Raw genomic sequence first — 115,343 nt, 5'->3', positions numbered from 1 at the left:
CGACAGACTTTCACGCAGCATGGTCATAATTACCCTTGTGTGGTCGATTCTACCCTGCAGCATCAGGGTGATCCTGACCACCACAAAAAAATAAGCGCTAATTTTCAATAGGTTGGAGGTGGCACAGAGGATGCAATAACGGACTCATTAGTCCACATTCATGAGGAAGCCTGATGAACCCGACCACCCTGCCCCAGGAACAATTGATCGAGCATCTGCTGGAGCGTTATCACACCCGCCACCGTGAGCAACTGCCGGAACTGATCCGTCTGGCCTGCCGCGTCGAACAGGTCCACGGTGAGCACAGCCATTGCCCCAACGGTTTGGCCGACCTGCTGCGCGACATCCTGCAGGAACTAGAGGGCCATATGCTCAAGGAGGAACAGGTGCTGTTCCCGATGCTGAAAATGGGCATGGGGGCCCAGGCCGCGCCGCCGATTCAGGTGATGCGTTATGAGCATGAGCAACATGGCCAGGCCCTGGAGCAACTGCTGGCACTGACCGACCAGATCAAGCCGCCGACCGGTGCCTGCAATACCTGGCGCACCTTGTATCAAGGGCTCGAGGTGTTTCACGGCGACCTGCTGGAGCATATTCATCTGGAAAATGATGTGTTGTTTGTTCGGGCGTTGAATCCAAGCATATGAGCCACCCGTGGCGAGCGAGCTCGCCACAATATGCCCGCGCTCAGCGCATCATCATCTTCGCCAGGATAACGATCAGCAGCATATGCCCCAGGATACTGCGGCGTATCCACATCGCCCGCGCGGGGCTTAGATGATCGCGCCCCAGCCAGTAAGCCAGCAGCAGGTAATGCCCGATGATGCTCACCGCCAGCACAATCTTGAGGCTCAACAGCGCCGCAAAATGACTGGCCCACGGCAAGCTCAACACCCCGCGGTATTGCCACGCCATTGCAATCCCGGCGCCGTATAACAGCATCACAACCCCGTGCAGCACCCGCCGCGAACACCGGGCAATGGCCTGGTCCGAGGTCAGTTGCGCCGACCAGGCCAGTTCCTTACGGGCGCTATGCCAGATAAACACTTCGAAAAACAGCGTGCCAATAAAGGCAATCGCCGCCAGCAGATGCAAAATCAGTAACCCCGAATACAGCATTGTCGATCTCCTAGCCCGGATGGCCATCAACCCGCGTGCGCCACAGCATCGGGCCGTAGCGCCATACATAGAGGCCAAGGCCTGCGGTCCAGCACAGGCCGGCCAGCCACAGCGCAGCGTAGGGCCAGAACAGCACCAGCACGACCCGGCTCAGACACGCAACGTTGAGCAGCACAAACGCCAGGGTCATGCCCGAGGGCGGCGTCAGGGCGCGGCCGGTATGGCCCAGGCTGACCCGGGCGATCATCGCCAGAATCAAGCCACCCATCGCGCCGATCGTCAGTGCATGCACCGCCAGGCTGGGATTGAGCGGCACACCCACATGCCACAGCGCCATGCCCAGGCACGCCACCGCCAGCCAGGCATAGGCCAGGTGCAATGACCAGAGCAGCGGTACACGCCATAGGCCCCGGTCATGCCAGCGCACCAAGCGCAGCAGGTGGCCCAGACCCAGCAGCGCGAACAATATGCCTATCCAGACACTGGCAACCGACGCTAGCCCGACGGCATACAGCAGCGCTACCAGGGCTGAGCCTATTAACAACAGATGATCGAGCCAGGGCCAGGGTTTTACCGCGTCGGTACGACCCAGGCCACGCTTGGTGAAAAACGGAATCACCCGCCCGCCGATCAAGCCCATCATCGCCGCCACCAGCCACAAGCCGGTTAACACTGACTGGCGCTGCCAGCCTTCATCGCCGCGCAGCAAGCCATACAGGGACAAGCCGTCGGCCAGGGTCAGCAACAGCAATACCAACACAATCGGGTAGTTGCGCTGTTGCCGAACCTGCCACAGGGTCCAGCCCATCAACCCGGCGACCGCCAGGGGGAACGTCAATTCCAGCACCGCCAGCAGCGGCCACGGCAGGTTGAACAGCCAGGCCAGCCGTGCGGCCAGCCATATCGCCGCCAGCAGGCCCAGGGGCGTGCCGCTCAGGCCGGGACGACCGGTCCAGGTCTGCACGGCAGTCAGCAGGAAGCCGGCGATGATCGCCAGGGCGAAGCCGAACAACAGCTCGTGACGGTGCCAGGCCAGCCAGCCACCCGCCGGTTGCCAGGCGCCGGTAGTGCCGGCCAGGGCCAGCAGCCACAACGGGATTGCCAGCAACGCCAACAGGCAGCCACCAAGGAAAAATGGCCGAAAGGCCAGACGAAATAACGGGGTAATCGACATTGCCTTGCGCCGATCCAGCACTTGCATACAGCCACTCCTCAATTCGTTGCCGGCCCGATCATCCGGTATTGCCCGCGCATGGCCCTTGTCGCAGATCAAGCTGGGTCAAGAGCGCAGGGATTAACCTTGGGGCCGTTGCCTGATGAGGTAGCAAGGGCTGGGCCACCCTGATCGGTATCGCTCCTGCTACGCGCGTTAAGGTTCAGGCTACGCTGATTAGGGTAAAAATGACCATAAAATGGTTATAAAAACCATAAACATCAAGGTCATTTTTACCCTAGTTCCGCTGCAGCCCTCCAATTACAAGGCTCGCCCCCTGGCCCGCCTCTTGCTCTACCCGGTTATCCCGTTAATACCTTGCCTCTCGGAGTTTCCATGAAAAAAGTCATCCAGCCCCTGGCCTGGTTCGTGATCCTCGGTTCGATGATGGCGGCGGCCAGTGGCCTGTCGTTGTTGCTCGTATGATCCCGTCCCTGTCGTGCCCCAAGGATGCGCCCATGGTCCTGCACCGCGTCCATCACCAGATCCTGCGCAGCCATCACCTGTTCGAGCCGTTGAACGAGGAACAGATGGATGAGTTGATGTCCACCAGTCACTTGCTGAGCATAGACAAGGGCGAGCCGCTATTTCGCCAGGGTGAACCAGCCGACTCGTTCTACTTCGTGATTGCCGGCGCGGTGAAGATCTACCGCTTGACCCCGGATGGCCAGGAGAAGGTCTTCGAAGTGATTGGCGAACGGCATACTTTCGCCGAAGCGATGATGCTGATGGACACCCCAAACTACGTGGCCTGCGCCGAAGCGGTGTGCCCCACGCAGTTGTATCGCCTGTCCAACGCCACCTACATGCGCCTGCTGCACAGCAACAGCCGCCTGACCTTCGCCCTGCTGGGCAAGTTGTGCGTGCGCCTGCACCAGCGGGTCAACGAGATCGAAACCCTGTCGCTGAAAAACGCCACGCACCGGGTGGTTCGCTACCTGCTCACGCAATTGGTGCGCCTGCACAGCGTCGACAGCAGTTTCGAATTGCCCATGGCCAAGCAGTTAATCGCTGGGCACCTGTCGATCCAGCCAGAAACCTTCTCGCGGATCATTCGCCGGTTGATTGATGAAAAGATCATCACCCAGGACGGTCGGCAGATTGCCATTCTCGATCGCCCACGCTTGGAGCAATTTGAGTGAACGCAGTGCGCGTCTGCCTGTATTGCCAACATCCCAATGCGGTTGACGGTGAGCAGTGCGAGCGTTGCTCCATGGCCCTGCCCGCCTGCGAGGCCAGCGTCCAGGCCCGTAAACTCAAGCGTTTCCAATGGTTTTGCCTGGGCCTGACGCTGTTTTGCATCGTCATGTTCTTCTGGCTGCCTCGGGACTTCTACTGACGCTCGGTTAACTGTCGATAGAGTTGAGGCAAGCGCAACGGCAACTGTTCCGGCTGACGGATCAGGGTGTAGCCGTGGGCGCCGAACATGTACGGCAAGTAATCCCCAGCCTGTTTGTCGATGGTGATGCAGAACGGAGTCAAGCCCTGACGCCGCGCTTCCACCACCGCCTGACGGGTGTCCTCGACGCCGTAACGGCCCTCATACAAATCCAGGTCATTGGGCTTGCCATCGGTGAGTATCAGCAACAGTTTGCGCCGCTGCTTGCAGCCGCCCAGCAGTTGGGTGGCCTGGCGAATCGCCGCGCCCATGCGAGTGTAGTAGCCCGGTTTCAGCCCCTGGATACTGCCGCGCGTGCGGTCGTCGTAAGGCTGCTGGAATGACTTGAGCTGTTGCAGGCGCACTTGGTGCCGACGCAGGGAAGAAAAGCCATACAGGGCAAACGCATCCCCCAGGCCAGACAGGCTCTCACCAAACAGCAACAGGCTGTCGCGAATCACGTCGATGACCTTTTGCTCATCGTTCAAATGGGCGTCGGTGGACATCGACACGTCCGCCAGCAGCAGGCACGCCAAGTCGCGCCGGGTATGGCGCTGCTCCATGAACAGGCCACGGTCGGCACAGGGGCCGTGTTGACGCTCCACATGAAAATCCAGCCATGCCTGCAGGTCCAGTTCCGAGCCCTGGGGTTGTTGGCGCAGCCATTGGCGGTCGGTGCGCAGTTGTTGAAACTGGCGGCGCAAACGCTGGGCCTGGGGTAGCAAACGCGCCGGCAATGGCTGGGGTTCGCTATCCCTGGGCTGCATCAGTTGCAGGTTGACGAAGCCTTCCTGCAAGCGTTGCTGTCGGTAATCCCATTCGGGCAGCTTGATGCCTTCGCCCAAGGGAATGTCATCGACGTCGGCGGGCGGCAGGTCCAGATGCAGCTTCAAGCCGCCGCTCTTGCGCACGCGCTGGCGGGACAGGCTGAGCTGATCCAGGTCTTCGGCGACCCGTGCCGCATCCGGGTCCTGGCTGTCGTCGGACCAGCGATCGAGGTCGACGTGTTCGGTCCAACTGAACAGGTTTTCCAGGCGCACCACCAGCAGGCCACCGTCGCGGGTATTGTCGTCGACGCGGGTGGCGCGCTTGGGCGCGCCCTGCTGTTCGCCGGGGCTGGTGGCCAGGTCGTCGCCATCATCTTCAAGGTCGCCGGCCTGGGGGCTGTTGAGGTGCAAGGGTGGATACAGCCACAAGGGCAATGGCCAGGCGGCCCGCTCGCTGCGAGGCAGATCGCGGATACTGCCGGGTTCATGCAGGGCCTTGCGCAGCGCCTTTTCCAGGGCGGCTTCACCGGGGTTGAGGCTGGCCGGATCGGGACGCAGTTGAATGTGCGCGTCCACCAGCCGATGGTAGCTGGGGAGCATGGCCGGGTAGCGTTGCAGCAGCAGCCAGGTCCAGCGTTGATTGTCTCGCGCCCAATGGGTCATGGGGCCCGATTGCGCTGCCAGCAATGCCAGCCAGCGGTACAACTCGCGGTTCAGCGATGCATCAGGGAACACCGCCAGGCTCGCTGGCAGGCGCAGGCGACTACCGTCGCAGGACGCCAGCGGCGCTTGCTTGCAGGTACCGGCAATGCGCATCAACAGGTTACGGCGCAGTAACAGATCACGCTCGCTGGCGGCTTCCAGGGTAATCCCGCTGGCGCCGCCCAGGGCGCGGAACAACAGGGCCAGGCTGCGTTGACGGTCGACCAGGTCAACCCGCGCTTCGGGGAAATCGGCACTGGCGTGCCGGGTGATAAAGCGGTGCCAGACACTGCCGACCCACTCTTCCAACTCAAGGGTAAAGGCCATGTGACGTGCTCCAGACGTAAAACGGCCCGCTGTATCAGCCGGACCGCCCTCTTGGGGATTAACGTTCAGCGATCAATAGACAATCGGCTCCGGTGCGCCCGCCACCTTGACCCGGCCCCGCTGACGGAAGCTGTACAGGTAGCAGAGCAGCCCCAGCAGGAACACCACGCCACTGGCCAGTCGCGCCCAGAACAACAGAGTCAGATGATCCATCGTGGCCATGAACGGCAAGGCCACACCGTCTACCTGCCAGCGCTGCAACCAGACCTGCACTGCACCGGCGGCGGTGAGGAACAGGGTGATCATCACCATGGACAGGACCATCATCCAGAAGCCCCAGATTTCGATGGTCTGGGAACGCTGGTCCGGCGCTTCACCCAGGCCACGCAAGCGAGGCATGGCGTAGCTGATCAGCGTCATGACGATCATTGCGTAAGCACCGAAGAACGCCAGGTGCCCGTGGGCCGCAGTCAATTGCGTGCCGTGGGTGTAGAAGTTGACCGGTGCCAGGGTGTGCAGGAAACCCCAGACCCCTGCGCCGAAAAACGCCGTGACGGTAGTGCCCTTGGCCCACAACGTAGCCGCACGATTGGGGTGCTGGCGCCGACGCTGTTTGACCATGGTGAAGGCAAACATCACCATCGCCAGGAACGGCAGCGGTTCAAGCGCGGAGAAGATCGAACCGACCCACAACCACACCTCGGGTGCGCCAATCCAGAAGAAGTGGTGACCGGTGCCAATGATCCCGGTAATCAGGGCCATGGCGATAATCACGTACAGCCATTTCTCTACTACTTCACGGTCGACACCGGTGACCTTGATCAGCACGAAGGCCAGCATCGAGCCCATGATCAGCTCCCACACGCCTTCCACCCAAAGATGCACCACCCACCACCAGTAGAACTTGTCACGCGCCAGGTTGCCGGGGTTGTAGAAGGAGAACAGGAAGAACACCGCTAGACCGATCAGGCCGGTCATCATCACCATGCTGATGGTGGTCTTGCGGCCCTTGAGCAGGGTCATGCCGATGTTGTAGAGAAAGCCCAGGCAGACGACAACGATGCCCATCTTGGTAATCGTCGGCTGCTCCAGGAATTCGCGGCCCATGGTCGGCAGCAGTTCGTTGTGGGTCAGCTTGGCCAGGGCCGCATAGGGCACCAGCAAGTAACCGAGGATGGTTAACACGCCGGCGGCGGCAAACACCCAGAACAGGATAATTGCCAGTTTCGGGCTGTGCAGTTCGCGGTCAGCCTCCTCGGGAATCAAGTAGTAGGCTGCGCCCATAAAGCCGAACAGCAGCCAGACGATCAGCAGGTTAGTGTGGACCATCCGCGCCACGTTGAAGGGAATCAACGGGAACAGAAAGTCGCCCACCACGTATTGCAGGCCCATGATCAAACCGAACAGCACCTGGCCGAGAAACAAAATCAGCGCGAAGACGAAATAGGGTTTGGCCACGGCCTGGGATTGGAATTTCAGATATGGATTGACAGTGCGCATTCCTCAGCCCTCCTTGTTTGGCGGCCAGCCGTTGGTGTTGATCTTCGAGCTCCATTTGAGGAACTCGGCCATATCGTCCACCTCCTGCTCGCTCAAGTTGAATTGCGGCATGGCGCGCCGCCCGGGTACGCCCAACGGTTGCATTTTCATCCAGGCGTGCAGGAAGGGTTTGAACGCTTCGTCACCACCCCGGCGGTTGAACACATTGCCCAGCTCCGGCGCAAAGTAAGCACCCTCGCCCAGCAGGGTGTGGCAGCCGACGCAGTTATTGCGCTCCCAGACACCTTTGCCGCGAACGACTGACTCGGTGAGCTGGTCCTGGTTACTGCGGGCGGGAAAGGTTTGTTCGGTGTGGTAGGTCAGTGCCAGGAATATCAGGAAGAAGAACACGCTTCCTCCGAAGTAGATATTCCTGGCCATGCCCTTGGTGAAGGTCTCTGACATGGTCGCTTCCTCATTGCTTGGCAGGGACCATGATAAGAAGTGAGGGGGTAAAAGCTGCTTGATGGCGATCAAGAAATGCCGATGGTTTTAGTCGGGTATCGGCCTGGCGGCGGATAGAGGGGGAGATACGTCGATCCTATGTGGGAGCGGGTTTGTTTGCGATGGTGGCCTGATCATGTCGTGACGAGCGTCGCCGGTTTACTATCCTCACCGACCTGGAAACAGCCCTGGCCTTGAATCACTAACCCTATTGCCCATTCGACACGGAGAAAGCCTCGCATGACTTCCAAGCTGCAACAGCTCAAAGAGTTCACCAGCGTGGTCTGCGACACAGGCGACCTCGACGCCATCACCCGCCTGCGCCCGGTCGACGCCACCACCAACCCTTCCCTGCTGCCTATCCTTCGACGAAGAGGCGCTGTGGGCTAAGGCCAACCAGTTGATCGCCCTTTACGATCAGGCTGGCGTGAGCCGCGATCGCGTCCTGATCAAGCTGGCCTCTACCTGGGAAGGCATCCGCACCGCTGAGCGCCTGGAAAAAGCCGGCATCCAGACCAACCTGACCCTACTGTTCTCCTTCGCCCAGGCCGCAGCCTGCACCGATGCTGGGGTGTTCCTGATCTCGCCATTCGTTGGCCGCATCTACGACTGGTACCGCAAGAGCACCGGCCTGGATTACACCGGCGCCGAAGACCCGGGCGTGCAGTCAGTGACGCGCATCTACAACTACTACAAGGCCAATGACATCCAGACCGTGGTCATGGGCGCCAGCTTTCGCACCTTGAGCCAGATCGAACAGTTGGCCGGTTGTGACCGACTGACCATCAGCCCTGAGCTGCTGCAAAAGCTCGGTGAAGACCAGGGGCCACTGGAGCGTTTATTGGTTCCGGGAAATGCCGGGGAAGCTCGCCAGCACCTCAACGAAGCGCAATTTCGCTGGGCGTCCAATGAAGATGCGATGGCCACGGAGAAGTTGGCGGAAGGGATTCGCCAATTCGCGCGCGATCAGGAAAAGCTGGAGAGTGTTCTGGCTGCGCTATAACGGGCGCTGGTAGGCCGATTAATGGCTGCCGATCTGCTGATCCCGGTGGCAAAAACTCAAACCAATACTGGTCACATGTGAGAGCTGGCTTGCCTGTGATAGCGGTCTATCAGTCAATATCTAGGTAGCTGCCCCACCGCTATCGCGGCATAGGTATCTACACAATGTCTGATGGCTGGCGGACTCCCTGTGGCAAGCGGGCTTGCCAACTCTCCCACACTAAATTTTCTGCACTTTATAGACCGTATGACTCAGCGAGCCATACCCTGGCCAAACCGGTAGATCGCCAGGCAGTAAAGCCCCAACGCCACCGCCGCCAGCAATCCCCCCACCGAGCCGATATAGGCGAAGCCAAACTGCACGCCCACCCAGCTCCCCAGCAATGCCCCGCCGCCGATGCCGATGTTGTAGATCCCTGAAAACATCGCCATCGCCACATCGGTGGCATCCGGCGCCAGCACCAGAACCTTGGATTGCAGCGCCAGGCCGAAAGCCATGATCGCCATCCCCCAGAACACACTCAGCGTCACCAGGTACGAGACCTCGCCGCTCAACGGCAGCAACAAGGCCAGGCACAAGGCGAGCACGGTCACGGCCGCGATAAGAAAACGGTAGGGATTGAGGCGGTGCACCAGGCTGAACAGCAGCGAGCCAATGATGCCCGCGCCGCCGAATACCAGCAGGATCAGCGTCACTGAATTGCCACTCAGGCCAGCGACGCCTTCGACGAAGGGTTCAATGTAGCTGTAGGCGGTGAACTGGGCGGTCACCACCAGGGCCGTCAGCACATAGAGCGCCACCAGCGCCGGGCGCTTGAACAGCATCGGCAGGCTGCGCAGGGAACCCGAGTTCTGGCTGGGCAGCAGTGGCAAGGTTCGCGCCAGCCAGAACACCAGGGCGGCAGCGAACGCGGCGATCACCAGGAAGGTGGTGCGCCAGCCCATGGCTTCGCCCAGCAAGCGTCCCAGCGGAATACCCAGCACCATCGCCAATGATGTGCCAGTTGCCAGCAGCCCCAACGCCTGGACCTGCTTGCCCTCCGGCGCCAGGCGCACCGCAAGGGACGCGGTAATGGACCAGAACAACGCATGGGACAGTGCAATGCCGATGCGACTGACCATCAGCAGGCCAAAACTGGTGGCCACGCTGGAAAGGATATGGCTGACGATAAACATGCCGAACAGCACGATCAACAGCTTGCGCCGCTCGACGTTGCGGGTCAGCAACATCACCGGCAGCGAAGTCAGGGACACCACCCAGGCATAAATGGTGAGCATCAAGCCAACGCGCGCGGTGGGCAGGTCGAAGCTGGCGCCGATGGCACTGAGCAGGCCGACTGGGACAAATTCGGTGGTATTGAAGACAAAGGCCGCCAGCGCGAGGGCGATGACCGGTTGCCAGTTGGCTTGAGGTGTTGCTGAAGAAAGGCTCATTTACAGGTCGTCGTACTCGTTGCGCGCATATCTTGCCGGCCCGATGCCGGCCCTTGAGCTGCGCGCAAAAATAGTAACACGATGGTTCAGGGGTCCACTTGCCCCATTAACTTCGCGATTGTCTCCGGCCGTTTGGCATAACGCTGGGCCAGGGCCGCGCAGACCATTAACTGGATCTGATGAAACAGCATCAACGGCAGGATCAGCACGCCTATGGTGCTGCCGGCGAACAGCACCTGGGCCATCGGCACGCCAGTGGCCAGGCTTTTCTTCGAGCCACAGAACAGGATGGTGATGCGGTCTTCCTGATTAAAACCGAACGCCTTGCCCAGCACCGTGGACGCTACCAGCACCAGCGCCAGCAACACACAGCAAGCGACGACCAGGCCACCCAGTTCCCACAGCGGAATCTGGTGCCAGATACCTTCGTTGACCGCTTCGCTGAATGCGCCATAGACCACCAGTAGGATCGAACCCTGGTCGACGAACTTCAGCCAGACCTTGTTACGCGCCACCCAGGCGCCGATCCAGCGGCGGGCGATTTGCCCGGCTACAAAGGGCAGTAACAACTGCACACTGATCTTGAGGATGGCATCGACGGTGGAACTGCCTTCGCCGTGGACATTGAGCAACAACGCCACCAGCAACGGCGTAAGAAAGATGCCAAACAGGCTGGACGCCGCCGCACTGCAAATCGCCGCTGGGATATTGCCCCGGGCCAGGGACGTGAAGGCAATCGCCGACTGCACGGTGGCCGGCAACGCACACAGGTAGAGCATGCCCATGTACAAGTCTTTGCCGATCATTGGCGACAGCAGCGGCTTGAGTGCCAGGCCCAACAGCGGGAACAGCACGAACGTCAGGCTGAACACCAGCAGGTGCAGGCGCCAGTGGCCGGCACCGGCGACGATGGCCTGTTGCGACAGCTTGGCGCCGTGGAGGAAAAACAACAGGGCGATGGCAGCGTTGGTCAGCCAGCCGAAGGCCACGCCAGCCTGGCCACTGACGGGCAGCAGCGAGGCGAGGATCACCGTAGCGATCAGCGTCAGGGTGAAGTTGTCAGGCAAAAAGCGTGGGCGGGTCATAAGCAGGATCTTCCAGGGGTTGCCAAGAGCATCGAAGCGACTCTAACGTAACGGCTTGTTACCGACTAACGCCAATGAGCCAGTAAATGCCGCCTAAAGGACATGAAAAAACCGTCCGCCGCAGCGTGCCTGGGCTTTCCAGCCTGCCGCGACCGGTGTATGGCCGCACCGAATCCCTGCCCAACCGCGCCCTGACCCACCGCCATAGTCATCCGTGGGTGCAGTTGTCCTACGCGATTTGCGGGGTGTTGGAGATCCAGACCAGCGCCGGGCGCTTTGTCGCGCCGCCGCAACGGGCGGTGTGGATACCCGCTGGGATGTCGCACCGGGTGTTCAGTTCGCCCCATACCGAGATGCGCAGCCTGTACCTCGATTGCAGCGTCACCGCCTGGGCGGCCGAGCGTTGCCAAGTGCTGGCGGTGAGCAGTTTGTTGCGCGAATTGATCCGCAGCTTCAGCGAGTTGCCGGTGGAATATGCCGAGGATGGTCCGCACGGGCGGCTGGCCCAGGTGGTGCTGGACCAGTTGGCCGCTGCACCCCAGGTGGACTTGATGTTGCCATTGCCCCTTGACGGTCGTCTGCGGCAGATCTACCGCAGCTTGAATCTGCACCCGGAACAGCAGACTACCCTGGGGCAGTGGAGCCAGAAGCTGGGAGTCAGCGAGAAAACCCTGAGTCGATTGTTTTTGAGAGATACCGGTTTGACGTTTCGGGCGTGGCGCCAGCGGTTACGGTTGTTGAGCGCCCTGCCCGCGCTGGAACAGGGTGATCGGGTGACCGATGTGGCACTGGCGTGTGGATACGAGTCGACTTCGGCGTTTATTGCGGCTTTCCGCCAGCAGTTTGATGCGACGCCGGGGGAGTTCTTCCACTAATGACCAGGCATAGCCTCAACTGCCCTCGCCGCCAGGGTCAAGGTGGAACGTTTGAGTGTCATGAGGAATCTGCCGCGACATGAAGAATGGCAGCGAACGTAACGGTGATTGCTAAGACCAGAAAAGAATATCTGAATCTATTTTTATTCATATAAGGCAGGGCTTGCGGGTAATGCCGATAAGTTAAGGAAATGGCGCGCCTAACATTACCTTGTGGCGAGCGGGCTTGCCCGCGCTGGAGTGCGAAGCGCTCCCAGGCCGGTCGCTATGATCGTCAGAAAGACCGCAGTGATTGGTTTTAGGGCCGCTGCGCAGCCCAACGCGGGCAAGCCCGCTCGCCACAGGTTATGAGTTGTCCGTTTTATTTCTTAACTTACCGGCATTGGGGCCTGCGGGTCGTCCCTTGGCAAAAAACACCCACACACTCCATCCGACTGGTATTGTGCCGCGCTCCTAAAAAACCAGCCGTAGACCTGCAAGGAAATGGACGTTGAGCACTGACGAAAAAATGACCGGAGACCTGTTCGAAGTCGATAAGCGCCTGGCGCTCAAGCCCGTGGTGGACTTCAATACCTATCTGCTCGCGGCCTTTGGCGATGGCCCCTGCACGTGCGTGCGTTGTGTGGCCAGCGCAGGCGACGAGACCGGTTATGAATTCCAGCACACCTTCAATCTGCAAGGCCAACAGGCCAACCGCCGCTTCGCCTCCACCGCCGGCAGCGATGTCCTGTTAATGCTGAAAAAAGCCTGGCTGTCCTACACCAAGACCGAACTGCCCGGCAGCGGCAACCTGGCGCTGGACACGGTGAAGGACTTTGTCGAGCCGCAGTTGCACAAACGCTTGCTGGCGCTGTTTTTGGCCAGTGGGCTGGTCAAGGATATGGACGGGGAGTTGCGGATTCAGGCGCAAGCGATGGTCTGACCGGGCTACTTCACCCGGACCTGATACCAGAACAAGGAGTTCCCGATGGCCGAACCGAGCAAGAAGATGGGCCTCATGGGCCTCACCACTCTGGTGGCGATCAACATGATGGGCTCGGGCATTATCATGTTGCCGGCCAGCATGGCGCAGTTGGGCGCGGTGTCGTTGCTATCGTGGGTAATCACCGCGGTCGGCTCCATGGCCATCGCCTATTGCTTTGCCCAATGCGGGATTTTCTGTACCCGCACCGGCGGCATGTCGGCCTACTCCGAAGAAGCCCATGGCAAGTCCGGGTTTTTCCTGTGTTCGTTTCTGTACTTTCTGTCGCTGGTGATTGCCAATGTGGCGATTGCCATTTCGGCGGTGGGTTATCTGTCCTCGTTCATCCCCTGGCTGGGCAATGGGCCTATCCCGTTGTTTATCGGTACGGTCGGCCTGATCTGGCTGACTACCGTGGCGAACTTCGGCGGCCCACGAATTACCGGCAAAATCGGTGTATTTACGGTCTGGGGGGTGATTATTCCTGTCGCGGGGCTGAGTGTGATCGGCTGGCTCTACTTCAAGGTCGAGGTGTTTACCGCTGCCTGGAACCCCAACCAGTTGCAACTCGCCGACGCCATCAGCGCCAGCATCCCGCTGACTTTGTGGGCGTTCCTCGGCATGGAATCAGCCGCCCAGGGTTATGACGCAGTGGAAGACCCCAAGCGCACCGTGCCCCTGGCCTGCCTACTGGGCACGCTGGGCGCGGCGCTGGTGTATGTGCTGTCGACCACGGTAATCCAGGGCATCGTACCCAATGCCGAACTTGCCAGTTCCTCTGCGCCTTTCGCGCTGGTCTACGCACGGATATTCAGCCCGCTGGTGGGCGACATCATCATGGCGTTGGCTGTTATCGCCTGTATCGGCTCGCTATTGGGCTGGCAGTTCACCCTGGCGCAAACCGCCAAGATGACCGCTGACCATCGGATGTTCCCGGCGTTTTTCAGCCGCCTCAGCCGTGCCCAGGCGCCGGTATTCGGGATGCTGGCGTGTGCCGTGCTTCAGACGTTGATGGCCTTGTCGACCATATCGCCGACGGCCAGCGCACAGTTCAGCAAACTGGTGAGTCTGGCGGTGGTGACTAACCTGATTCCCTACATCACGGCCCTCACCGGCCTGCTGGTGATGATGCACAAGGCAGGGGTCACACCGGCGATCTACGCTCGTAACACCACGGTGTTGCTGATTGCGGTGGGCTATTCGCTGTATGCGATTTACGCCTCTGGTGAGGAAGCGGTGTTTGGCGCGACGCTGGTGCTTGCTTTGGGTTATCTTTTTTATGGGTTTCTGGCCGGGCGTTTTAGCGGCGATATCAGTGCTCGGGGTGTTTGAGCGCGTACGCAAGGCCCCCATCCCAGCAGCGCAGCGATCCACCAGGGCTGCTCCCAAACGAGACCTGCGTTGTTCTTCAACGCTTACTCCGCATACGCCCAGGTCATCCGAAACGAGGCCCCACCCCACTCCGAATCCAGCACCTCGACCTGCCCTCCGTGCCACTGACAAACCCGCCGCACCAGCGCCAAGCCCAAACCAAAGCCACCGGTGCGACGATCACGACTGGCATCCAGGCGCAGGAAGGGTTCGAAAATCTTCGCTCGGCCTTCCATCGGAACGCCGGGGCCATCGTCATTGACCCGCACTTCATAGCCCGCGCCAAACTTGACCAACGACACCTCGACCCGCCGATCGGCATACCGAATGGCGTTGCGCAACAGGTTGATCAGCGCCCTCGCCATAAAGCGCGGTTCGATGCGGATATAGTCGACTTCACAGGTGCGCAGCAACAACTGCACCCCCGCCGCCTCGGCTTCAAGGGCCACGCTGCCAATCACACTGTCGAGCCAACTGTGGGCCTCAATGCTTTCCCGGGTGATTTGCGTAGCGCCCCGCTCCAGGCTGGCGTAGGTCAACAGCTCCGAGACCATCTCTTCCAGCTCGCCTAGGTCGGCGTACATGTCGTTGATCAACGCGCGGCTCTGCCTTGGATCGGCTTCCTGCTTGAGCTGGTCGAGCTCAAAGGACAAGCGCGCAATCGGTGTACGCAGCTCGTGGGAGACAGCGTTGGTCAACTCGCGCTGGTTGGCGATCAGGCTTTCGATGCGCTCGGCCATCTGGTTGAAGTGCCCGGCCAGCTCACGCACGGTGGAACGGCGTGGCAACAGGATTCGCGAACCCAAGTCGTTGTCACCAAAACGCTGGGCGGCCAGGCGAATATGCTCCAGGTCGCGCCAATGGGGCCGTACCCAAAAATACAGGACCACCGCCAGGCACAAGCCAAGCAACGAATAGGCCCACAAGTACAGCCACCTTGGCTCTTCTGGCAGCTTGATATTGAGCAGTTGCCGGCCGTCGTCGATATCGGCCACGAACTCCATGAAGTCGCCGCGCACCACCACCTGGCCGTCAGCCAGCAGTTTTTGCTCGCGCTCGGTCAGCTCTGCGGCATCACGCTGCATCAAGGCCAGGCGTAAGCCGTAATGGGGTTGCAGTTCAGCCAGGCGGGCATCGCGGGCCTCACCGAGCAGTGGTCGCAATTGCTCCACCAAGGCATAGGCCGGGCCGCGCATGGCTTCACGGTTATACGTTTCGTTGGCTTCGGGCAGTAATTCATCGAAGGTGAAATTCACCAGCCAGATCGCCCCGGCCAGCCCCAGGGCCAGGATCACATACAGACGTAGAAACAGCCGTAGCATCTAGACCTCCCAGGCAAACGGGTTGAACAGATAGCCCTTGCCCCAGATGGTCTTGATGCGCACCGGCTCCCTGGGGTTGTCGTTGAGCTTGCCGCGCAGCTTGCTGATATAGACGTCGACGCTGCGGTTGAGCCCATCAAAGGCGATCCCGCGCATGCGGTTGAGGATGTCGTCCCTGGAGAGGATTTTCCCGGCGGCGCTGGCCAGCAGCCATAGCAGTTCGAATTCCATGGTAGTGAGGTCGATCTTCTCGCCGCCCAGGCTCACCCCACGGCAACTACGATCAATGGCCAGCCGGCCAAACGCCAGGGCGCCGCGCACCGTCGGCTCCGGCACCTGGCGCCGCTGCAGGGCGCGCAGGCGTGCCAGCAGCACGGGCGGCTTGATGGGTTTGATCACGTAGTCGTCGGCGCCGGATTCAAGGCCGAGGATATGGTCCAGGTCGTCCTCCTTGGCGGTAAGGATCACAATGGGGGTGTCGGACACATTACGAATCTCGCGGCATACATGCAGGCCGCTTTGGCCCGGCAGCATCAGGTCGAGCACGACGATCTTGGGCTTGAACTCAAGGAAGGCTGCCAATGCCTCGTCGCCACGGTGCACCGCCAGCACCTCGAAACCATGCTGGGAGAGGAAATGCGCGATCAGCCCTGCCAGCTTCTGATCATCCTCAACGAGCAAGACCTTGCCAAGACCCAGATTTTCCATAAATTCCCAGTATGCGAACGCGGATTGAAGGTGCGTATTATAGGTGGCAATGATTGCCAACAAGAGCACGTTGCCATCATTGAGCAGCGGTTTTCGAAGAAGCTTCATGCTTTTAAGAGTTTTTAACAAATAGCCCGCAATCTTTAACGGGACGTTTTTTGTCAGAGCATGGCGGGCAACTTACAGGGAGTTTTATGCGCAAGGATTACTTGGCGTTCTTCATTTCGCTGTTCCTGTCGCGGCTGGCGGATCAGATCCTGCTGTTCATCGTGCCGCTGATCGTGTTCCAGACCACCAACAGTGTGTCCTGGGCCGGGCTGGCGTTTTTTGTCGAGTCGCTGCCGCGCTATTTGTCATTCCCGGTGTGCGGCGCATTGTGCGACAGGTTTTCCCCGGTGCGCATCCTGCATATCAGCCAGGTTTACCGCGCCGCAGCCTGTGTGGTGGCAGTAGTGTTGTACGGGATGTTCGACGGCATCTACTGGATCGTCGGCCTCTCGGCACTGTGCGGGGTATTGACCACCCAAGGCATCATGGCCCGTGAGGTGCTAATGCCGCATATCTTCAAGCAGTACACCTACGCCAAGACCCTCTCCTACTCGCAAATTGCCGACCAGAGCGGCCTGGTACTGGGCCCGCTGGTGGCCGCGCTGATGCTGCAAGTTTGGGCCTGGCACTGGGTGGTGCTGGGGATTGCCGGGCTGTTCCTGCTGGTCGACCTGGCGATGCTGATCTGGCAGCGCAGCACCACCGTGAACCTGGAAACCTTCGAACAACACAACGATATCTGGCTGCAACCGCTGCGCATCGCCTTCGGTCATATCCGCAACCTGACGGAACTGAAAAAAATCATCGCCCTGGCCGTTGGCGTCAACCTGATCATCGGCGTGACCCTGGCTACCTCAGCGGCCATGGTGATCGGTCAATATGCAGCCGGCAAGGATACCTACGCCGGCTTGCAGGCAGCGGGGGCAGTGGTGACGATAGCCATTCTGTTTTTTCTGGCCCGGGCGACCTTGCCGTTGAAAGTCCTCGGGAGCCTGTCATATACGATGATTGCCGTGGGGGCACTGATCACCGCGCTGAGCCCGAATATCTGGGCTTACGCCGCAGGGTTTCTGCTGATCAGCGGTTTCGACAAGATGTTCAACGTGTACATCCGCAGCATCCGCCAACGAGTGATCCCCGCTCGGGACTTTGGCAAGACAGTGGGAGTCTTGACCTTGCTCAACAATCTGTCCCAGCCTTTGGCCGGGTTATTGATCGCGCTTCTGGCGGCGCCGCTGGGCACGCAGACGGTGATCCTGCTGCTGGCCGGGATCACCGTCTTGATAGGTGGGTTGGTTTACGCAGTTTCAGGCAGGCACACCGCTGTGAAACCGGAACTCGATGTCCGGTGACTCGATCAACTCCTGCTCGGCAGCCCGTACCCGGTCGATAACCTGGGCAATGTCCTTGGCATCACCGTACTGATAAGCCAGCTTCAGATAACCCTGGAAGTGCCGGGCCTCGCTTTTCAGCAATCCGAAGTAGAACTTGCCGAGTTCTTCGTCCAAATGCGGCACCAGCGCTTCGAAACGCTCGCAACTGCGGGCCTCGATAAAGGCGCCGACCACCAGGGTATCCACCAGTTTCACCGGTTCATGGTTACGCACCACCTTGCGCAAGCCCGAGGCATAACGCCCGGCGGACAGCTGGCGCAGCTCGATCTTGCGCTTTTTCAGCAGGCGCATGACTTGCTCGTGGTGCACCAGTTCTTCCCGGGCCAGGCGCGACATAAGGCCGATCAGGTCGACGTGGGAGTGATACTTGGCGATCAGGCTCAAGGCAGTGCTGGCAGCCTTGAATTCGCTAATATCTGCATTACCGCTACGAACCTGTGCATGCCACCCGACACAAAAGCAGCCCCTTATATTTTCAGCCAATGTTTATCCTGTGATATTCGCATGTTATAAATTATTCATCTGAACGAAAAGCCCCGCCAGTGCAGCATACCTAGCACCAGAACATCGGCGGCACCCAAACTTAATTAATATAACGAAGGTCAATAATGCCCTACGCGGTAGGTTATGCTCGTTTTTCGAGTACAAAACAAGGAAAAGGCACTAGTTTAGCTAGACAACAAGAACTAATAGCCGAATGGATTGAAAACAATCCAAGCTACAAGTTATACCCAAAAAAGTTTGAAGACCTAGGGCGATCAGCATCCAAAGGTGACCATCTAAAACATGGTTTCGGACAACTACTGGAAGCCATAAACCAAGGCGAAATAAAAGAAGGTGATGTAATACTCGTGGAAGCAATCGACCGCATTGGTAGATTGCAAGAAATGGAAATGATCTCCTTAATCAATCAGATCGTTAGCGCAAAGGTACAAATAATAACATTACAAGACAACTGTACATATGGCCCAATCATAAAATCCGAGCAGATATGGTCTTTAGTCGGAAAGGTACAGCAGGCATATATGTACAGCGCCTCACTGTCAGAACGAATCAAGAAAAGTTACAGGGCACGTGAAAAGCTTGCCGCAAATGGCATCATCCCAAAACGTAGGACACCAATCTGGCTTGATTCAAATGGAATAATAAAAGATGAAATCGCCCTGGCGATGAAAGGAGCCTTTGAGGATGCACTAGCCGGAATCGGGGAAAGAAGAATCCTGAAACGGTTAATTAGCATGCATATAACTTTTGCAAAAATCAACCCAAGCACAATTAGACGTTGGCTTACCAACAGAATAGCAATCGGGTACTGGAAGGAATGGAAAATCTACCCTCCCATTGTTTCAGAAGAACTATTCTACCAAGTGCAGCAGCGATTTTCAGACGAGTACAAGCCTGCAACAGCACCACGCACACACTTCCTATCCGGGCTTATCAAATGTGGTGAATGCGGCGCAAACATGCAGGTAAAAATCAACAAACACAGCCCATTCACTATGCGCTGTACAACTCGTTGTGCTTACGGCGACTTAAGGTGCCAGAACAACAAATCTTTTCCAGTGCCTATTTTGCTACACATCTGCAACGACACTGCAACACTGGCTGTTGAAACGGCCATGAAAAACCTGGAGCTTTCTACAAGCAGGAAAAAACTTATCGTCATTGAAGGGCAGTTACGCAATATCAGTGAAAAGATACAAACCCTTGTGACATCCCTGATGAAGTACGGGCAGGTCCCAGAGATAGATGTGCAAATTGCCGCACTGACAAAGGAGAGAAAAAACCTGGAACGCGATAAGCTTTTCATTATAGATGACAGCACAGAAAAAAACTCCACATACAACATGGCATGGGATTATCAATACGAACTGATTGCAGACCACCCGATGAGACTAAACGCTTTACTTCAATCCGCCGCATTCAATATAAAGTGCTACACCAATGGTGGCATTGAGGCAAGCACCAAGGGCAACGAGTTTAGCAAGTGCACATACGAAGGATATGACAGAAAAAAACAAGCATATCGCATTTCAACTACCGCCCAAATTCACCACATAACAAACCGAGAAGGAACATTAACAAAAGAGCGCCTGGAACTTTTCAAAAACATGCTTGCTATACAACGTTCAAAAGGCAATAACACGTTAACACCAGTTGAAACCTCCCCCGAAGAAAAAGAGATGTATGTTTTTTATACATCCATCGGCAACTGACCGGACAGAGCACCGCCTGATCAGAAAATTGATGACTTACAAACACAAATTTCGCCTAAACCCAGCAGCGGGCTTGGCCCAGCGGGATATCGAAACACAGGATATTTAATTCTCTATTGTCAAACCAACAACCATCAAAGGAATCAGCTACGCCATACGCCTAAGCTAGAAAACATGACCACTTCACCGAAGCAACGGTACATCCAAGACAATTACATGGGAGTACCAATCAAATGCAATGCTGGATACCCATCATTTGAAAACATAATTCAAGCGCTTTACGTACTGGTATATGGTGCGACAGAAACGCTACGACACCCCAGAGGCTATCACGTCAGAACACGATTCACAGACAAAATGTCCCCAGCCGAATACAGCGCCAATATCAACAACTATTACAGAAAAAAATCCAAGTATTTACCATTAAGGGTTACCGTCATTGAAAATGATGAAACTGGTGTACACCATCATCACGCTGTGATTCTCAATGACAAAAAAGATAAAAGATCAAGTCTTCAACATATACATGCCAAACTCAAACGCGAAGGAAAACTAGCAGACTATTCGATCATTGGCCCGGATCATGACCCATACGGCCACCACTTAAAAAGTCTGGAAGACTTAGACAGCTTTTTCAAGTGGATGACATATCTAGCCAAGATCAAATCGAAACCAAATAGGCACCAACTGTGGAGTGGAAGTAGGAAGGTCACGTCATTACTGAAACAATGGCGTAAGAATGGCAAACCAAACTTACGCCTTGCCAAACAACAAACGCTTACAGAAAAACCCCTGAAAGGCGATCTAGGAGCTTTTGTCGGTCTCTAGCTGGGCAGCTAGCGACCAGGAGCTAAAGCAGCCCAAAGAGGCTCACAGACCGCCAGAAGCCGCATCAAGACCAAGTCGCACAATTAATCAAAGTATCAAATCAGCTGGCTTTAATTTCATAGTGAATAACCTATAACGATTAACGTCAGATGGTTTCATTTCTTGCATCTCTGCCAAGCGCCCAATATTTTTCAATGCAGCTACGGCAGACTTGTCAAACAATGTGTCACCACTGCTCTTAGTCACAATAACCGAATCAACCACGCCGTCCATTTTCAGCGCAATTTGCAATTCAACCTCTAACCCGCTCTGTAACGATGGTGGCCTAGACCAGCCTTCAGAGGCTCTTGCCTTGATCATATCCTCAAAAGCTGCGCCAATATCTATTTCATTAATTAATTCAGGAGCAAACTTTGTTGCCGCGACCACAGGCGGAAAAACCAAGCAGTTTCTCAAGTATATTCCCAGACCAAATTCGACACGCCGACATTGGAAAAACAACTCTTGTCCTGCATCAAAATTCGCGGCAAACTCAATGAAAGGTTGAATTCCTAAAATTTCTGATTTGCTTCCAGACGTTTTCCATGGCCAAGCCTGATAACCAGCCAAATGCACAATAGCAGCGGTACTCTTCCCTTGATCAATAACCAAGAAGGCCCCTTGGTCATCCATCATGACCTTACTGACCCTCCCACGGTATATACCAGGTTTACTGAATATAATCTGGGCTCTTGCTTGGTTAGATTGATATTCCTTTGCAATTTGCTTCGTATCCATCGCCTGATCAAAATGCCACCCAGTGGTGTCCAACATTTCATGCATACGCGTATTGAATTGCCCCCATGCGGTAGGGTCAGTTGTGGCGGCATATGTTACAGACGCCATAGTTGACAAAAGCATGAACAACGAAAACCTCATAAAAGTACCTTTTTAGTGCTAGGAGTTGTTTCGTGCTTTCAACAAGCACATATCAATCATCATGATAAAATTAGCAAACACCCAAACCAGCAGTAAGTGCTCCCATGGGCTCCGTATGAAGATTGCGACAACTAGCGCGCCACCGAGAATACCCGCGACCCAACGTTCCATGTATAAGTAGCCAGCCCCTGGAAGCAATGTATTCAACGCGATTGCCGCCAACAGGCTTTTCGATCTTACTTTGACCACAGTAGGTTCATGACTGGCTGATATTTTTCGCATCACGGCCCCTTACTGAATCAGTTGCTGGCGCTTCGCTGAACACGTAGGCGCCGCAGTGTCGATGGGATACCGCAAATGAACAGGATGACCGAAAGGATAAGCGTCACAGCCGCAACGACCACCCCCACGCCAAGGGCCTGCCGGATGCTGGAGACGTATCCAAACTCCAGCGAACAGATACCGAACAGGCTTGCCAAGGGCATGCTGATTGCTGCGATGAAAATAGATGCGTATAGCTTCATACCGACCTCAGTTACTGTGAATTTGAACTCAATATTCACAGTATACTGTGAGGACGTACGAACAGCCATCACCGACAGTGACCCGTCTTTGAGATGGGGCTGCAAACGTGGATATCGGCTTAGCTTTCGGAAAGGTACTGCGGCAAAAACGCAAGGAAGCTGGACTGACCCAGGAACAGCTTGCACATGATGCTGATATACAGCGTAACTACGTCAGTCTGATAGAACGGGGGATTCACTACCCTACGATTGCGATACTGTTTAAGCTAGCAAACGCCTTGAAGTGCTCCCCCTCTGTATTGATATCCGATTTGGAAAACATGCTTGACGAGCACCCTTAGTCCATATCGCTGCTCACAATCGACTGCTTGCACTACTAACTCGATCAATATCACTACCCCATCACGATGGCCGCAGTAACGCCTGAAAGTCGCTTTCACCCAAGATGCGAATTTTTTGCCCCTTTGAAATTAGTTGTTCGGCTTTGAGGTGTTTTGAGCTCTTATTTTTCCCGGCCAATCGGGTGATGTCTTGATCACCAACTACCAGTAGCGTGGTTTGCTTCGTGACTCCCAGGCCGATCTCGCAACCACCTTCTGCGGCCATGGCAGACGCGTCTTGGCGCGGGATGGACAGTGCTCCAGTAAACACTACGACGTTCCCTGCTAAGACACCGTCTTGATTGACCAATAGCCCTTCTACTGCATTCAGTGCAGACAGCGGCATGTTGACGAGCGAGCACCACTCCGAAGCCGTGGACCCGGTATGAGCGATTGCACGAAGCAATATCTCCCCCGCAGCACGCGCATCTTCTAGGGCATCATGATGCTCGAAAGGAATTTCAAAAAAGGACGCAAGATTCTTCAATCCGTAGCCCGACCGGGAGAACTCGGACCATGCTCGGCGGGCAACCTTCGCGGTGTCAAGCCAAGAACAATCAAAATGGGGCAAGTCCGCATTTTGACAAGCTCGCAGTGTCGCTGTGCGATCAAACGGCATATGGCTAGCCACGATTTGCCCCGTCACAAAAGGCAAAATCTGATCATAAACGTCGGACCAAGATGGAGCTGACGAGACCATCGATTCGTCAATTCCATGCACAGAAACGTTCATCGGGTGAAAGTAATCGTTCGGATTAACAAACGAACTCCATGTTTCGTGCAATTGACCTGCTCGAAATACGGCAATTCCCACCTGACAGATGCTGGCAAGATTGGGGTTTGCGGTCTCAACGTCGATGACTGTGAAATCCATTTGCTACCTCGTAACGTCGATTATCAACTCCATTTATTTCGACCAGGCTAAGCGGCAGACCAGAGCGAAATACCTTCATAAACCTATCAACTGGATGAAGTGATTGCAAATTGCTGGCTCGCACAGGGCCTGTGAATCGGTTTTGCAGAATATTCATCGGCCTTATTCCCAAGGGCTCGTCAACCGATGCGGCACCCCAAGAGCCAGACGGACTCTTTCGAGTAGAAATATGCAGCCCAATCGGCACCGTATGTCATCCAGTGCAGCTCAGGGTGAATGCAGATAGAAAGACCACTGAAAGATAGCTTCCTACGTATTATTCCATTTCGACTCGATACCAGCCGTTATGAAAATACCAGCAGCAACGAGGACTCCGATAACCCAAGGCCGACTATCAAATAGGTCTACTTATCTGGTAGCCCGATTACCTCACGCTTGACACTACCAAAAACCTATTGCGGATAGCTATATGATAGAATTATCATTTACCTATCAAAACAACGACCAAAGGATAATCAAAATTGAAGTCACACCTATATCTCAGAGCCAGCACTAAAGACCAAGACGCACTACGTGCCAAGGCAAGCCTTGAATCATTCGCAAGCGAGAAGGGCCTCACCATTGCTGGAATCTACTCCGAACACATCAGTGGTACTACGCTAGATCGTCCACAGTTGATGCGATTGCTGGATGCAGCACAATCAGGTGAATGCATTGTCTGTGAAAGTGTTGACCGTTTAAGCCGCCTATCCCAAACGGATTGGGAAACACTGAAAGCCAAGATCAAAGCAAAAGGTCTACGTCTCGTCATTGCAGACCTGCCTACAAGCCACATGGTAATTGAAGACAAGGGAATTACCGGCCAGATAATGGAAGTCATCAACAGTATGCTGTTAGACCTAATGGCGACGATGGCGCGTCTTGATCAAGAAAAACGTGTTGAACGGATCAAGCAAGGGTTGGAAAACAAACGCCTTGCAGACCCGAACTGGACGCCTACAGGGAAAGGCAAGAACGTAGAGAAGTGGGCAAAGGTACAGTCATTGATGGCTAAACATCCAACAATGTCGGCTGATGACATCGCCAAACTCGCGGACGTAGGGATTGCGACCGTATACCGGATCAAACGCGGTACACCGAGCTCGCATTAAAATCCATGAACATTATGACCAAGCACTGTACAAGCACCTTGCCACAGCAAAGGCTTGTACAGCTTGATCTAATCAGGCTCGTGAATAGCGAAATTGTTTTTTCACATTCTGAGCAAGAAATTGGCCTCTGGATGGTGCAGCCCGCATCGCTTCAAAAACATGCTGGGGCACATCAAAATAATGATACGTCCCCGTTGTTTTGAACTCGATAATTAGGATCAGTGATTCATCATCAAAACCAACTCTTGCTATCGTTGATGACTCTGGACTTTCAAAAAAATCAATCATCTGTAGGTTCCACTCCTTCATTCCCTTGGGGAGCCACTACAATTGCTGGCTCATGTTCGTAACGAGAAGACTGTTTTCGCCACTGTTTCACTAGTATAGAGTAATCAGATACGCCCACTTCTTGGGCCCAACCTCCAGGCCCTTCAAAAAGCTGACTGCCCTGATCATTAACTTGCCTAACTACTACCTTCGGGTCGACGCTGTCGGGTCTCTGCCCAATCGGTGGCGGTGTAATCAATGCTCGGATTGGCAGGCTTACAGCTTCACCGACCACAATTGCTTCCCCCGTACGTAGCACGGGCAACATCTCGAACAAGCCTTTCAGGTTATCCGCTGCGGCACTGGCTATATGTCCACGATCACTATCATTCGCCAGTCGGAGCGCGAACAACGTTCCACATTGAGAGAGAATAGTCGTATCGATCTCTGCTGGACGCTGGCTAACTAGCATCATACCGACGCCATACTTTCGACCCTCTTTTGCAATGCGCCTTACAACTGCTGAAGCAGAACCTTCATTTTCGCGTGATAGGTACGCATGGGCCTCTTCCAGCACGAGCAATAGTGGACGTTCTCGCCCACCTTCCGGTAAGTTTCGAGCCCAAAAGATTGCGTCATATAATACCCTAAGCATTGCGCCAATCAGATCACTTAGAATGTTCGACGGAATTCCCGATAGGTCAAGAATTGAAACCGGTCGATCAGAACCGATCCAGTCGCGCAATAATTCATCGACGTCCTTGACCACATGACCATCTAGTGCGGGAGCCCAATCACCGGGCCGAAACAAAAATGCCAATCTGGGATCACGCAGCTTGGATGCTAAAGAAGCAAGTTGGGCACGTATCCCAATTGTTCCCGAGCCTAGTTGGACACGTTCATCAGCGGCCCCTGTAGTTTTAACAGTTCTGTAGAGCGGCGGACGCACGCTCATCGCGTCACCCAACTCCTGCGGGTGCCCAGTATTGTCTAGAACGTATGCATGCTCGACCTCCCCTGCCGCCGCGCCCGGCCTGGGAATAAGCGTGTGGTGTTCACGGCGATGAAGTTCAAACCATAATTTATGAATGCAGAACGGGACCGGAGTGTCGACTGTAACATCCTCAAGTTCTACTCCAGTACGAGGATAATTCAACAATGCTTCACGCTTCAGCTCGACGATTGCGTCTGTTACAGCAGAAGCTTGGGCATCATTTAACCGCCCAAATGCGAACGGTACTAGCTCATCAAAACTCAATGCCCAAAACGGGATATTCAACGCTGTCTCATTTTGTGCTGAATCAGCAGAGACCCTAAAAACGGTAGACCTATTTGAAAGCGCTTTCGCGTATTCCCCATGTATATCCAAGACTAAAATTCGTGCAGCAGGATATCTCGACGGGTCTGAAAGCGCATTTAATAGCCCGGCGACTGTTGTTGATTTGCCTGACCCTGTTGTGCCCACCACAGCACTATGCCTAGTTATCAGGCGATTGATATTCACTAAAGCCGGAATTGCTTCTGCACTAGCAAGGTGTCCTATCGGAACGTAGTCTTGCGGATCGACAGCCCCGTAGATGGCTGCCAAGTCTGCGTGAGTTACCACGTGGACACGGTCATCAACTGTTGGATGTTGTGAGATACCACGTTCAAATCGACCACCACGCTGTCCCTCACCAACCATCTGAACCTTGATCCAACGGTTTCCGTAAGCCCGCTTATCATCGCCTGAATCGGGTGCTGCTCCTGCACCTACTTGAGAAACGACGCCGTAGAGGTCAACAAACCCCAAAGGAATCCGCACAAAACTACCGACTTGACCAATTCGATACCCTTCACCACCGACAAAACCTAGCCCTGTGGCTGTATCATCATTCAGTTCAACTGTTACTGAAGACCCAAATACATCTTGGACAATACCTATGAAGGTAGGATCACGCTTCATGACTGGTGCCCACATCGGAACTCTGATTGAGTTGATGGGCGAGAAACTGCCCTAGCTTTTTGAAATCACCTAACCCGAACTTGCATTGCTCTATGTCGTTTTCAGTTACGCTGCTGACAGCTACGCCATGTAATGAATGGCTATCCTGTGACGTGGCATTCCAGTTCCGGTTCAACGTTCCCAGGACCGCGCCATCTTCGGCAAGAATACTTAGGTTAGGTTGCCGCGTCGCGCACAGGATTGCTTCAGAATATTGACTACGGGCCCCATAAAGTAAACCGAAGCACATGGCTGTAGGGTTACTACGTAAGCCATTCATGATCACCTCATTGAGATGCTGGTCCGCGAACGAGTATCCACAACAAACTAATATCGCCTGTCCTCGCCCCAGGAAGTCCCGTAATCGATCAAGCATTGCCAAGTAAGGAAGACGACGACTCTGGTCATATTTCAAATGTGACGGATAGATCATCTGGCGATCCGCACCATCACCATTATTCTTGCGAATAACGTCATTTTCAGGTGTGCGCCACCAATTTATCGACCCATGTAACTTCCACACCCGAGCCCAACGCGCAGGCAAGATATCTGTTTCCATTGAAGAAAGATCGAAAAATGCTTCACGCGCGCCTACAAAACCATCGAAATACGGAACTTTATGCGACTCTAATGCCTGCTCCATTAGCAAGTCATAGTTTGGGGTAAAAACCTCAACAGCATGCGCCCTAGCAATACCACTCATCCATGCAGCAAGCTTGTGATAGGGCGTTCCTTCACCTGGAAGTGGGACGCCCACCACACCTGCGGTAAGTTCGCAGATTCGCTTATCCAAAGCCTGTAGCTTCGGCTTGGTCAATCCATTGATATCACCGTCCCTAACAACATCAATGAGCGCTCGCAAATGGCTGAGAATCTCTTCAATATTCGGGGATGCCCCAACACCGAAACGTCCAATTAGTGCTGTGTAATCAGCGCTAAGCTCCGCATCAGCCGTAAGGGTGGTTGCTACCAACGAGGTCAAACCTGCAATGTCGGGAATCAGGGGAGCGGTGTTTCCATTACCAGCATCAACGCGAATAGACATTGGGCAGCCAGCCCCCAACAAAAATGCAATACGCATTTTATTTGGTGCAAGGGCTTGCTGTAGAAGGGACGACTGTCGATAGGGGCAGTGAGCAAAGCCTGACATGAACGCTCATCCTTGATCTTCAAAATGAAGTCAACTGGGCTTCGGCTTTTGGCTCCGAACTCAGCAGTGATAGCCATACGCTACCGCTCAAAGCCACACACTGTCCACTACCCGCAATATCTCACGCGTTAGCAACTGTTTCAGAGGACGAGCCAGTGCCCGAACCACGGCACTAGATGGTAGGAACCCCGCTATGGAAGCGAAACTCAGTATCCGCAGATTGGATCAAGTTTTGCTCTACATCTCTAACCTTCTCGATGACTCTGTCTACATCGGCAGCGTCACCGTACTGGTATGCAAGCTTCAGATAGCCCTGAAAATGCCGTGCCTCGCTTTTCAGCAACCCGTAATAGAACCGCCCCAACTCTTCGTCCAAATGCGGCACGAGCGCTTCAAACCGCTCACAGCTACGCGCCTCGATGATCGCACCCACCACTAGCGTATCGACCAGCTTCACCGGCTCATGGCTTCTTACCACCGAACGTAGTCCAGATGCATAACGACTAGCCGACAACGGTCGCCATTCGACCTTACGCTTCTTCATCAATCGCAAAACCTGCTCATGATGCACAAGCTCTTCACGGGCGAGCCGGGACATCATGATGACCAAATCAGAATACGCACCGTACTTGGCAATCATGCTAAGCGCAGTGCTAGCGGCTTTGAATTCACAGTTCTTGTGATCAATCAGCATCACGTCTTGCTTGCGCAGAGCCGCCTGAACCCAGGCATCAGGGGTCCGGCATCCTAGGAATTCATGGACTTCAGGCAGCATCGAGATTTCTCACATTTCGTAGTTGTATTGCCGCCTTTTTCTCGCAATTCTTGTGGTCGATCAGCAGGGTTTCCTGATCTGCCAGCGCGGCCTGGACCCAGCCGTCTGGCGTGCGGCAGCCGAGAAACTCATGAATTTGCGGCAGGTTCATCGGGTCACTTCCGGCACAATGGCAAGGGTCAGGAACATTTGGCTCACGGGTAAGGATTCACAGCAAAGGGCGCCGATTATACCGACCGCGCCGCAGACCACCAGTCACGGGGCTTGATGTACATCAACATGACGTCTGGCGGGCAGCAACTATAGTTGTTGCAAGCCTCGGCCCTTACTCACTGCTTCCCTTCCCTGGAGATCCCGATCATGCAAGCCATTCGCAGCATTTTGGTGGTTATCGAGCCCGAGCATTCGGAAAGTCTGGCACTCAAGCGCGCCAAGCTGATCGCCGGGGTGACCGACGCGCACCTGCATTTGCTGGTGTGCGACAAGAAACATGAGCATTCTGCGCTGTTGAGCCTGCTCAAGTCTGGCCTTCAGGAGGATGGCTACAGCGTCACCACCGAACAGGCGTGGAATGAAAGCCTGCACGAAACCATCATCAATGTGCAGCAGGCCGAAGGTTGTGGCCTGGTGATCAAGCAGCATTTCTCCGACAGCCCGCTGAAAAAAGCCTTGCTGACCCCGGCGGACTGGAAGCTGCTGCGCTACTGCCCAGCCCCGGTATTACTGGTCAAGCACAACCGGCCATGGACCGGCGGGGTTATTCTGGCCGCGATTGACGTCGGCAACATCGACGGCGAGCACAAGACCCTGCACGCCGCCATCATCGATCACGGCTTCGATATCGCCAGCCTGGCCAAGGCCCAACTGCATGTGATCAGCGCCCATCCGTCGCCCATGCTGTCGGCGGCCGACCCGGTGTTCCAGCTCAAGGAAACCATCGAGGCTCGCTATCGCGAGCAGTGCAAGGCGTTTCAGGCGGAATTCGATATTGATAACCACCGCCTGCACATCGAAGAAGGCCCGGCCGATGTGCTGATCCCTCATATGGCCCACAAACTGCTGGCGGCGGTGACGATCATTGGCACCGTGGCTCGCACCGGGATTTCCGGGGCGCTGATCGGCAATACGGCGGAAGTGGTGCTGGATGCGCTGGAAAGTGATGTGCTGGTGCTCAAGCCGGTGGACATCATGGATCATCTGGAAGAAGTTATTTGCCAGCATTGATGCTCAGGCGCCAAAGGCATCCTTCAAGAACCCCGGCGCGATATAGCGCTGGTAGTGGGCTTCGGAGAGGATGAAGAACTCCCGATCAATGGCATCGCGCAGCTGTGGCAGGTTCCACTCACGAAACTCCGGCAGCAGCACCATGCCATAGGCCTCCAGATGGGTGATCACCCGTGCGCCACGGGCGATCAACTGGTAGGCCCAGCAATATTCGGACTGATGGGGCACAAAGCGGATTTTTCGCTGTTCCAGCTGCCAGCGCAGCTTTTTCGGGTCGAACACCTCAAGTTTTCCCGCCATCACCTGCACCAGCAGTTGCTCAAGCCTGAGCCACACTGCGCGCTTTTCTTCCTCGTTGTAACCGTTCCACTGGATCACTTCGTGGTGAAAGCGCTTGCAGCCCCGGCACACGAGATCGCCGTAAACCGTGGAGCACAGGCCTACGCAGGGGGTCTTGATGGTTTGGTTGGACATGGGCAGCAACACGCAAATCAGCGAAACAGTGGGACATATTAGCCCTTTGTCTAACCTTCATCACCCTGCAAACTTGCCGTGGCAACTTACCTTTAGAAATTTTTTGCCGTAGAATTAGCCAGCCTTTTAAGGCACCAATAGTCCGTTGGAAGCTGTTTTCAAAGCGTCACGAGCACAGTCGTTCCTAAAGAACGGTGTTGGCGATTGTTATTTACCCGGTAAATAGCCGCCGCCAACCCTCATCAGCTCCGTTCTGCAGGCGTAAAACTTTGAAAGCAGCTTCTGTGAGGAATGCCGGCAGCGCTGGCTTTGCGGCCCAAAAGGCCTGCGAGCGCATGCGTGCCACGCATTTCTGGATGAGCGTCCCGGACACCCATTTGGGACCACTGATGAGGGTAATAACTGTGCTTGAAGCCTACCGCAAACATATCGAAGAGCGTGCAGCCCTGGGTATTGTTCCCCAGCCGCTTAACGCCGAACAAACTGCAGGCCTGGTTGAGCTGCTGAAAAATCCCCCGGCTGGCGAAGAAGCTTTCCTCGTTGACCTGATCACCAACCGCATTCCACCAGGCGTTGACGAAGCTGCCTACGTCAAGGCCGGTTTCCTGTCTGCCCTGGCCAAGGGCGAAGTCACTTCTCCCTTGATCGACAAAAAACGCGCTGTTGAACTGCTTGGCACCATGCAAGGCGGCTACAACATCGTGACCCTGGTCGATCTGCTGGACGACGCGACCCTGGCACCGGTGGCAGCAAAGCAACTCAAGCACACCCTGCTGATGTTCGATGCGTTCCACGACGTCGCCGAAAAAGCCAAGAACGGCAACCAGCACGCCAAAGACGTGATCCAGTCCTGGGCCGACGGCGAGTGGTTCCAAAACCGTGCGACCCTGGCCGACAAGATCAGCCTGCGGGTCTTCAAGGTCACCGGCGAAACCAACACCGATGACCTGTCCCCTGCCCCGGATGCCTGGTCACGCCCTGACATCCCGCTGCACGCCCTGGCCATGCTGAAAATGGCCCGTGAAGGCATCGTACCGGACGTGCAAGGCACCACCGGCCCGATGAAGCAGATCGAAGAAATGCGCGGCCAAGGCTTCCCGATCGCCTACGTCGGTGACGTGGTCGGTACCGGTTCGTCCCGCAAATCGGCGACCAACTCGGTACTGTGGTTCTTCGGCGACGACGTTCCTTACGTGCCGAACAAGCGCGCAGGCGGCTTCTGCTTCGGCAGCAAGATCGCTCCAATCTTCTACAACACCATGGAAGATGCCGGCGCACTGCCAATCGAATTCGACGTCACCAACATGAACATGGGCGACGTGATCGACCTGTACCCGCATGCTGGCAAAGTCTGCAAACACGGCACCGATGAAGTCCTGACCACCTTCGAAATGAAGACTCCGGTACTGTTGGACGAAGTTCGTGCCGGCGGTCGTATCCCGCTGATCATCGGCCGCGGCCTGACCGAGAAGGCGCGCACCGAGCTGGGCCTGCCACCTTCGACGCTGTTCAAACTGCCGGAAACTCCGGCTGAAAGCGACAAGGGCTACACCCTGGCGCAGAAAATGGTCGGCAAGGCTTGCGGCGTGGCTGGCGTTCGTCCAGGCACCTACTGCGAACCGAAGATGACCACCGTCGGCTCCCAGGACACCACCGGTCCAATGACCCGTGATGAACTCAAAGACCTGGCGTGCCTGGGCTTCTCCACCGATCTGGTAATGCAGTCGTTCTGCCACACCGCGGCGTATCCAAAGCCGATCGACGTGACCACCCACCACACCCTGCCTGACTTCATCATGACCCGTGGCGGCGTGTCCCTGCGTCCGGGCGACGGCATCATCCACAGCTGGCTGAACCGCATGCTGCTGCCGGACACCGTCGGCACCGGTGGTGACTCCCACACCCGTTTCCCGATGGGCATCTCGTTCCCGGCCGGTTCCGGCCTGGTAGCGTTCGCAGCAGCCACTGGTGTTATGCCACTGGACATGCCGGAATCGATCCTGGTGCGCTTCAAAGGCGAAATGCAACCGGGCATCACCCTGCGTGACCTGGTTCACTCCATTCCTTACTACGCGATCCAGGCTGGCCTGTTGACCGTAGAAAAGAAAGGCAAGAAAAACGCCTTCTCCGGCCGCATCCTGGAAATCGAAGGCCTGGACAACCTGAGCATCGAACAGGCTTTCGAGCTGTCCGACGCCTCGGCCGAACGTTCGGCTGCCGGTTGCACCATCAAGCTGTCGAAAGAGTCGATCACCGAATACCTGAACTCCAACATCACCCTGCTGCGCTGGATGATCGGCGAAGGCTACGGCGATGCGCGCACCCTGGAACGTCGCGCCCAAGCGATGGAAGCCTGGGTTGCCAACCCTGAGTTGATGGTTGCCGATGCCGACGCCGAATACGCCGAAATCATCGAAATCGACCTGGCCGACATCAAGGAGCCTGTGCTCTGCGCACCAAACGACCCGGATGACGCCCGTCTGCTGTCCAGCGTTGCTGGCGAGAAGATCGACGAAGTGTTCATCGGTTCGTGCATGACCAACATCGGTCACTTCCGCGCTGCCGGCAAACTGCTGGAAAAGGTCAAGGGTCAGCTGCCAACCCGTCTGTGGCTGTCGCCGCCGACCAAGATGGACGCTCACCAACTGACCGAAGAAGGCTACTACGGCATCTATGGCAAGGCTGGCGCGCGCATGGAAATGCCGGGCTGCTCGCTGTGCATGGGTAACCAGGCACGGGTTGAACCGAACGCCACCGTGGTGTCGACGTCGACCCGTAACTTCCCGAACCGTCTGGGTGACGGCGCGAACGTCTACCTGGCTTCGGCTGAGCTGGCGTCCGTTGCATCCATCCTGGGTCGCCTGCCGACCGTCGAGGAGTACATGGCCTATGCGAAGGAAATCAACACCATGGCCAGCGATGTCTATCGCTACCTGAGTTTTGACCAGATCGCTGAGTTCCGTGAAGCTGCAGCGAACGCCAATATCCCGGTCGTTCAAGCCTAAGGCTTACACGTTGTAGCTATACCCAGTAAAAAAAACGCCGCGTATCGCAAGATGCGCGGCGTTTTTTATGCCTGGGCGTTGGCGGCAAGGGCCTGCTGCACCGCCCCATCCACACTCAAGCCGCTGAGCAGCACCCCAGACGCCAGGGCTTCGGGCAGCCCCTGCAGCACCATGCGCGCATCATGCCGCACGCGAGCCAGTACCAGACGCCTGCCTTCCACCCGCACCCGAACAAAAAACGCCTCCAGCGCCTCGATACTGGTGCCATCCAGGTCCGGCGACTCTTCCAGGCTGAGCACCACCGTGTGTACCGGCAACGGCGCGTGACGCATCAAGCGCAACGCGGCACCGAGGATGCGTTCGGCATTGGCGAAAAACAGCGCTTCGCCGGGACGCACGATCAGCACGCCCGTTATCTCCTCGGCGTCTGGATGGTGCGCAAGGTCGACAAAATCGTGGCCGACGCCCATTCGCCCGAGCACCTGAACATCCGCCGACGACATCTGGCGCAACATCAGCACCACGCTGATCGCCACCGCCACCAGCAAACCGTCCAGCACCCCCAATACCAACACCGCCGACACGGCACAGATCACCAATACCCGGTCGCGGCGCCAGATGAAATAGCGGCCCAAGGGTTGCAGGCTCAGGCCACGAGCTAGGGCATGGATGACGATGGCCGCCAGCACCGGCTCCGGGGTCAACGCCACCAGCGGCAACACCGTCAGCACAATCAGCAACACCACCAACGCCGCGATCCCACCCGCCAGGCGTGAATATGCACCAGCAGCCTCGTTGGCCGACGTCGCGGAAAACCCCGCCCCCACCGGCATGCCGTGAAACAACCCGGACATCAGATTGGCGGCACCCAGCGCCAGCAAATCACGGTTGGATGACACTCGGTCGCCATGCTTGAGGGCGAACGAGCTGATCGAGCCATAAGACTCGGCATACAGGATCATCACCATGGCAAACGCCAACTCCCCCAGGCGCAGCCAGTCGGAGAACGGCAACACCGGCAGGTGGACGATTTCCAGGCGCAGGTCGATCACCCCGATCAGGGCTACGCCGTGGGCTTGCAAGTCGAGCCATTGCCCGGCGGCGATACCCAGCACCACCACCAGCAAGCCTCCCGGCAAACGGCGCAACCGTGCAAACACGCAGAGCAATGCCAGGGCGCTTGCCGCCACCACCGCTGCCAGCCAGTTCCAGTGGGGCAACTGTTCGAACAACTGTGGCAGGAAGCGAATCAGGTTGTTATCTGCCAGGTGTACGCCAACCACGCCGGCCAGTTGCTTAAGGATGATGGTCAACGCCAGGCCGAAGGCAAAGCCGCGCAACACCGGCTTGGCGATAAAGGAGGTCACGCCACCGAGCTTGAGCAGCCCAGCCAACAGGAAAAACAGCCCGGTGATCAGCACCAGGCCTACCGCCAACGTCAGGCGCAGTGCCGGGTCATCACCGGCCAGGCTTGCCGTGGCTGCCGCCAGCACCGCAGCCGAGGACGACGTAGCCGACACAATGGCAAAACGGCTGGTACCCAACAGTCCATAACACAGCAGCCCGGCGAACAAGGCGATGACCCCAGCCTGGGGCGGCAAGGCGGCAATACTCGAATAGGCCACGGCCTCAGGCAGCAGCAAGCCTGCGATTGATAGCCCGGCGAGCAGGTCTTGCAGGCGGTTGCGCAGCAAAGGTGCGGCGGCACGAGCCATCATCGTTGATCTCCAGATCAAATAGCCCGTCAAGATGGCCCCGGGCAAGCTTACTCCCACCTGCAAAAAGGGTGTTGATATCCATCAACCCGCGACAAGACTCGCGCTGCGCGCAAAAAAAAGCCGATTCGCGTCAAGCACGAATCGGCCATTGTCACTTCACGACGTGTATCAGGCGATAAACGAATAGACCAGCGCAGTGATCGCCACCAGGCCTACCGCCGTGACAAATACATTCGACGCCTGCCCACGGTACTTGGCCATGGCCGGCACCTTGTGAATGGCATACATCGGCATCAGGAACAGGATCGACGCAATGATCGGCCCGCCCAACGTCTCAATCATCCCCAGGATGCTCGGGTTCAGCGTGGCAACGATCCAGCACACCACCAGCATGAAGGCTGCGGTCATGCGGTCCAGCGCCTTGGGCGACGGACGACGGCCACTCTTGACGACCAGGCCCTTGAGGCCCTCGCTGGCGCCGATGTAGTGGCCCAGGAACGACTTGGTAATCGCCACGAACGCAATCAACGGTGCGGCGAAAGCGATGGTCGGGTTGCTGAAGTGGTTGGCCAGGTACGACAGGATCGACAGGTTCTGCGCCTTTGCCTCGGCCAGTTGCGCCGGGGTCAGGGTCAGTACGCAGCTGAACACGAAGAACAGCACCATCACCACCATCAGCAAATGGGCGCGGGAGAGGATCTGCGAGCTGCGCTCTTCGGCGTGGTCGCCGTAACGGCGCTTCTGGTCAACCGCGAAGGCCGAGATGATCGGCGAATGGTTGAACGAGAACACCATCACCGGAATCGCCAGCCACAGGGTGTGCAGCAACGCCGACGGCTCGGGCAGCGTGCTGGCGGTGCTGAGGATGCCGCCATTCCAGTGGGGAATCAGGAACACCGCGAGAAACAGCAAGGCTACGATGAATGGATAAACCATCAGGCTCATGGCCTTGACGATCACCTGCTCACCGCAGCGCACTACGGCCAGCAGGCCAAGGATCAGCACAAACGACAGAATCACCCGTGGTGGCGGCGTGATGTGCAATTGGTGTTCAAGGAAACTGCCGACGGTGTTGGTCAGGGCAACGCTGTAGATCAGCAGGATCGGAAAGATCGCCAAGAAATACAGCAAGGTGATCAACGCACCGGCCTTGATCCCGAAATGCTCTTCGACCACTTCGGTGATATCAGAACCCTCTCGGCCCGAGAGCACAAAGCGCGTCAGCCCTCGGTGGGCATAGAAGGTCATCGGGAAGGCCAGGACCGCCAGGATCAGCAGCGGCCAGAAGCCGCCGAGGCCGGCGTTGATAGGCAAAAACAAGGTACCGGCGCCGATGGCCGTGCCGAACAAGCCGAGCATCCAGGTGGTGTCCTGGCGGCCCCAGCTTGCGAGGGTTGCAGGTGTCGTTGCGTAGCGTTCGTCGACGCTATTGGCCTGATCATTCATCCGGTCGGATCTCCCCATTGACACAGTCGGGACGAGTCAGAAAAACCTGACAGGCAGCGCCCGACCATAATAGGGGCGCGATTGTCCGGGATTCTCCTGAATAAGCAAAGGCTTAGCTTAGGAGTCGTTGTGCGGCGCAGAGGGTTTGAGCAAGGTTTGTATAAGGCTACAGCCTTTATAAACCGGGCTGCTAGCCAGGTAAAAACGATTTGGTATAACAACCCTGGCTCTCAAAAAATCCGACTAACGCGTTGACACTCGCGAGTCGCTCCCAGCAATGGACGGGGCATTTGTGCGGCGAGTAAAAGCTGCTGACATTCAATTTTAAGGTGGCACTATTAACGGCCCCCTCCTGAAGCGAGGGGTCTGTCTTACAAAAAATCCCGCATAATCCGTCTCTCAAGCCCTCAGGAAGAGCCCTCACATGCCCATCACTGTTCTGGTCCTGGTTGAAACCATCAACGACTACCTGTCGATCATCGAAAGTAATGATCTCCATGTGATCCTCGCGCCCACACCTGCTGAACGCAGCCAGGCGATCAAGACCCATGGCGAGCAGATCCAGGCCGTCCTGACCCGTGGCCCGCTGGGTTTGTATGCCGAGGAAATCGCCGCCCTGCCGTTGCTGGAGATCATCTGTGTGATCGGCGCTGGCTACGAGCATGTGGACCTACAGGCCGCCAGCAATCGTGGGATCGTTGTGACCAACGGTGCCGGGGTGAACTCGCCATCGGTGGCGGACCATGCCATGGCACTGCTGCTGTCGCTGGTGCGCGATATTCCCCGGTCGGACGCGGCGGTGCGCCGCAGCGAATGGCCCAAGGTCATGCGCCCTTCCCTGGCTGGCAAACAACTTGGCATTCTTGGCCTGGGCGCGGTGGGCATGGCCATCGCCAAGCGCGCGGCCCTGGGCTTCGATATGGACATCAGCTACCACAGCCGCCAGCCCCGCACTGATGTGGACTACACCTACTGCTCGACTCCCGTGGAGCTAGCGCGCACCGTGGACTTCCTGATCATCGCCACCCCAGGTGGCGCAGGCACCCGCCATCTGGTCGACCGCCAGGTCCTGGATGCCCTTGGCCCCAACGGTTTTTTGGTAAACATTGCCCGCGGCAGTGTGATCGTTACTGCCGACCTGATCACCGCCCTTGAGCAACGCCGCATCGGTGGTGCTGCCTTGGATGTGTTCGACGACGAGCCCAACGTGCCCGACGCCCTCAAGCTGCTGAGCAACACGGTGCTGACGCCCCATGTGGCGGGCCTGTCGCCGGAAGCGGCCCACGACACCGTGCAGCGCGTGGCGGACAACCTGCTGGAATACTTCGCCGGCCGGCCGGTGCTGACCCCGGTAGCCTTGCCGCCGCGCAGTTGAAGCCATGGGCGCACGGCCTATCAGGAACACTGATCATCGGCCAACACGCTAACCTATTAAGCCGCCCCGGCCTTGTGGCTGAGCGGCTGCGCGCATTAGATTAGCCAATAGTCCAAGGCCTCAAGAATAAGCAGAAGGGATAAGCATGGCGCTCAATGACCAATCCACCCAGATTCGCCCAGGCGAAGAACTTGATGCCAGCCTGATCGATCCCTACTTAAAGGCCCATATTGCGGACTTAAGCGGCACACCGAAGATCAGCCAGTTCCCGGGGGGCGCTTCCAACCTGACCTACCTGCTGGAATACCCGAACCAGGAATTCGTCCTGCGCCGCCCGCCGTTTGGCCACAAGGCCAAGTCCGCCCATGACATGGGCCGCGAATTTCGCATTCTCAATCAACTCAAGGACGGCTTCCCGTACTGCCCCAAGGCCTACGTGCACTGCACCGATGAAGCAGTGATCGGCGCCGAGTTCTATGTGATGGAGCGGGTCAACGGCATCATCCTGCGTTCGGACCTGCCGCCGGAACTGGGCCTGGACGCGGCGGCTACCGGCGCCCTGTGCAAAAGCTTTATCGACAAGTTCGTCGAGCTGCATCAGGTGGATTACACCGCCTGCGGCCTGGCGGACCTGGGCAAGCCCGAAGGTTACGTCCAGCGGCAGATTCGCGGCTGGAGCGACCGCTACGAAAAAGCCCTGACCCCCGACGCCCCCAGCTGGGAAACCGTGCGCGCCTGGCTCAACGACAAGATGCCGGCCGACCACCCGACGTCGAGCATCGTCCACAACGACTACCGCTTCGACAACGTGATCCTCGACCCGCACAACCCGATGCAGATCATCGGCGTGCTGGACTGGGAGCTGACCACCCTCGGCGATCCGCTGATGGATTTGGGCAACACCCTCGCCTACTGGATCGAGGCCGCAGACCCTGCGCCCGTGCAATTGATGCGCCGCCAGCCAAGCAACGCCCCCGGCATGCTCACCCGCCGCCAGTTCGTCGACTACTACGCCGAACGTTCGGGAATCCAGATCGACAATTACGACTTCTACTACACCTATGGCCTGTTCCGCCTGGCCGGCATCGTGCAGCAGATCTACTACCGATTCTTCCATGGCCAGACCCAGGACAAACGCTTTGCGCAGTTCATTCACATGAACAAGCTGCTAGAGCAGATGAGCCTGAACGTCATCGGCAAATCCGCACTCTGATAGTCCGAGCTCTGACCCCACAAGGAACAACCATGTCCAAGACCCAATTGTTCGACCTCGACGGCAAGATCGCTTTCGTCTCCGGCGCCAGCCGAGGTATCGGTGAGGCCATCGCCAAGCTGCTGGCCCAGCAAGGCGCCCACGTCATTGTTTCCAGCCGCAAGCTCGAAGGCTGCCAGCACGTGGCCGACGCAATCATCGAAGCAGGCGGCAAGGCTACAGCCATTGCCTGCCATATTGGCGAGATGGAGCAGATCACCCAGGTCTTCGCCAACATTCGCGAGCAGTTCGGGCGCCTGGACATCCTGGTCAATAACGCGGCCACCAACCCGCAGTTCTGCAACGTGCTAGACACCGACCTGGGCGCGTTCCAGAAAACCGTCGACGTGAACATTCGTGGCTACTTTTTCATGTCGGTGGAAGCCGGCAAGCTGATGCGCGAGAACGGCGGCGGCAGCATCATCAACGTGGCGTCGATCAACGGTATTTCCCCAGGGAATTTCCAGGGCATCTACTCGGTGACCAAAGCCGCGGTGATCAACATGACCAAGGTCTTCGCCAAGGAGTGCGCGCAGTTCGGTATTCGCTGCAACGCCTTGTTGCCGGGGCTGACCGACACCAAGTTTGCCTCGGCACTGGTGCAAAACGATTCGATCCTGAAAGTGGCCCTGCAACAGATTCCGCTCAAGCGTGTCGCGGCGCCGAGCGAAATGGCCGGTGCGGTGTTGTACCTGGCCAGTGATGCGTCGAGCTACACCACCGGGGTATCGCTGAATGTGGATGGTGGTTTCCTGTCCTGACTCGGCGAGTGGCCCGCGCCTACAGCGGCGGCTTGCGGTAATCTTGCAGGTGTTGCCCGCCTCAGGATGAAACATGGAACTGCACGTTATTATCAAGGGCCGCAAGGACCTGGCCGAACAGCTTTACCAGCAACTGCGCACGGCCATTGAGTCGGGACAACTGGCGGCCGGCGCCCAACTGCCTCCCAGCCGTCTGCTGGCCGAGCAATTGGGCGTGTCGCGCAAGACCGTATCCGATACTTACGCCTTGCTCACCTACGAAGGCCTTCTGGTCGGCAAGGTCGGACGAGGCACCTTTGTCAATGCCTGGGCGACTCGTTCCGAGCACGTGCAAGGCGCGGCCGACCTGGCCTGCGCCGCCAACCTGGCCAAATGGCAGGCACTGCCTTCGCCCATGCACCACCCGACCCGGGACGGTACCTTGCGCTGCGAATTCATCGGCGGCGCCACCACCCGCAGCCAGTTTCCCCAGGATGAATGGCGACGCTGCACCCAGGACGCCCTGCGCCGTATCGCCCAGAACAGCGGTTTCTACAGCCAGCCCGAAGGTTTGCCCGCCTTGCGCAGCGCGATTGCCGGGCACATCGCCTTTTCCCGTGGGGTCAAATGCCGGGACGACGACATTGTGGTCACCAACGGCGCCCAACAGGCCCTGGACCTGATCGCCCGCGTGGTACTGGAACCGGGGACCATCGTCGCCATGGAAAACCCCGGCTATACCCCGGCGCGACTACTGTTCGATGCCATGGGCGCGACCGTGGTGGGCGTGCCGGTGGACGAGCACGGCATCCAGGTCGAGTTGATTCCTGACGGCACACGGCTTATCTACGTGACGCCCTCCCACCAGTTCCCCCTCGGCATGCCCATGAGCATGCCGCGTCGTGAAGCGCTGCTGGCGCGGGCCTTCAAGCTGGGTGCAATCGTCATCGAAGACGACTACGACAGCGAGTTCCGCTACGAAGGCCGCCCCACCGACTCCCTGCAAAGCATGGACACCCGAGGCGTTGTGACCTATGTCGGCACCTTCTCGAAAACCCTGCTGCCCGAGCTGCGCCTGGGCTATGCGGTGCTGCCGCCAGCGATCCACCGCGCGGTGCTCAAGGCCAAGCAACTGACCGACCAGCACACCTCGACCCTGCCGCAATGGGCCCTGGCCAAGTTCATCAGCGAAGGCTACCTGCTCAAACACATTCGCCGCTGCCATACGGTGTATGCCGGGCGCCGGGAGCGCATTCTCAACCGCCTGGCCGGCGACCTGTCACCGTGGTTTGAAGCCGTGCCCACGGTGGCCGGCTTCCACCTAGCGGCGCTGTGCAAAATGCCGGTGAACATTGCGCTGCTGATCGAATTGGCGCGAAAGGTGGAAGTGGGACTGTATCCATTGGATGTGTTTTTTCATGAAGCGCCGGTGCGCAGCGGTTTGATCCTGGGTTTCGGGGCCATTGAAACCCTGGACATCGACCCGTCCCTGGACAAGGTGCGCGATATTCTGCAGAAGATTGGCTAAGGGATTTTGTGCCGGATTGGCTATTGGTCAGGCGCGCCATGGGGCTTAGTGTGACTCGGGCCCAGAACAACCTGAAAGGATCGTCATGAAAGCACTCCTCGGCACCGCCCTACTGCTCGTATCCCTGGGCGCCTTCGCCCACGAACCGGTGTACAACAAAGAGACAATCAACGTCCTGCAAGAGCATGCCTTGACCAACGTCCCCGGCAAAAAAACCATCATGCTCACCGTGGACTACAAACCTGGCGAAGCCACCGTACCCCATAGCCACACCGGCACCGCCGTGGCCTACGTGCTGGAAGGCGAAATCACCTCACGGGTCAACGATGAGAAGGCTATTACCTACACCGTTGGCCAGTCGTTCTACGAACCGGCAGGCTCCCGACACTTTGAGTCCAGCAATGCCAGCCAGACCAAGCCAGCCAAATTACTGGTGGTGATGGTGATGGATGACAAGGCCGAGGTGCTCACGCCCCTGGCGCATTAAGGGCGCTCGAACTGTCGGCGACGCTCTTCGATCTGCTGCCGGCAGAGGCACCCTTCCAGATGATCATTGACCATGCCCATCGCCTGCATGAAGGCATACATCGTGGTCGGCCCCACAAAGGTCCAACCGCGTTTCTTCAAGGCCTTGGACAAACGCAGGGACGCAGCCGATGTCGGATTGGCTGTCCAGTACGCCAGGTCGACCGTCTCCGGACGCTCATCGGCGCCGGGTTCGAATGACCATAACCAGCTCGCCAGTGACCCGGTTTCATCCACCAATTCACAGGCACGCCGGGCATTGTTGATGGTCGAGACGATTTTGGCGCGGTTGCGCACGATGCCCGGATCAGCCATCAGTCGCTCGATATCCTCTTCGGTGTACCGCGCCACCCTTTGATAATCAAAACCCTCGAACGCCCGCCGAAAGTGCTCGCGCTTGCGCAGGATCGTGATCCACGCCATGCCCGCCTGGAACCCTTCCAGGCAGATCTTCTCGTACAACGCACGATCATCGGCAACCGGCACCCCCCACTCGTGGTCATGGTAATGCGGGTATTCAGGAGCCGCCGTGCGCCATGTACAGCGGGTCAGCCCCGTTTCGTCCGTTGTCAGTCCCGGGTTGTCCATAGGTCACCTTGCTTGCCAGACGGCGGATGATAAGCGAAAAGATTTCCAGCTCGCCAACCGCTCAAGAACCACCCTTGCGAACCAACTGGTCATACCGGAGCTCTCAATTTTCGATAATTTGCTTGCGATTTAAAAAACCCTCTGTGTAGACTGCGCCTAATCTGGACTTACCGGTAAGACCACAACAATTAAGCCCTGGACCCACCAGGGCACCGAATAGAGATCCTTCCCATGCTCAGATGGTGCTCGCGTTCGATTTTCCTGCAAGTCGTGATTGGCCTGATCCTTGGCATCGTCTGCGGCCTGGCCCTTCCCGAATTCTCCTCGCAACTCAAACCCCTGGGTGACGGCTTTATCAAGCTGATCAAAATGCTGATTGGCCTGATCGTGTTCTGCGTGGTGGTCAGCGGTATTTCCGGTGCCGGCGACTTGAAGAAAGTCGGGCGCATCGGCCTCAAATCGGTGATCTACTTTGAAGTGCTGACCACCATCGCCCTGGTGATCGGCCTGGTCCTGGCGTTCAGCACCGGGATCGGCAGCGGCGCCAATATCCATCTGGATCAGCTGTCTTCCGCCGGCCTCAATGAACTGGCCGACCGTGGCCAGCACATCAAGGGTACCAGCCAGTTCCTGATGGAGCTGATTCCCAACTCGGTGATTGGCGCCTTCGCCGACAACAACGTGCTGCAAGTGCTGTTGTTCTCCGTACTGTTCGGCAGCGCCTTGAACCTGGTGGGTGAAGCCGCTTCCGGCATCTCGCGGCTGATCAATGAACTGAGTCACGTGATATTCCGCATCATGGGTATGATCGTGCGCCTGGCGCCCATCGGCGTGTTCGGTGCCATCGCCTTTACCACCAGCACCTACGGCCTGGACTCCCTGCAACACCTGGGCAGCCTGGTGGGCCTGTTCTACCTGACCTGCACCGTGTTCGTCACGCTGATCCTCGGCCTGGTGATGCGCCTGTCAGGCCTGCGTATGCTGCCGTTTCTCAAGTACCTGCGTGAAGAGCTACTGATCGTCATGGGCACCGCCTCCTCCGATGCGGTGTTGCCACAGATCATGCGTAAACTGGAGCACTTGGGCATTGGCAGTTCCACGGTGGGCCTGGTGATTCCGACGGGTTACTCGTTCAACCTCGACGGTTTCTCGATCTACCTGACCCTAGCCATCGTGTTTATCGCCAACGCCACCGGCACGCCGCTGTCGATGACCGACCTGATGACGATTTTGCTGGTGTCTCTGATCACCTCCAAGGGCGCCCACGGGATTCCTGGTTCGGCGCTGGTGATTCTGGCGGCCACCCTCACCGCGATCCCGGCGATTCCGGTGGTGGGCCTGGTGCTGGTATTGGCGGTGGACTGGTTCATGGGGATTGGCCGAGCGTTGACTAACCTAATCGGAAACTGCGTCGCCACCGTGGCCATTGCGCGCTGGGAAAAAGACATCGATATCCAGCGTGCCAACAAGGTACTGGACGGGCAACAAGGGTATGCGTTCCAGGCGAAAAAGCCGGTACTGCCCGCCCACCAAGAGTTCTGACGGTCCCCAAAATACCTCCTGTGGCGAGCGGGCAAGCCCGCTCGCCACGATAAGCACCGTTCACCACAGAAGATTGACTGTACATAGTTAAAAGGAGCCATACGTGATCACCCCATCAACCGTCGTCAATTCAGTGGTAGAAAAACTGCGCGCCGCCCTGGCGCGGGGTCAGTGGCGGCGCGGAGAAATGCTGCCGGGCCAGCGCGAACTGGCCGAACAGCTGGGCATCAGCCGCCCAAGCCTGCGCGAAGCCGTCATCGTCCTAGAAACCCTCGGCCTGGTACGCTCCATGCCAGGCAAAGGTGTGGTGGTGCTGGAAGCCACCTTGAGCGAACCTCAGGCCCAGGACAACGCCGTGGCCGACGCCAGCCTCGAAGACATCCTGCAACTGCGCTACACCCTTGAGCCGTTTATCGTCGGTCTGGTGGCCCAAACCATCAGCAGCAAGGAAGTCGGGCAACTGCGCCTGACCCTGATGGACATGCGCGAAGCCCTGGACGCCAACGACAGCGAAGCCGGGATGAACGCCTACATCGCCTTCCACGAAGAACTGTTCGCCCTGACCTCCAACCCGATCTTCCAGAACGTGGTGCAGCAAACCAGTAACGCTCTCAAGCAAAGCGCTCAGGTACTGCGCAACTCCCCCGAGCACCTGGCGGAACGCTTGCAGGAAAACGACGCTGTGGTGCGCGCCATCCGTAACAAGAACAGCGCCCTGGCCAGCGCCGAAATGCGCCGGCATATCCTCCAGGAAGGCTTGCGCATGGGCATTCACTTGAATATCCCGGACGATCATCTGGGCAGTTGATATTTCGGAGACAGGCCATGACCGCTCACGCCGTACATACCCCTTTCCCGTTCACGCCCTTGCGCCTGATGGCCAAGCCTAAACTGTCGGTGGACGACATATACCCCGCCTTGTTCGATGCCATTCTCGAACAGCGTATCGTCCCGGCCAGTCGTTTCACCGAAGAAAGCCTGGCGCAGGATTTTGGCGTCAGCCGCAGCGTCATTCGCCGGGTGCTGGCACGGCTCTCCCAGCAGCAAGTAATCATCCTGCGGCCCAACCATCGGGCCCAGGTGGCGGCGCCGAATGCCCAGGACACACGACAGATTCTCGAAGCGCGGCGGTTGACGGAAGCGACTGTGGTGCAGTTAGTCTGCGCTCGGGCCAAATCTGCCGAGGTACGACAGTTGCGGGAGCTGATTGCCAGGGCGCGCGAATGCCTCGATCGCAACCAGCGTGGGTCGGCGATTCGTCTCTCAGGGGAGTTTCATCTGCAACTGGCGGCCATTGCCGGGAATGCTCCGTTGGCGCAGTTTCTTAACAGCCTGGTGCCGTTGACTTCGTTGATTATTACGCAATATAAGGGCAGCTATTGTGCATGGCAGGAGCATGCAGGGATTGTGGCGGCGGTGGAGCGTGGCGATGAGGGCAATGCAGTCAGCCTTATGATCCAACACCTGGATCACCTCAAAGCCAAGTTACTACACTAGATCCGTCACTACACTTGGCATTTCACACTAGGCCCTCAATGCAAAAAGCCCCGTATCGCAAGATACGGGGCTTTCTGTTTACCGCTCGATCAGCCTGTTACAGCACCGACTGACCGCTCAACGCCAGGTCCAACAACTCACGGTTGGCCACCGCGTACATGGCGTAGTCCGTGCCAACCGCAGCACGAATCTCCACCATCATCGCGCGCCAGCGCTCGACCATGCTCGCGTTCTGCTCAAGCCACAGGGCCACGCGGGCTTCCATGTCTTCTGGCGCATCGGCCATTTGCAGAACCTTGATGGTGATCGCCCGTTGCTGCCAGTCCACGTCGTCGCGGAAGGCTTCGCGGGCCTGCGCCTGCCAGTTGTTACCCACCGGCAGATCGCTGATCTGCTGCAGGTACCATGGCAAGTCCAGGGCACTGCCGACGGCGAAGTAGGCCTTGGCCACATCTGCAGCGCTCTGGCCGGTGACGTCAGCGGCTTCGATGATCGGCAGCAAGGTGTACAGGTGCGTGGTGCCTGCAACCATGCGCGCCAACAACTCCGGCACACCGGCTTCGACGTACTTCTGATAGCGGTTCTGCCAGCCTTCGCGGGTCGGGCCTTCCAGCAGTTCGTCGAGCTTGAGGCCCAACGCCGCCAGGTGCGGACCGAAGTGCGCGACGTCACGAGCCGCATCCTGCTCGTTGCGACGGCTGCGCAGGAACCAGCGTGTGGCACGACGGCCCAGGCGCATCAGCTCGTCCATCAGCGCCAGTTGCACTTCAGCGGAAACCTGGTGATCCAGGGCTTCAATCTGACGGAACCAGTGCGGGAGATGGAAGATGTCACGCACGATCACATAAGCGCCCGCCACGTTCGCCGGGCTCATGCCGGTGGACTCTTTGAGCCTTTGAACGAAGGTGATGCCCATGTGGTTGACCAGGTCGTTGGCGATCTGGGTGCTGACGATCTCGCGCTTGAGACGATGGCGACGCATGGCTTCGGAGAATTTGGCCACCAGGGTCGGCGGGAACGCGGTCTCCATGTCACGGGTCAGGTAGTCATCATCCGGCACCTGGGATTTGAGCAGTGCCTCCTTGAGGTCGATCTTGCTGTAGGAGATCAACACCGACAGCTCCGGACGGGTCAGGCCCTTACCGACGGCAGCGCGCTCGATGAGCTGGTCTTCCGAAGGCAGGTACTCAATGGCGCGGTCCAGCTTGCCCCGGCCTTCTAGGTCGCTCATCAGGCGCTTGTACTCGGCAATACGGTCGAAGGCTCGACGCGCCGCCAGGGATAGGGCCTGGGTCTGCTTGTAGTTGTTGCCCAACACCAGGCTGCCGACTTCGTCGGTCATGCTCGCCAGCAACTGGTTACGTTGCTTGTCGGTCATGTCGCCAGCCTGCACCACTTCGTTGAGCAGGATCTTGATGTTTACTTCGTGGTCGGAGCAATCCACGCCACCGGCGTTGTCGATGAAGTCGGTGTTGGAACCGCCGCCATTGAGGCCGAATTCCACACGACCCAGTTGGGTCATGCCCAGGTTACCGCCCTCGCCCACTACCTTGCAGCGCAACTCGTTGCCGTTGACGCGCAGGGCATCGTTGGCCTTGTCGCCGACGTCAGCGTGGCTTTCGGTGCTGGCCTTGACGTAAGTACCGATGCCGCCGTTCCACAACAGGTCCACCGGCGCCTTGAGCAAGGCGTTCAGCAGTTCGGTCGGGGTCAGCTTGTCGGCCTTGATGTCGAAGCGTTCTTTCATCTGCGCCGAGATAGCGATGCTTTTCGCGCTGCGCGAGAAGATACCGCCGCCTTCGGACATGATGCTGGTGTCGTAGTCGGTCCAGGCCGAGCGCGGCAGGTCGAACAGGCGCTGACGCTCAACGAAACTGTTAGCCGGGGTCGGGTTTGGATCGATAAATATGTGCAGGTGGTTGAAGGCCGCGACCAGTTGCAGCTTGTCAGACATCAACAGGCCGTTACCGAACACGTCGCCGGCCATATCGCCGACGCCGACCACGGTGATGCTGTCTTCCTGAACGTTGATGTCACGCTCGCGGAAGTGACGCTGCACACCGACCCACGCGCCCTTGGCGGTGATGCCCATTTTCTTGTGGTCGTAACCGGCCGAACCACCGGAAGCGAACGCATCGCCGAGCCAGAAGCCGTAGTCGATGGCAATGCCGTTGGCGATGTCGGAGAAGGTCGCGGTGCCTTTGTCGGCGGCCACTACCAGGTACGGGTCATCGTCGTCGTGGCGGACCACGTTCAACGGTGGCACCAGGGCGCCGTCTTTCAGGTTGTCGGTAATGTCCAACAGGCCGGAAATGAAGATGCGGTAGCAGGCAATGCCCTCAGCCGCGATCTCGTCCCGACCGCCGCCCAATGGCAGGCGACGGGGCAGGAAGCCGCCCTTGGCGCCCACCGGCACGATCACCGAGTTTTTCACTTGCTGGGCTTTTACCAGGCCCAGCACTTCGGTACGGAAGTCTTCTTCACGGTCCGACCAGCGCAGGCCACCGCGCGCAACGTTGCCAAAGCGCAGGTGCACGCCTTCGACACGAGGCGAGTAAACGAAGATTTCAAACTTCGGCACGGGCTTGGGCAGTTCAGGAATCGCATGCGGGTTGAACTTGAAACTGAAGTACGACTTGTTCTGACCGTTGGCGTCAGTCTGGTAGAAGTTGGTACGCAAAGTGGCCTTGATCAGGTCCAAGTAGCGACGCAGGATGCGGTCTTCGTTGAGCACCTGAACATCGTCCAGGGCCGCCAGAATCGCTTGTTCCAGACGTTGCTGCTTGTCTTCCAGGTCGTCGCTGGTGAGTTTGCGCGCCAGGTAGAAGCGGGTTTTGAACAACCGGGTCAGCTCGCGAGCGATATCGGTGTGGTTGTTCAGGGTGCTGGCGATGTAACCCAGGTCAAAGCCCAGGCGAATCTGCTTCAGGTAACGGGCATAGGCACGCAGCAGCGCGACATCGCGCCATGGCAGGCCGGCGGTCAGCACCAGGCGGTTGAACGCATCGTTCTCGGCATCGCCGTTGACGATGTGCACAAACGCGTCCTGCAGGGTGTCGTTCAGTTGCTGGATGTCGAGGTTCAGGCCTTCGGCGGCGGTGAACGCGAAATCATGAATCCAGAACTCGCGACCGTTGGCGTGGCGCAGGCGGTACGGGAATTCACCCAGCACGCGCAGGCCGAGGTTTTCCAGGATCGGCAGCACGTCGGACAACGCCAGCGGCGTGTCAGCGTGATAGAGCTTGCAGTGCAGCTCTTGCTGGCCCGTCACGTGGCCCAGCGGCTGATAGAAGCTCATCACCAGCGGCTTGGCTTCGGTCAGGTTAAGCAAATGCTGCATATCGACCACGGCCGAGTGCGCGGCAAAGCGTTCACGGTAGCCCGCGGGGAAGCCTTTGGGGAAGTCTGTCAGCACGTTTGTGCCGTGGGCTTCGCCAAAGCTTTCAACCACCAGGCTGGCGTAGTCGTCCTGCCAGCTGCGGCAGGCCTGCACCACTTCTTTTTCCAGCAGCAGCGGGTCGATGTCCAGGCGGTTTTTTGGATCAACCCGCAGAATCAGTTGTACACGGGCCAGAACGGACTCGGAGAAGAAGGTCCAGAACTCGCAGTCCGAGGCTTTCAGGCGATCCATCAGCACTTGCTGGATCTTCTGGCGCACTTCGGTGGAATAAATGTCACGCGGCACGTAGGCCAGGCAGTAGCAGAAGCGACCGTAGGGATCTTTGCGCAGGAACACGCGAATCTTGTTACGCTCCTGGATCTGCACAATCGACATCACAGTGCTGAACAGTTCGTCTACCGGGGTCTGGAACAGGTCATCGCGGGGCAGGACTTCGACCACTTGGGTCAGTTCCTTGCCCAAATGCGCCTTGGCCTGGAAGCCGGAACGACGTTCGATTTCCGCGACCTTGCGACGGATATACGGGATCACCCGCACGCTTTCGCCGTACACCGAAGAGGTGTAGAGGCCCATGAAGCGGCATTCCTTGATGACCTTGCCGTCGGCGTTGATCTGGCGGATCGACACGTAGTCCGGGTAGGCCGGGCGGTGCACGCGGCTTGGGTGTGCTGCCTTGGCGAACGACAGGACGGCCGGTTCACGCAGGTAATTGACAGCGTAGTCTTCGATGCGCAGGTCGTCGGCGGTGAGGCCGGAGCGCAGCAATTTGGTCAGACCGAGGAAGGAGTCGGCGTCATATTCGATATGACCGCCATCTGCCTCGTCACGTACCACAAACTCTTCATAGCCCAGGAAGGTGAAGTGGTTGCCCACCAGCCATTCGAGGAAGCTCTTGATCTCGGCTTTTTCTTCGCCTTCGATGGCGAAGGCGCTGGAGTCGATACCGGCCAGCAGTTCCTGGACCTTGTCCTTCATCGGTTCAAAATCGGCGACGGCGACGCGTACTTCGCCCAGCACCTGCTCAAGTTCCTTGCTCAGGATACTCAGCTCGGCAGCGTTGGCGCAGCGGTCGATTTCCAGGTACATCAACGATTCTTGCAGGACATCGTCGCCCTGTGTGCCCTTGGGCAGGACTTCCAACAACTCGCCCTTCTTGCCACGACGCACGCTGAGCACGGTGGTTTGCAGGGTGTGGATGCTGTAGCCACGGCGGTTCAGTTCGGTGCGCACCGAGTCCACCAGAAATGGCAGGTCGTGGTGCAGCACTTCGACCGCGGTGTGAGTCGATTGCCAGCCGTGACGTTCGTAATCGGGGTTGTAGACGCGCACTTGCGGTTGGGTGTGATCAAAGCGCTCAAGCAGGCGCCAGGCAGACAGGGTGCAACCGGCCAGGTCGGACATGCGACGCTGGGTCAGCTCATCCAGGGAAATAATGCCGAAAAATTGTTCAGCGAACAGCGCCACTTGTGGCAGTGCCTGTTCACTGATGTGCTGGGCCAGTGCCGCTTGCAGTTGGTGCTGGAAGTCGGCTTTGCTGGCTGCGGTGAAGAACGCCATCTGTGGTACTCCGCTTGGGCTTGTTATTAATGGAAGCGTCGCGTGTTATCCCCTTGCGGGGAGACCGTCAGCTCTGATCGGGGTCTACCATAACGAATTCAGAGTGACAGGTGGGTGAAGCTGGACAAGACAGTGAGGTCACATTCAACTGTCTATCCACGAACATAAAATGAGCCGCTTTCCAGACGACGGTACGACGGGCAGGTCGGAGTCCTGGCAGGCGCTCATCCGTTGCGCAGCTTAACGAGTGTAGGAAGACCGCTGCTTGCGATGCTGCGACATATTCGGTCATCGGCACGCAGCTGGCGGGTTGCGACTTCGGCAACCTGGCATTTTCAGACAAATCCTGACCCTCCGAGTACCGGAAATGACTGATACAGCCCGCCAGGTCATGCCACAACTACTGACACAGGATGCAGCACAAAATTCGCCGCAATGGCACAATTGCCCTGCTGCACCCTCCCCCAGACAGGATTTGACATGCAACTGACCACCGCCCACCTGATCGTCAACCCGTGCGATGACGAAGAAGACAACATGGCCATGCTCTGCTGCCACGGCGACAAGGGCGAGATGTTCATGCTGACCCGTTATCCGGATGAGGACGAGGTGGAGGTCACCTGGGATTACGAGCCGTCGACCCTGGATGGGCTGAAAATCACCCTGAGCGCCACGCGATTGCTGGTGGAGATTGCGGCGGCCGATGCGGATGCATTGGGCGGCAGTGATCATCTGGAGATCACCCACGGCACCGATGCCTCGGACTTGGCTGAAGTGGAAGAAACCTTGCAGAACATTCTCAAGGGTACCGGGACCTATATCCGAATCTAGCCGCCAAAACCGCTCAATGTGGCGAGGGAGCTTGCTCGCTCGCCACAAAGGTCTGTGCCAGCCTGCAAAAACCTCGGATATTTCCCACAACTCCCAAAAATACCCCCGCGCAGTTAGTCGCCGCACCCTCTGATGCATTAAAGTAAGGCCCCCAAGCCCCGGTGTTTTTCCAAGCACCCAGGCTCACCTTTCCAGGAACCGTCAACGATGGAACATCGTGAAGCGCTGCTCGCGCTGCGAACCTTTCTTTCTACGCAGATTCTCGGCCAGGAAAAACTCATCGAGCGCCTGCTCATTGCCCTGCTCGCCGACGGCCATATGCTGGTTGAGGGCGCACCGGGCCTGGCCAAGACCAAGGCAATCAAAGAGCTTGCCGAAGGGATCGAAGCGCAGTTCCATCGCATCCAGTTCACCCCCGACCTGCTGCCCGCCGACATCACCGGCACCGAGATCTATCGTCCGGAAACCGGCAGTTTCGTGTTCCAGCAAGGGCCGATCTTCCACAACCTGGTGCTGGCGGACGAAATCAACCGTGCCCCGGCCAAGGTTCAATCGGCGTTGCTCGAAGCCATGGCTGAGCGTCAGGTCAGTGTCGGGCGCAGTACTTATGAGCTGTCGCCGCTGTTTCTGGTAATGGCCACGCAAAACCCCATCGAGCAGGAAGGCACCTATCCCCTGCCCGAAGCCCAACTCGATCGCTTCCTGATGCACGTCAAGATCGGCTTCCCCGATGCCGCCGTCGAACGGCGCATCCTGCAGCAGGCCCGCGGCGAAGCCCTCAACGGTGAAACCAAGCCCGAGCGCCGGGTCAGCCAGCAAGCAATCTTCGCTGCGCGCAAGGAAATCCTTGGCCTGTACATGGCCGACGCCGTGGAGGAGTACCTGGTGCAACTGGTGATGGCCACCCGAACCCCGGCCAAGTTCGACCCGGAAATGGCCGAATGGATTGCCTATGGCGCCAGCCCCCGGGGCTCGATTGCCCTCGACCGTTGCGCTCGGGCCCACGCCTGGCTGGCCGGTCGCGACTTTGTCAGCCCCGAAGATATCCAGGCGGTGCTCTTCGACGTGCTGCGCCACCGGATCATTCTGTCGTTCGAGGCCGAAGCGGCCGGCATTGACCAGGACCGTGTGGTGCAACGCATTCTCGACGTCGTTGCCGTCGCTTGACCCCCATGAGCACTGGCGATGGTACCCGCGTCACCCTGAGCGAATTGATCGAGATGCGTCATCGCGTGCGGGAAGTGCAACTGTTTTCCACGCCGAGCCAGCGCAGCCCGTTGATCGGCTTACACCACTCGAAACTGCGGGGTCGCGGTGTCGACTTCGATCAGGTGCGGGTCTACCAGGCCGGGGACGATGTGCGCACCATTGACTGGCGCGTCACCGCCCGCACCCAGGAACCCCACACCAAGCTGTTCCACGAAGAGCGGGAGCGGCCGATCTTTATCATGGTGGAGCAAAGCTGCCGGTTGTTCTTCGGCTCGGGGCTGATGTTCAAGTCGGTGCTGGCGGCCCAGGCGGCGAGCCTGATCGGTTGGGCGGCACTGGGGCATAACGACCGTGTTGGCGGGCTGGTGTTCGGCGACAACGAGCATTACGAAATCAAGCCGCGGCGCAGCAAGCAAAGCCTGCTGCAACTGCTCAACCGTCTGGTGCGGGTCAACCAGAGCCTGAACACCGAAAGCCTGCCGGACCACGATGCCCTCGGCATGGCCTTGCGCCGTGGCAGGGAAGTTTTGCGCCCCGGTAGCCTGGTAATCGTAATCTGCGACGAACGCGCCCTCACCGAAGGCGCCGAGCAACAGCTTAGCCTGCTGTCACGGCACTGCGACCTGCTGCTGTTGCCGGTCTCTGACCCGCTGGACCATGCCCTGCCCGCCGCTGGGCTGCTGCGGTTTGCCGAACGCGGCGCACAGTTGGAAATCGACACCCTGAATTTCGACCTGCGCCAGGCCTACAAGGCCCAGGCCGAAGCACGTAGCGCGCGCTGGGAGTTGCTCGCGCAAAAGCTGCGGATATTGCTCATGCCTTTGAGCACCCAGAGCGAAATGATCGAGCAGTTGCGCGAATACCTTAACCCGCAACGTCCGGGCAAAAAGCAATGAACGGCCTTGAACAGCTGCAACCGCTGATCGCCCCGCCGCCCATCGGCTTCTGGCCGCCAGCGCCAGGCTGGTGGCTGTTGCTGCTGCTCATCCTGCTCGCCGCCTGGGGCCTGTGGACGCTGCGCCGCTTCCTGCCGACCAAGCGCCCGCTGGCCCGTGCCGAACAGCCCCTCGACCCGCTGCGCATCGCCGCCCTGGCGGAACTGGCGCTGATGCCCAAACCCTACGACGGCGCCCCGGCCGGTGCCTGGCTGCAGCAACTCAACGGCCTGCTCAAGCGCCTGTGTCGCAACGACTACCCCTATAGCCAGAGCCACACCCTCAACGGTCGCAAATGGCTGGCGTTCCTCGACAACCGTTGCCCGGCCGCCGGGCTTACACGCTGGATGGTACTGGTGGAAGGCGCCTACAAGCCAGAATGCAAACTCGACGACAAGGCCATCGCCGGCCTGACCCAGGCCGTCGACACCTGGATTCGCAAACATGTTTGAGTTCGCCTGGCCGTGGATCTTCACCCTGCTGCCATTGCCCTGGTTGCTGCGAATCATCCTGCCAACGGCCGACAGCGGCGAGCCCGCCCTGAAAGTCAGTTTCCTCGGCGACCTGGAAGGCCTAGCGCGCCGCCGTGCCCGAGTGAATCTGCCAGGCTGGCGCCAGCAAGCGCCGTTCGTGGTCCTGTGGCTGCTGCTGTTGACCGCCGCCGCACGCCCGGAATGGCTCGGCGAACCCTTGCCGATAGCCGCCAGCGGTCGCGACTTGCTCGTGGCGGTGGACGTGTCCGGTTCAATGGACTTCCCCGATATGCAGTGGCAGGACGAAGATGTCAGCCGCCTGAGCCTGGTCAAGCACCTGCTTGGCGACTTCCTTGAAGGCCGCGAAGGCGACCGCGTCGGCCTGATCCTGTTCGGCAGCCAGGCCTACCTGCAAGCGCCGCTGACCTTTGACCGACGTACCGTGCGCACCTGGCTGGATGAGGCCCGCATTGGTATAGCCGGGAAAAACACCGCCATCGGTGATGCTATTGGCCTGGCCCTCAAACGCCTGCGCCAGCGGCCGGCACAAAGCCGGGTGCTGATCCTGGTAACCGACGGCGCCAACAACGGTGGCCAAATCGACCCGCTGACTGCTGCCCGCCTGGCCGCCGAAGAAGGCGTGAAGATCTACCCCATCGGCATTGGCGCCGACCCCGAACAAACCGGCACCCTGGGCATGCTCGGCCTCAACCCGAGCCTGGACCTCGACGAGCCGGCCCTCAAGGCCATTGCCGAGGTCACTGGTGGCCGCTACTTCCGGGCCCGCGACAGTGAGGAACTGCAAGCAATCAAGGAAACCCTCGACCAGCTTGAGCCAGTGACTCAGCAACCCACCCAGGCCCGCCCGGCCCAGGCGCTCTACAGCGGCCCACTGGCCCTGGCGCTGATCCTCAGCATGCTGCTGGTCATCCACGAACGCTGGCCGGACAACGCCCTGCAACGGCTTTTCAACCGACTTGTACAAAAAATATTCAGCAAGCGCCACTTTCTGCAACAGCACCCTGAATGGCGTCAGCGCCTCAAACGCTTGCGTTTGCGGAGGCGTCGATGATCACTTTGTGGCCGCACTGGTTCCATCCCTGGTGGCTGTTGCTGCTGCCGGTGCTCGGCTGGTTACTGTGGCAGTTATGGCATCGACAAAAGCGCGCCGGGCGCTGGCAGATGATTCTGCCGCCGGCCTTTCACGCCGCGTTGCTCAGTGGCGGTAATGGCCGGGAAAGTAAATCACCATGGCTGTTGCTGGGCCTGGCCTGGCTGCTGGCGGTGCTGGCCTTGCTCGGCCCCAGCTGGCAGCGTGTGGAGCTGACCAGCCAAAAACCCGCGGACCCGCTGGTGGTACTGCTGGAGCTGACCCCGGAAATGCTCGCCACCGACAGCCCACCCAATCGCCTGGAACAGGCGCGGCGCAAGTTGTTCGACCTGCTTCAGGCCCGCAGCGACGCGCAGACCGCCATCGTCGTCTATGCCGGCAGCGCCCACACCCTGGTGCCGCTGTCGGATGACCTGGCCACCAGCCACAACCTGCTGGAAGCCCTGCGTCCCTCGATCATGCCCGAGGCCGGCCACCGCGCCGACCTGGCCGTGGAAAAAGCCTTGAGCCTGCTTAAGCACGGCGGACTGGGCCAGGGGCGCTTGCTGCTGATTGGCTCGTCGCTGTCCAAACAAGAACGCCAGGGCATTCGCCTGCTACTGCAAGGCAGTCAAGCACCGAGCCTGTCGGTCCTCGGCATCGGCAGCCGTGAAGGCACCCCGGTGACTCAAGAGAGCGGCGAGTTCCTCAAGGACGATCAGGGCGCAATCCTGATACCACGCCTCGACAGTCCGACCCTCAAGGCCTTCGCCAGCGAAATGGGCGGTCGCTACCGGCAAGCGCGCCTGGACGACAAGGACCTGCGCAACCTCGGCCTGCTCGACGGCCCGCAAGCCTTGCGCAACGACGGCCAGCTACTGCAACTGGACACCTGGGCCGACCAGGGTTACTGGCTACTCCTTCCGCTATTGCTGCTCGCCGCCTGCGCTGGCCGTCGTGGCTGGCTGTTCTTCCTGCCCTTGCTGTTGCTGGGCGCACCGCAGCCAAGCTACGCCTTCGACTTCCAGGACCTGTGGCTGCGCCCGGACCAACAGGGCCAGTACCTGCTCAAGAAAAAACGCCCCAGCGAGGCCGCCGAACACTTCGAAAACCCGCAATGGCAAGGCGTGGCGCTGTACGAAGCCGGTGACTATGCCGGCGCCGCCAAGCGTTTTGCCGAAGGCAGCGACGCCTATTCCCATTACAATCGCGGCAATGCCCTGGCCAGGAGCGGTGAGCTGGAAGCGGCCCTGGACGCCTATGAACAGGCTCTGGAAGCCCGACCGGACTTACAACCGGCGCTGAAGAACAAGGCCCTGATCGAAAAACTGCTACAGGAAGAACCAGAGCCCGAACCCGACAAGCCCTCCAAGAACGAGGATGACGAAACCACCCAACCCGGCCAGACTGCGCAACCGGGCACCAGTGGCCAGAGCGCATCCGGCGGCGAACAATCCACACCCGGCAGCGGCCAGGCCGGCAGCAGCGAAACGCCGCCCGGCGATACGCCGCCTGCCGGCGGCAACGAAGTACCGGGCAGCGAACTGGGTGACGAACAAACCACCACCCCACCCTTGCACCCTACCGGCAACCCGCTTGACGGCGAGCACCGCCAGGCCCTGGAACAATGGCTGCGGCAGATCCCGGACAACCCCGGCGAGCTGCTGCGACGTAAATTCTGGTACGAACAGCAACAACATCAGGACAAGACTCGATGAGCCGCTGCACCGCCCTTCTCCTCTCACTCGCGCTGTGGGCCTGCCAGGCCCAGGCTTCGGACCTAGTCGCCAGTGTCGACCGCAGCCGCCTGAACTCCGGGGAGACGGTGGAGCTGACCGTGGAATCCAACGACGTCACCCTGTTCGGCAAGCCGGACCTGTCGCCCCTGGAGCTGCTGTTCGAAGTACGCGGCACCCGCCAGGTCAACCAGCTCACCACCTTGGGCACCGACAATCATGCGACCACCCGTTGGATCATCACCCTGTTACCCAAGGTCAACGGCACCGTAGTGATTCCATCGTTGCAGCTCGGTGAGGTCAAGACCCAGCCGATCACCCTGCAAGTCATCGAAACTGCCAGCCAGAACACCAAGACCCAACTGGCGCCGATCTTCATTGACGCCAGCCTCGACCAGAGCTCGGTGTACGTCCAGGCCCAGGCCCTGCTGACCTTGCGCATCTACCATTCGGTGTCGCTGTACGACGACAGCAACCTGACCCCGTTGCAGATTCCCGATGCCCGTACCGAGCAACTCGGAGAGTCGCGCACCTACGAAAAAGTCATCAATGGCATTCGCCATGGGGTGATCGAGATGCGCTATGCCATCTACCCGCAGCACAGTGGCGAGTTGCTGATTCCGGCGCAGATATTCAGTGCAACTCTGGTGGAGCCGCGCCCCACCCAGGACGCCAGGCCCCAGGGGCCGAAACCCGGCAAGCTGATGCATGTCAGCTCATCCGAAATCCCCCTGAAGGTCAAGGCCAAGCCCGCCCTGTACCCGGCCGATGCACCGTGGTTGCCGGCCAGCAGTTTGAGCCTGAGCGAAAGCTGGAACCCGGAACCGGACCACGCCCAGGTCGCTGATTCCCTGACCCGCAGCCTGACCCTCAAGGCCGAAGGCCTGTCCAGCTCGCAACTGCCACCGCTGCCGGTCACCGAGATCAACGGTTTGCGCCGCTACCCGGACCAGCCAGTGCTGAGCAACCAGAACAGCGAGCGTGGCGTGATCGGCAGCCGTGAAGACCGTGAAGCCCTGGTGCCCAACCGGGTCGGCTCCCTGGAGCTGCCGGCAGTGGAAGTGGTGTGGTGGAACACCCACGAAGACCACCTGGAACGCACCAGCCTGCCGGCTCGCACCGTACAGGTGGCGAACAACCCGAGCCTGGTGGTGGACACCCCGGCCACCCCGACGGTGATCACCGCACCGGACAATGAGTCACTGTGGATCTGGCAACTGAGCAGCCTGATCCTGGCCTGCACCACCCTGCTGGGCTTCGGCCTGTGGTGGCGTGCCCGCTGGCAGCCGGCGATCCTGCGCGCCGCACAAACTGGACCGAGCCCGCGCACCCTGCTGGACGATCTCAAGCGTACCAGCCAGGCCAACGATCCTCAGGCTACTCGTCAGGCTTTGGATGCCTGGGCCCGGCAACAGCCGGAAACCCTGGCGGACATGGCGGCGCGGTTTGTACCGTTGTCTGATGCTTTGGATGGCTTGAACGGCGCCCTCTACAGCGAGACTGGCCAGTATTGGCAGGGTGAGGAATTGTGGCGGGCGGTGAAGGCAATTCCGATGGCCGAGCGGGCGCAGGACCCGGTGACGGACAACACCAGCTTGCCGCCGTTGTATCCCAAGTAGTGCCTGGCTTTAGAACCAGATGCCGCCTGGGACGCTCCGCGCAAGGCTTGAGTACTGCGCATGGGTGCAAGCGTGCAGGCATTTACGGGTAAACTCCCCTCCTTTTCATCTTCTTCACGGAGTTCGCCTTGCGTCTGTTCCACACCTCCGACTGGCACCTTGGCCAAAACCTCCACGGCCAGGAACGCGACTTCGAACACGCCTGTTTCCTCGACTGGCTGCTGGGCCAACTGGGCCAGCACCGCCCCGACGTGCTGCTGATCGCCGGCGATATCTTTGATACGGTTAACCCGCCGCTCAAGGCCCAGGAGCGTCTGTATGACTTCATCATCAGCGCCCACGAACAAAACCCCGCGCTGACCATCGTGATGATCGCCGGCAACCATGATTCCGGCTCGCGCATCGAGCTGCCCGCGCCGTTGATGCGCCGCCTGCGCACCCATGCGCTGGGCCAGGTGCTGTGGCTGGATGATGGGCAGCTGGATGTGGAGCGGCTGCTGATTCCCTTACCTGCAGCAGACGGCACGATTGCCGGATGGTGCCTGGCCCTGCCCTTCCTGCGTCCGGCGCAAGTCACCGGCGCTCACTTGGGTGACGATTACCTGCGCGGCATTGGCCAGGTCCATGAATGGCTGATCGCCGCAGCCAACGCCAAGCGCCAGCCGGGCCAGGCGCTGGTCGCCATCAGCCATGCGCACATGGCCGGTGGCTCGGTCTCGGAAGACTCCGAGCGCAGCCTGATCATCGGCAATGCCGAAGCACTGCCGGCCAGTCTGTTCGATGCCAGTGTCAGCTATGTCGCCCTCGGTCATTTGCACAAGCCCCAGCGGGTCAATGGCGAGGAGCGCATTCGTTATTGCGGCTCGCCGATTCCGCTGTCGTTTTCCGAAATCGGCTATCAGCACCAGATTCTCGATGTGCAACTGGACGGCGAGACGCTGGTCAGCGTCGAATCCCGCCTGATTCCCCGGGCAGTCAACCTGCAACGCCTGGAAGCCGCGCCCTTGGCCGACATCCTCAAGCAACTGGCGGACTTGCCCGACATCGATCTGCTGGCCGAAACCCAACGCCAGCCCTGGCTGGAAGTGCGCGTGCGCCTCGACGAGCCCCAGCCCGACCTGCGCCAGCAAGTGGAAAACGCCCTGCAAGGCAAGGCCGTGCGCCTGGTGCGTATCGCCGCCGAATACGCAGGCTCAGGTAATTGCGAAGACAGTCATGAGGATCGCCTGATCGAACTGGACCAGCTCACGCCCCAGGAGTTGTTCAGCCGCGCCTGGCTGGAAAGCTACGGCAATGAAGTAGACGAACAGACCTTGAAGGATTTCGCCGTGCTGCTCCAGGAAGTGCAACAGGCGGGTGAACAACCATGAAGATCCTCGCCATTCGCCTGAAAAACCTTGCCTCCCTGGCCGGCCCCTTTGAAATCGACTTCACCGCCGAGCCCCTGGCCAGTGCCGGGTTGTTCGCCATTACCGGGCCTACAGGCGCCGGTAAAAGCACCTTACTCGACGCCTTGTGCCTGGCGCTGTTTGGCGCGGTGCCAAGACTGGGAGATACCGGACAGGCGAAAATGCCCGATGCCGATTCGGATATTTCCATCGGTGATCCGCGCACGCTGATTCGTCGCGGTACTGGTGGCGGCTATGCCGAAGTGGATTTTGTCGGCGTCAGCGGTCGGCGCTACCGCGCGCGCTGGGAAGCCAACCGCGCCCGTGACAAGGCCAGCGGAAAACTGCAAAACAGCCGGCAAAGCCTGATCGACCTGGACAGCGAGCAACTGCTGGCCAGTCAGAAAACCGAATACAAAACCCAGCTGGAACTGGCCCTGGGCTTGAACTTCGAGCAATTCACCCGCGCCGTGCTGCTGGCGCAAAGTGAGTTCAGCGCCTTCCTCAAGGCCAATGACAACGAACGCAGCGAGCTGTTGGAAAAGCTCACCGACACCGCGCTTTACACCCAACTGGGCCGGCGCGCCTTCGACAAGGCCAAGGACGCCAAGGACGCCCACAAGCTGCTGCTCGACCAAGCTACCGGTGTCACGCCGCTGCCTGCCGAAGCTCGCGTCGAACTGGATCAATGCTTCAACGAAGCCCAGCAGCAACTCAAGACCCAACAGGCTCAGCTCAAGCAGCTTGAGCTGCAACACACCTGGCTCAAGGAATTGCGCGAATGGCAGGAACGCCAACAACACGCCGTTGAGCAACTGCAACAGGCCGAACAGGACTGGCTGGGGCAAAACCAGCAACGCCTGGACTTGAGCCGCCTGGAACAACTCGCGCCGCAGCGTCACCACTTCGCCCGGCAAACTGAGCTGGCCACCCAACTCAACCCACTGGCGCTACAGATTGCGCAGCACCTTGAACAACAGAGCACTCTGCACTCCCGCCAGGATCAGTTGCAACAGCAGCAAGCCGCTGCGCAAGCGGCGTTGACCCAAGCGCTGAAACAGCAAAGCGACGCCGTGCCACTGCTGCGCCAGGCCTTCGACGAACAGAGCACCCTCGCCCGACTGACCAACGACTTAAGCCAAAGCGAGGCGCACAAGCAGCATACCGAAGCCGCCTTCACCCAGGGCCAGGCCACGGTAAACAGCCTGCTCGACCAACAAAAAAAGGTCGTCACACGCCTGCAACAGCTCGCGGCACAGTTGGAGCGCAGCGCCACCCTCGCCTCCCTGGGCAACGCCTGGACTGCCTACCGCGACAGCCTGCAAAAGCTCATGCTGACCGGCAATCGCCTCAACAAAGGCCAGGCCGAACTGCCGCAACTGGAACAACGCGCAACCACGCTCGCCGACAAACTGGCAGAACAACGCAACACCCTGGACCTGCTGTACCACGAAGCCGGCGCCGAGCCCCATGCCGTGGCCGAGCAGATTCAGTTGCTGGGCAGCCTGTTGCAGGACAACCGCAAGCAACAGCGGGCCTTCGAGGATTTGGCGCGGCTGTGGGACAGCCATCAAAGACTGGAAAAGCGTGCAGACGACCTGAATGCTAACCAATTGGCAGCCAAGCAACAGCGCGAAGAATTCAACCGGGTAGGCATCCAGGCCAAGGCTGATCTTGCCGTCGCGGAGCAAACTCTTACCGTCATCCTGCAGCTGTTGGAGCGCCAGCGCTTGGCTCGGGATGTCAACGTTCAGACATTGCGTGAACAATTGGAGTCTGATCAACCCTGCCCGGTCTGTGGCAGCATCGATCATCCCTATCACTCATCTGACGTCTTGCTCAGCAGTCTTGAACGCCACGACGAAGATGAAGTGAGCAACGCCCGTCAATCGGTTGATGTGCTCAAAGAAAAAGTAGACGCGTTGCGCACAGAGCTGGGAGAACTGATCGCCCGGCAAAAGGAGCTTTTACGCCAGCAACAGGATGTCGCGACAGAACAGCAAGCCCTGGCCCCCAGCATCGAAGCCCATCCGCTCTCGGCGGCACTGCTCAATCAGGACGCCGCCAAACGCGATGCCTGGCTGAGCCAGCAGTTAAGCCAACTCAGCCAAAGCATCACCCAGGACGAACAGCGCCAGGGCGCCCTGCTCAACCTGCAACAAAACGCCGGGCGTATGCAGCAACAACTGCAAGCCGCCCAGGACGCCAGCCAGCAGGCCCGCCAACAGCTAGTGGACCAGCAACGGGAACTGGCCAATGACCGCGAACGCCTGGACGAAGAACTCAGTGCCTTCGCCAGCCTACTCCCGGCCGAGACCCTCGAAGGCCTGCGCAGCGAGCCTGCGGCCACGTTCATGCAGCTTGATCAGCAGATCAGCCAACGCCTGGAACAACTGGACCACCAGCGCGAAGAACTCGCCGAACAGCAACAGCGTCAACAGACCCTGGAAAAGGAACAGGTCCAACAGACGCACCGTCAGCAACAGTTGGACGTGGCTCAACAACAATTGGTCGACCTCAGCGCCCAGCAGCAAATCGCCCAGGAAAAACTCACTCAACTGCTCGGCGAACATACCCGCGCCGAGCACTGGCAACAGCATCTGGACCAGGCTGTCGAACACGCGCGGCGCAGCGACAGCCAAGCCAATCAGCAACTGCAAGACACCGCCAGCCAACTGATCCAATTGGCCGCCGATCTCAAGGCCCAGCGGGAGCGCCAACAGGCGTTGGAGGCCGAGCAGCAGGCACTGAGCGCAAGAGTCGCCGACTGGCGCGCCCTGCACCCGGAACTGAATGACGACGGTTTGGCGCAGTTATTGAAGGTGGATGATCAACAGTTCACGCAACTGCGCCAGCAGCTGCAACAGAGCGAAAAAGCCGTCGAACAAGCCAAGGTGTTGCTGCAAGAACGCGAACAACGACTCAAGGATCACCAGGCCCTGCATAACGACAACCTTGATGTAGCCCAGCTCGACAGCGCCCTGAACGAACTCAACAGCCAGCTCTCCACGGGCGAAAAGCACTGCGCCGAACTACGCGCCCAGCAAGCCGAAGACCAGCGCCGCCAGGACGCCAACCAAGCCCTGGCGCTTACGACAGCCAAAGCCTATGACGAATGGCAGCGCTGGGCTCGGCTTGAGACGCTGATCGGTTCAGCCACCGGCGACAAGTTCCGCAAGATCGCCCAGGCCTACAACCTCGACCTGCTGGTACACCACGCCAACGTGCAACTGCGCCAACTGGTGCGCCGCTACCGCCTCAAGCGCGGTGGCAGCATGCTCGGCCTGTTGGTGCTGGACACGGAAATGGGCGACGAAACCCGCTCGGTGCATTCACTGTCCGGGGGCGAGACGTTCCTGGTGTCGTTGGCCCTGGCGTTAGGGCTGGCGTCGATGGCATCCAGCACCTTGAAGATCGAATCGCTGTTTATCGACGAGGGCTTCGGCAGCCTTGATCCCGAGTCGCTGCAATTGGCGATGGATGCCCTGGATGGCTTGCAGGCTCAGGGGCGCAAGGTGGCGGTAATTTCCCATGTGCAGGAAATGCATGAGCGAATTCCGGTGCAAATCCAGGTCAAGCGTCAGGGCAATGGCTTGAGCACCCTGGAGGTCAAGTGATCGGGGCTGCGCTGTATTCGTTTCGCCGCTGCCCCTATGCCATGCGCGCGCGGATGGCATTGCGTTACTCGGGGCTGGCGGTGCGGATTGTCGAGGTCAGCCTCAAGGCCAAACCAGCCGAGATGCTGGCGCTGTCGCCCAAGGGCACGGTTCCGGTGTTGTGCATCGACGGCCGAGTGATTGATGAAAGCCTGGCGATCATGGGGTGGGCCCTCGCGCAGAATGACCCTGATGATTGGTTGCTCAAGGACGATCCGGTGGCACGGGCGCTTATGGCTGAGCTGATTGAAGAGAATGACCAGGGGTTCAAGGTTCACTTGAATCGCTACAAATACTCCGAGCGCTACCCGGATCAGCCAATGGAGCACTACCGGGCCGAAGGTGAAGTGTTTTTGTTGAAGCTGGAGGCCTTGCTGGCCGGGCGGGAATACTTGCTGGCCGGGCACTTGAGCCTGGCGGATGTGGCACTGGCGCCGTTTGTGCGGCAGTTCGCGCATGTGGATCGGGAGTGGTTTGCCCAGGCGCCCTATCCGCGGTTGCAAGCTTGGTTACAGCGGTTCCTTGAGTCACCGTTGTTCATCGCCGTAATGGCAAAACCCCTGTAGGAGCGCAATGCTGTTCACTTAAGAAAATCTTGAGGTGAGCAAGAAACCTGTGGCGAGGGGGTTTACCCCCGTTGGGTCGCGAAGCGGCCCCAAAATGGGACTGCTGCGCAGTCCAACGGGGGCGAGCCCCCTCGCCACAAATGCGGATGTACCTGAAGCGCTGTAGGAGCGAGCTTGCTCGCGAAGGTCGTCAACGATAACGCGTGCAGTCTGAATCAACGCGGCGTCCTTGAGTTCTTCGCGAGCAAGAACTAGGCGTCCCCCTCGCTCCTACAGGAGTCAGGTAAAGCGCTCAGTTCTGGATTTTGTGGTCCAGCGCTGCGTAGAAGTTGGCGCTTTGTTGCAGGTATTTTTGGGTGTAGGTATTGGTACTGGATTTTTTGCCGCTGATTTCAACACTGGCGCTGGCAGGCAGGGCCACGCTAGCGGAGATAGCAGAAGCGGCAATGATCGAGAATAGATTGAAGTTCATGTCGGTAACCCTTGTGTTCGGTTGGCTTGGTGGCCTGTGAAGGCCTTGAAGCAAACTTACGCCCGGGGGCTTACGCGCAGAAACTCTTTGAAACAGTAGCTGTTATCACTGACATTAATAGAAGGAGGCGGGGCCTGTGGCTTATTGTCGCACCAGAAACTTGATGTCGCTGGGGGCGTCGATCGGCAATTTCTGCACGGTTTTACCCAATAGGCCGGTCTTGGCATCACGCTCGACCACCACGATTTCATTACTTTTCTGGTTGGCGATCAGCAAGAACTTGCCGCTGGGGTCCAGGGCGAACTCCCGGGGATGATCGCCTTCCACCGAGCGTCGCTGGATTTCCTTCAACTGCGCAGTGGCCAGGTCGATGGCAAATACCAGCATCTGGTTGGCGGTGCCACGGTTGCTCACGTAAAGGAACTTGCCGTCGCTTGAAGTGTGCAACGCTGCACCGGCCTTGTCCGAGACCGGTTGCCCGGCAGCGAAGTCGACCAATTGCTTCTGGGTCAGCTTGCCATCCTTGTAGTCGAACACGGCCACTTGCGCGCTCATCTCGGTGGTCAGCCAGGCGTGCTTGCCGTCTGCGGAGAACAGCAGGTGACGCGGGCCGCTGCCCGGTGGCAGTTGCACAAACGCAGGGTCGGCCGGGGTCAGTGGCAGTTCATGGTTGGCCTTGGGATCGTAGTGGTAGGCAAAAATCTTGTCCGCACCCAGGTCCTGAACAAACACGTACTTGCCATCCGGCGAGGACACCACCGAATGCACATGGTTGGACGCCTGGCGCTCAGGATTGACCCGGCTGGCCGGGTGCGCGCTCAGTTGAACAGGTGGCGACAGCTTGCCGTCTGCGTCCACCGGCAGGATGGCGAGGCTGCCACCCGGATCTTCCAGTACCGAATAGTTGGCGACAAACAGAAAACGGCCATCCGCAGCAAGGCTGGAATGGGTCGGCTCGTTGCCCAGGCTCTGCACCTGATTAATCAGGGTCAACGAATGGTTTTTCGGATCAATGCTGTAGCTACTGACACGACCGACCAGATCTTTCTGGCCGGGGCCGTTTTCATTGACCACAAACAGGCGCTTCTGGTCCTTGGACAAGGTCAGCCAGGACGGGTTGGCCGCCTTGGCGGCCAGCACCGGTTTGCCGTTGAGCTGGCCGGTGCGGCTGTCGAACTGCAGGCGGTAGATCCCTTCGCTGGTGCCTGCGGTGTAGGTGCCCACCAGCAACTCAAAGGTGTCGACCGGCGCGGCCTGCACCGACATCGCGCCGACACTGCCGGCCATCAGCAAGGGCCAGAATTTACGCATCATCATCCGCTTCATCCTCGTCGTTATTATTGCCAGTGAAGGCGCTCAGGCAGACCAGGCGGTGCTCACCTGTATCACCCGTGATGGTCCAGCTTTGCAAGGTCTGATCAAAGGTCGCGGCGTTGATCTGCTCCAGGCTGAAATTCCAGCGTTTGTTAACCCGACCGTCCATGCACTCGATCAGCAAGTGCTGGTCATCCAATGTGAAATCAAAGGCGTGCAGGCCGTCGATTTCCAGCATGTCGCTGGTGGAAAGGGTTTTCAGCAAGGTGGCAGTGTCGGCAGTCATAACCATCAATCATCAAGAGGAAAGACCTCATGATAGGTCAAATTGTTGCATCGACCTAAGATGGCGCAATGCAAAACGCCGTGGCACAGGCCACGGCGTTTTGGGTGACGGCAATGTATCAGTGGGCAAACAACGAATTGCCCTTCTGCCCCGCCAGCTTCTCCGGCTTGATCAGGAACCGCGCCAGCGCCGGCAACAGCCACAGCGCGCCGAACATGTTCCACAGCAGCATGAAGGTCAGCATCAGGCCCATGTCAGCCTGGAACTTGATGGCCGAGAAAATCCAGGTTGCCACGCCAATCGCCAGGCACAGGCCGGTAAACAGCACGGCTTTACCGGTGGACTTGAGGGTCTGGTAATAGGCTTCCTGCAATGGCAACCCGGCCCGCAGGAAACTTTCCAGGCGGCTGTAGATGTAGATGCCGTAGTCCACGCCAATCCCCACGCCCAGGGCCACCACCGGCAGGGTCGCAACCTTGACGCCGATACCCATGAACGCCATCAGCGCGTTGCCCAGCACCGAGGTCAATACCAGCGGCAGGACGATGCACAGGGTCGCCGCCCAGGAGCGGAAGGTGATCATGCACATGGTTGCCACGCACAGGTAGACCAGGATCAGTATGGTCAGCTCGGATTCCTTGATCACCTCGTTGGTGGCCGCCTCGATCCCGGCGTTACCGGCGGCGAGGATGAATTCCAGGCCGTCCTTGTTGTTCTCCTTGGCGAAGTCCTGCACCGCATGCACTGCGCGGTCGAGGGTTTCGGCCTTGTGGTCGTTGAGGAACACCAGCACGGGCGCAAGCGAGCACGTGTTGTTGTACAGGCCGTCGGCGCGGGCAATGGAATTGTTCAGCACGTCGGGGTTACGCGACAGGGTTTCCCATTTCAGGTTGCCCTCGTTCATGCCCTTGATCATCTGCTTGGATACGGTCACCAGGGAGATCGCCGACTGCACGCCCTCGGTGTTCTGCATCTTCCACATCAACTGGTCGATGGGCGCCATGGCTTCATAGCGCGAACAGCCCTCAGCCTTGGTCTTGACCATTACCACCAGCACGTCGGAGCTGGTGGAGTAGTTGCTGATGATGAAGTTGTTGTCCTTGTTGTAGCGCGAATCCGGACGCAGCTCCGGTGCGCCCTGGTCGAGGTCGCCGATTTTCAGGTTCTGGCTGTACCAGAGGCCGCCACCAAAAGCGATCAGTGCCAGGAAGATCGACACTGGGGCCACTTTGGGGCTGGCGAATTTCGACAGCAGGCGCCAGAAACTATGCTCGCGGACCGCATCCTTCTTACTGCGCTCGATGGCGCGCTTGCTGATGCCGACGTAGGAGATAGCTACCGGCAGCAGGATCAAGTTGGTGAATACGATTACCGCCACACCGACGGACGCGCCAATGGCCAGTTCGCGAATCACCCCGATATCAATGATCAGCAAGGTGATAAAGCCTACCGCATCGGCGAGGATCGCGATCATCCCCGGCAGGAACAACTGGCGGAACGTACGGCGGGCGGCGGTCAGGGCGTTGTCGGCATCGCTTGATTGCAGGGCGATACCGTTGATCTTCTGCACACCGTGGGAAATACCGATGGCGAAAATCAGGAACGGCACCAGCATCGAGTAGGGATCAAGCCCGAAACCCAGGGCATGCATCAGCCCCAGTTGCCAGACCACCGCCACCAACGTGGTGATCAATACCGCGATGGTGCTGCGGATACACCAGGTGAACCAGTACAACAGCACCAGGGTGATGACGAAGGCGATGCCGAAGAACAGCACCACCATGATCAGGCCATCGATCAGGTCGCCGACTTTCTTGGCGAAGCCGACGATATGGATTTGGACGTTGGGGTTCTGTTCCTGGAACTTGGTGCGGATCTTGTCTTCAAGCTCGTGGGAAAACTTCTGGTAGTCCAGGGCCAGCAGCTTGCCCTGATCAGCCGGGTCCGGGTAGGACTCCATCAACGGTATATCCACGATGCTCGACTTGAAATCGTTGGACACCAGGCGCCCGACTTGGCCGGACTTGAGCACGTTATTGCGCAACTGGTCGAGGCTTTGGGGGGAGCCGTTGTAGCTTTGCGGGATCACTTCGCCGCCGGCAAAACCCTCTTCGGTCACTTCGGTCCAGCGTACGCTGGGGCTCCACAGGGACTTGAGGCCGGAGCGGTCGACGCCGGAGATGTAGAACACCTCGTCGTTGATCTGACGCAGGGTCTCCATGTACTCCTTGGAGAAGATGTCGCCGTCCTTGGCCTCCACCGAGATCCGTACCGTGTTGCCCAGGTTCGCCAGGTCGTTACGGTGCTCCATCATCTTCTCGATGAAGGGGTGTTTGAGGGGGATCATTTTTTCGAAGCTGGTGGACGGCCGGATTAGCGTCGCCTGCCAGAACAGGAAGATGCTGACCAGCAGGCAGATGACGATCACTGCCGGGCGGTTGTTGAAAATCAGGCGTTCCAGAAACGTCGCCTTGTCGTTGTGATGACTGCTCATGTAGATCCCCGCCTTCTTATTATTTTGCCTGGGCTTGCTGGGTCAGCTCAGCGCCGGTTGCCGTGGCCGCGCGAACGCCGCCCTGCCCCACCAGAATCAAGTTGCCATTGCCCGCCGCCGTAACCGCCGATAACGAAATGCGGTCCGGGCGATTGAATACGCTGAAGGTCAGGCCATCGTCGTGGCTCACCACTACGCTGCCACCGTTGCCGACCACCACCAATGAGCCATCGTCCAGCAGGGTCGCGCCTGACAAGCCGAACTCCAGGGCGCCACGGGCGGCCTGCAACTCCACCGGCTCCCAGGTGCTGCCAAAATCCGTGGACCGAAACAGATTGCCGCGCAAGCCGTAGGCCAGCAGGGTTTGCGGCTGCGCGGTGCCGATCACACCAAACAGCGAGCCCTCATAGGGGCCTTCAAGTTTTTCCCAGGTTTGCCCGTCGTCGCTGGAGCGGAACATGCTGCCCTGCTCGCCGACGATAAACAGGCCGGCGTCTTTGACGAACGCGATGGCGTTGAGGTGGTACTGGTCTTCGTTGTCCAGGCGGTCACTGACGTCGTACCAGCCCTTGCCGCCATCGGTGGTCTCGATCAGCGCGCCATAGGCGCCCACGGCAAAACCGTGATTGGCGTCGTTGAACCAGACATCCAGCAACGGTGCTTCACGGGTCAGGTCTTCAAATTGTTGGGTCCAGGTCGCACCGGCGTCAGTCGTGGCGAGGATCTTGGCGTCATGACCGACTGCCCAGCCGTGCTGGTCATCGGCAAAAAATACCGCGGTGAGCAGTTGGCGGGTCGGCACCTTGGCCTGGGTCCAGGTGGCACCCTTGTCGTCGGAATAGAGAATGTGCCCGCGATCACCCACCGCCACCAGGCGCTTGCCTGCGTGGACGACGTCAATCATCAGGCCTTTGGCGGCCTTGGCCGATTCAATGGCAAACACCGCCGGGGCGGCGGTGTCGGTTGCAGCCTGGGCGACGGTCGACAACGCGACTACCCCCAGCAGCGAGAGCGCTGTGGCCAGCAACGCGACCTTTCGCGACGCTCGCGGGCGGCAAAAAACCTCACCCATGACAGGCTCACTCATAGACCTTTCTCCCATTTATTATTGTTAGGTCGTATCGCCTTCCGGGGCTTCCTGGGCCAGGACATCGTCCTGAAACCTGCAATCTAGAGCCACTTGAGGAAGCAGGGGTCATCCTAGCGGGCTTTCGAATCGTCTGACAATCGGCGCTACGTTATGTTTTGTTAACTAAAGGCCTTTTGCCTGCGAGCTGAATATAGCTGCATTCGCAGCAATGATGCGCCCCCCTTGCCACAGAGGATATTTTTGCAGCAGAAAATGAATTTTTATTCCATGCATTGATACTTGGGAATATTTATTCCATTAATAACCTCCCTGAAAACAATAATCCAAAAGGACCACGGCTATGCGCGAACTCGGAATCGGCCTGATCGGCACAGGCTTTATGGGCCGTGCCCACGCATTAGCGTTCAACAACGCTCGCGCGGTATTTGACTTGCCGGTCACCCTCAGGCTTGCAGCCCTGGCCGATGCCGACACCGACCGCGCCCAGCGTTGCGCCACGGCTTGGGGATTTGCCCAGGCACACGGCGACTGGCAGCAGTTGATCAATGATCCAAAAGTGGACGTGGTCGCCATCACCACCCCCAATCACCTGCACTACCCCATGGCCATGGCCGCCTTGGCGGCGGGCAAGACTGTGTATTGCGAAAAGCCCCTGGCGGTCAGCCTGGAACAAGCCGATGCCATGCGCCGTGCCGCCAACCAGGCCGCCGTGGTGACGCGGGTGGGCTACAACTATCAGCACAACCCGATGATCGCCCTGGCGCGGCAGATGATCGACAACGGCGAGTTGGGGGAGATCATCAGCTTCCAGGGCGAATTTTGCGAAGACTTCATGGCCGACCCGGCGTCGCCCTGGTCATGGCGCTGCGAAGTGGAACATGCCGGTGGCGCCCTGGCGGACCTGGGCAGTCATTTGCTGGCGATGGCGCGGTACTTGGTGGGCGATGTACAAAGCGTCTGTGCCGACACCCATACCGTGCATGCTCGACGTCCAGCCAGTGCCGGTAGCGCAGACCTGCGCCAGATTGCGGTAGACGATCAGGTCCACGCCCTGCTGCGCTTTGCCAATGGCGCTCGTGGGACGATCAGCAGCAGCTGGCTCAAGCACGGCTACAAGAACCACTTGAGTTTCGAGATCAGCGGCACCCGAGGAACATTGGTGTTTGATCAAGAACGGTTGAATGAACTGCAGCTGTTTCGTATCGGCCAAGAAGGTTTCCAACGTTTATTGGCCGGCCCTTCCCTGCCCGGCTATGCGGCGTTCAGCCCGGCGGCGGGGCATCAGCTGGGGTACAACGAGCTCAAGACGCTGGAAGTGCATGAGTTGATTATGGCGCTGGCAGGCCAAGGCGCTGCCGGCACTGACTTTGAAGCAGCGTGGCAAGTGGAGCGGCTGGCGACGGCGATTCGGTTGGCGGCGCGGGAAGAACGCTGGGTCAGTCTTGATGAAGTTTGATTGATCGTTCCCTCTGCATGGGAACGATCAACGGGGTCGTTGCCGTGTTGTGTTTAGCGCAGCGCCCTGCGCAACACCTTCCCCACCGTGGTCTTGGGTAACTCCTCGGTGCGAAACTCCACATACCGTGGCACCTTGTACCCCGTCAGGTATTCCCGGCAATGGGTGAGGAGTTGTTCCTGGGTCAGGGTCGGGTCCTTGCGCACCACGATGATTTTCACTCGCTCGCCCGTCACGGCGTCTTCAACCCCAATCGCCGCCACTTCGCCTACGCCTGGGTGCAAGGCCACGACGTCCTCGATTTCATTGGGGTACACATTGAAGCCCGAGACCAGGATCATGTCCTTCTTGCGGTCCACCAGGCGAATGTAGCCCTGTTCATTCATCACCCCGATATCACCGGTGGACAACCAACCCTCGGCATCCAGCACCTCGGCGGTTTCCTTGGGGCGTTGCCAGTAGCCCTTCATCACCTGCGGGCCGCGTACTTGCAACTCGCCCTGCTCGCCGATGTCGGCCAGTTCGCCGTCTTCACGCAGAAAACGCACCCAGGCCGAGGGCAGTGGCACGCCGATGCTGCCGGTAAATTCCATCTCGCGCATCCGTGAGATGTCGATGGGGCTGATGCTCACCACTGGCGAGCATTCCGTCAGGCCGTAGCCTTCGATGATCGCCAGCCCGGTGACTTCCTTCCAGCGCTTGGCAACCGCCGTGTGGGTCGCCATGCCGCCAGCGATCACCATGCGCAAGTCGGAGAAGTCCCGGGCGCAAAACTCCTTGTTCTCCAGCAAACCATTGAACAGCGTGTTGACCCCGGCGATGCCGTTGAAGCGTTCCTTGCGCAGGATCATCTGCACCCGTTTCACGTCCCGTGGGTTGGCAATCAAGATGTTGCGCCCGCCCAGGCACATGAACATCAGGCAGTTCACTGTCAGGGAAAAGATGTGGTACAGCGGCAACAGGGTGACATTGGTTTCCTGCTGGTCCTAGTCCAGTTGATCGCCTACCCACGCCTTGGCCTGTAATAGGTTGGCGATGATGTTGCGGTGGCTGAGCATCACGCCCTTGGCGTCCCCGGTGGTACCCTGCGTTTTGAAGACGGCAGCTATTTTCGCTTCCCGGCGATGCGTTGGAGCGTCGCCAACTTTCGCCAATTGATGCCCACCGTTAACGTCTCCCGGGGTCTCGGTGCCCCCCCTCACGCTGGCGGAACAACTCGATCCGCAGATCGACGCCTTGGCTGTTCTGCCTCTGGGCGCCAGCCGCACGCTGACCTGGCGGCAGACACTCGACGCCACCTACACCGACGGCATTGTGGTCCTGCATCGCGGGGCCATCGTCTATGAACGCTACTTCGGGGTACTCAGGGCTGAAGGGCAACATGCGACCATGTCGGTCACCAAATCGGTGATCGGCACCCTGGGCGCCATGTTGGTGGCAGATGGCAGTCTCAGTGCCGAGAAAAAGATCGTCGACTATATTCCCGAGTTGGCCCATTCGGCCTTTGGCAGCGCCACCCTGCGCCAGGTGCTGGACTTGACCACCGACCTGGACTACAGCGAAGACTATGCCGACCCCAACGCCCAAGTCTGGGCCCATGCGCAGGCCGGCAACCCGTTGCCAAAACCCAAGGACTATACCGGGCCGCGCAGCTATTACGAGTCCCTGCAGACGGTTCAATTGGGCGGCAAACATAGTCGTGCCTTCGGCTACAAGACAATCAATACCGACGTGCTCGGCTGGGTGATCGCCCGAACCACCGGGCGCAATGTCGCGCAACTGCTCAGCGAACGTATCTGGAGTCGCCTCGGCGCTGAACAGGACGCCTACTTCACCGTCGACTCCATCGGCACCCCCTTCGCTGGCGGCGGTCTGAACACCGGGCTGCGAGACCTCGCACGGTTTGGCGAAATGCTACGTAACGGCGGGCGTTTCAATGGCCAACAGATCGTCCCTGAAGACGTGGTCACGGATATCCAGCGAGGCGGCGACAAACAGGCGTTTGCCCAGGCAGGTTATGAGCAGTTGAAAGGCTGGAGTTATCGCTCCATGTGGTGGGTGAGCCACAACCCGAATGGCGCCTTCATGGCACGGGGCGTCCATGGCCAGAGCATTTATATCGATCCCAAGGCCGAGATGGTCATTGTCCGCTACGCCTCCCACCCCATCGCCGGCAATGCCGCCAACGATGGCGTGACCTTGCCTGCCTTTGAAGGGATGGCGCGCTTCTTGATGGCGCAGCCCCGATATTGAGAGCATATAATGGCTTTTTGGAGCCAAATCCCACCCGATCAGGTCATGAGCTTCACAGCCCCATAAACCAACAGGCCTCCGTCTAAATGAATCGAGTCGGCGACCAACCATAGATTTTCGGGAGGTGGCATGCCAGCCTCCCCTGCGCCCTCAAGGAGATGTATTAATCATGCAAGGCAGGCTTTCAAATCGTGCACGACCGCTGTGTCTCACTGCGGTGCTATGGTTGTGTGGGGTGGCGTTACTGTTTTTGATCAAGGCCGTTATCGAGTCGGTAGACGGGCCCATCGGCGAAACCTGGATTGACTTGACTCTGGTGCTGACTGCCTACCTGTTTTTCTTTTTACTCGCTCCCCTGCAAAACTGGATTTCGCACCGGTCACGCAAACGCGAAAGACGCAAAAGCCGCTCACATCAAACCTCGGAATAAGGTTTAACAACCTGTTAATCCTGGAGTAGATCCTTGTCCCAACCTGGCGAAAACCACCAGCGTGCCCTGGATATTTTTTTGGACGCGCGACCCGAACTACGCACCGAACTGGACACCTTGAATCCGCTGGCCGCCCAGGCCAAGAAGGAAACAATGGCGCAGTACCGCGCCGAGCGCTTGCATGAGGCATTTGAAGCAGAGGCAGAACGCCAGGGCCTGTTTTCCTGGGAACTGACGCTGCAACTGGTCGCACACTCACCCCAGGAATTCGAGGCCCAGCGTCTGGAAGTCCACAGGGAAGTCGCCCAGATGGCAGGCCTGAGCTGGGATGAATACTGCCAACTCCACGGGTTTGCTGGTTGACAGGCTCAGCTGGCATGGCTGTTAAACCAGCGACGAATCCGGGAGAAATCGCGGCGCATGACCTCTCGCAACTCGGCAACGGTCATGGTTCTTTGGTGTGGGTCAACCGCCAACGCCGCACGCAATGCCGGCCAACAGTACCGGGGGAGTTGGCCTGGGTACAGGCAATCGCTCGCTGGAGCACTGAGTCAACACGCCTTGAAAAGGCCGCAACCCCTGCGCCAGCTCATAGAGTAAGCACGCCACCGCGTAGAGGTCGGCACTCGCACTCCGGCGCGGCATAGGCCGGCGTCCAGGCATTGAAACGACTGCGACTCAAGCCAGGCAAACCTGCCGACACCTGCGCGGCGGCCTGGCCGAGGCCAAAGTCAAACAGTCGCAGCCCCTCCTCCCCGACCATGACATTGCCCGGTTTCACATCGCCATGTAACACGTCTTGCTGGTGGGTCAAGGCTGGCATTTACGGTCACACGCCGCCGGGCAACCGGGGACCGCCTCCAATTGCCCGACGTCACGCACAAAACCACTCATCTCTTTGACTCGGCGACTGCGTAACCAGGTAATCCATTGGGTTAGATCACTGTGAAGTTCGATAGATAAGTAATGCATCGCATAGTCGTCTAGGGACAGGCTGAAGTGCATTTAGTTAGAACTGTTGAACATTGTTTGCTCCCTGTTCGGTAGTCATCCGTTACGCCAATGCATCAAGCGTTGCAGCCAAGACGGAGTGACGGTGAAAGCGTCACGCAATTGTTTGGCAGTGATCGTTCGACCCGCCACGTCGAAAGCCAACGCTGTACGCAAGGCTGACCAGCAATGTTTTGGCAAGTTCTCAGGTGCTAGCAGCTCGCGCTCCAGATGCTCGTCGCGGTCCTGGATCGAGGGCAAGCGGCGGAACGGGGGTTTGCCTCCCGCCAGCTCGTAGATCACACAAGCCACGCTGTAGATGTCGGCGCTGGCGGACAGTGGCTGGCCTTCCAGTAACTCCGGAGCGGCGTAGCCGGGAGTCCAACCGTTGAAACGTTCGCGGCTCAGGTGCGGCAGACCGGGCAGGATGCCTTCCTCCGCTTGGCCAAGGCCGAAGTCAAACAGGCGCACGCCTTCTTCGCTGAGCATAACGTTGCTGGGTTTCATATCACCATGCAGCACGCCGCGTGCATGGGCGTAGGCCAGTGCATCGAGCAACGGCAGCGTGATGTCGCGCAACTCTTCCCATGGCAGACCCTGGGGCCGCCCGCAGAGTAAGTTGTCCAGGGTCAACCCACGCATGAGCTCCATGGTAATAAAGGCGCGCAGGCAATGGGTGTCCACTTCAAAGGTGTGAAAACGCAGAACGTTGTCGTGACGCAGCCGTCGGGTCAGGGCGAACTCGTTGTACAGCAACGCGCTGGCGTCCGGCGACTCGGCAAATTCTTCGCTGAGAACTTTCAGCGCGACGTAAGGGTCGGGATCACCGAACTGTTCGCTCAGCAAGTCCCGTGCACGGTAAACCGCGCCCATACCACCGGCACCGAGCAGTCTCTCGATGCGGTAGCGGCCTGCCAGTACGTCAGGCATTTCACCGATGCTGGCCTTGGCGGGCATCAGCGCAACCTCTGCCTTGTGCGACTTGGCGAACGCAAAGTAGGTCAGGTTGCGGTCCTGTTCTTCGCTCACCAGCAGGTCGTCAATCGGGCGCATAAGTTCAGTCATTGGCGGATGACCACAGCTGTCAGGTTGTCCCGGGCCGAGCCACGCAGTGCACCGTCAAACAAACGCTTCAGTGCAACCTGCGGCGCGGTCAGGCTCAAGGCGTTGCCGAGTGCATCGCTACTGAGCCCTTGATACAAACCATCGCTGCAGAGCAAAAATGCATCGCCGGGATAGACCTCAAGCTCCAGCACATCCAGGGTCAATTGCTCGGCTGCCCCGACCGCGCGGGTCAAGGCATATGCGGCAGGATGGGCCTTGGCCTGCTCGACGCTCATTTGTTGTGCGTCGATCAGTTGTTGTTGCAGTGAATGATCTTTGGACAGCTGATACAAACGCTGGCCACGCCACAGATAGCAGCGGCTATCGCCGGCCCAGATGCAGGCCGCGCGATTGCCTTCCACCAGCAACGCCACCACAGTGCTGCCCATGATGCTGTCGTGGCGCCCGGTGGTGACGGTCAACTCCTGACCCAAACGACGGTTGAGCCAGTGCAGGCACTGGCGGATGCCTTTGAGTCGTTCGTCGAAATCATCCTGTACCGGCAATTCCGCCAGGCTGGCGACGATCAACTGGCTGGCGATATCGCCCCCCTGATGACCGCCCATACCGTCTGCGACCACCCACAGCCCCTGCTGTGGAGCGTCCAGGAAAGCATCTTCGTTGCGCGCCCGAACCTTGCCGGCATGGGTGCGCGCAGCGCTACGCCAGGGACTGGCCACCAGTATCAAAGCTGCACCGGCATGCGGAAGTTGCGCAGCACGCCCATATCGAACGGGTTTGGCGTGCGCTGGCTGGTCAGTAAGTAGTTGGCGCGTAGGCCTCCTACGTCAGCCTTGAGCACCAGCACGTCACGGCCGGTCAGGTATTCGGTCTGCATCAAATCAAACAGACGGAACAACGACCAAGGGCCGGTGTTCTTCTCGATACCCAGCGGGCGGCCGACAATTTTGTCGAGCACCAGGCTGGTACGACCGTCTTCAGCGTCGGCCGGCCACTTGAACGACACAGGCACGATCGGTCCATGGCGGTACTCAATGGTCTTGTCACCAAACTTGAACTCGGAACGGCTGACAGTCGAGTCGAGGGTGTAAGGCTCCAGTTTGAACTGCACCTGAGGCTCGGTCGGGTTGTCGGCGAAGAAGCTCTGGCGGATCACGAGCGCGGCGGCCATCTGATCAAGGTAGACCTTGGAAATCGGCAGACTGTGACCATCGACGCTGCGCATGCGGTAGTTACCCGGATCACCGCTGACAAACGGACGCAGGTAGCTGTCGAAGAAGCGGTCGGCAATCCCCTGGGCCTTGAAGAACTCGCGAAAGTCGCTGATTGCCACGTCACTGGCGCTGTGGGCGCTGAACGGATAGCGCTTGCTGATCGCCTTGCCGTAGAAGCTGTACAGCTCACTCTGATAGCGCTGATTCAGATATCGATAGGAATCGCTGAGTACCAGACGCCAGGTATCTTCAGCCAATACGTTGAACCACACACTCACCGGGCGCGGCAGACGGCCCGACGCATTGCGCAGGTTGCTCAGCGCATCACGCTGACCACCCATGCGGGTCTTGGCCATTTCGAACGCGGCTTGCTCCGGAGAACTGGCACGGGCCAGGCTAGCCATCTGCATTTGCAGGTCGTTGAGGGCGGTAAGGGCCGGGGTCAGGTCAGCGGTTGGGCCGTTGTTGTCATCCAGCAAGCTGTGCAGCGACTCAAAGCGACTTTGCAGGGATTTCTTCGCGGTGTCCGGCAATTTTTTCACCAGGGCGTCAGCCGCCTTGCCGGCCGCAGTGACCGCTAATTTTCCGAGTTTACCGCCCTTGTCTGCCAGTTTGCCTGCCGCATCGGCGGCTTCATCTGCCGTGTCAGCGACCACTGGGAAACGGGTGTTTTCACGTACTTGCACCAGCAGTTGCAGAATCGGCGAATTGGCAGATGTCAGGCCCGCCAATTGCTCGGCGCCGTCACTAAAATCGTTGATGGCCGGCAGCGCGATCCGGCCCACCGCTTCACCCCAGTAGTTGGCGTAGTCGCGAAAATACAGCTGCTCGAGTTCGACCATCAGGCGACGTAAATCCATACCGCTGATACCCGAGCCTTCACCCAGTACCCAGTTGTCACTTAGGATATCGGTGACCAGCATCGAGCCCTGCACCGAAAAATACTGCTGATAGCCTTGTTGAGTGTAGAACCCCGGGATCACGTAATCGGTGCCAACAAACAGCGCTCCCTGTGGACCGAGGTGTTGGCTCAAACGGTATTCCGGCAGGTTACGGGCCTGCTCGCGCAGCATCCGATACACCACGTTGGCCAGGGACTCACTGCGCAAAACCTGACGTGCCTGAACCACCAACTGATCATTAAGTGAATAGATAAACGGCTGTTTCAGCAAGCGTTCGAAGTGGCTGTTCAAGCCGTTTTGCACCGCGGTGTTGCCGGTGTATCGCTGGGACCATTCGGCAGCGACCCAGTCCTTGAGCCAAGGCGCGTCGCGGCGATCCTTCATATTCAGCATCAGGTACGCACGCAAGCTATTGAGCAGGCGTTCGCGGTCCTTCATGTTGGCGCGAATCTGCCCTTCTAGCAGGGTCGCGACCCGTGGCAATAGCTGTCCTTCAAGCTCACGTTCATAGGCAGTCTTAACCACCGGATTAACGTCTTCACCTTGATACAGACCGCCACGCTCGTGGTAACCCACGTCACCTTTTTTTGGGAACACCTGAGTAGCCGCGTAACGGGTGTCGAGGGTCTTGAGCACCGCCATGGTGTCATCACGGGTGGTGAGGGGCGAGTTCTGTTGGTTCCAGGTTTGTGCCAGGTTACGCAGGTTTTCCAGGCGCTCGTAGTTCGCGGAGAAACCGCCCGCCCAGAGCATACCAAATAGCGCCAGTGCGGCCAGTGCGCCCACGTACAGCGCACGCTGGCCCCAATGGATGCGGCTGCGTTCGCGTTTGTCCAGGCCTGCAAGATCGGCCTCGGGGAAAATTACCCGGCTGAGTAAATGGTGGATGAAGCGCGAACGGCCACTGCGCAGCGTCGGCAGCACGCCGACGTTCATGCCCAGGTTGGCACCGATGCTGGCGGTGGTTGCGTCCATTTCCTCAGTCAGATGTGGGGCGCTGGTCAGGTAAAAACCGCGCAACTGGCTGACACGCTGGTAGCGGTTGCCGGTGAACGCCATATCGACGAACAGGCACAGACGCTCGCCGATTTGCCCCAGTTGATGCGGGAAGTCGAGGATGCGGCCACGGCGCTGGGTGTCACGCTCCTGGTGTATGCGCGTGATCACCTGGCTGTTGAGGCGATGCAGCAACGCTCCGAACTCAGTGCGCAGCACGGTCACATCAGTGCCGCTCTGATCCTTGCGGAAACTGGTACCGAGCACCTGATCGCTTTCTTCACGAGTCAATTGGTCGAAGAACTCATCGAAACCGAGCAGGCGATCCGCCTTACTTAATACAAGGTAAATCGGCACATCAACGTGCAATTTCTGATGCACGTCTTGCAGGCGCGCACGCACCTGGCGGGCCAGGGCGTCAAGGTCCTGTTCACTGCCGTTCAGCAGGGTTTCCACCGGAATGGTCACCAGTACACCGTTCAGCGGACGATTGCGGCGACGCTTGCGCAGCAGATCGAGCAACGTGCTCCAGGCACTGCCATCGACTTCGGCATCCGGCTGGGTCAAGTAACGGCCAGCAGTGTCGATCAGCACGCCGTGATCGGCGAAGTACCAGTCGCAGTGTCGGGTGCCGAGGGTGTCGCGGGTCAGTTTTCGGTCGATCTTGTTGATCGGAAACTCAAGCCCCGAGAAGTCCAGTAAGCTGGTTTTGCCACTGCCCTGCGGGCCAATCAGCAGGTACCACGGCAAATCACTGCGCCAGCGCTCGCTACGGCCGCGATACAGGCTCGACGTCTTCAGGGTTTTCAACGCGTCTTTGAAGCGCGTCTTCAACTCTTTCTGCTCTTCGTCGATCTGCTCTTCGCGGCGGATACGATCCTGGCCGTCTTCGCTTTCCTCGCCCGCTTTTTTGCGCACGCCAGCGCGCCAACTGACAAAGACCATGGTCAGGCCCCAGATCAGGAACAGCACACTGATGGTCAGCAAGCGGGAGGTCGAACCTTCCCAGAACTTGTAGTCATCAACCGCCAGCAGCGGCCCGGCGAACCACACCAACAGCGCAACAAACAGCACCAGCAGCAGCGTCCAAACCCAGGTCTTGCGCAAGAATGCGCCAACTTTCTTGAAAAACTTTTTCATCACACGTCCCTGTTTACGGCTGCGACTGCGGCAGGGCCGCGGCCGGATCAAACGGCTGATAAGGTTGCAGAACGGTGTCGCGCTGCTCGCCCAGTACCCAGGCGAAGCCCGAATACATCATCACCAGACAGACGAAGGTAAACAGCACCACCATCCACACCGGCACGATGCGCACCAAGCTACGGCGCTGATCGTTCAGGCCTTCCCAATGCGGTGACAACTCGCGTGGCGTATCGCCGCGCAACTGGCGGATCTGGCGATACAAGGCGTCGCGGATGCCTTCGAGTTCGAGCATCCCGCGAGCTTGTACGCGGTATTTGCCTTCGAAACCCAAAGATAGGCACAGGTACATCAACTCCAGCATCGGCAGGTGCTTGACCGGGCTTTTCGACAAGCGATCGAGTAACTGGAAAAACTTCTCACCGCCGAAGGTTTCGTTGTGGAAGCTGCTGAGCAGGCTCATCTGCGACCACTCGCTTTCGTTGCCCCACGGCGTGGTGACAACAGCTTCGTCAGCCACGGTGCAGAGCACGTAACGGGCGGCCATCACCTGGCTGCTTTCGGCACCATTGTGCAGGGCACTGACTTCAAACAGTTTCAGCCCGGTGGTCAGTCGCTCGTTGAGCACGTGCATGTTTTCATGGGTTGCGCTGTGCTTGAGGCGCACTACTTCCGACAACAACTCAGAGGCAGCAGCCACCAGCGAGTTCAGACTGATATTGAACGCTTCGGCCGGGCGCAAGCGCGCAGCGTATATCATGCGTTCTTCGAGCTGCTCGAAGCGTGGCGGCGCAGCGAAGTCCGTCAGCGGACTCGACGCCGGACCGTGGCCCTGACGGTCGAGCAGGACGGTTTTATCGTCCTGGCTGTATTCCGTATCCTTGATCATGTCGGTCAGTTCCTGATGGCCCAAAATTTCAGTTCAAGCTCGGCGAATTCGCCGGACACGTGGAACGCGAAACCGCCGGAGCGTTCGAGTTGCGCCAAGTCTTCGGAGCTGAGTTCGAGAATGAAATAAGTTTTGTTGGAGTGGAACGCAATCTGCCGAGGGGCCACAGGCAACGGTTTGACCTTGATGCCTGGTAGATGCAGGTTGACCAGTTGACGGATACGCTCCACCGGGCCGACCTTGAGGTGCGCCGGCAAGCGATGGCGCAATTCTTCGGAGTCGCAGTTGGCACTCGCCGCCAGCACAAACGAGGCAGAACCTAGCAGGTTATGGTCGTGCAACGGCGAGACGATGATCCCGTATTGACGCGCTTGCAGCTCCAGCTCAATGGCGTGCTGTTCCAGCACCATCGACAATACCTGACGGATCGCGTCCATCAATTTACGGAAGCTTGCTCCCTGATCGCTGTGCTGATAACGGCTGTCCAAACGAGGCCGCTTACTTTCACTGGAGAAGGTCGCCAGATCGCCGAGCATGGTCAGCAGCGTTCGGTACAGCTCTTCCGGATGAACCTGTTCCAGGCTGAGGTAGTGACGCAGGAGTAGTTCGGTACGGTTGATCAGTTGAAGCATCATAAAGTCGCCGACTTCCGCGCCACCCACCTTGCCATTGGAACGGATCCGGTCAGCAATGGCGTCGCCGCGGTTGCCGAGCATGCTAATCACTTCCTTGAGGCAAGACAGCAGGTAGCTGGAGGCATGCGCCTGGATGTAGGTTGGTACGAATTCCGGGGCGAGGCTGATCACGCCGTCCGGCGTGGTATCGAGTACTTCGCAGATTTTCAGCTTCACGTACGCCTGATCGCTCTGCTGCTCGCCGAGCAATAGCTTGAAGTCCGGGCGGGCGCAACTGACCTGGCTGGCGGAGTCGTCGCCAGCGTTGGAGTCGGCTACTTCCGCTTCGTACGCGGTATAGCGCGCCAGCACGTCGGACTGCTCCGGCCGACGGGCTTCGACATGGTTGCCGGTGACCAACGGCAGAGCCAGATAGATTGGCGTGTTGCCGGTGTTCGGCGGCACGTCTAGGGCCAGCGGTTCAGTATTACCACCCAGTTCAAACAGGCTACCGTCCGGCAGAATCCCCGATGCCTGGCTGATCACCAGTTTGCCCATGTTAAGGAACTGCAAGTCGATGTCCAGGTTGAGGAAGCCCCAGATGTAGCTGCCCAGTAATTGGGTGCGGGTCTTCATCTGGTGGTCGTAGTAGCGATCGTTGTGCTGGAAGTGCTGCGGACGCAGCAACATGCCTTCCTGCCAAATGACTTTATGGGAGTTCATGGTCAGTCAGCCGCCTTGACTAGCAATTCATGGGTGTTGCGAATTCCGCTCTGGTCGAGGATCAGGTCGGCGTCGGTGACTTCCACCGGGGCGACTTGTAGGGTGTAGCGCCATTTGGTATCCGGCAGGTCGCGGTAGGCCGCGAGGACACCGACGTAGCGGCTACCCTCCTCGACGCTAAGCTTGAGTTCGACGGTTTCGCCCGGACGCAGCTCCAGCTCCTCGGTCGACACCATGTCCGGAACCAGGGACTCCTTGGCACGCTCGTACAGGCTGAAAAAGTCTGCGTTCTCGAACGCCGCCGGGTGCTTGAGTTCGAACAGGCGAACGACAATCGGCGACGGACGACCGTTGAGGTCCGGGTTCAACTGATCGCTGGCCGTCAGCTTCAGGTTGAGTTTGGTGACGTGGGAATATGGCGATAGCGTCGAGCAACCGGCCATCAGTGCCAAGGTGGTCAGCGCAGTCAGCACCTTAAAAAAATCAGTCGAGCGGCCAGACATGCGCATCATCCTTGGTGGTCGGTGTGGAGGGTGGAAATCAGGCGGATCTGTTCTTCGTAGGCCTGAGCAAAGTCGCGGGCCAGCAGGCGCTCGCTCCAATCATCATCCTGGCGCAAAGCCTGGTGATAGCGCCCATAAGCTCTCCAGCGACTGCCAGAGGTGGCCAGCAACGGCTTGTTGTCACGCTCGAAACGCAGGGTCAGTTGCTGTGGTGAGAAATGCTCCAGGGTGCTGCGAACCGCTGCACGACTGGCGGTCAGCAACGCGACCTGATGCGCCTGCAAATCACGGAACGTACGAGAGATCGCCTGCTCGGCCGGCAACTGGCCCAACTTGTTCGGCTGCAACAGAATGCCCAGCGCTTCACCGGCATCAACGGCGAATTTCAGAGGGTTTTTCTGCGTGCCTTGCACGGTGGTCTGAGCCAGGCGTAGTTCATTCTTCAACTCGCTGCGGGTGCGCAGGCTCTGCTGCAAACCGCCGACGCTTTGCTTGAGCAGGCGTGCGGCGTTGAGCGCGAGCGCTTCCTTGGCGTTGTGGTCGAGGCCTTTGAAGTCCACGCCCAGGGCAGCACCAAAGTGATCCCAGAAGCTTTCACTCTGACGCTCGACGGCTTTCGGCGCCGGGGCGGGCGCAGGTTCGGCCGGGGCATTGATCAGCTCCGGCACCATCAGGCTTTCCATGTCGATGCGCGCATAGTCGGCGCGCTGACGGGTGTCTTCCGGCGCCGTGCTTGGCGAGATCAGCTCGTCGATTTCCGAATACACACGTTCCTGCTGGTCTAGAGCATTCAGCGGGTCGAGGTCGAGGAACGCATCATCAGGAATGATACTGCCAGCGGCTTGCGGACGACCGACCTCCACATCGGAAGTCGCCAGGGCGTGAACTAGCCGTGCACGGATCTCGAAATCACCCAGCACGTATACGCTGCCGTGCTCGATACGTACCATATCGCCCTTGTGCAAGCGTGCGCCGCTGGCACTATTCTGGATTCCGTTGCTGCTGGTATCGGTCAGGAAAAACGTGCCTTCGCGGTAGCTGATCAACGCGTGATGGTTGGACAGGTGACGCTTGCGGTCCGGAATGATCCAGTCGCAATCTTCCCCCCGACCAATCACGCCGCCGGCCTGTTTGAAGGTCTTCTGGCACAACTGCGTAGGTACGAACTGCTTGGTGTTCAGCATTTCGAAAACCAGTTCCATGGTGATGCTCCTTGCGGTCACTTGCCGCGATTGACCGCCTGCGGATCGCCCAATGGGCGATAGGTGTTGTCGTTGTATTTGTAATTGCCGCTGCAGCCGCCGAGGCCACATAGAACGACAACTGTCAGCAGGACGGCTTGCCAGTGACGAATAGACATCAGAAGGTCTCCAGGGGCGGCACAAAGTGCCGGCCCTTACGGTTAAGGCTGTTAAAAGCGGGGGGATTGAAATCGAGCGTATTGGGCCTACCCATCGACATTTCCCACGTTGATGTTCAGGCGTCCGAGGCGGTAGAGGAATGTGCGCCGTGGTAGACCGAGCTCGCGAGCGGAGAGGGTTTGATTACCGTCGTTCTTACGCAGGCAATCGATCAGCAGGCTGCGCTCAATCTGCTCCAACCGTTCGCGCAAGTTCAGCCTTCCGACCTCAGGTATGGTGTCCATACGCAGGGAGAAGTGTTCTACCAGCAACTCGCCGCCTTCGCAGAGAAGCACCGCACGTTCGACCAAACCCTTGAGTTCACGCACGTTGCCGGGGAACGCGTAGCTGGCCAAAAGATCCAGCACTCCGTTGGACCAACTCACCTCATCGCGCTGCAAGAACGTACAGGCCTTGTCGGCGAAGTGCCGTGCCAAGTCGAGGATGTCGTCTTCGCGTTGACGCAAGGCCGGTAGTTCAATAGGAAACTGCGCGAGACGGTAGTACAAATCCTCGCGAAACTTCCCTTGGCTGACCAGCTCCGATAAGTCCCTATGTGTCGCGGCAATGATGCGCACGTCAATCTTGTGGGTATCGTTGGAGCCCAGCGGACGAACCTCGCCCTCTTGCAGCACCCGCAAAAGCTTGGCTTGCAGCGACAGCGGCATGTCACCGACCTCATCAAGCAATAAGGTCCCGCCGTTGGCTGCGTCGAACAGCCCGGATCGGTCACGGTCGGCTCCCGTGAAGGCGCCTTTGCGGTAACCGAACAGCTCGCTTTCCAGCAGGTTTTCCGGGACCGCCGCGCAGTTCTGCACGATAAACGCCTGGGAGCGACGCGGTCCGCATTCGTGGATAGCCCGGGCAACCACCTCCTTGCCAGTACCAGTTTCGCCACCCAGCAGCACGGTGTAGGGGCTGTGCAAGACTTTGCTGATCAGCGAATAGACCTGGCGCATCGCTGCGCTTTTACCCGTCAGGCCATAACCGCTGGCGCTCGGAGCGACGAGCGGTGCCGGCGATGCGCTGCCGCTCGGCCGTCGTAAACGCTGCAGCAAATGCAAATGGCCCAGCACGAACGAGCCAAGTCGACCAACCGAATCGGCGAAGCCTTGCAGTTCGATGTGCTGATGACTGGCACACAGCAATAACCCTTCCACAGATTTCTGCTGATTGACCAGCGGCACGCACAGCAGTGATTGCCATGGCCTCGCCTGGCTCGGCAGAAAACTGGTCTCGTGCAGACTGCCGCTCAATTCACCAATGAACACTACGCGGTTCTGGCACAGCGCAAATTGCAGCAGTTGCTCGCCGTTGTAGTCCGCTGGCAAGCTAGCCGTTTCACGGGGTTGCAGGTTGCCATTGAGGCACTCCGCATTCATCCCGAGGCAGGTATGGGTAGCGTCCAGCAGGTACAGTTGTGCCAACTCACAACCGCTGAGCTCGGTCAGACAGCGCACGAAGTCACCCAGCAGCGCAGTTCCATCCGTCGCTCGCGACAGACTGGCGAACTGCGCAAATAAGGCTTCGGCATAGAGCAGTGGTTGCGGTACTTGACTGAACATCACACCCACCTCAGGCAAACTCGCAGATCACGCTGGCGTTGCCGTCAAGCGTTGCGTGAACGCGCTTGAGGCTTTCGCCGGTGGCCATCGCGTCCAGCAAACGGTCAGCCACCAACGGCAGCACGTGCAGGTCCAGCAAATAGTCGATCAGGCGTGCGCCGCTGTCGCTTTGGGTGCAGCGTTCGGCCAGGTGATCGACAAGGTCCTGTGAGTAAGTGAAGTCGAGCTGACGACGGTTCAGGCGCTCGCCTAGACGATCGAGTTTGATTTCGATCAGCTCGCGTAGCACCGACCCACCGACCGGGTAGTAAGGCACCACACGCATCCGCGCCAACAGTGCCGGTTTGAAGTACTTGCTCAGCACCGGGCGAATGGTTTCTTCGAGAGTTTCAGCCGATGGCCGTGCGCCGTTTTCGCAGAGTTCGCTGATGTGGTCGCTGCCCAGGTTAGAGGTCATCAGAATCAGCGTGTTGCGAAAGTCGATCTCGCGCCCTTCGCCATCGTTAGCTACGCCCTTGTCAAAGATTTGGTAAAACAGGTTGAGCACGTCCGGGTCAGCCTTCTCGACTTCATCGAGCAGCACGACGGAATACGGTTTCTGTCGTACGGCTTCGGTGAGCATGCCGCCCTCGCCATAACCGACGTAGCCTGGCGGCGCACCGATCAGGCGCGAAACGGTATGCTTCTCCTGGAATTCGGACATGTTGATGGTGGTAATGAAGCGATCACCGCCGTACAACAAATCAGCGAGGGCCAATGCAGTTTCGGTCTTGCCGACGCCACTTGGGCCAACCAGCAGGAACACACCCACGGGTGCATCGGGCTTGTTCAGGCCGGCGGCGGTAGCGCGCATCGAGCGATCAAGCGTGTGAACGGCTTGTTCCTGACCACGAATGCGGGCACGTAGGTCAGCAGCGAAGCTGGCAACCTTGGCATTGTGCTCAAGGGCCAACTGCGCCAGGGGTACGCCGGTCCAGGCGCTGATCACTTCAGCCACAAGCCGCGGACAGACCTCGAAGCTCACCAGTCGCTCTTTGACTTGCAACTCGGTCAGCGCTTTGTGAGTTTCGTTGAGCGCGGCTTCCAGCGTTTCGACGCTTTGCGCTTCTTCTACCGGCAGGGTTTCGATTACGGTGCCTAAGACGGCTTCACGAGCCTTGGCCAGTTGTTGGCGCAGCTCCAACAGATGCTCAGCCAATTTTTTCTGTTCGGTCCAGAGGGTTTCCAGCGCGACCATTTCGGATTCAGCTTCTTCCAGGCGTTCTTCCAGCGCATCCAGCGCTTCGTGGTCGATCAGCAGACCGGCCTCGGCATCGCGGCGCAGGGCCTGACGTTGGCGGCCACCCTCTGCCAGCTCACCACGCAGCCGTTCCAGGCTTTCCGGAGCGGCAGCGAGGCTGATGCGCACACGGGCACAGGCGGTGTCCAGTACGTCGACAGCTTTATCTGGCAGTTGACGACCCGCCAGGTAACGAGCGGACAACTCGGCAGCGGCGACCACCGCGTCATCACGCAAATAGATACCGTGGCTCTTCTCGTAAACCTGAGCCAGGCCACGGAGGATGGTCACCGCCTCGCTGACGGTTGGCTCGTGCAATTGCACCGGCTGGAATCGACGGGCCAGCGCGGGGTCTTTCTCGAAGTACTTTTTGTACTCCGCCCAGGTAGTCGCAGCGATGGTGCGTAACTCTCCTCGGGCCAACGCTGGCTTAAGCAGGTTGGCGGCGTCGGAGCCACCGGCATTGCCGCCCGCGCCGATCAGGGTATGGGCTTCGTCGATGAACAGGATGATTGGCCTCGGCGACGCTTTGACTTCATCAATCACGCCTTTGAGGCGACGTTCGAATTCCCCTTTGACGCTAGCGCCGGCTTGCAACAGGCCCATGTCCAGAGACAGCAACTCGACGCCTTTCAACGCTTGCGGCACTTCACCAGCAGCAATACGCGAGGCCAGGCCTTCGACGATGGCCGTTTTACCGACGCCAGCTTCGCCGACAACAATCGGGTTGTTCTTGCGGCGCCGAGCAAGGATGTCAACCATCTGCCGGATCGCGCCGTCGCGGCACAACACCGGGTCGAGTTTGCCGTCGCGGGCCTGCTGGGTCAGGTTGTGGGTAAAGCGTTGCAGCAGGAATTCACTCGACACGTTCAATTTACCGGTGGCCGACGGCTCTTTCTGGGATAAAGCGAACTCTTTCAAGCGGTCGATATTCAATTTGGCCAGCAACAGATGGTAGCGACTGCCGGCGTAGCGCATCGGGTTACGTAGCAACGCGAGAATCAGTGCAGCCTGTTCGACCTGGGTCTGGCCCAGTTCAAGGTTGGCAACCAACAAGGCGTCTTGCAGCCACTGCACCAGTTCCGGGGCGAACACCGGGTTGCGCGAAGCGCTGTGCTCGACCCGTGATTGCAGTGCTGCACTGAGTTCACCAGCGTCTACTTCAGCATCCAGCAGCGCACGGGCAAGCAAGCCTTGCGAACGTTCCAACAAACCCAGCAGCAGGTCTTCGACGAGGATCTTGCTGCCGCCACGAGCCACACAGCGTTCGGCGGAACTTTCCAGGTCACGACGGGTTTCGGCATCCAGCGCCTGGATGAGTTGTTGCAGGTCTACGTTGATCATTTGTCATCTGTCCTTAATGAATTTTGCTGCCCAGAGTCACCACACCGTCCGCTTTTTCGCGGCCGAGCCAACTGGTCCACCCCAGGCGACAAGCGTTCTGCTCACCGATTCGCAGTTCGCGGATTTCTTCCTGGCGCAAGACCAGGCGAATGTCGTAATCGAGCGGGTCACGCAGGGTGAACCGCACCAGCGCACACAGCGGCTGGTAGCCGAAACCGATCGGCAGGAATTCGTGAAAGCGCAGCCAGTCGAGTTCGCGAATGTGAATCCGGAATTTGCCGCTGCGGTCGCGCACGTGTTCGCCCAACACTAGATCTTCACCTAGCATGCTGTTGGCGCGGCCCAGGCGATTGCGCTGCTCGTCGAGGATTTCCACGCTACGCTCGATGCACTGCTCGATGGTCAGCTCGGCGTGTTTGAAGTAGTAACGCAGCACCGCTTCGATCAGCGCCGCCGAGTGCGCCCGCAAGCTGAGTAGGCCGAGGTACGGCAGCAGGCGTTTCCAGTTCAGTTCCTGGGCCTTGCGAATCTCTTCGCCGCCCAGGCCAATCAGGGCAAAAAGCTGTGCGGAGAACGGGTCGAGGGCACCACTCTGGAAGCTCGCGCGGTAGCGGTACTTGCGCCAGATCGGCAGCATCAGCCGTTGCAGGCGATGGTGGAACAGGTCAAGGAAGTTACGGGTCGGGTTGCCGTCTTCGCTATCGCCCAGTGCCTGCTCGCCATAAAACGCCGGCAGCGGCGACCCGGAGCCCACCAGGCCAATCAGGTTGAAGCGCAGGCGCGCGCGCATCTGCCCGTGCTCATGGAAAAACTCCACACGATCAACGTCACTGCCCGGGAAGCCCAGGCTCGGGTTGGCCTGGAACTCCAGCTGGTCGTACAAATCGTCCTGGCTCAGGTACGGGTGCGCCTCGCGCAGCCGGTCAACCACCAGCAGCACGGCCTGAAACAGCGAGTACTCGCGTATACCTCGGGTCAGCGCGCTTAAAGAAGCGGCTGGAGGCCCATACGGGGTGTCCATTGGTACACCTCTCCCTGTGTGCTTTTTACCCGCAGTTCGTGAAACGAATTGAGACTGGCGTAAAGCGCGAAAAACTCGTTAAGAACAGAGGCGAACACGAACAGGTCGCCCTCGCCGATATACCCTTGCGGGTCGATGGTCAGTTCCGTGCGCAAACCACGTACCGGTAGCCCGCGATGCAGGCGGTCGACATGGTGATGCTTGATGGACTTGAGTCCACCCAACAGGCGCCTGCTGACCTTTTCTGCCTGCTGGTCGTAGTAACGCGGCAAGTCGTAGGTTTCGAGAATCACCTTCAAGGCGTTGACGTCAGCCAGTGACAGGTAGTTGAGCGACATATTGCTGATTAACTTCCACAGAAAGTCATGGGTCAGCGGCGGCGCGAAGCTCGACGTGGCCGGGGTGATATTACGAAAGCTGAGAAAATCCGGGGTCTCTTCGCAGGCTTGGTTGATGTCGCCGAGCTTGAGCTTGCGCGGTAGGTTCTGGTTGGTGCACATCAGCTCGATCGACAGGGTTTCGTGGGCTTCGGTGTGGCGGATGCCGAAGCTCAGGTAAGTGTCGAGGCCATCGTGCAGCGAGGAAGAACGCTGGCGAATGCTGTAGTGAGGACGGCTGTTGGGTACGTCGAAACTAGGATCGTGCTCGAAGGATTCGAACGGAACATACTCCTGATAACCAAGGCCACCAGGTTTCCAGCCAGTCACGGTTTCCACCGAGAACACACCGCAGTTTTCCAGGTCGTACTCGGCGGGTAGCAGCAGGTACTCGTCCTGCTTGCCGTCAAGACGGATCGGCAGTGCATCGTGAGTGAACAAATTAACGATGGGTGTACAGTGAAGCTTCACGTTGTCCAGGGTCGGACGCATGCGCAGGACTCCACTCTTGCGAATGTCGAAACGCAACTCCAGACCGCGCACCTGCGCGAGGATGTCTGCCGGCAAAGCCTTGAGTAGGTCCAGGCCGTTGATATCGACAAACAGGAATTTGTCCTGAAAGGCAAAATACTCTTGTAGGTAGCGGTAGCCACGGAAGGTGTTCAGCGGGTACGGGATCAACGCTTCTTCTTCAGCAAAACCCACCGGCTGCACGCGGTCGCCGGGCATTTTGAACGCCATTGGCGTGCCGTTGACGCCATTAATGGGGTTGCCGGCGCCGTCCAGCGGGATCAGCTCGATGCCTTCCAGGTTACGCAGCAGGCTCAGGTACAGCATCTGGCTGATGTAACGCTCGCCGGCAAAGTGCAGACGCAAGCGGCTCAACTCCAGCTCACCGAGGTGACCGTCGGCGCTCATCTCCAAACGCAGGCTCAACAGTGAGCCGTCGCCCTTCACCGAGTAGTTCAGCGCAGTTAGGTCCAACGGCAGGACTTCAGTCGGATAGCAGGTACGAAATCGGCAACGCACGTCATCAATCGGAACGCTTTCCACTGGTGTATCGCGTTCGACCATCAATGCCGGACCAGAACGTTTCAACGGATCGAACTGCAAAATGCTGAACGACGGCAGCGGCCGCATGTAGTTGGGCCACAGCAGTTGCATCAGAGAATGGCTGAGCTCCGGTAACTCGTCATCGAGTTTCTGGCGCAGACGCCCGGTCAGGAATGCAAAACCCTCCAGCAATCGCTCCACGTCTGGATCCCGTCCGGCTTGGCCGAGAAAAGGCGCCAACGCTGGGCTACGCTCGGCAAAGCGACGACCTAACTGACGAAGTGCAGTGAGTTCGCTTTGGTAGTAGTGGTTAAAGGACACGGGGCACCTGCCTGGTATTAGATCTCATGAAAAACCTGTCCTAAATGCCAGGCTGCCGAAGAAATCACCTACGGGCACACTGTCGAGATAGCCCTGCACTTCACCCATCTCGATGATTATTCGAGTCCTACCTTTTTGGACGTCAGGGCATACGAGACTCATTAGCTGACCTTGACTTGACCGCTGCCATCTAGGCACGCGGCGAAACTGACCTGGCGCTTGAAACCATCAACTTCCAGCAGGCCTTCGATGTTGAAGGACAGGCGAAGCTGATCGTGATCACGCGGCAGGGAGATGACACGCACATTGCTCAGGCGTGGCTCGTAGGCTTCGATGAAATTTTCGATGGCCAGACGGGCCTGACTCAGGGAGTCGTGCAGGCTCAGACGCATGTCATTGAGATCGGGTAGCCCGTAATCGGACAGCGTTTGCACGCTGCCCGCACGGGTGCTGAGCATCTTGGCCAGATGGGCAGCCACGGACGCCATGGCGCAGACCTCGCGGCTCCAGCCGACGCGTTTATCCGCGTCGCCACCTAGGCGTTCGAAAAAGCTGCCGTATCCAGTCATGAGTTAGGCTCCGCTTACTCTTTGTCCAACTTGCCAACCAGCGACAAGGTGAAATCGGCCCCCATGTACTTGAAGTGCGGGCGCACGTTCAGGCTGACGCGGTACCAGCCAGGCTCGCCTTCAACATCACTGACGATGATCTGGGCAGCGCGTAGTGGACGACGGCCACGGACTTCGGCGCTTGGGTTTTCCTGGTCGGCGACGTACTGGCGGATCCACTTGTTGAGTTCAAGCTCCAGGTCGGTACGTTCCTTCCACGAACCGAGTTGCTCGCGCTGCAGCACTTTCAGGTAATGGGCCAGGCGGTTGACGATCATCATGTACGGCAGTTGGGTGCCGAGCTTGTAGTTCAGCTCTGCAGCCTTGCCTTCTGCGCTGATGCCGAAGAATTTCGGCTTCTGCACCGAGCTCGCGGAGAAGAACGCCGCGTTGTCGCTGCCTTTGCGCATGGTCAGGGAGATGAAGCCTTCCTCAGCCAGTTCGTATTCACGGCGGTCGGAAACCAGAACCTCGGTAGGGATCTTGGTTTCGATTTCGCCCATGCTTTCGAAGTGATGCAAAGGCAGGTCTTCAACCGCGCCACCGCTCTGCGGACCAATGATGTTCGGGCACCAGCGGAATTTTGCGAAGCTGTCGGTCAGCTTGGTGCCGAACGCATAGGCGGTATTGCCCCACAGGTAGTGTTCGTGGCTGTTGGCGACAGTTTCTTTGTAGACGAACGATTTGACCGGGTTTTCTTCCGGGTCGTACGGATTACGCAGCAGGAAACGCGGCACAGTCAGGCCAATGTAACGGGAGTCTTCCGACTGGCGGAAACTCTGCCATTTGGCGAATTGTGGGCCTTCGAAGTGATCTTTTAGATCCTTCAGGTCCGGCAGACCGGTGAAGCTTTCCAGGCCGAAGAACTTCGGGCCGGCCGCAGCAATGAACGGCGCGTGAGACATACAGGCAACGCTGGACACGTACTGCATCAGCTTCACGTCCGGCGAGCTTGGGGACATGAAGTAGTTGGCGATAATTGCGCCAACCGGCTGACCACCGAACTGGCCGTATTCAGCGGTGTAGATGTGCTTGTACAGGCCAGACTGCATCACTTCCGGCGAATCGTCGAAATCGTCCAGCAGGTCTTCTTTGGAGACGTTGAGAATTTCGATCTTGATGTTTTCGCGGAAGTTAGTGCGATCAACCAGCAACTGCAGACCACGCCACGACGACTCCAGGGACTGGAAAGCTGGGTGGTGCAGGATTTCGTCCATCTGGCGGCTGAGCTTGGCATCGATCTCGGCGATCATGCGATCAACCATGGCCTTCTTAACCGGCTCACCATTATTCTGCGGCTTGAGCAGCTCCTCGATGAAGGCCGATACACCGCGCTTGGCAATGTCGTAGGCTTCGTCGTCCGGTGTCAGACGGGTTTCGGCGATGATGCTGTCAAGAATGCTGTATTCGCCGTTTTCTTTGCTCTTTTGCTGTGCTGCGCTAGTGCTCATTGTGTTGGCTTCCTTGGCTGATAGAGACTCAGGCGTCTTGCGCTGCGGCGTTCAACCCCAGCTCACCCAGTACGCGACCGCGGGATTCGTCGTCGGCGAGAACGCCTTCGATAGCTTTGCGGAACGCAGGTGCATTACCCAGCGGGCCTTTGAGGGCCACCAACGCGTCGCGCAATTCCATCAGTTTTTTCAGCTCAGGCACTTGCTCGACCAGCGAGGCCGGGTTGAAGTCCTTCATCGAGCTGACGCGCACTTTCACCGCCAGTTCTTCAGTGTCGCCTTCTTCCTGAAGACGGTTCGGTACGCTCAGTGTCAGCTCCAACGCTTGCTTGGCCAGCACTTCGTCGAAGGTCATTTTGTCGATACTGATCGGCTTGCGATCTTCGACTTTGCGTTCGTCTTTGCGGTGGGTGTAGTCACCGATTGCCAGCAGTTTCAGCGGCAGTTCAATCTCTTCCTGAGCACCGCCAGTGGAGGGTTTGAAGGTGACGTTGATGCGTTCTTTGGGGGCTACCGAGCCTTCTTTGGCCATGGCTTTTCTCCTTGCGGTTGTGGCCCTGGGGCCTATTCGAGTACCACTTCGAGATCGAGGTGGCACAACCTGCGATAAATCTCTTCTTTACGCTCTCGCACAGCATGGTTCTGCGGTAATAACTCGCAGCAGCTATGCAGCAAGTGCAGCACTTCGAGCACAAGATCGGGCTCCCAGGCTTGCAGACCTGAGTCGTATAATGTTTGGTCGAGAGTTTCGAGCTGAGTCTTGGCCAGTTCGTATTTCTTGGCTGCGAAGCACAGCCGGGCTAGGGCAAACTGCCAGAAAAAACGAACTCGTCCGCCGTGAGCGCTTTGCAGGCCCTGCTTGAGGATCTGCACGGCAGCCTTGAGACCGTCTTTGCGCAAGATCGGCAGGACTTCCTCCAGGGCCAACTCCCAGGCCAATTGGGTGTCGGTTGCTTCAACCTTGCGTGGTGCACTGGAGGTTTGCAGGTGCGGCGTGACGTTGGCACTGATCCAGGCGCGAGTGGCCGGATCTGCGAACGGGGTACCGTTGTGGAAGCGCAGTTCGATGATGCCGGGCAGGCGCTGAATAAATAACGCGAAGTGAATTTCCACTTCGCGCATCGCCATCTCAGCGTTCAGCCCTTGCAAGCATTCCCAGACCATTCGCTGGCCATCGAACCAGAATGGCGCCTTCGCCAAGCTCGCCTCCAGCTCCACGATCAGGTCTGCGTATTTGGCTTGATCATAGCGATTCTGATAGGTCTTCAGTTTGTCCTCCGGCAGACCGCGCAGCGATGTGATCTGCTCGGTGTTGCGCTCGGGAATAGCATCGATGGGCAGCCACAACAGCGTGCGATTGAGGCGTAGCGCACGCAAGTCGGTGGCTTTCTGCTTGAGCCACCAGGCGCATAATGGACGGGCGTTTTCTTGCTGAGCGCGCAAGGCCTTGTGGGCCTCTTTCTCGTTGTCGATCGGCTCGCCAGGGGCAAACAATTGCGTAGCAACCTGCTTAACCTGCGCAACCGCAGTACCCACCATGCCAGGTTCTGGCTGGTTATCAGCGGCGCGCTGGACCATGTTTTTCAGGCGGCGGGAGATCGGCAGTAGCAGTGGCGCGTCATCGCCGAGGTGTTCAGTGCAGACGGTATCGAGACCTTCCAGGCGCTCCACCATCCGGCGGAACATAGGCAGTTGCTCTTTGATCGCGATATTTTCGTTCAGCACCTGCTCAAGACGCGGCACCAACCAACTGAGGGCAGCTGCGCGGGTGCGAGCCTTGCTCGGGTGAATCTCAGCCCAATGGTTCTCACACAGATGCTGCAGAAGTCCGAGGCCAGCCAACAGCCCCGGGAAGGATTCGCGCTGGTACAGGCCCCAAGTCAACCAAGCACCAACTCGTAAATCCTTGGACTGGGTGCCGAGCAGGCTTTCGCTGTTTTCGCAGATTTTCAGCCAGTCAATCTGACCACTTTCGTGCATGGATTGGGCCTTACCCAGCTCGCTTTCCAATGTTTCATACTCGCTCGAAAAACGAACGTCCTCGCCCGTAAAAGCCTCTTTGGAAATAGAGGTTTTCGCGAGGTCAAGATAATGAGCAGAAAGTTTGCTGGAGTAGGACATCCATGACCTTTAATTAAAATTACCACGCCACAGCCATTGGAGTTGCAATGGCGTTAGATAGCAAAAGAATGATGAAGCCTTTAAATCTTTCATTGCATGTGCGCTTTCATGTACGCGCAGCGCAATCATCGGAAATCATATTTCAAGGAATTTTATTTATAAAAGTCAACACCATCGCACTAATGCTTAAGCACTTGCCTGCCTAGCCTAAACAATTGAAATACAGCTACATCCCTCCCTAGCGCGCCCCTTATTTTTACGATCCTATCTGACGACTTGAGAGCTTCCCGAAAATAAATATGATGGACGCACCATACACGCATCGCGATAGATAAAGATGTAGGACTATTCTTAAAGTGCACGAGGAAAATTCCTACAAGCCTAATGCTTTCTGGATGCTGCAACTACCGCGCGACATTACATCGCCGTCATGCGCCAAAAGTTGCACGCTAAATTGTGGACAACACTGTGGATAGATCTCTGCAGAGCATATATTTCATTATGTACAGACAAGTGCGCAAGAAGTTGCACAGCACTGCGCAACTTATTGCGCACTTTTATTGATGATTCCTATGTAAGTAATGAGTTAAATCTACGACTTTTCAGTCATGATATTGATAGATAAGGACTTTAATTTCGCTGGCATAAATTTTGATGGTAGTTTGTCGCCTGCAACGCAAATATGCCTGTGGGCTCCTATATTTTCAGCACGGAGAGCATCCATGGCTACGCCAGCGTATATGTCCATCACGGGTACCAAGCAAGGTCTGATCACCGCCGGTGCCTTCACCGCTGACTCGGTCGGCAACACCTACCAGGAAGGTCATGAAGACCAGGTCATGGTTCAGGGCTTCAGCCACGAAGTGATCATTCCTCGCGATCCGCAATCGGGCCAACCGACCGGCCAACGCGTTCACAAGCCTGTCAAAATCACCAAGGTGTTCGACAAGTCCTCACCACTGCTGCTGGCTGCGCTGACTTCCGGCGAGCGCCTGATCGAGATTACCATCCAGTGGTATCGCACCTCGGCAGCGGGTACTCAAGAGCACTACTTCACCACCAAACTCGAAGACGCGATCATCGTCGACATCAAGGACTACATGCATAACTGCCAGGACCCGTCGAACTCGCACTTCACGCACCTGGAAGACGTTGAGTTCACCTACCGCAAAATCACCTGGACCCACGAAGTGTCCGGCACCTCCGGCTCTGATGACTGGCGCACCCCTGTCGCAGGCTGAAACTGACTAGCTGTTTCGCGGCATCGACCGTTTCTAACGGTTGATGCCGTTTATTACGTTTAAGGTGGGCGTCGCGTTTTGCCTCCTCTCTCAGCTAAGGATAAGCGTATGTTCGCGGCGGCCAATGCTGCACACTTCACGTTACTGATTCCCTCTGTTCGCAACGAGTTCAAGGTGCTGGCCTTTAAGGGTACCGAAGCCATCAGCAGCTTGTATGCGATCCAGGTTGAACTGGTCAGCGAGTCCCCTGATTTCGATCTGGAGAGCCTGCTCAGCCAGCCGGCTTTTCTCCAGTTTGGCCTGAATGGGGAAGGTATTCATGGGCGTATCGAAGATGTTTTTGTGGGTGAAACGGGTAAGCGTCTGACCCGCTATCACCTGACCTTGGTGCCTGCTCTGCACTATTTGCAGTTCAGCCACAACCAACGGATCTTCCAGCACCTAACGGTGCCACAAATCATCGCCCAGGTACTCAACGGACATGGCATCCAGGCCGATGCGTATACCTTCCATGTCAGCACCAGTCCAGAGCGCGAATACTGTACCGAGTACGGGGAAAGCGACTTCGAGTTCATCCAGAGGCTGTGCAGTGAAGATGGAATTTCGTGGCACCACCAGCACAGCCAGGATGGCCATCAGTTGGTGTTCACTGACGATCAGACCTATTTCCCCAAGCTGGGGGGCACACCGTATCAGCAAGGCTCCGGCCTGGCCGCGGATCACCCAGTCGTCAGCCAGTTCTCCATGCGTTTCAGCACCCGCACCAGCACGGCGACGCGTCGGGGCTATGATTTAAAACGGCCCAGTTCGTTGTTGGAAAGCCAATTCACTGCCGAGTTCACTCCGGCTCTCGAAGACTACCGTTACCCGGTGCTGATCGAGAATGAAAAGCGCGGCAAACAGATTGCCCGGCAGGCCCTGGAGCGGCACCGTACCGACTACCAGTTGGCCGAGGGTAAAAGCGACCAGCCGATCCTGCGCAGTGGCCACTTCTTCGACCTGACCGAACATCCGCGTCAGCAGTGCAACGCGTTGTGGCTGCTGCTGAGTGTGACGCACTCAGGGAAGCAACCTCAGTCACTGGAGGAAGCAATCACCAGCGATGCAAACCCTGAAGATGGCTTTACCCAAGGTTACCGCAATACCTTCAGTGCGATTCCCTGGGACGTGTTCTACCGTCCACCTTTGGTTGCGCGTAATACAGTGCTGGTTAGCCAGACCGCCCGAGTCACCGGCCCAGCAGGGGAAGAAATCTTTTGCGATGAATACGGGCGGGTTAAGGTCGAGTTCCATTGGGACCGCGCCGAACTGGGCAGCGACAAGAGCAGTTGCTGGCTGCGGGTATCATCCAGCTGGGCGGGGGAAGGTTTCGGTTCGGTGACCATACCGCGCATCGGCATGGAAGTTGTGGTGACCTACCTGGAAGGTAATCCCGACAATCCGTTAATTACCGGTTGCGTGCCTAACAAGGTCATGCCTGTGCCGTACGCCTTGCCTGCGAACAAAACCAAAACGGTCCTGCGTAGCCATAGCTCGCCGCACAGTGGTGGTTACAACGAATTGTCGATTGAAGACCGCGCTGGGCGGGAGCTGATCTACCTGCGTGCTCAGCGTGACATCGAACAGGTGATCCTCAACGACAGCGACACCAAGATCGGTAACGACCGCAGCGAGCAAATTACTCGCAACAGTCACAGCCTGATCAGTAATGATCGCTTTGAGCAAGTGGACAACAACAGTTCCAGCTTGATCAAGGGTGACGAACTGCACACCACCCAAGGTCTGCGTAACACGGTGATCGGTGGTAACGAACTGATCAGCATCACCGGTAATAGCAGCACTACGGCAGACGGTACGCTGGTGATTCAGGCCGGTACACAAGCCCATGTTTCCGCCGCCAACGTGGTGATCAATGCCGGAATGAGCTTGACGCTCCAGGCAGGTGGTCAACACATCCTCATCACCGCAGGCGGAATTTTCAGCAGCGTGCCCATCGTCCAGGGAGGTGCGCCCGTAGCAGGTGTTCCTTCGCTTCAAGCCGCACAGGCGCTGGTCAGCGCACCACAGGCGATTATCGCTAATCCGCTGTCCATCTTGACCGCCGCCAAGCAGCAAGCGGCGGACTACTGCCCGCTCTGCGAGGCCTGTCGTGATGGCCTATGCAGCATTGGAGAGAGTGCATGAATACCCTTGAACAATGGCTACAGGAGCAAACCAAGCAGGGACGACACCTTTACTTGGTACTGGACTCTGATGGCCAACTCGACGAACGCAATGCGTTGGTCAGCGAACTTGGAGTAGACCAGTACCGCAACTTGTATATTGGTACACCGGCTGACTCATTGGCGAACGTTGCACCCTACCTATTTCACTTAGACGCGGCAGAACATCCGGTCCTTCAGGCCCTGCTCAATACTCCAGACCGTCACTGGGGTTGGCTTGCGAGCGCTGCACGCTCCGACCTCGATGCGTTGACCGCCCATTGGCAGAACCGTCTGGTGATGGGTGAGCGCCCGAACCAAGCGCTTTATCGCTTTCACGATAACCGCGTACTTGGGCGTGCACTGGCCTATCTGCAACCCGAGCAGCGTGCGGACTACCTCGGCCTTATGACCAGCGTATGTTACTGGCAGGCTGAGCAGTGGACTGTCATCGACAATCCCAATCCCGGTGTTCATTCCCTGCCGACAGACCCCGCCTGGTGCCATACCCCTACGCCAGAAGCCACATTCAAGAGCATACAGTTCGACAATACGCGCCGTTACCTGGTCCGCGAATACACCGATAAGTTGCTCGATCTGGCCCAACAGCAAGACATTGATACCTGGCTACGCGGCCAGCTCGACCTAGCGCACACCTGGGGCTGGCAGGAACCCGACAGCATTCATTTTTTGCTGACACAAAGTTTGCTCGCGCCGGACTACGCGCCACCAAAAACCTGGCTACCCCAGCCAAACGAAACCCCGGCGATGCACTTTGACCGGGTTTATCAGGAAACGCTGTATTGGCAGGGAGATGCCCCCGTATGAAACGCGTCATTCACAGTTTAATTCTCGGCAGTTGCCTCGCCCTGACCGTCGGCTGCTCAGCCGTTGGAAAGTCCAACACCTTTACCTTTACCGCCGACTTGCCACCGGGATTTGCCTACGTCGCGTCCGTGGCCTACGTGCCCGTTCCTGGTCAATCCTGCAACCTGGGTAAGCGTGACAACCTAAAGTCACAGTTCAACCGTGAGTGGCGAACTGAATACAAGCCTGATGCGCAGATTGAAATACACCGGACCCGCAAAGGCTGCGAGTTGATGCTGCACAGCATTGAGCTCGATATCAACGCGGCCTACGGGAAAGACCGAGGCGACTTCAGCCGTGACTCCGGGTTTGTCGCAGTAAGGGATTATCTCGACTCTCACGAGAAGGGCACCTTCAATGCTGCTGGCGAAAGTCAGTTTTCCGGGCAGTGTCAGTGGTTTTTTCGCACGATTGGCCCTCAGCGTTACATCACCAAAATCCTCTACTGCAAAAGCACCGACGCCCAGGGCAATGTCACCAAAGGTCGTCCGTTTGCCGCGTACACCCTCGATCAGTTGCCGGGCAAAACCGTGAAGCTGAAGATCAAGCTGGCTGATGAGGAAAAGCCCGCTATCGGCGACACTTGGGTCAAGGTACCCGGTGGCTGGAAGCGTTGTATGGGCGACAATTTTGAAGACCAATATGCCTTTTGCTATGGCAATTACAAAGACTTCAGCACTTTCAAAATGGTGGATGAACGCGTCTGCACCATTTATCCCGGCTGCACCGAAAACAAGGAGGTTACTCCATGAGCGTTGTTCCCCTGAAAGACGGTGACAAACCGTCCTTTGACGGCCGTATTCATACCTGCCCGTTACGTGGGCACTCGACCAGTTTTCAATTGGTGGATGAACAGGGTGATGGCAAACCCTATGCCGGTTTGGCCTACGAGGTCACCGATTACGAAAATGCCAGCTACACCGGCAAACTGGATGCGTCCGGCTCCGGCAAGGTGGATAACCATTATTGCGGCCCGGTGGTGCTCAAACTTAATCAGCCATACCAGGGAAGCGAAAAGGCTTATACGTTTTTGCGAGAACGACCACACTACCCGCTGCCCATCACCGAGCTGCAAGTGCGTGCCGAAAAAACCCGTTTTTTCAATAAGTCTGGCTCCCGCACAGATGCCAATCCGGCACAGAGCGAGGCGAATACCTTTTACCAGGTTGAAGTGCGTGAACTGGTGGACCATATGGCGCATCTGCCACCTATAGTGGAGCGTCGTTTTCCACCCAACACCCATGTATTTTCGTTATTTCGGCCGGAGTCGCAGGCAAAAAACTCTAAGGTCCAGCAGACCGGCTTTTTAGATGGCGGGAAGAACGTTGTCATCACGCCAAACGACTTGGCCATAGCGGAGCTGGGATTTGCACCGCCTGCACGCACACCACGAGGCGTCGCCCTAATGCCGAACCGGCACACCGTGCTGGAGGTGCGCCCACTGCGCGCCCTGCGCCCAATGCTGTCGCCTAGCAATGATTTCTGCGCGCTCAACCTCTACCAACTGGCGCTGATGTCGACCCTGAGTTACAGCGACTTTGCTCAGCAACCCCGTTTCCATCCGGTAGAAACTGACAGTGTGAGCTTTCCCTTACAGCCGAGCATCGGTAATTGGTTTGCTGACGCTCTTCCAAAATTTGAAGAGCTTTGGCAGGTCGACGCGGCGCAGGCTGGGGGGAAAGCCTATTACCCGTTGTATGAGGAGGTGCCGTACTCCAAGCGCCTGGAGGTGGTCCCCTTCGACCCAGAACTGTACTCGGAAGTTAATAGCCCAAGCCTGGGTAAAAAACAGGAAAATCCGGCCAGAATTCACTCTTTTGATGACAGCGCAACTGACGAAGGTACCGATACGCAAGCCTTCATCACTCACCACGATACGCTGATTTTGATCTCTATACGGGGCACCGCCGGTGGGGCTGATGCGCTGCGCGACATGGATGCCAATCAAGTGCCCTTTGGAAAATGGCCTGGCAAGGTGCATAGCGGATTTTATGACGCGGCCAAGGTGGCCTATGACTTTATAGTCCTTTACCTGGAAAAGTTTTACAGCGGACAAAAGCTGGTCATCACTGGGCACAGTCTGGGCGGGGCGATTGCCTTGATAGTGTCTGAAATGCTACGACGTGATAAACGGTATGCAGCAGACATTGTGCTTTACACCTACGGTGCCCCACGGGCCGGTGACAAAGTTTTCGCTGAGGGGGCTAAGCCCCTGATTCACCACCGCATAGTCAACCACAACGACCCGGTGCCAAGCGTTCCATCGACATGGATGAATACGTCCACCAAGCGGGAGTACATCGCACAGGGTGTCGTGACGGTGCTGAACCCAGCTGTCGGGGTGTCATGGTTTGTGTTGGGCATGATAAACATCCTCGGCGAGCCCTACACTCACCACGGCAAACTGCGACACTTTATGCCGGTCTACTTTAAAACAGGCGTGAAGTCCTCAATCCTCTGGAAGCCAGGTTGCAGCACCATCAACGATCACGGTTGTGCGGTAGCGCTGAAGGCAACTGACGGCCTGCCTGATCGCGGCTCATTCCTGAGACAAGTAATTGATAATGCCGACCACAAAATGGTCGTCAGCTACATTCCAAACTGTTGGGCTAGCCTGCGCCGCTGGCAGGATGCTCAGACGTCCAATTGCTCATTGGTTACTGACGATGAGTTTAAACAGGTGGATGAGGCATTAAAGAATGCCAAGCGGCAATTACTCACCTTGGAGAGCCGTCTGGCTGCAAGCTCTGAAAAATTTAAAGATACGAAAACGGCGGAGAAGGCCGCTCTTCAACAAGAATTCGACAACATCGAAACTACGCGGACGCGACTGGGAAAATTACGGGCTGACCGTATCAGTGAGGCCGATGTGTATGGTTTGTTCGCGGGACTGCCCGAACTGATTGAGGACGATTTGCCTCGTTGGAAAGCTCATGCGCAGAACAGAAGGCAGGAGCAGTTGGCAATGGCCCCGCCAGCAGCCGACGATGATGAGCGGGCGATAGCAGCCATTACGGGAGGGCACACTGTGGGAGCCCCCTACCTTTTGGATATTGATTCGATTGCCTAACGTTTAACCCGCATACCTGTCCATTACTCGCACCAAGCAAGGTTTGATTACGGCAGGCACTTTCACCCAGGACTCAGTAGGCAACATCTATCAGGAAGGCCATGAAGACCAGATCCTGGTCGAAGCCTTCCAGCATCAAGTGATCATTCCCCGTGATCCGCAGTCCGGCCAGCCTACAGGGCAGCGGGTACACAAGCCGCTGATGATCAGCAAGGTGTTCGATAAATCCTCCCCACTGCTGTTCAGCGCACTGACCTCGGGGGAAATGGTCAAATGCCGCCTTGAGTGGTACCGCACCTCTGCTGCGGGTACCCAGGAACACTACTTCAACATTGAGTTGGAAGACGCGATTATCGCCGACATTCAGTCGCGGATGCCGAACTGCCAGGACCCGAACAATGCCCACTTCACTCACTTGGAAGATATGCACTTCACCTACCGTAAAATCGTCTGGACCCACGAAGTCTCCGGAACTTCAGGTTCAGATGACTGGCGCAGCCCGGCAGCAGGCTAAGCCCTGGTAAAAATGAGACGGCATCGCCACGCGCGATGCCATTTCATACCCCAGTTTCACACCATCGCCAGCGGATGCTTGCGCTTTGGTGCACCGAACACACGGTCAATAGCCTCCAGGTCATGCTCGTCGAGAATCAGTTTCGCCGCAGCGGCATTGAGCCGCACGTGCTCAGGCTGCACGGCCTTGGGGATGGCGATTACGCCTTGCTGGCGCAACACCCACGCCAGGGAAACCTGGGCAGGCGTTGCCTCGTGACGATGGGCGATCTGCTTGAGGGTCGGGCTGGACAGCAACTCGCCTCCCTGGGCGATGGGGCAGTACGCCATCAGCGGCAGGTTGTGTTGCTGCCACCAAGGCAACAGGTCGAACTCAATGCCACGTTCTTCGATGTTGTACAGCACCTGATTGACGGCGCAGGCCGGGGATGCCAGTTCCTGGAGATCATCCAAGTCGAAATTGGACACGCCCCAACGGCCAATCTTACCGGCTTCACGCAGGCGCTCGAACGTTTCTACCGTTTCTTCAAGGGGGTATTGCCCACGCCAATGCAGCAGATATAGATCGATATGGTCGGTGCCCAGGCGCTGAAGGCTGGCATCGCAGGCACGAGGAATGCCTTTGCGGCTGGCATTGTGGGGGTAGACCTTGCTGACCAGGAACACCTGGTCTCGCCGCCCGCGAATCGCCTCGCCGACCACTTCTTCAGCGCCGCCCTCGCCGTACATCTCGGCGGTATCGATCAGGGTCATGCCCTCGTCAATACCCAACTGCAGCGCAGCCACTTCTGCGCCCCGCTGTGCGGGATCTTCACCCATACGCCACGTCCCTTGGCCGATAACAGGGACAGGAGTGCCAGCCAGATCAATGGTGCGCATGAAAACCTCCAAATGAGTTCGCGATGTAACAGTGTGGCACTGCATCGGCAAAAGGGTTCAATGGAGTTCCCGGGGCAAGCCCCGTATGAGAACGACTACATCGTCCTGCCTTGCCCCCCACTGCGGGAGCGCGCAAGCCTGCCCGCCTTAATCGCTGTCATAGCGGATAAAGCGCTTCGTCAAACTGCGCCAATCTCGCAAACACCAACGGCTGGTCATTTGCCAACCCTTCAAGCCGCTGCTGATAAGCGCTCAAAAACTCCCCTCGCGCCTCAGCACTGATATACGGCACATGCCAGGCCACAAATGGCTCCAGCACCTCAAACCCGACATACGCCAGCGTGCCGCGCAAAATCGGCCGCAGCATATCCTCCAGCGGCCCATGAATCGCCCCCTTGCCAAACATGTGTTCGCGCCCGCCCAGGGTCACGGTCACCAGGGCTTTCTTGCCGCTGAGCCCGCCCTGATCATAGAAACGCTTGCCGCCGTAACACACACCCGACACCAGCACCCGGTCGATCCAGCCCTTGAGCATCGCCGGTGCGGAAAACCAGAAGATCGGGAAGTTGAGTATCAGCAGATCCGCCCACAATAATTTGTCCAGCTCCTGGCGGATATCCGCCGCAATAGACTGGTTCTTGACCCCCAGCCGTTGCTCCAGGGCATACACCAGGTAATCGGGATTCTCCCGGAAGGTGAAGTCCTCGGCACTGGCTACCGGGTTCCAGTTCATGGCGTACAAATCGCTGACCTTTACCTCATGCCCCTGGGCTTGCAGCGTATTTACCGCCTGGTCGCGCAAGGCGGCGGTAAAGGATTTCGGCTCGGGATGGGCGTGAACAATCAACACATTCATACAAGCTCCTCAAGAAGTAATCGCGGCGCGTTTGGCCAGCAAGTGATCAAGCCAGTCAGGGTCCATTTCCGGCTCCGATGAAAACAACAGGCCGGTGTAGTCCTGATACGGCGCAGTGAAAATCGCGCTGCGACTGCCCTGGTCCACCACTCGCCCGCGCTGCATCACCACCACTTCATCGGCAATGGCCCGCACGGTGGCCACATCGTGGGTGATAAACAGGTAGGCCACGCCCAACTGCTGCTGGATGCGGTTGAGCAGCTTCAGCACGCCTTCGGCCACCAGTTGGTCCAGGGCTGAGGTCACTTCGTCGCAGATGATCAGTTGCGGGTCGGCCGCCAAGGCGCGGGCGATGCAGACTCGCTGCTTCTGGCCGCCAGACAGTTCACGGGGCTGGCGCTCCATGAAAGTCGCAGGGTCCAGCTCGATCATCTCCAGCAACTCGGCCACACGGGCACGCATGGCGCGGCCCTTGAGGCCGAGGTAGAAGGTCAGCGGCCGGCCGATGATGTCGACGATGCGTTGGCGCGGATTCAGTGCGGTGTCGGGAATCTGGTAGATCATCTGAATCCGTCGCAACTGCTCCTTGCTGCGCCGACGCAAGTCCGCCGACAGCGCTTGGCCGTCATACAGCACTTGCCCGGACGTGGGCGGCAACAGGCCAGTAATCAGCCGCGCCGTAGAACTTTTGCCGCTGCCGGACTCACCGATTACCGCCAGGGTCTGGCCGCGATACAGGCGCATCGACACGTCGTGCAACACCGGTTGATGGCCGTAGCTGGCGCAGGCCTGGCGCACTTCCAGCAGCGGCGTCTGCTGCACCGGACACGGCTTGGGTTCGGTGCGAAAGCTGCGCACCGCCCACAGGGATTTGGTGTAGTCCTGCTGGGGATCACTGAGCATGGTGCGGGTCGCCGCCTCCTCCACCAGCTTGCCATGGCGCAGCACCATGATGCGGTCGGCCATCTGCGCGACCACCGCCAGGTCGTGGCTGATATAAATGGCAGCGCTGCCAAATGTTTTCACCGCGTCACGAATGGCCGCCAGCACTTCGATCTGGGTGGTGACATCAAGCGCAGTGGTGGGTTCGTCGAAGATTATCAGGTCCGGGTGGCAGGCCATGGCCATCGCTGTCATCACCCGTTGCAGTTGCCCGCCGGAGACCTGGTGCGGGTAGCGTTGGCCGATCTGTTCCGGGTTAGGCAGGCGCAGTACGCGATACAACTCCACCGCCTCGCGCTCGGCCTGAGCGCGGCTTATGCCGCCATTGATCACAGCCGTTTCCACATGCTGGTCGATCAAGCGGTGCGCGGGGTTGAACGAGGCAGCAGCGCTTTGCGCGACATAGGCGATGCGCAACCCCCGCAGCTTGCGCAGGGCTTCGGGCTTGGCCTGCAACAACGCAATGCCATCGAAACACACTGAGCCGCCAGTGATGCGGCAGCCATCGCGAGCATAACCCATGGCGGCCAGGCCGAGGGTGGACTTGCCGGCACCGGACTCGCCGATCAGCCCCAGTACCTCACCGCGCTGCAAGGTCAGGTCGATACCCTTGATCAGCGGGTGCCAGGCATCTTCGTAGTGGCCTTCGATGTGCAGGTCGCGGATTTCCAGCAGTGGCTTTTCGTTGACGTTCATGCTCAACACTCCTTGAGGCCGCTGGATTTATGCAGCATCCAGTCAACGACGAAGTTCACGCTAACGGTGATCAGCGCTACCGCCAGGGCCGGCAGCAACGGGCTGATATCGCCGAAGGTGATCAGCACAGCGTTGTCACGGACCATGCTGCCCCAATCGGCGGTGGGCGGTTGAATGCCCAGGCCGAGGAAGGACAACGCGCTGATAAACAAAAACACGAAGCAGAAACGCAGGCCAAACTCGGCAATCAATGGCGCGGCAGCATTGGGCAGCACCTCGCGAGTCACCAGCCACCACAACCCTTCCCCGCGCAGCCGGGCAGCCTCGACGAAATCCTGGACCACTATTGTCATCGCCACGGCGCGAGAAAGACGAAACACCCGCGTCGAGTCCAGCAGCGCGATCACCAGCACCAGCGAAGTGGCATTGGTGCCGACCACGCTAAGGATCAGCAAGGCAAAAATCAGTTGCGGGATTGCCATGAGGATATCCACCACCCGCGATAAACCCTGGTCGATCCAACCGCCCCTGATCGCCGCGATCAAGCCGCTCAGGCCGCCCAGCAGAAACGCCAGAACGGTGGTCAGAAAGGCGATCCCCAAGGTGTTGCGCGCGCCGTACACCAGGCGACTGAACATGTCGCGACCCAGGTTATCGGTGCCCAGCCAGAACTGACCGCTCCAGGGCGCAAAACCCTCGCCCACCACCTGGGTTTCGCCATAGGGCGCAAGCATCGGCGCAAACAGCGCCACCACCACGTAGAGCAGGATGACCAGCAGGCCGAACTTCGCGCTCAACGGTGCCTTGGCCAGTTGTTTGATCAGGCTCATGGTCTACCCCTTCGGATGCATCAGGCGTGGGTTGCTGGCGATGGACAGCACGTCGGCGCTGGTGTTGAGCAGAATGTAGGTGGCGGCAAAAATCAGGCTGCAGGCCTGCACCACCGGGATGTCGCGCTTGGCCACCGAGTCCACCAGCAACTGGCCCAGGCCCGGGTAGACGAACACCACTTCGACCACCACCACGCCCACCACCAGGTAAGCGAGGTTCAGCGCCACCACGTTGACGATAGGCGCCAAGGCATTGGGCAATGCGTGGCGCCAGATGATCCGCAACCGGCTGATGCCCTTGAGCCGGGCCATTTCGATGTAGGGGCTGGCCAGCAGGTTGATCAAGGAGGCGCGGGTCATGCGCATCATCTGCGCGATCACCACCAGGCTCAGGGTTGCGACCGGCAGCACTGAGCGTTCGAGGATGGTGCCGAAGGACGCATCCGGCGCCAGGTTGGACAGGCTGGGGAACCAGCCGAGTTTGACCGAGAACACCAGGATCAGCAGGTAGGCGACGAAGAACTCCGGAAACGACACGGCACTCAAGGCTGAGGTGTTGAGCAAACGATCGAACCAGCTGTTGCGGTACAACGCGGCAAGCATGCCCAGCACCAGCGCCAGGGGCACCGACACCAGCGCGGCCAGTACCGCAAGGCGCAAGGTATTGCCCAAGCGGGAGCCGATCAATTCGGCGATGGGCCTTTGGTTGGCCAGGGACGCGCCGAGATCTCCTTGCAGCAGGCGCAGCAGCCATTGCACGAAGCGGCTCAGCGGCGGCAAGTCCAGGCCCAATTGCGCACGGAAGGCCGCGACGGTTTCCGGGGTGGCGGACTGGCCGAGCATGGCCTGGGCGATATCGCCGGGGAGTAGGCCGACGGCGAGGAAGATGATCACCGACACGGCGAACAGCGACAGCAGGCCGAGGGCCAGACGTTGGAACACAAGTTTTAGCAGACTATTCATCGCAGGGTGCCTTGAAAGGGATAGAGCTTCTGTGGCGAGGGGCAAGCCCCCTACTCTCAAGCACAAAAAATCAGGCTTGCCACCACCGTTCAATCACCCGCAAGCCATCCAACTCCCCATAAGGCGCGGTCAACGGGCCATGGCTGACCCGGTTCGAACGGGCCGCCACGGAGCTGGCAAACAGCGGCACAATCGCCCCGCCGTCGTCCCGGCACAGGGTCTGCATTTCGTTGTACATCTCCTGGCGTAGCGTCGCGTTCATCTCACCACGCGCAGCGTTGAGCAACTGGTTGAAACGGGTGTTATCCCAATGGGTTTCGTTCCACGCCGCGCCCTTGGCGTAGCCGATGCTGAACATGCGGTCGGCGGTCAGGCTGCTGTACCAGAACGAGGTGGTGAACGGCTGCTTCATCCAGACGTTGGAGAAAAAACCGTCCGCGGGTTCGCGCACCACGTCGATATCAATACCGGCTTGGCGCGCCTGCTCCTTGAACAGCACCGAGGCGTCCACCGCACCGGTGTAGGCGGCGTCGGACGCTTGCAGGCGTACCTTGAGGGTTTCGACGCCGGCTTTGCGCAGGTAGAAGCGCGACTTGTCCGGATCGTAGCCGCGCTGCTCCAAAGCACTGTTGATAAAGCGGCTGCCGGGCTGGATCGGATGGTCGTTGCCCACCAGGCCATAGCCGTGCAACACCGAGGCCAGCAGGGTTTCGCGGTTGATCGCATGCTTCATGGCCATGCGAATGTCGTTGTTCTTGAACTCATTGCTGTCGCACAGCATCGGGAAGGTGTAGTGCTGGGCGCCCTTGGTTTCTTCGATGATCAGCTTGGGATTGCGCTTGAGCAGGGCCACTGTTTTCAAGTCGACCTTGTTGATCACATCCACTTGCCCGGTGACCAACGCGTTGACACGCGCCGCACCGTCGGCAATGGCGATCAGCTCGGCACTGGCGAAGTGCGCCCTGCCCGCTTTCCAATAGTCGGGGCTGCGTTCCAGGTCCATGCGCACGCCGGGGTCAAAGGTCTTCAGGCGATAGCCGCCAGTGCCAATCCCGGCCTGCCAGTCGGCGGCACCCTCCTTGGCGGGCATGATCACCAAGTGGTAATCGGCGACCACATAGGCGAAGTCGGCATTGCCCGAATGTAACTCGAACACCACAGCGTCCAGGCCCTTGGCGCTAACACTGGCGACGTCGCCCAGCACGGTCTTGGCCGCCGATGTGGACTTGTCCCCCAGGTGATGGTTGATCGAGGCCACCACGTCTTCGGCAGTCAGGGGCTTGCCGTCGTGGAAGGTCACGCCCTGGCGCAGCTTGAAGGTCCAGATACGCGCATCGGGGGTGGACTCAAACTGCTCCGCCAGTTCGGGAATGGCGGTGCCGTCGACGGCAATTTCAGTGAGGGTGTTGTACACCGCCGAGAAGCCGACGAAGGTGAAGGTATCGCTCCAGGAACCAGGGTCACGCGAATCGGTGGTGCTGCCGCCGGCCAGCCCCAGGCGCAGCACGCCACCGGGCTTGGGAACGGCGTCCTCGGCAAAGGCGTGCAGCGGCAAGCCCATGGAAAACGCTGCCGCCACGGCACCGGCCACGGCGCTGTGCTTGAGGAAGTCGCGTCGATGCATCGCTTGAGTCATTTTGTTGTTGTTATCGCTCATGGTCTTGCTCCTCTAATAGAGTTCAACAGGCGCAGGCATGCTTTAACTCGATCAATGTCACGCTGTTGCGCTTGAAACCGTTACGCAAATCCGTCTGCAGCTCGTCCAGGTTCTGGGGTTGATTCACCGTGCAGCCGAACGCTCGCGCCAGGGCAGCGAAGTCCGGGTTGCGCGGCAGGACGCCAATGAGCTCGATATCCAGGCCCAGCATGTCGTCGCGAATCTGCCCCAGGGCGTCGTTGTTCCACAGCAACACCACCAGCGGGCTGTCCAGTTCCTCGACGGCGGTAGCCAGTTCCTGGGCGGTATAGAGGAAGCCGCCGTCGCCCACCAGTACCAGCCCGGGCCTTTGCGGCGCGCCGAACTTGGCGCCGATTCCCGCCGGCAAGCCGTAGCCCAGGGTGCCGTAGCCGGTGGGATGCAGCCAACTGCGCGGCGCGTTGCTGGGGAAGGCGTAATTGCCGGTGTAGGCCAGTTGGGTCATGTCGCTGCTGATAAAGGCATTGGTCGGCAGCTCGGCGGCAACGCGGTCGAGAATGGCCTGGTGGATCGACTGCAAGGGGCCATGCCCGGACATGACCGCCTGGCGTAGCGCCGCAACAGCCTTGATCGCTGCATCGGCGTTGCGCGGTGCGCACGGCAAGCGTTCCAGCAGCGCCAATGCCGTGTGCCGAGCATCGCCGTGCAGGGCCACAGCGCAGGGATAAAAGTCGTTGAATTTGCGCGGATCAATGTCCACCCGCAGCAGCTCGGCGTTGAGCGGCAAACGCTCGCGCCAGTAGTCGGTGTCAGCCATTTCGGTGCCGATGGCGAGCACCACATCAGCCTCGCTGATCAGTTGCCAACCGGGTTCGACACACAGGGTCGAACCGGCGTTCAACGGATCGCCCACAGGCAACAATCCCTTGCCGGCGACGCTCGTGAAAAACGGCGCCGCCAGTTGTGTGCTCAAGCGTTGCAAGGCCTCGGCAGCCAACAATGCACCGCCACCGGCGATGATCATCGGCCGCTTGGCCGCCCACAGCTTCGTTGCGGCTTGGTCAAGGATTTCAGCCGACGGCACGCCACGTCCCGGACGGCGTACCACCTCATTGCTCCAATCGCGATTGATGGACGCCGACAACACATCCAGCGGCACCGAAATATGCACCGGACGTGGCCGCTCACTGTCGAACACCGCGTAGGCACGGGCGATCAGTTCAGGCAGATCCTCGGTGTTCAAGGCCACCGCAGAGAACGCGGTGATGGGTGCGGTCATGGCGCGCTGGTCCTGGGTTTCATGCAGGCAGCCCCAGCCCTTGCCCAGGCTGGCGGTGTGGTTGACGCTGGAAATCACCAGCATCGGGATCGAGTCGGCATAGGCCTGGCCAATGGCGGTGGCGGCGTTGGTTACGCCGGGCCCGGTAATGATGAAGCACACCCCCGGCTTGCCGCTGACCCGCGCATAACCGTCCGCCATAAAACCCGCGCCCTGTTCGTGGCGGGTCAGGACATGGCGAATGCCGCTTCCAGGTAAGCCGCGATACAGCTCCAGGGTGTGCACGCCGGGAATACCGAACACGGTGTCGACGCCGTAGTTGGCCAGCAATCGCACCAGGGCCTGGCCGCCCGTCAAGGTTGTGCCTTGCATCATTATCTCCTTCAAGCCTGGCCGAGGCGGATCAACGCGTCGACCGCCGTGGCGCCCTGGGCATTGACCAGCAATGGGTTCACATCCAGCTCCAGCAACTGCCCGGCGTTGGCGCAGGCGTAATCGGCGACGGCGCGGATCGCTGCCACCAGGGCGTCCATATCCGCCACCTCACGACCGCGAAAGCCTTGCAGCAACGTAGCGCTGCGCAGGCTCAACAGCGCGTTGCGGATCGCATCGTCAGTGGTCGGCAACAACAGGCTGCGGCTGTCCTTGAGCAATTCCACCAGAACCCCACCGGCACCGATCACCAGCGCCAGGCCGAAGTCGTTCTCGCGCTTGATGCCGACAATCAGCTCGGCCAACGGTGGCATGGCCATGGTTTCCAGCAGCAGTTGATCGAACGCCACATCCGGCGCGTAGGCGCCGATTTGCACACGCATATGCGCCAGGGCAGCAGTCAAGGCCAGGCCGTCCTGCAGGTTCAGCACCACGGCGCCGGCTTCGGTTTTATGGGGCAACTGCGCACTGACAGCCTTGAGTACCAGCGGGTAGCCGAGCACCTTGGCGTCGGCGATGGCGCGTTCGGGAGTGCTCAAGACACTGGCCGGCGTGGATAGCCCAAAAGCCCGCAAGGCTTGCTTGGAATCCCATTCATTCAGCACTTGCCCCTGATGGTTCAAGGCTTGTGGGCACAACAGCTCCAGGGTCGATTCGCCCCGCGCCAGCAGGACTTGGCGATTGCTCTGGTAATGGGCGATCCGGCCCCAGGCGGCAAGCGCGTCCTCCACGCCTTGCAAGGCGGCGACACCTTGAGCATGCAAGCGCTCACGGGCATGGGCGGGCAGTAATTCGGGAAAGGCCGAAGTGACAAAACCGGTCTTGCTATGGCGAACCAGGGCCGCGCAAAACAACTCCAGCAGCAGGTCGCATTCCTTGCGCTCACCGGTAAATGGCGCCGGGTAATCGAGCACCAGCATCGCTGCATCAGCCTCGGTGCGCAGCGCGGTGTCGAGCATCGCGTTGAGCGCGTCGCTGTTGCCCCAGATCGCCGTGGTGAAATCCAGCGGATTGACCAGGTTGGCATAGCTGGGCAGCACCTGCGCCAACTCGACACGCTGGCCCTCATCGAGCTTGGGCAGTGCGAGGTGATTGCGTTCGGCGTAGTCGGCAATCAACCCTGCGTCACCACCGGAACAGGCCAGCGCGATCAGGCTACTGCCCGCCGGCAGGTTGCCACAGGCCGCCGCTTTCAGGGTCTCGACAAAACTCACCGGCCCGCTGACCCGAATCACCCCAAGACGGGCAAACAGGCTGTCGTACAGCACATCGGAGCCGGACAACGAGCTGGTATGACTCAAAGCCAGCTCGGCGCCGATCTGCGACACGCCGGTTTTCAGGGCGATGATCGGGATGCCTTTTTCCAAGGCCTTGTGAGCGGCGCGGGCGAATCCCGGCACATTCTTCAAGCCTTCCAAATGCAAGCCGATGGCGGTGACGCGCGGCTCATCCAGCAGCACGTCCATCAGTTCGGCAACGCCCAATTGCGCCTGATTACCCACCGAAGCCATATAGGCCACCGGCAGCGAGCGGTCGCTCATGGACAGGTTGTAGGCGAAGTTGCCGCTCTGGGTCAGCACCGCCACGCCACGCTCTACCGGCTTGCCGCCATGGGCCACCGGCCACAGCGCCGAGCTGTGCAGGTAGTCGAGCAATCCGTAGCAATTGGGGCCGAGCAGTGCCATGTCGCCGGCCGCCTTGAGCAGTTGTTGCTGCAAGGCCTGGCCCTCGGCGCCAGCTTCGGCAAAGCCTGAGGCGTAGCAGATGGCGCCGCCGGTGCCGATGGCGGCCAACTCGCCGACGCAGGTCAGGGTGAGTTCGCGGTTGGTGGCGATAAACACCGCGTCCGGGCCGCACGGCAAGTCGGCAACGCGGCGCACACAGGGAATACCGTCGAGGCTGTCATGCTGGGGATTGACCAGCCACATCTGTCCTGCAAAGCCGCCTTCAGCGCAGCGCTTGAGGGCTCGGGCCATGCTGCGCCCGCCGACGAAGGCCAGGTGGCGAGGCGCCAGCAGGCGCTTGAGGTTGTCACGAATCGTCTGGGACATGAGCGTTCTCCGACCCGGTCAGCGCAACAGGGGCCGCAACAGTTCGCGGGCGATGATATGACGCTGGATTTCCGAGGTGCCTTCCCAGATCCGTTCAATCCGTGCGTTGCGCCAGATGCGCTCCACCGGGCCTTCGTCCATCAGGCCCATGCCACCAAAAATCTGCACGGCCTCGTCGGCGACCTTGCCCAGCGTTTCGCTGGCAAACAGCTTGGCCATGCCGGCTTCGCCGTCGGTCATGCTGCCCTGATCCATTTTCCAGGCGGTGTGCAGGGTCAACAGTTCAGCGGCGCGGATCTGCGTGGCCATGTCGGCAAGCTTGAACGACACGCCCTGATAAGTACCGATGGGCTGGCCGAACTGCTTGCGATCCGCCGCCCACTGCAGCGAGAGGTCCAGCGCGCGCTGGGCCTGGCCGACGCAGTTGGCGGCCACCATCACTCTGCCTGCGGTCAACCAGGCATTGGCTACGTCCCAGCCCTTGCCCACCTCGCCCAGCACTTTGGAGGCCGGCACGCGGCAGTCATCGAAGAACATTTCGTAGGTGTGATAGCCACGGTTGCTCACACACTTGGGGCCTCGGCGGATGGTCATGCCGGGGGTGTCGCGGTCCACCAAAAATGAAGTGACTGCGTTGCGCTGGCGACCGTTGTGTTCGTAGGTGTCGGTGACGGCAAAGACAATGGCAAAATCGGCGTGCCCGGCGTGGCTGATGAAATGCTTGCTGCCGTTGATCACAAAGTCATCGCCCTTTTGCACGGCGCGGGTCTTGATCGCATTGGCGTCGGACCCGGCGCCCGGTTCGGTGAGGGCGAAGCAGTCGATCTTCTTGCCTTGAATACAGGGCAGCAAATAGTCGTCAATTTGCTTGCCAGTACAGGCCATAAGGATCTTCGACGGCCGGGCGACAAACACATGCAGCGCCCAGGAGACCTTGGACAATTCCCGTTCGATCAGCGCCTGGGACAGGTAATCCAGGCCGCCGCCACCCACTTCTTCGGGCATGTTGAAGGCGTAGAAGCCCGCCGCGATGGCCTTGTCGCGGATCTGCGCGGCCAACTGCGGCGAGACCTCGTCGGCGCGGTCCACCGCTTCCTCAAAGGGCAACAACTCCTTGGCAACAAAACTGCGTACCGCGTCCACCAACATGTCTTGTTCTTGGCTTAGTTGGAAATTCATGGCGCTACCTGTCGATAGAGAGAGGACAGCTACAAGCCCCAAGCTTGAAGCTTGAAGCGTTGAAACTCAGTTACCGTTGAATCGCGGCGGGCGCTTTTGCGTCGCCGCGCGCAAGGCTTCGGCGCCGTCCGCGCTGCGTCCACACAACAATCCGGCGGCCAGTTCAGCCTCCAGTTGCTCGGGCAGGTTGCGTGCGGCACCTTCGCG

General features: G+C 58.7%; 92 protein-coding genes and 6 pseudogenes (2 of these 98 running past the window's edge). 41 read left to right on the top strand and 57 right to left on the bottom strand.

All coding sequences use genetic code 11. From position 1 onward, the window contains the following. Nucleotides 1-21, bottom strand: the 5' end (the start) of a protein-coding gene (gene norR / locus FQ182_RS09185) for a nitric oxide reductase transcriptional regulator NorR (protein ID WP_149414693.1). Its footprint begins 1,500 nt before the window's first position; the window shows 21 of its 1,521 coding nt (coding positions 1-21); it begins with the start codon at nt 19-21; its stop codon lies beyond the left edge, outside the window. 170 nt (nt 22-191) lie between these two features. On the opposite strand from norR, the pseudogene FQ182_RS09180 reads away from it, so the two are divergent. Further along, nucleotides 192-647, top strand: a pseudogene (locus FQ182_RS09180) (hemerythrin domain-containing protein); the annotation flags it as partial. A 40-nt stretch (nt 648-687) separates the two neighbouring features. Here FQ182_RS09180 and FQ182_RS09175 read toward each other — a convergent pair. Next, complete coding sequence (locus tag FQ182_RS09175) at nt 688-1,119, bottom strand: hypothetical protein (protein ID WP_149414682.1); 432 nt, start codon at nt 1,117-1,119, stop codon at nt 688-690. 10 nt (nt 1,120-1,129) lie between these two features. Then, nucleotides 1,130-2,320 (bottom strand): NnrS family protein, encoded by a 1,191-nt coding sequence (locus tag FQ182_RS09170; protein WP_149414681.1) that lies wholly within the window; start codon nt 2,318-2,320, stop codon nt 1,130-1,132. Nucleotides 2,321-2,790: 470 nt separating this feature from the next. Here FQ182_RS09170 and FQ182_RS09165 point away from each other — a divergent pair, with 470 nt between their 5' ends. After that, nucleotides 2,791-3,474 (top strand): Crp/Fnr family transcriptional regulator, encoded by a 684-nt coding sequence (locus FQ182_RS09165; protein ID WP_133101014.1) that lies wholly within the window; start codon nt 2,791-2,793, stop codon nt 3,472-3,474. A 5-nt stretch (nt 3,475-3,479) separates the two neighbouring features. Continuing rightward, nucleotides 3,480-3,671, top strand: coding sequence for a protein DnrP (locus FQ182_RS09160; protein WP_133101228.1), 192 nt, complete (start codon nt 3,480-3,482; stop codon nt 3,669-3,671). Here the strand turns inward: FQ182_RS09160 and FQ182_RS09155 are convergent. The 3 genes from FQ182_RS09155 to FQ182_RS09145 all read right to left on the bottom strand — a co-directional run bounded on the left by FQ182_RS09155 (nt 3,665) and on the right by FQ182_RS09145 (nt 7,450). Beyond that, nucleotides 3,665-5,506, bottom strand: a complete 1,842-nt coding sequence (locus FQ182_RS09155; RefSeq protein ID WP_149414680.1) for a nitric oxide reductase activation protein NorD — start codon at nt 5,504-5,506, stop codon at nt 3,665-3,667. The genes FQ182_RS09160 and FQ182_RS09155 overlap by 7 nt on opposite strands. A gap of 72 nt (nt 5,507-5,578) precedes the next feature. Continuing rightward, entirely contained in the window at nt 5,579-7,006 is a 1,428-nt protein-coding gene (locus FQ182_RS09150; protein WP_149414679.1) for a cbb3-type cytochrome c oxidase subunit I, read from the bottom strand. Between the two features lie 3 nt (nt 7,007-7,009). After that, nucleotides 7,010-7,450: a cytochrome c gene (locus tag FQ182_RS09145; RefSeq protein WP_133101017.1), complete on the bottom strand. Its 441-nt coding sequence runs from the start codon at nt 7,448-7,450 to the stop codon at nt 7,010-7,012. A gap of 279 nt (nt 7,451-7,729) precedes the next feature. Between FQ182_RS09145 and FQ182_RS09140 the strand changes: the two are divergent. Further along, nucleotides 7,730-8,492, top strand: a pseudogene (locus FQ182_RS09140) (transaldolase). Between the two features lie 251 nt (nt 8,493-8,743). On the opposite strand, the gene FQ182_RS09135 reads toward FQ182_RS09140, so the two are convergent. Together FQ182_RS09135 and FQ182_RS09130 are read right to left on the bottom strand one after the other, a co-directional pair. Continuing rightward, on the bottom strand, nt 8,744-9,925 hold the full coding sequence (locus tag FQ182_RS09135; RefSeq protein WP_149414678.1) for a sugar transporter: 1,182 nt from the start codon (nt 9,923-9,925) through the stop codon (nt 8,744-8,746). 86 nt (nt 9,926-10,011) lie between these two features. Beyond that, nucleotides 10,012-11,010, bottom strand: coding sequence for a bile acid:sodium symporter family protein (locus FQ182_RS09130; protein ID WP_149414677.1), 999 nt, complete (start codon nt 11,008-11,010; stop codon nt 10,012-10,014). Between the two features lie 86 nt (nt 11,011-11,096). Between FQ182_RS09130 and FQ182_RS09125 the strand changes: the two genes are divergently transcribed. From FQ182_RS09125 to potE, 3 genes are all read left to right on the top strand, one after another. After that, nucleotides 11,097-11,885: a helix-turn-helix transcriptional regulator gene (locus FQ182_RS09125; protein ID WP_149414676.1), complete on the top strand. Its 789-nt coding sequence runs from the start codon at nt 11,097-11,099 to the stop codon at nt 11,883-11,885. Between the two features lie 490 nt (nt 11,886-12,375). Beyond that, nucleotides 12,376-12,807 (top strand): hypothetical protein, encoded by a 432-nt coding sequence (locus tag FQ182_RS09120; RefSeq protein WP_149414675.1) that lies wholly within the window; start codon nt 12,376-12,378, stop codon nt 12,805-12,807. A 45-nt stretch (nt 12,808-12,852) separates the two neighbouring features. Then, the gene (potE, locus tag FQ182_RS09115; protein ID WP_149414674.1) at nt 12,853-14,178 is read left to right on the top strand and encodes a putrescine-ornithine antiporter; all 1,326 of its coding nucleotides are present in this window, start codon (nt 12,853-12,855) and stop codon (nt 14,176-14,178) included. An 83-nt stretch (nt 14,179-14,261) separates the two neighbouring features. On the opposite strand, the gene FQ182_RS09110 is transcribed toward potE, so the two are convergent. Beyond that, the gene (locus FQ182_RS09110) at nt 14,262-15,539 is read right to left on the bottom strand and encodes an ATP-binding protein (protein WP_149414673.1); all 1,278 of its coding nucleotides are present in this window, start codon (nt 15,537-15,539) and stop codon (nt 14,262-14,264) included. Beyond that, on the bottom strand, nt 15,540-16,247 hold the full coding sequence (locus FQ182_RS09105) for a response regulator (protein WP_149414672.1): 708 nt from the start codon (nt 16,245-16,247) through the stop codon (nt 15,540-15,542). Between the two features lie 194 nt (nt 16,248-16,441). Here FQ182_RS09105 and FQ182_RS09100 point away from each other — a divergent pair, with 194 nt between their 5' ends. Beyond that, nucleotides 16,442-17,647: an MFS transporter gene (locus FQ182_RS09100; RefSeq protein WP_149414671.1), complete on the top strand. Its 1,206-nt coding sequence runs from the start codon at nt 16,442-16,444 to the stop codon at nt 17,645-17,647. On the opposite strand, the pseudogene FQ182_RS09095 reads toward FQ182_RS09100, so the two are convergent. Beyond that, nucleotides 17,603-18,097 (bottom strand): annotated as a pseudogene (locus FQ182_RS09095) (tRNA-(ms[2]io[6]A)-hydroxylase); the annotation flags it as partial. The gene FQ182_RS09100 and the pseudogene FQ182_RS09095 sit on opposite strands and share 45 nt — an antisense overlap. Before the next feature lie 200 nt (nt 18,098-18,297). On the opposite strand from FQ182_RS09095, the gene FQ182_RS09090 reads away from it, so the two are divergent. Continuing rightward, nucleotides 18,298-19,905: a recombinase family protein gene (locus FQ182_RS09090; RefSeq protein WP_149414670.1), complete on the top strand. Its 1,608-nt coding sequence runs from the start codon at nt 18,298-18,300 to the stop codon at nt 19,903-19,905. Between the two features lie 216 nt (nt 19,906-20,121). After that, the gene (locus FQ182_RS09085) at nt 20,122-20,733 is read left to right on the top strand and encodes a hypothetical protein (protein ID WP_149414669.1); all 612 of its coding nucleotides are present in this window, start codon (nt 20,122-20,124) and stop codon (nt 20,731-20,733) included. 87 nt (nt 20,734-20,820) lie between these two features. Here the strand turns inward: FQ182_RS09085 and FQ182_RS30870 are convergent, their stop codons facing one another. Both FQ182_RS30870 and FQ182_RS09075 read right to left on the bottom strand, forming a co-directional pair. Continuing rightward, a complete protein-coding gene (locus FQ182_RS30870; protein WP_149414668.1) occupies nt 20,821-21,651 on the bottom strand; it encodes a TonB family protein in 831 nt (276 codons plus the stop codon). A gap of 299 nt (nt 21,652-21,950) precedes the next feature. Then, entirely contained in the window at nt 21,951-22,175 is a 225-nt protein-coding gene (locus FQ182_RS09075; RefSeq protein ID WP_149414667.1) for a hypothetical protein, read from the bottom strand. 107 nt (nt 22,176-22,282) lie between these two features. On the opposite strand from FQ182_RS09075, the gene FQ182_RS09070 reads away from it, so the two are divergent. Then, on the top strand, nt 22,283-22,516 hold the full coding sequence (locus FQ182_RS09070) for a helix-turn-helix domain-containing protein (protein ID WP_048399769.1): 234 nt from the start codon (nt 22,283-22,285) through the stop codon (nt 22,514-22,516). A gap of 61 nt (nt 22,517-22,577) precedes the next feature. Here the strand turns inward: FQ182_RS09070 and FQ182_RS09065 are convergent, their stop codons facing one another. Next, on the bottom strand, nt 22,578-23,429 hold the full coding sequence (locus FQ182_RS09065) for an exonuclease domain-containing protein (protein WP_149414666.1): 852 nt from the start codon (nt 23,427-23,429) through the stop codon (nt 22,578-22,580). Nucleotides 23,430-23,950: 521 nt separating this feature from the next. Between FQ182_RS09065 and FQ182_RS09060 the strand changes: the two genes are divergently transcribed. Continuing rightward, nucleotides 23,951-24,580, top strand: a complete 630-nt coding sequence (locus FQ182_RS09060) for a recombinase family protein (protein WP_048399773.1) — start codon at nt 23,951-23,953, stop codon at nt 24,578-24,580. Nucleotides 24,581-24,652: 72 nt separating this feature from the next. On the opposite strand, the gene FQ182_RS09055 is transcribed toward FQ182_RS09060, so the two are convergent. The 5 genes from FQ182_RS09055 to miaE form a co-directional block, all read right to left on the bottom strand. After that, complete coding sequence (locus FQ182_RS09055) at nt 24,653-24,868, bottom strand: KTSC domain-containing protein (RefSeq protein ID WP_048399774.1); 216 nt, start codon at nt 24,866-24,868, stop codon at nt 24,653-24,655. Then, entirely contained in the window at nt 24,861-26,792 is a 1,932-nt protein-coding gene (locus FQ182_RS09050) for an ATP-binding protein (RefSeq protein ID WP_149414665.1), read from the bottom strand. The genes FQ182_RS09055 and FQ182_RS09050 overlap by 8 nt, the downstream gene beginning before the upstream one ends. Continuing rightward, nucleotides 26,782-27,981 (bottom strand): SIR2 family protein, encoded by a 1,200-nt coding sequence (locus FQ182_RS09045; protein ID WP_149414664.1) that lies wholly within the window; start codon nt 27,979-27,981, stop codon nt 26,782-26,784. The genes FQ182_RS09050 and FQ182_RS09045 overlap by 11 nt, the downstream gene beginning before the upstream one ends. Before the next feature lie 172 nt (nt 27,982-28,153). After that, a complete protein-coding gene (locus FQ182_RS09040) occupies nt 28,154-28,756 on the bottom strand; it encodes a tRNA-(ms[2]io[6]A)-hydroxylase (protein WP_149414663.1) in 603 nt (200 codons plus the stop codon). Continuing rightward, entirely contained in the window at nt 28,746-28,907 is a 162-nt protein-coding gene (gene miaE / locus FQ182_RS09035) for a tRNA isopentenyl-2-thiomethyl-A-37 hydroxylase MiaE (RefSeq protein WP_371923861.1), read from the bottom strand. Before miaE ends, FQ182_RS09040 begins: the two co-directional genes overlap by 11 nt. A 209-nt stretch (nt 28,908-29,116) precedes the next feature. On the opposite strand from miaE, the gene FQ182_RS09030 reads away from it, so the two are divergent. Then, the gene (locus FQ182_RS09030) at nt 29,117-29,980 is read left to right on the top strand and encodes a universal stress protein (protein ID WP_149414662.1); all 864 of its coding nucleotides are present in this window, start codon (nt 29,117-29,119) and stop codon (nt 29,978-29,980) included. A gap of 3 nt (nt 29,981-29,983) precedes the next feature. Here FQ182_RS09030 and FQ182_RS09025 read toward each other — a convergent pair whose 3' ends face one another. Further along, nucleotides 29,984-30,454 (bottom strand): DUF1289 domain-containing protein, encoded by a 471-nt coding sequence (locus FQ182_RS09025; protein WP_149493980.1) that lies wholly within the window; start codon nt 30,452-30,454, stop codon nt 29,984-29,986. A gap of 404 nt (nt 30,455-30,858) precedes the next feature. Here FQ182_RS09025 and acnB point away from each other — a divergent pair, with 404 nt between their 5' ends. Beyond that, on the top strand, nt 30,859-33,459 hold the full coding sequence (gene acnB / locus FQ182_RS09020) for a bifunctional aconitate hydratase 2/2-methylisocitrate dehydratase (RefSeq protein ID WP_178114420.1): 2,601 nt from the start codon (nt 30,859-30,861) through the stop codon (nt 33,457-33,459). A gap of 65 nt (nt 33,460-33,524) precedes the next feature. Here acnB and FQ182_RS09015 read toward each other — a convergent pair whose 3' ends face one another. Together FQ182_RS09015 and FQ182_RS09010 are read right to left on the bottom strand one after the other, a co-directional pair. Next, on the bottom strand, nt 33,525-35,177 hold the full coding sequence (locus FQ182_RS09015) for a SulP family inorganic anion transporter (protein WP_149412599.1): 1,653 nt from the start codon (nt 35,175-35,177) through the stop codon (nt 33,525-33,527). A gap of 168 nt (nt 35,178-35,345) precedes the next feature. Continuing rightward, nucleotides 35,346-36,623: an HAAAP family serine/threonine permease gene (locus FQ182_RS09010; protein WP_149412600.1), complete on the bottom strand. Its 1,278-nt coding sequence runs from the start codon at nt 36,621-36,623 to the stop codon at nt 35,346-35,348. Nucleotides 36,624-37,047: 424 nt separating this feature from the next. On the opposite strand from FQ182_RS09010, the gene FQ182_RS09005 reads away from it, so the two are divergent. From FQ182_RS09005 to FQ182_RS08985, 5 genes are all read left to right on the top strand, one after another. Then, nucleotides 37,048-37,998: a 2-hydroxyacid dehydrogenase gene (locus FQ182_RS09005; RefSeq protein ID WP_149412601.1), complete on the top strand. Its 951-nt coding sequence runs from the start codon at nt 37,048-37,050 to the stop codon at nt 37,996-37,998. A gap of 145 nt (nt 37,999-38,143) precedes the next feature. Next, on the top strand, nt 38,144-39,211 hold the full coding sequence (locus tag FQ182_RS09000; RefSeq protein WP_149412602.1) for a phosphotransferase family protein: 1,068 nt from the start codon (nt 38,144-38,146) through the stop codon (nt 39,209-39,211). A gap of 32 nt (nt 39,212-39,243) precedes the next feature. Then, complete coding sequence (locus tag FQ182_RS08995) at nt 39,244-40,011, top strand: SDR family oxidoreductase (RefSeq protein ID WP_149412603.1); 768 nt, start codon at nt 39,244-39,246, stop codon at nt 40,009-40,011. Between the two features lie 73 nt (nt 40,012-40,084). Continuing rightward, complete coding sequence (locus FQ182_RS08990; protein ID WP_149412604.1) at nt 40,085-41,518, top strand: PLP-dependent aminotransferase family protein; 1,434 nt, start codon at nt 40,085-40,087, stop codon at nt 41,516-41,518. An 85-nt stretch (nt 41,519-41,603) separates the two neighbouring features. After that, nucleotides 41,604-42,005, top strand: coding sequence for a cupin domain-containing protein (locus FQ182_RS08985; protein ID WP_149412605.1), 402 nt, complete (start codon nt 41,604-41,606; stop codon nt 42,003-42,005). Here FQ182_RS08985 and FQ182_RS08980 read toward each other — a convergent pair. Continuing rightward, on the bottom strand, nt 42,002-42,631 hold the full coding sequence (locus FQ182_RS08980) for a DNA-3-methyladenine glycosylase I (protein ID WP_149412606.1): 630 nt from the start codon (nt 42,629-42,631) through the stop codon (nt 42,002-42,004). The two genes, FQ182_RS08985 and FQ182_RS08980, sit on opposite strands and share 4 nt — an antisense overlap. Nucleotides 42,632-42,862: 231 nt before the next feature. Between FQ182_RS08980 and FQ182_RS08975 the strand changes: the two genes are divergently transcribed. The 3 genes from FQ182_RS08975 (at nt 42,863) to FQ182_RS08965 (ending at nt 45,670) form a co-directional block, all read left to right on the top strand. Further along, nucleotides 42,863-44,173, top strand: coding sequence for a C4-dicarboxylate transporter DctA (locus tag FQ182_RS08975; protein ID WP_149412607.1), 1,311 nt, complete (start codon nt 42,863-42,865; stop codon nt 44,171-44,173). A 103-nt stretch (nt 44,174-44,276) separates the two neighbouring features. Continuing rightward, nucleotides 44,277-44,981 carry a FadR/GntR family transcriptional regulator gene (locus tag FQ182_RS08970; protein WP_149412608.1) on the top strand — a complete coding sequence of 235 codons (705 nt, stop codon included), beginning with the start codon at nt 44,277-44,279 and terminating at the stop codon, nt 44,979-44,981. 17 nt (nt 44,982-44,998) lie between these two features. After that, on the top strand, nt 44,999-45,670 hold the full coding sequence (locus FQ182_RS08965; protein WP_149412609.1) for a GntR family transcriptional regulator: 672 nt from the start codon (nt 44,999-45,001) through the stop codon (nt 45,668-45,670). 97 nt (nt 45,671-45,767) lie between these two features. Here FQ182_RS08965 and FQ182_RS08960 read toward each other — a convergent pair whose 3' ends face one another. Beyond that, nucleotides 45,768-50,627 carry an NAD-glutamate dehydrogenase gene (locus tag FQ182_RS08960; protein WP_149412610.1) on the bottom strand — a complete coding sequence of 1,620 codons (4,860 nt, stop codon included), beginning with the start codon at nt 50,625-50,627 and terminating at the stop codon, nt 45,768-45,770. 480 nt (nt 50,628-51,107) lie between these two features. Here FQ182_RS08960 and FQ182_RS08955 point away from each other — a divergent pair, with 480 nt between their 5' ends. The 10 genes from FQ182_RS08955 (at nt 51,108) to FQ182_RS08910 (ending at nt 64,130) form a co-directional block, all read left to right on the top strand. Further along, complete coding sequence (locus FQ182_RS08955) at nt 51,108-51,458, top strand: hypothetical protein (RefSeq protein WP_149412611.1); 351 nt, start codon at nt 51,108-51,110, stop codon at nt 51,456-51,458. 207 nt (nt 51,459-51,665) lie between these two features. Beyond that, nucleotides 51,666-52,625: a MoxR family ATPase gene (locus tag FQ182_RS08950; protein ID WP_003218556.1), complete on the top strand. Its 960-nt coding sequence runs from the start codon at nt 51,666-51,668 to the stop codon at nt 52,623-52,625. Between the two features lie 5 nt (nt 52,626-52,630). After that, the gene (locus FQ182_RS08945) at nt 52,631-53,563 is read left to right on the top strand and encodes a DUF58 domain-containing protein (protein ID WP_149412612.1); all 933 of its coding nucleotides are present in this window, start codon (nt 52,631-52,633) and stop codon (nt 53,561-53,563) included. Next, nucleotides 53,560-54,054: a DUF4381 domain-containing protein gene (locus FQ182_RS08940; protein ID WP_149412613.1), complete on the top strand. Its 495-nt coding sequence runs from the start codon at nt 53,560-53,562 to the stop codon at nt 54,052-54,054. The genes FQ182_RS08945 and FQ182_RS08940 overlap by 4 nt, the downstream gene beginning before the upstream one ends. Then, the gene (locus tag FQ182_RS08935; RefSeq protein ID WP_149412614.1) at nt 54,047-55,147 is read left to right on the top strand and encodes a VWA domain-containing protein; all 1,101 of its coding nucleotides are present in this window, start codon (nt 54,047-54,049) and stop codon (nt 55,145-55,147) included. The genes FQ182_RS08940 and FQ182_RS08935 overlap by 8 nt, the downstream gene beginning before the upstream one ends. Continuing rightward, on the top strand, nt 55,144-56,883 hold the full coding sequence (locus FQ182_RS08930; RefSeq protein WP_149412615.1) for a tetratricopeptide repeat protein: 1,740 nt from the start codon (nt 55,144-55,146) through the stop codon (nt 56,881-56,883). Before FQ182_RS08935 ends, FQ182_RS08930 begins: the two co-directional genes overlap by 4 nt. Further along, on the top strand, nt 56,880-58,520 hold the full coding sequence (locus FQ182_RS08925; protein ID WP_149412616.1) for a BatD family protein: 1,641 nt from the start codon (nt 56,880-56,882) through the stop codon (nt 58,518-58,520). The genes FQ182_RS08930 and FQ182_RS08925 overlap by 4 nt, the downstream gene beginning before the upstream one ends. Before the next feature lie 128 nt (nt 58,521-58,648). Then, complete coding sequence (locus FQ182_RS08920) at nt 58,649-59,890, top strand: exonuclease SbcCD subunit D C-terminal domain-containing protein (RefSeq protein WP_149412617.1); 1,242 nt, start codon at nt 58,649-58,651, stop codon at nt 59,888-59,890. After that, on the top strand, nt 59,887-63,525 hold the full coding sequence (locus FQ182_RS08915) for an SbcC/MukB-like Walker B domain-containing protein (protein WP_149493979.1): 3,639 nt from the start codon (nt 59,887-59,889) through the stop codon (nt 63,523-63,525). The genes FQ182_RS08920 and FQ182_RS08915 overlap by 4 nt, the downstream gene beginning before the upstream one ends. After that, nucleotides 63,522-64,130, top strand: a complete 609-nt coding sequence (locus tag FQ182_RS08910) for a glutathione S-transferase (protein WP_149412619.1) — start codon at nt 63,522-63,524, stop codon at nt 64,128-64,130. The genes FQ182_RS08915 and FQ182_RS08910 overlap by 4 nt, the downstream gene beginning before the upstream one ends. A gap of 292 nt (nt 64,131-64,422) precedes the next feature. Here the strand turns inward: FQ182_RS08910 and FQ182_RS08905 are convergent, their stop codons facing one another. The 5 genes from FQ182_RS08905 to FQ182_RS08885 all read right to left on the bottom strand — a co-directional run bounded on the left by FQ182_RS08905 (nt 64,423) and on the right by FQ182_RS08885 (nt 69,768). After that, nucleotides 64,423-64,602 (bottom strand): hypothetical protein, encoded by a 180-nt coding sequence (locus FQ182_RS08905; protein WP_149412620.1) that lies wholly within the window; start codon nt 64,600-64,602, stop codon nt 64,423-64,425. A gap of 141 nt (nt 64,603-64,743) precedes the next feature. Next, nucleotides 64,744-65,919 carry a lactonase family protein gene (locus FQ182_RS08900; protein WP_149412621.1) on the bottom strand — a complete coding sequence of 392 codons (1,176 nt, stop codon included), beginning with the start codon at nt 65,917-65,919 and terminating at the stop codon, nt 64,744-64,746. Then, nucleotides 65,906-66,202 carry a DUF5629 family protein gene (locus tag FQ182_RS08895; protein ID WP_149412622.1) on the bottom strand — a complete coding sequence of 99 codons (297 nt, stop codon included), beginning with the start codon at nt 66,200-66,202 and terminating at the stop codon, nt 65,906-65,908. Before FQ182_RS08895 ends, FQ182_RS08900 begins: the two co-directional genes overlap by 14 nt. A 118-nt stretch (nt 66,203-66,320) precedes the next feature. Continuing rightward, nucleotides 66,321-68,696, bottom strand: coding sequence for an RND family transporter (locus FQ182_RS08890; protein ID WP_149412623.1), 2,376 nt, complete (start codon nt 68,694-68,696; stop codon nt 66,321-66,323). Between the two features lie 19 nt (nt 68,697-68,715). After that, nucleotides 68,716-69,768 (bottom strand): YCF48-related protein, encoded by a 1,053-nt coding sequence (locus tag FQ182_RS08885; protein ID WP_149412718.1) that lies wholly within the window; start codon nt 69,766-69,768, stop codon nt 68,716-68,718. A gap of 358 nt (nt 69,769-70,126) precedes the next feature. On the opposite strand from FQ182_RS08885, the gene FQ182_RS08880 reads away from it, so the two are divergent. Continuing rightward, a complete protein-coding gene (locus FQ182_RS08880; RefSeq protein ID WP_149412624.1) occupies nt 70,127-71,242 on the top strand; it encodes a Gfo/Idh/MocA family protein in 1,116 nt (371 codons plus the stop codon). Between the two features lie 53 nt (nt 71,243-71,295). On the opposite strand, the pseudogene FQ182_RS08875 reads toward FQ182_RS08880, so the two are convergent. Beyond that, nucleotides 71,296-72,333, bottom strand: a pseudogene (locus FQ182_RS08875) (AMP-binding protein); the annotation flags it as partial. On the opposite strand from FQ182_RS08875, the pseudogene FQ182_RS08870 reads away from it, so the two are divergent. Together FQ182_RS08870 and FQ182_RS08860 are read left to right on the top strand one after the other, a co-directional pair. After that, a pseudogene (locus FQ182_RS08870) lies at nt 72,289-73,495 on the top strand (serine hydrolase domain-containing protein). The pseudogenes FQ182_RS08875 and FQ182_RS08870 overlap by 45 nt on opposite strands. Nucleotides 73,496-73,958: 463 nt before the next feature. Next, complete coding sequence (locus tag FQ182_RS08860; RefSeq protein WP_149412626.1) at nt 73,959-74,288, top strand: DUF6388 family protein; 330 nt, start codon at nt 73,959-73,961, stop codon at nt 74,286-74,288. Nucleotides 74,289-74,293: 5 nt separating this feature from the next. Here FQ182_RS08860 and FQ182_RS08855 read toward each other — a convergent pair. The 17 genes and pseudogenes from FQ182_RS08855 to tssA all read right to left on the bottom strand — a co-directional run. Next, nucleotides 74,294-74,742 (bottom strand): annotated as a pseudogene (locus FQ182_RS08855) (serine/threonine protein kinase); the annotation flags it as partial. A 230-nt stretch (nt 74,743-74,972) separates the two neighbouring features. After that, a complete protein-coding gene (locus FQ182_RS08850; protein WP_178114416.1) occupies nt 74,973-75,980 on the bottom strand; it encodes a serine/threonine-protein kinase in 1,008 nt (335 codons plus the stop codon). Next, nucleotides 75,977-76,705 carry a PP2C family serine/threonine-protein phosphatase gene (locus FQ182_RS08845; RefSeq protein ID WP_149412720.1) on the bottom strand — a complete coding sequence of 243 codons (729 nt, stop codon included), beginning with the start codon at nt 76,703-76,705 and terminating at the stop codon, nt 75,977-75,979. The genes FQ182_RS08850 and FQ182_RS08845 overlap by 4 nt, the downstream gene beginning before the upstream one ends. Beyond that, a complete protein-coding gene (tssM, locus tag FQ182_RS08840; protein WP_178114415.1) occupies nt 76,705-80,232 on the bottom strand; it encodes a type VI secretion system membrane subunit TssM in 3,528 nt (1,175 codons plus the stop codon). Before tssM ends, FQ182_RS08845 begins: the two co-directional genes overlap by 1 nt. Before the next feature lie 13 nt (nt 80,233-80,245). Then, nucleotides 80,246-81,121: a type IVB secretion system protein IcmH/DotU gene (gene icmH / locus FQ182_RS08835; RefSeq protein WP_149412628.1), complete on the bottom strand. Its 876-nt coding sequence runs from the start codon at nt 81,119-81,121 to the stop codon at nt 80,246-80,248. 5 nt (nt 81,122-81,126) lie between these two features. Further along, entirely contained in the window at nt 81,127-82,458 is a 1,332-nt protein-coding gene (gene tssK / locus FQ182_RS08830) for a type VI secretion system baseplate subunit TssK (protein ID WP_149412629.1), read from the bottom strand. Between the two features lie 2 nt (nt 82,459-82,460). Further along, the gene (gene tssJ, locus FQ182_RS08825) at nt 82,461-82,961 is read right to left on the bottom strand and encodes a type VI secretion system lipoprotein TssJ (protein WP_149412630.1); all 501 of its coding nucleotides are present in this window, start codon (nt 82,959-82,961) and stop codon (nt 82,461-82,463) included. A 5-nt stretch (nt 82,962-82,966) separates the two neighbouring features. After that, nucleotides 82,967-84,163, bottom strand: coding sequence for a type VI secretion system-associated FHA domain protein TagH (gene tagH, locus FQ182_RS08820; protein ID WP_149412631.1), 1,197 nt, complete (start codon nt 84,161-84,163; stop codon nt 82,967-82,969). A gap of 17 nt (nt 84,164-84,180) precedes the next feature. Further along, nucleotides 84,181-84,321 (bottom strand): type VI secretion protein, encoded by a 141-nt coding sequence (locus FQ182_RS08815; RefSeq protein WP_149412632.1) that lies wholly within the window; start codon nt 84,319-84,321, stop codon nt 84,181-84,183. Nucleotides 84,322-84,408: 87 nt separating this feature from the next. Then, a complete protein-coding gene (locus tag FQ182_RS08810) occupies nt 84,409-85,926 on the bottom strand; it encodes a sigma-54-dependent Fis family transcriptional regulator (RefSeq protein ID WP_149412633.1) in 1,518 nt (505 codons plus the stop codon). Between the two features lie 10 nt (nt 85,927-85,936). Beyond that, nucleotides 85,937-88,549, bottom strand: a complete 2,613-nt coding sequence (tssH, locus tag FQ182_RS08805) for a type VI secretion system ATPase TssH (protein WP_149412634.1) — start codon at nt 88,547-88,549, stop codon at nt 85,937-85,939. A gap of 13 nt (nt 88,550-88,562) precedes the next feature. Continuing rightward, nucleotides 88,563-89,570: a type VI secretion system baseplate subunit TssG gene (gene tssG, locus FQ182_RS08800; RefSeq protein WP_149412635.1), complete on the bottom strand. Its 1,008-nt coding sequence runs from the start codon at nt 89,568-89,570 to the stop codon at nt 88,563-88,565. Continuing rightward, nucleotides 89,534-91,321, bottom strand: a complete 1,788-nt coding sequence (gene tssF, locus FQ182_RS08795) for a type VI secretion system baseplate subunit TssF (protein ID WP_149412636.1) — start codon at nt 91,319-91,321, stop codon at nt 89,534-89,536. The genes tssG and tssF overlap by 37 nt, the downstream gene beginning before the upstream one ends. 161 nt (nt 91,322-91,482) lie before the next feature. Next, the gene (tssE, locus tag FQ182_RS08790) at nt 91,483-91,890 is read right to left on the bottom strand and encodes a type VI secretion system baseplate subunit TssE (RefSeq protein WP_149412637.1); all 408 of its coding nucleotides are present in this window, start codon (nt 91,888-91,890) and stop codon (nt 91,483-91,485) included. Nucleotides 91,891-91,904: 14 nt separating this feature from the next. Then, nucleotides 91,905-93,380, bottom strand: a complete 1,476-nt coding sequence (gene tssC / locus FQ182_RS08785; RefSeq protein WP_149412638.1) for a type VI secretion system contractile sheath large subunit — start codon at nt 93,378-93,380, stop codon at nt 91,905-91,907. A 28-nt stretch (nt 93,381-93,408) separates the two neighbouring features. Further along, on the bottom strand, nt 93,409-93,912 hold the full coding sequence (gene tssB / locus FQ182_RS08780) for a type VI secretion system contractile sheath small subunit (protein ID WP_149412639.1): 504 nt from the start codon (nt 93,910-93,912) through the stop codon (nt 93,409-93,411). Between the two features lie 32 nt (nt 93,913-93,944). Further along, nucleotides 93,945-95,501: a type VI secretion system protein TssA gene (gene tssA, locus FQ182_RS08775; protein WP_149412640.1), complete on the bottom strand. Its 1,557-nt coding sequence runs from the start codon at nt 95,499-95,501 to the stop codon at nt 93,945-93,947. 722 nt (nt 95,502-96,223) lie between these two features. On the opposite strand from tssA, the gene FQ182_RS08770 reads away from it, so the two are divergent. From FQ182_RS08770 to FQ182_RS08745, 6 genes are all read left to right on the top strand, one after another. Continuing rightward, on the top strand, nt 96,224-96,742 hold the full coding sequence (locus FQ182_RS08770; RefSeq protein ID WP_149412641.1) for an Hcp family type VI secretion system effector: 519 nt from the start codon (nt 96,224-96,226) through the stop codon (nt 96,740-96,742). A gap of 108 nt (nt 96,743-96,850) precedes the next feature. Beyond that, nucleotides 96,851-98,926, top strand: coding sequence for a type VI secretion system tip protein VgrG (locus FQ182_RS08765; protein ID WP_149412642.1), 2,076 nt, complete (start codon nt 96,851-96,853; stop codon nt 98,924-98,926). After that, nucleotides 98,923-99,771 (top strand): DUF4123 domain-containing protein, encoded by an 849-nt coding sequence (locus tag FQ182_RS08760; protein WP_149412643.1) that lies wholly within the window; start codon nt 98,923-98,925, stop codon nt 99,769-99,771. Before FQ182_RS08765 ends, FQ182_RS08760 begins: the two co-directional genes overlap by 4 nt. Continuing rightward, on the top strand, nt 99,768-100,562 hold the full coding sequence (locus FQ182_RS08755) for a hypothetical protein (protein WP_149412644.1): 795 nt from the start codon (nt 99,768-99,770) through the stop codon (nt 100,560-100,562). Before FQ182_RS08760 ends, FQ182_RS08755 begins: the two co-directional genes overlap by 4 nt. Next, a complete protein-coding gene (locus tag FQ182_RS08750) occupies nt 100,559-102,880 on the top strand; it encodes a lipase family protein (protein WP_149412645.1) in 2,322 nt (773 codons plus the stop codon). Before FQ182_RS08755 ends, FQ182_RS08750 begins: the two co-directional genes overlap by 4 nt. A 16-nt stretch (nt 102,881-102,896) precedes the next feature. Next, nucleotides 102,897-103,394: an Hcp family type VI secretion system effector gene (locus FQ182_RS08745; protein WP_149412646.1), complete on the top strand. Its 498-nt coding sequence runs from the start codon at nt 102,897-102,899 to the stop codon at nt 103,392-103,394. 56 nt (nt 103,395-103,450) lie between these two features. On the opposite strand, the gene FQ182_RS08740 is transcribed toward FQ182_RS08745, so the two are convergent. The 10 genes from FQ182_RS08740 to FQ182_RS08695 form a co-directional block, all read right to left on the bottom strand. Beyond that, nucleotides 103,451-104,272, bottom strand: a complete 822-nt coding sequence (locus tag FQ182_RS08740; protein WP_149412647.1) for an aldo/keto reductase — start codon at nt 104,270-104,272, stop codon at nt 103,451-103,453. A gap of 157 nt (nt 104,273-104,429) precedes the next feature. Further along, nucleotides 104,430-105,128, bottom strand: coding sequence for an NAD(P)H-dependent oxidoreductase (locus FQ182_RS08735; protein WP_149412648.1), 699 nt, complete (start codon nt 105,126-105,128; stop codon nt 104,430-104,432). Between the two features lie 9 nt (nt 105,129-105,137). Beyond that, a complete protein-coding gene (locus FQ182_RS08730; RefSeq protein ID WP_178114414.1) occupies nt 105,138-106,766 on the bottom strand; it encodes an ABC transporter ATP-binding protein in 1,629 nt (542 codons plus the stop codon). Between the two features lie 2 nt (nt 106,767-106,768). Beyond that, nucleotides 106,769-107,596: an ABC transporter permease gene (locus FQ182_RS08725; protein WP_149412650.1), complete on the bottom strand. Its 828-nt coding sequence runs from the start codon at nt 107,594-107,596 to the stop codon at nt 106,769-106,771. Nucleotides 107,597-107,599: 3 nt separating this feature from the next. Next, nucleotides 107,600-108,559 (bottom strand): ABC transporter permease, encoded by a 960-nt coding sequence (locus FQ182_RS08720; protein WP_149412651.1) that lies wholly within the window; start codon nt 108,557-108,559, stop codon nt 107,600-107,602. Nucleotides 108,560-108,629: 70 nt separating this feature from the next. Then, complete coding sequence (locus FQ182_RS08715) at nt 108,630-110,216, bottom strand: ABC transporter substrate-binding protein (protein ID WP_149412652.1); 1,587 nt, start codon at nt 110,214-110,216, stop codon at nt 108,630-108,632. 22 nt (nt 110,217-110,238) lie between these two features. Continuing rightward, the gene (locus FQ182_RS08710; protein WP_371923859.1) at nt 110,239-111,849 is read right to left on the bottom strand and encodes a 5-guanidino-2-oxopentanoate decarboxylase; all 1,611 of its coding nucleotides are present in this window, start codon (nt 111,847-111,849) and stop codon (nt 110,239-110,241) included. An 8-nt stretch (nt 111,850-111,857) separates the two neighbouring features. Continuing rightward, nucleotides 111,858-113,957 (bottom strand): acetate--CoA ligase family protein, encoded by a 2,100-nt coding sequence (locus FQ182_RS08705; RefSeq protein WP_149412654.1) that lies wholly within the window; start codon nt 113,955-113,957, stop codon nt 111,858-111,860. A gap of 18 nt (nt 113,958-113,975) precedes the next feature. Beyond that, nucleotides 113,976-115,136: an acyl-CoA dehydrogenase family protein gene (locus FQ182_RS08700; RefSeq protein WP_149412655.1), complete on the bottom strand. Its 1,161-nt coding sequence runs from the start codon at nt 115,134-115,136 to the stop codon at nt 113,976-113,978. A gap of 66 nt (nt 115,137-115,202) precedes the next feature. Beyond that, nucleotides 115,203-115,343: the 3' end of an enoyl-CoA hydratase/isomerase family protein gene (locus FQ182_RS08695; protein ID WP_149412656.1), read on the bottom strand. It continues 651 nt past the right edge of the window; the window shows 141 of its 792 coding nt (coding positions 652-792); the start codon falls outside the window, past its right edge — the gene reads right to left on this strand; the stop codon is at nt 115,203-115,205.

This window comes from Pseudomonas sp. ANT_H4 (assembly GCF_008369295.1).
In the GTDB taxonomy this organism is placed as follows: Bacteria; Pseudomonadota; Gammaproteobacteria; order Pseudomonadales; family Pseudomonadaceae; genus Aquipseudomonas.
The sequence above is the reverse complement of the archived record's forward strand: the minus strand, read 5'-3'. Positions and strand labels throughout refer to the sequence as shown.

Bases quoted from the DNA above. Each gene is read 5' to 3' on its own strand.
- FQ182_RS09175 (WP_149414682.1), bottom strand. From the start codon at position 1,119: ATGCTGTATTCGGGGTTACTGATTTTGCATCTGCTGGCGGCGATTGCC.
- FQ182_RS09170 (WP_149414681.1), bottom strand. From the start codon at position 2,320: ATGCAAGTGCTGGATCGGCGCAAGGCAATGTCGATTACCCCGTTATTT.
- FQ182_RS09165 (WP_133101014.1), top strand. From the start codon at position 2,791: ATGGTCCTGCACCGCGTCCATCACCAGATCCTGCGCAGCCATCACCTG.
- FQ182_RS09155 (WP_149414680.1), bottom strand. From the start codon at position 5,506: ATGGCCTTTACCCTTGAGTTGGAAGAGTGGGTCGGCAGTGTCTGGCAC.
- FQ182_RS09150 (WP_149414679.1), bottom strand. From the start codon at position 7,006: ATGCGCACTGTCAATCCATATCTGAAATTCCAATCCCAGGCCGTGGCC.
- FQ182_RS09145 (WP_133101017.1), bottom strand. From the start codon at position 7,450: ATGTCAGAGACCTTCACCAAGGGCATGGCCAGGAATATCTACTTCGGA.
- FQ182_RS09135 (WP_149414678.1), bottom strand. From the start codon at position 9,925: ATGAGCCTTTCTTCAGCAACACCTCAAGCCAACTGGCAACCGGTCATC.
- FQ182_RS09130 (WP_149414677.1), bottom strand. From the start codon at position 11,010: ATGACCCGCCCACGCTTTTTGCCTGACAACTTCACCCTGACGCTGATC.
- FQ182_RS09125 (WP_149414676.1), top strand. From the start codon at position 11,097: ATGCCGCCTAAAGGACATGAAAAAACCGTCCGCCGCAGCGTGCCTGGG.
- potE (WP_149414674.1), top strand. From the start codon at position 12,853: ATGGCCGAACCGAGCAAGAAGATGGGCCTCATGGGCCTCACCACTCTG.
- FQ182_RS09110 (WP_149414673.1), bottom strand. From the start codon at position 15,539: ATGCTACGGCTGTTTCTACGTCTGTATGTGATCCTGGCCCTGGGGCTG.
- FQ182_RS09105 (WP_149414672.1), bottom strand. From the start codon at position 16,247: ATGGAAAATCTGGGTCTTGGCAAGGTCTTGCTCGTTGAGGATGATCAG.
- FQ182_RS09100 (WP_149414671.1), top strand. From the start codon at position 16,442: ATGCGCAAGGATTACTTGGCGTTCTTCATTTCGCTGTTCCTGTCGCGG.
- FQ182_RS09090 (WP_149414670.1), top strand. From the start codon at position 18,298: ATGCCCTACGCGGTAGGTTATGCTCGTTTTTCGAGTACAAAACAAGGA.
- FQ182_RS09085 (WP_149414669.1), top strand. From the start codon at position 20,122: ATGGGAGTACCAATCAAATGCAATGCTGGATACCCATCATTTGAAAAC.
- FQ182_RS30870 (WP_149414668.1), bottom strand. From the start codon at position 21,651: ATGAGGTTTTCGTTGTTCATGCTTTTGTCAACTATGGCGTCTGTAACA.
- FQ182_RS09075 (WP_149414667.1), bottom strand. From the start codon at position 22,175: ATGAAGCTATACGCATCTATTTTCATCGCAGCAATCAGCATGCCCTTG.
- FQ182_RS09065 (WP_149414666.1), bottom strand. From the start codon at position 23,429: ATGGATTTCACAGTCATCGACGTTGAGACCGCAAACCCCAATCTTGCC.
- FQ182_RS09055 (WP_048399774.1), bottom strand. From the start codon at position 24,868: ATGATTGATTTTTTTGAAAGTCCAGAGTCATCAACGATAGCAAGAGTT.
- FQ182_RS09050 (WP_149414665.1), bottom strand. From the start codon at position 26,792: ATGAAGCGTGATCCTACCTTCATAGGTATTGTCCAAGATGTATTTGGG.
- FQ182_RS09045 (WP_149414664.1), bottom strand. From the start codon at position 27,981: ATGTCAGGCTTTGCTCACTGCCCCTATCGACAGTCGTCCCTTCTACAG.
- FQ182_RS09040 (WP_149414663.1), bottom strand. From the start codon at position 28,756: ATGCTGCCTGAAGTCCATGAATTCCTAGGATGCCGGACCCCTGATGCC.
- miaE (WP_371923861.1), bottom strand. From the start codon at position 28,907: ATGAACCTGCCGCAAATTCATGAGTTTCTCGGCTGCCGCACGCCAGAC.
- FQ182_RS09030 (WP_149414662.1), top strand. From the start codon at position 29,117: ATGCAAGCCATTCGCAGCATTTTGGTGGTTATCGAGCCCGAGCATTCG.
- FQ182_RS09025 (WP_149493980.1), bottom strand. From the start codon at position 30,454: ATGTCCAACCAAACCATCAAGACCCCCTGCGTAGGCCTGTGCTCCACG.
- FQ182_RS09015 (WP_149412599.1), bottom strand. From the start codon at position 35,177: ATGATGGCTCGTGCCGCCGCACCTTTGCTGCGCAACCGCCTGCAAGAC.
- FQ182_RS09010 (WP_149412600.1), bottom strand. From the start codon at position 36,623: ATGAATGATCAGGCCAATAGCGTCGACGAACGCTACGCAACGACACCT.
- FQ182_RS09005 (WP_149412601.1), top strand. From the start codon at position 37,048: ATGCCCATCACTGTTCTGGTCCTGGTTGAAACCATCAACGACTACCTG.
- FQ182_RS09000 (WP_149412602.1), top strand. From the start codon at position 38,144: ATGGCGCTCAATGACCAATCCACCCAGATTCGCCCAGGCGAAGAACTT.
- FQ182_RS08995 (WP_149412603.1), top strand. From the start codon at position 39,244: ATGTCCAAGACCCAATTGTTCGACCTCGACGGCAAGATCGCTTTCGTC.
- FQ182_RS08990 (WP_149412604.1), top strand. From the start codon at position 40,085: ATGGAACTGCACGTTATTATCAAGGGCCGCAAGGACCTGGCCGAACAG.
- FQ182_RS08985 (WP_149412605.1), top strand. From the start codon at position 41,604: ATGAAAGCACTCCTCGGCACCGCCCTACTGCTCGTATCCCTGGGCGCC.
- FQ182_RS08980 (WP_149412606.1), bottom strand. From the start codon at position 42,631: ATGGACAACCCGGGACTGACAACGGACGAAACGGGGCTGACCCGCTGT.
- FQ182_RS08975 (WP_149412607.1), top strand. From the start codon at position 42,863: ATGCTCAGATGGTGCTCGCGTTCGATTTTCCTGCAAGTCGTGATTGGC.
- FQ182_RS08965 (WP_149412609.1), top strand. From the start codon at position 44,999: ATGACCGCTCACGCCGTACATACCCCTTTCCCGTTCACGCCCTTGCGC.
- FQ182_RS08960 (WP_149412610.1), bottom strand. From the start codon at position 50,627: ATGGCGTTCTTCACCGCAGCCAGCAAAGCCGACTTCCAGCACCAACTG.
- FQ182_RS08955 (WP_149412611.1), top strand. From the start codon at position 51,108: ATGCAACTGACCACCGCCCACCTGATCGTCAACCCGTGCGATGACGAA.
- FQ182_RS08950 (WP_003218556.1), top strand. From the start codon at position 51,666: ATGGAACATCGTGAAGCGCTGCTCGCGCTGCGAACCTTTCTTTCTACG.
- FQ182_RS08945 (WP_149412612.1), top strand. From the start codon at position 52,631: ATGAGCACTGGCGATGGTACCCGCGTCACCCTGAGCGAATTGATCGAG.
- FQ182_RS08940 (WP_149412613.1), top strand. From the start codon at position 53,560: ATGAACGGCCTTGAACAGCTGCAACCGCTGATCGCCCCGCCGCCCATC.
- FQ182_RS08935 (WP_149412614.1), top strand. From the start codon at position 54,047: ATGTTTGAGTTCGCCTGGCCGTGGATCTTCACCCTGCTGCCATTGCCC.
- FQ182_RS08930 (WP_149412615.1), top strand. From the start codon at position 55,144: ATGATCACTTTGTGGCCGCACTGGTTCCATCCCTGGTGGCTGTTGCTG.
- FQ182_RS08925 (WP_149412616.1), top strand. From the start codon at position 56,880: ATGAGCCGCTGCACCGCCCTTCTCCTCTCACTCGCGCTGTGGGCCTGC.
- FQ182_RS08915 (WP_149493979.1), top strand. From the start codon at position 59,887: ATGAAGATCCTCGCCATTCGCCTGAAAAACCTTGCCTCCCTGGCCGGC.
- FQ182_RS08905 (WP_149412620.1), bottom strand. From the start codon at position 64,602: ATGAACTTCAATCTATTCTCGATCATTGCCGCTTCTGCTATCTCCGCT.
- FQ182_RS08900 (WP_149412621.1), bottom strand. From the start codon at position 65,919: ATGATGATGCGTAAATTCTGGCCCTTGCTGATGGCCGGCAGTGTCGGC.
- FQ182_RS08895 (WP_149412622.1), bottom strand. From the start codon at position 66,202: ATGACTGCCGACACTGCCACCTTGCTGAAAACCCTTTCCACCAGCGAC.
- FQ182_RS08890 (WP_149412623.1), bottom strand. From the start codon at position 68,696: ATGAGCAGTCATCACAACGACAAGGCGACGTTTCTGGAACGCCTGATT.
- FQ182_RS08885 (WP_149412718.1), bottom strand. From the start codon at position 69,768: ATGGGTGAGGTTTTTTGCCGCCCGCGAGCGTCGCGAAAGGTCGCGTTG.
- FQ182_RS08880 (WP_149412624.1), top strand. From the start codon at position 70,127: ATGCGCGAACTCGGAATCGGCCTGATCGGCACAGGCTTTATGGGCCGT.
- FQ182_RS08850 (WP_178114416.1), bottom strand. From the start codon at position 75,980: ATGACTGAACTTATGCGCCCGATTGACGACCTGCTGGTGAGCGAAGAA.
- tssM (WP_178114415.1), bottom strand. From the start codon at position 80,232: ATGAAAAAGTTTTTCAAGAAAGTTGGCGCATTCTTGCGCAAGACCTGG.
- icmH (WP_149412628.1), bottom strand. From the start codon at position 81,121: ATGATCAAGGATACGGAATACAGCCAGGACGATAAAACCGTCCTGCTC.
- tssK (WP_149412629.1), bottom strand. From the start codon at position 82,458: ATGAACTCCCATAAAGTCATTTGGCAGGAAGGCATGTTGCTGCGTCCG.
- tssJ (WP_149412630.1), bottom strand. From the start codon at position 82,961: ATGTCTGGCCGCTCGACTGATTTTTTTAAGGTGCTGACTGCGCTGACC.
- tagH (WP_149412631.1), bottom strand. From the start codon at position 84,163: ATGGAACTGGTTTTCGAAATGCTGAACACCAAGCAGTTCGTACCTACG.
- FQ182_RS08815 (WP_149412632.1), bottom strand. From the start codon at position 84,321: ATGTCTATTCGTCACTGGCAAGCCGTCCTGCTGACAGTTGTCGTTCTA.
- FQ182_RS08810 (WP_149412633.1), bottom strand. From the start codon at position 85,926: ATGTTCAGTCAAGTACCGCAACCACTGCTCTATGCCGAAGCCTTATTT.
- tssH (WP_149412634.1), bottom strand. From the start codon at position 88,549: ATGATCAACGTAGACCTGCAACAACTCATCCAGGCGCTGGATGCCGAA.
- tssG (WP_149412635.1), bottom strand. From the start codon at position 89,570: ATGGACACCCCGTATGGGCCTCCAGCCGCTTCTTTAAGCGCGCTGACC.
- tssE (WP_149412637.1), bottom strand. From the start codon at position 91,890: ATGACTGGATACGGCAGCTTTTTCGAACGCCTAGGTGGCGACGCGGAT.
- tssC (WP_149412638.1), bottom strand. From the start codon at position 93,380: ATGAGCACTAGCGCAGCACAGCAAAAGAGCAAAGAAAACGGCGAATAC.
- tssB (WP_149412639.1), bottom strand. From the start codon at position 93,912: ATGGCCAAAGAAGGCTCGGTAGCCCCCAAAGAACGCATCAACGTCACC.
- tssA (WP_149412640.1), bottom strand. From the start codon at position 95,501: ATGTCCTACTCCAGCAAACTTTCTGCTCATTATCTTGACCTCGCGAAA.
- FQ182_RS08770 (WP_149412641.1), top strand. From the start codon at position 96,224: ATGGCTACGCCAGCGTATATGTCCATCACGGGTACCAAGCAAGGTCTG.
- FQ182_RS08765 (WP_149412642.1), top strand. From the start codon at position 96,851: ATGTTCGCGGCGGCCAATGCTGCACACTTCACGTTACTGATTCCCTCT.
- FQ182_RS08760 (WP_149412643.1), top strand. From the start codon at position 98,923: ATGAATACCCTTGAACAATGGCTACAGGAGCAAACCAAGCAGGGACGA.
- FQ182_RS08755 (WP_149412644.1), top strand. From the start codon at position 99,768: ATGAAACGCGTCATTCACAGTTTAATTCTCGGCAGTTGCCTCGCCCTG.
- FQ182_RS08750 (WP_149412645.1), top strand. From the start codon at position 100,559: ATGAGCGTTGTTCCCCTGAAAGACGGTGACAAACCGTCCTTTGACGGC.
- FQ182_RS08740 (WP_149412647.1), bottom strand. From the start codon at position 104,272: ATGCGCACCATTGATCTGGCTGGCACTCCTGTCCCTGTTATCGGCCAA.
- FQ182_RS08735 (WP_149412648.1), bottom strand. From the start codon at position 105,128: ATGAATGTGTTGATTGTTCACGCCCATCCCGAGCCGAAATCCTTTACC.
- FQ182_RS08730 (WP_178114414.1), bottom strand. From the start codon at position 106,766: ATGAACGTCAACGAAAAGCCACTGCTGGAAATCCGCGACCTGCACATC.
- FQ182_RS08725 (WP_149412650.1), bottom strand. From the start codon at position 107,596: ATGAGCCTGATCAAACAACTGGCCAAGGCACCGTTGAGCGCGAAGTTC.
- FQ182_RS08720 (WP_149412651.1), bottom strand. From the start codon at position 108,559: ATGAATAGTCTGCTAAAACTTGTGTTCCAACGTCTGGCCCTCGGCCTG.
- FQ182_RS08715 (WP_149412652.1), bottom strand. From the start codon at position 110,216: ATGAGCGATAACAACAACAAAATGACTCAAGCGATGCATCGACGCGAC.
- FQ182_RS08710 (WP_371923859.1), bottom strand. From the start codon at position 111,849: ATGATGCAAGGCACAACCTTGACGGGCGGCCAGGCCCTGGTGCGATTG.
- FQ182_RS08705 (WP_149412654.1), bottom strand. From the start codon at position 113,957: ATGTCCCAGACGATTCGTGACAACCTCAAGCGCCTGCTGGCGCCTCGC.
- FQ182_RS08700 (WP_149412655.1), bottom strand. From the start codon at position 115,136: ATGAATTTCCAACTAAGCCAAGAACAAGACATGTTGGTGGACGCGGTA.